At 60.6% G+C, this 111,573-nt stretch carries 109 protein-coding genes and 2 tRNA genes (1 of these 111 cut by a window edge); 50 read left to right on the top strand and 61 right to left on the bottom strand.

The features are described from left to right. Positions 1 to 169 precede the first annotated feature (169 nt). On the bottom strand, positions 170 to 796 hold the full coding sequence (locus GA0061103_RS29570) for a hypothetical protein (RefSeq protein WP_092717842.1): 627 nt from the start codon (positions 794 to 796) through the stop codon (positions 170 to 172). Positions 797 to 1,059: 263 nt separating this feature from the next. Between GA0061103_RS29570 and ubiG the strand changes: the two genes are divergently transcribed. Beyond that, the gene (gene ubiG / locus GA0061103_RS29565; RefSeq protein WP_092717839.1) at positions 1,060 to 1,812 is read left to right on the top strand and encodes a bifunctional 2-polyprenyl-6-hydroxyphenol methylase/3-demethylubiquinol 3-O-methyltransferase UbiG; all 753 of its coding nucleotides are present in this window, start codon (positions 1,060 to 1,062) and stop codon (positions 1,810 to 1,812) included. 21 nt (positions 1,813 to 1,833) lie between these two features. On the opposite strand, the gene GA0061103_RS29560 is transcribed toward ubiG, so the two are convergent. From GA0061103_RS29560 to GA0061103_RS29540, 5 genes are read right to left on the bottom strand one after another with little or no spacing between them, the layout of a single operon-like run. Next, positions 1,834 to 2,421 carry a DUF3291 domain-containing protein gene (locus tag GA0061103_RS29560; RefSeq protein ID WP_092717836.1) on the bottom strand — a complete coding sequence of 196 codons (588 nt, stop codon included), beginning with the start codon at positions 2,419 to 2,421 and terminating at the stop codon, positions 1,834 to 1,836. Further along, positions 2,421 to 2,849: a DUF1178 family protein gene (locus tag GA0061103_RS29555; RefSeq protein ID WP_092717833.1), complete on the bottom strand. Its 429-nt coding sequence runs from the start codon at positions 2,847 to 2,849 to the stop codon at positions 2,421 to 2,423. The genes GA0061103_RS29560 and GA0061103_RS29555 overlap by 1 nt, the downstream gene beginning before the upstream one ends. Continuing rightward, positions 2,846 to 3,703 carry a carbon-nitrogen hydrolase family protein gene (locus tag GA0061103_RS29550; protein WP_092717830.1) on the bottom strand — a complete coding sequence of 286 codons (858 nt, stop codon included), beginning with the start codon at positions 3,701 to 3,703 and terminating at the stop codon, positions 2,846 to 2,848. The genes GA0061103_RS29555 and GA0061103_RS29550 overlap by 4 nt, the downstream gene beginning before the upstream one ends. A gap of 24 nt (positions 3,704 to 3,727) precedes the next feature. Next, the gene (gene grxC, locus GA0061103_RS29545) at positions 3,728 to 3,985 is read right to left on the bottom strand and encodes a glutaredoxin 3 (protein WP_092717828.1); all 258 of its coding nucleotides are present in this window, start codon (positions 3,983 to 3,985) and stop codon (positions 3,728 to 3,730) included. 30 nt (positions 3,986 to 4,015) lie between these two features. Beyond that, positions 4,016 to 4,792, bottom strand: a complete 777-nt coding sequence (locus GA0061103_RS29540) for a ComF family protein (protein WP_092717824.1) — start codon at positions 4,790 to 4,792, stop codon at positions 4,016 to 4,018. A gap of 119 nt (positions 4,793 to 4,911) precedes the next feature. Between GA0061103_RS29540 and GA0061103_RS29535 the strand changes: the two genes are divergently transcribed. Further along, a complete protein-coding gene (locus GA0061103_RS29535; protein ID WP_092717821.1) occupies positions 4,912 to 5,796 on the top strand; it encodes a class I SAM-dependent methyltransferase in 885 nt (294 codons plus the stop codon). 20 nt (positions 5,797 to 5,816) lie between these two features. Here GA0061103_RS29535 and GA0061103_RS29530 read toward each other — a convergent pair whose 3' ends face one another. Further along, positions 5,817 to 6,002, bottom strand: coding sequence for a Flp family type IVb pilin (locus tag GA0061103_RS29530; protein WP_092717818.1), 186 nt, complete (start codon positions 6,000 to 6,002; stop codon positions 5,817 to 5,819). Positions 6,003 to 6,078: 76 nt separating this feature from the next. After that, positions 6,079 to 6,396 (bottom strand): hypothetical protein, encoded by a 318-nt coding sequence (locus GA0061103_RS29525; RefSeq protein WP_069612953.1) that lies wholly within the window; start codon positions 6,394 to 6,396, stop codon positions 6,079 to 6,081. 443 nt (positions 6,397 to 6,839) lie between these two features. Here GA0061103_RS29525 and GA0061103_RS29520 point away from each other — a divergent pair, with 443 nt between their 5' ends. After that, positions 6,840 to 7,112, top strand: a complete 273-nt coding sequence (locus GA0061103_RS29520; protein ID WP_245304899.1) for a hypothetical protein — start codon at positions 6,840 to 6,842, stop codon at positions 7,110 to 7,112. Between the two features lie 50 nt (positions 7,113 to 7,162). Here the strand turns inward: GA0061103_RS29520 and mutT are convergent, their stop codons facing one another. The 4 genes from mutT to GA0061103_RS29500 form a co-directional block, all read right to left on the bottom strand. After that, entirely contained in the window at positions 7,163 to 7,576 is a 414-nt protein-coding gene (gene mutT, locus GA0061103_RS29515) for an 8-oxo-dGTP diphosphatase MutT (RefSeq protein WP_092717812.1), read from the bottom strand. Next, positions 7,573 to 8,352: a GNAT family N-acetyltransferase gene (locus GA0061103_RS29510; RefSeq protein ID WP_092717809.1), complete on the bottom strand. Its 780-nt coding sequence runs from the start codon at positions 8,350 to 8,352 to the stop codon at positions 7,573 to 7,575. The genes mutT and GA0061103_RS29510 overlap by 4 nt, the downstream gene beginning before the upstream one ends. 10 nt (positions 8,353 to 8,362) lie before the next feature. Then, positions 8,363 to 9,604 carry a bifunctional glutamate N-acetyltransferase/amino-acid acetyltransferase ArgJ gene (gene argJ / locus GA0061103_RS29505; RefSeq protein WP_092717806.1) on the bottom strand — a complete coding sequence of 414 codons (1,242 nt, stop codon included), beginning with the start codon at positions 9,602 to 9,604 and terminating at the stop codon, positions 8,363 to 8,365. A 65-nt stretch (positions 9,605 to 9,669) separates the two neighbouring features. Further along, entirely contained in the window at positions 9,670 to 10,593 is a 924-nt protein-coding gene (locus tag GA0061103_RS29500) for a peptidylprolyl isomerase (RefSeq protein ID WP_092717803.1), read from the bottom strand. Between the two features lie 246 nt (positions 10,594 to 10,839). On the opposite strand from GA0061103_RS29500, the gene secA reads away from it, so the two are divergent. Further along, positions 10,840 to 13,560, top strand: a complete 2,721-nt coding sequence (gene secA / locus GA0061103_RS29495) for a preprotein translocase subunit SecA (RefSeq protein WP_092717801.1) — start codon at positions 10,840 to 10,842, stop codon at positions 13,558 to 13,560. A gap of 101 nt (positions 13,561 to 13,661) precedes the next feature. Here secA and GA0061103_RS29490 read toward each other — a convergent pair whose 3' ends face one another. Beyond that, the gene (locus tag GA0061103_RS29490; RefSeq protein WP_092717799.1) at positions 13,662 to 14,291 is read right to left on the bottom strand and encodes a glutathione S-transferase family protein; all 630 of its coding nucleotides are present in this window, start codon (positions 14,289 to 14,291) and stop codon (positions 13,662 to 13,664) included. A gap of 249 nt (positions 14,292 to 14,540) precedes the next feature. Here GA0061103_RS29490 and GA0061103_RS29485 point away from each other — a divergent pair, with 249 nt between their 5' ends. Continuing rightward, positions 14,541 to 15,956, top strand: coding sequence for an oligosaccharide flippase family protein (locus tag GA0061103_RS29485; RefSeq protein WP_092717796.1), 1,416 nt, complete (start codon positions 14,541 to 14,543; stop codon positions 15,954 to 15,956). 2 nt (positions 15,957 to 15,958) lie between these two features. Continuing rightward, positions 15,959 to 17,230: a GNAT family N-acetyltransferase gene (locus GA0061103_RS29480; protein WP_092717794.1), complete on the top strand. Its 1,272-nt coding sequence runs from the start codon at positions 15,959 to 15,961 to the stop codon at positions 17,228 to 17,230. Here GA0061103_RS29480 and GA0061103_RS29475 read toward each other — a convergent pair. After that, positions 17,217 to 18,857, bottom strand: coding sequence for an AMP-binding protein (locus GA0061103_RS29475; protein WP_092717791.1), 1,641 nt, complete (start codon positions 18,855 to 18,857; stop codon positions 17,217 to 17,219). The two genes, GA0061103_RS29480 and GA0061103_RS29475, sit on opposite strands and share 14 nt — an antisense overlap. A gap of 255 nt (positions 18,858 to 19,112) precedes the next feature. Between GA0061103_RS29475 and GA0061103_RS29470 the strand changes: the two genes are divergently transcribed. Together GA0061103_RS29470 and GA0061103_RS29465 are read left to right on the top strand one after the other, a co-directional pair. Then, a complete protein-coding gene (locus tag GA0061103_RS29470; protein WP_092717788.1) occupies positions 19,113 to 20,093 on the top strand; it encodes an aldo/keto reductase in 981 nt (326 codons plus the stop codon). Between the two features lie 328 nt (positions 20,094 to 20,421). Continuing rightward, positions 20,422 to 21,216 carry a class I SAM-dependent methyltransferase gene (locus tag GA0061103_RS29465; protein ID WP_092717784.1) on the top strand — a complete coding sequence of 265 codons (795 nt, stop codon included), beginning with the start codon at positions 20,422 to 20,424 and terminating at the stop codon, positions 21,214 to 21,216. Positions 21,217 to 21,269: 53 nt separating this feature from the next. On the opposite strand, the gene GA0061103_RS29460 is transcribed toward GA0061103_RS29465, so the two are convergent. Continuing rightward, positions 21,270 to 21,857, bottom strand: a complete 588-nt coding sequence (locus GA0061103_RS29460) for a TetR/AcrR family transcriptional regulator (protein WP_092717780.1) — start codon at positions 21,855 to 21,857, stop codon at positions 21,270 to 21,272. Positions 21,858 to 22,091: 234 nt separating this feature from the next. Between GA0061103_RS29460 and GA0061103_RS29455 the strand changes: the two genes are divergently transcribed. Next, positions 22,092 to 23,390, top strand: a complete 1,299-nt coding sequence (locus GA0061103_RS29455) for an MFS transporter (protein ID WP_092717777.1) — start codon at positions 22,092 to 22,094, stop codon at positions 23,388 to 23,390. Between the two features lie 143 nt (positions 23,391 to 23,533). Continuing rightward, a tRNA-Leu gene (locus GA0061103_RS29450) sits at positions 23,534 to 23,618 on the top strand. Positions 23,619 to 23,628: 10 nt separating this feature from the next. On the opposite strand, the gene GA0061103_RS29445 is transcribed toward GA0061103_RS29450, so the two are convergent. Together GA0061103_RS29445 and GA0061103_RS29440 are read right to left on the bottom strand one after the other, a co-directional pair. Continuing rightward, positions 23,629 to 24,234 carry a HEPN domain-containing protein gene (locus GA0061103_RS29445; protein ID WP_092717772.1) on the bottom strand — a complete coding sequence of 202 codons (606 nt, stop codon included), beginning with the start codon at positions 24,232 to 24,234 and terminating at the stop codon, positions 23,629 to 23,631. A gap of 2 nt (positions 24,235 to 24,236) precedes the next feature. Continuing rightward, on the bottom strand, positions 24,237 to 25,283 hold the full coding sequence (locus GA0061103_RS29440; protein WP_092717769.1) for a ParA family protein: 1,047 nt from the start codon (positions 25,281 to 25,283) through the stop codon (positions 24,237 to 24,239). Between the two features lie 331 nt (positions 25,284 to 25,614). On the opposite strand from GA0061103_RS29440, the gene GA0061103_RS29435 reads away from it, so the two are divergent. Both GA0061103_RS29435 and GA0061103_RS29430 read left to right on the top strand, forming a co-directional pair. Continuing rightward, the gene (locus tag GA0061103_RS29435; protein ID WP_092717766.1) at positions 25,615 to 26,208 is read left to right on the top strand and encodes a YqaA family protein; all 594 of its coding nucleotides are present in this window, start codon (positions 25,615 to 25,617) and stop codon (positions 26,206 to 26,208) included. Positions 26,209 to 26,227: 19 nt separating this feature from the next. Further along, positions 26,228 to 26,740 carry a disulfide bond formation protein B gene (locus GA0061103_RS29430; protein WP_092717762.1) on the top strand — a complete coding sequence of 171 codons (513 nt, stop codon included), beginning with the start codon at positions 26,228 to 26,230 and terminating at the stop codon, positions 26,738 to 26,740. A gap of 251 nt (positions 26,741 to 26,991) precedes the next feature. Here the strand turns inward: GA0061103_RS29430 and GA0061103_RS29425 are convergent, their stop codons facing one another. Both GA0061103_RS29425 and GA0061103_RS29420 read right to left on the bottom strand, forming a co-directional pair. Beyond that, positions 26,992 to 27,549, bottom strand: coding sequence for an HNH endonuclease (locus GA0061103_RS29425; RefSeq protein ID WP_015341304.1), 558 nt, complete (start codon positions 27,547 to 27,549; stop codon positions 26,992 to 26,994). Between the two features lie 110 nt (positions 27,550 to 27,659). After that, a complete protein-coding gene (locus tag GA0061103_RS29420; RefSeq protein WP_208603580.1) occupies positions 27,660 to 28,349 on the bottom strand; it encodes a DNA-3-methyladenine glycosylase family protein in 690 nt (229 codons plus the stop codon). On the opposite strand from GA0061103_RS29420, the gene gluQRS reads away from it, so the two are divergent. After that, positions 28,348 to 29,229 (top strand): tRNA glutamyl-Q(34) synthetase GluQRS, encoded by an 882-nt coding sequence (gene gluQRS, locus GA0061103_RS29415; protein ID WP_092717757.1) that lies wholly within the window; start codon positions 28,348 to 28,350, stop codon positions 29,227 to 29,229. The two genes, GA0061103_RS29420 and gluQRS, sit on opposite strands and share 2 nt — an antisense overlap. On the opposite strand, the gene GA0061103_RS29410 is transcribed toward gluQRS, so the two are convergent. Further along, positions 29,194 to 30,132, bottom strand: coding sequence for a YihY/virulence factor BrkB family protein (locus tag GA0061103_RS29410; protein ID WP_092717755.1), 939 nt, complete (start codon positions 30,130 to 30,132; stop codon positions 29,194 to 29,196). The genes gluQRS and GA0061103_RS29410 overlap by 36 nt on opposite strands. 111 nt (positions 30,133 to 30,243) lie before the next feature. Between GA0061103_RS29410 and GA0061103_RS29405 the strand changes: the two genes are divergently transcribed. The 6 genes from GA0061103_RS29405 (at position 30,244) to GA0061103_RS29380 (ending at position 34,921) form a co-directional block, all read left to right on the top strand. Continuing rightward, positions 30,244 to 31,077, top strand: coding sequence for an SDR family oxidoreductase (locus GA0061103_RS29405; RefSeq protein WP_092717753.1), 834 nt, complete (start codon positions 30,244 to 30,246; stop codon positions 31,075 to 31,077). 121 nt (positions 31,078 to 31,198) lie between these two features. Continuing rightward, positions 31,199 to 31,402 carry a twin transmembrane helix small protein gene (locus tag GA0061103_RS29400; protein WP_092717751.1) on the top strand — a complete coding sequence of 68 codons (204 nt, stop codon included), beginning with the start codon at positions 31,199 to 31,201 and terminating at the stop codon, positions 31,400 to 31,402. A 13-nt stretch (positions 31,403 to 31,415) separates the two neighbouring features. Beyond that, positions 31,416 to 31,994 (top strand): cob(I)yrinic acid a,c-diamide adenosyltransferase, encoded by a 579-nt coding sequence (locus GA0061103_RS29395; protein WP_092717749.1) that lies wholly within the window; start codon positions 31,416 to 31,418, stop codon positions 31,992 to 31,994. Positions 31,995 to 32,191: 197 nt separating this feature from the next. Continuing rightward, positions 32,192 to 32,941: an electron transfer flavoprotein subunit beta/FixA family protein gene (locus tag GA0061103_RS29390; RefSeq protein WP_092717747.1), complete on the top strand. Its 750-nt coding sequence runs from the start codon at positions 32,192 to 32,194 to the stop codon at positions 32,939 to 32,941. Positions 32,942 to 32,968: 27 nt separating this feature from the next. Then, positions 32,969 to 33,898, top strand: coding sequence for an electron transfer flavoprotein subunit alpha/FixB family protein (locus GA0061103_RS29385; protein ID WP_092717744.1), 930 nt, complete (start codon positions 32,969 to 32,971; stop codon positions 33,896 to 33,898). 144 nt (positions 33,899 to 34,042) lie between these two features. Then, positions 34,043 to 34,921, top strand: coding sequence for a 3-hydroxybutyryl-CoA dehydrogenase (locus tag GA0061103_RS29380; protein WP_092717741.1), 879 nt, complete (start codon positions 34,043 to 34,045; stop codon positions 34,919 to 34,921). Positions 34,922 to 34,965: 44 nt separating this feature from the next. Here GA0061103_RS29380 and GA0061103_RS29375 read toward each other — a convergent pair whose 3' ends face one another. Both GA0061103_RS29375 and tlpA read right to left on the bottom strand, forming a co-directional pair. Beyond that, the gene (locus GA0061103_RS29375) at positions 34,966 to 36,822 is read right to left on the bottom strand and encodes a tetratricopeptide repeat protein (protein ID WP_092717738.1); all 1,857 of its coding nucleotides are present in this window, start codon (positions 36,820 to 36,822) and stop codon (positions 34,966 to 34,968) included. Positions 36,823 to 36,945: 123 nt separating this feature from the next. Then, positions 36,946 to 37,611 carry a thiol:disulfide interchange protein TlpA gene (tlpA, locus tag GA0061103_RS29370; RefSeq protein WP_092717737.1) on the bottom strand — a complete coding sequence of 222 codons (666 nt, stop codon included), beginning with the start codon at positions 37,609 to 37,611 and terminating at the stop codon, positions 36,946 to 36,948. A 23-nt stretch (positions 37,612 to 37,634) separates the two neighbouring features. Between tlpA and argH the strand changes: the two genes are divergently transcribed. From argH to GA0061103_RS29350, 4 genes are all read left to right on the top strand, one after another. Beyond that, complete coding sequence (gene argH / locus GA0061103_RS29365) at positions 37,635 to 39,035, top strand: argininosuccinate lyase (RefSeq protein WP_092717734.1); 1,401 nt, start codon at positions 37,635 to 37,637, stop codon at positions 39,033 to 39,035. Between the two features lie 100 nt (positions 39,036 to 39,135). Next, complete coding sequence (gene lptM / locus GA0061103_RS29360) at positions 39,136 to 39,327, top strand: LPS translocon maturation chaperone LptM (RefSeq protein ID WP_092717731.1); 192 nt, start codon at positions 39,136 to 39,138, stop codon at positions 39,325 to 39,327. A 13-nt stretch (positions 39,328 to 39,340) separates the two neighbouring features. Continuing rightward, a complete protein-coding gene (lysA, locus tag GA0061103_RS29355) occupies positions 39,341 to 40,612 on the top strand; it encodes a diaminopimelate decarboxylase (RefSeq protein WP_092717728.1) in 1,272 nt (423 codons plus the stop codon). 241 nt (positions 40,613 to 40,853) lie between these two features. Then, positions 40,854 to 43,607, top strand: coding sequence for a TIGR02302 family protein (locus GA0061103_RS29350; protein WP_092717725.1), 2,754 nt, complete (start codon positions 40,854 to 40,856; stop codon positions 43,605 to 43,607). Positions 43,608 to 43,682: 75 nt separating this feature from the next. On the opposite strand, the gene GA0061103_RS29345 is transcribed toward GA0061103_RS29350, so the two are convergent. The 3 genes from GA0061103_RS29345 to GA0061103_RS29335 form a co-directional block, all read right to left on the bottom strand. Beyond that, positions 43,683 to 44,042, bottom strand: coding sequence for a response regulator (locus GA0061103_RS29345; RefSeq protein WP_069612925.1), 360 nt, complete (start codon positions 44,040 to 44,042; stop codon positions 43,683 to 43,685). Between the two features lie 159 nt (positions 44,043 to 44,201). Then, on the bottom strand, positions 44,202 to 44,750 hold the full coding sequence (hpt, locus tag GA0061103_RS29340) for a hypoxanthine phosphoribosyltransferase (protein ID WP_075853764.1): 549 nt from the start codon (positions 44,748 to 44,750) through the stop codon (positions 44,202 to 44,204). A 189-nt stretch (positions 44,751 to 44,939) separates the two neighbouring features. Further along, positions 44,940 to 45,605: a hypothetical protein gene (locus GA0061103_RS29335; RefSeq protein ID WP_092717721.1), complete on the bottom strand. Its 666-nt coding sequence runs from the start codon at positions 45,603 to 45,605 to the stop codon at positions 44,940 to 44,942. A 210-nt stretch (positions 45,606 to 45,815) separates the two neighbouring features. On the opposite strand from GA0061103_RS29335, the gene ftsE reads away from it, so the two are divergent. The 4 genes from ftsE (at position 45,816) to GA0061103_RS29315 (ending at position 49,297) form a co-directional block, all read left to right on the top strand. After that, positions 45,816 to 46,475: a cell division ATP-binding protein FtsE gene (gene ftsE / locus GA0061103_RS29330; protein ID WP_047630762.1), complete on the top strand. Its 660-nt coding sequence runs from the start codon at positions 45,816 to 45,818 to the stop codon at positions 46,473 to 46,475. 88 nt (positions 46,476 to 46,563) lie between these two features. Then, positions 46,564 to 47,511, top strand: a complete 948-nt coding sequence (locus GA0061103_RS29325) for a cell division protein FtsX (RefSeq protein WP_092717718.1) — start codon at positions 46,564 to 46,566, stop codon at positions 47,509 to 47,511. A 69-nt stretch (positions 47,512 to 47,580) separates the two neighbouring features. Continuing rightward, positions 47,581 to 48,303, top strand: coding sequence for a YdcF family protein (locus GA0061103_RS29320; protein ID WP_092717714.1), 723 nt, complete (start codon positions 47,581 to 47,583; stop codon positions 48,301 to 48,303). Between the two features lie 190 nt (positions 48,304 to 48,493). Beyond that, positions 48,494 to 49,297, top strand: a complete 804-nt coding sequence (locus tag GA0061103_RS29315; protein ID WP_092717711.1) for a lysophospholipid acyltransferase family protein — start codon at positions 48,494 to 48,496, stop codon at positions 49,295 to 49,297. Positions 49,298 to 49,332: 35 nt separating this feature from the next. On the opposite strand, the gene GA0061103_RS29310 is transcribed toward GA0061103_RS29315, so the two are convergent. After that, complete coding sequence (locus GA0061103_RS29310; RefSeq protein ID WP_092717709.1) at positions 49,333 to 49,905, bottom strand: gamma-glutamylcyclotransferase; 573 nt, start codon at positions 49,903 to 49,905, stop codon at positions 49,333 to 49,335. Positions 49,906 to 49,916: 11 nt separating this feature from the next. Between GA0061103_RS29310 and GA0061103_RS29305 the strand changes: the two genes are divergently transcribed. Continuing rightward, positions 49,917 to 50,930 (top strand): DUF2125 domain-containing protein, encoded by a 1,014-nt coding sequence (locus GA0061103_RS29305; RefSeq protein WP_092717705.1) that lies wholly within the window; start codon positions 49,917 to 49,919, stop codon positions 50,928 to 50,930. Positions 50,931 to 50,934: 4 nt separating this feature from the next. Here GA0061103_RS29305 and GA0061103_RS29300 read toward each other — a convergent pair whose 3' ends face one another. From GA0061103_RS29300 to GA0061103_RS29285, 4 genes are all read right to left on the bottom strand, one after another. Then, positions 50,935 to 51,363, bottom strand: coding sequence for a GNAT family N-acetyltransferase (locus tag GA0061103_RS29300; protein ID WP_092717702.1), 429 nt, complete (start codon positions 51,361 to 51,363; stop codon positions 50,935 to 50,937). A 27-nt stretch (positions 51,364 to 51,390) separates the two neighbouring features. Beyond that, complete coding sequence (locus GA0061103_RS29295; protein WP_092717699.1) at positions 51,391 to 52,320, bottom strand: prephenate/arogenate dehydrogenase family protein; 930 nt, start codon at positions 52,318 to 52,320, stop codon at positions 51,391 to 51,393. After that, positions 52,317 to 53,426 carry a histidinol-phosphate transaminase gene (gene hisC, locus GA0061103_RS29290; RefSeq protein ID WP_092717695.1) on the bottom strand — a complete coding sequence of 370 codons (1,110 nt, stop codon included), beginning with the start codon at positions 53,424 to 53,426 and terminating at the stop codon, positions 52,317 to 52,319. The genes GA0061103_RS29295 and hisC overlap by 4 nt, the downstream gene beginning before the upstream one ends. Before the next feature lie 101 nt (positions 53,427 to 53,527). Further along, the gene (locus GA0061103_RS29285; protein ID WP_092717925.1) at positions 53,528 to 54,271 is read right to left on the bottom strand and encodes a class I SAM-dependent methyltransferase; all 744 of its coding nucleotides are present in this window, start codon (positions 54,269 to 54,271) and stop codon (positions 53,528 to 53,530) included. 88 nt (positions 54,272 to 54,359) lie between these two features. Between GA0061103_RS29285 and gloB the strand changes: the two genes are divergently transcribed. The 3 genes from gloB to GA0061103_RS29270 all read left to right on the top strand — a co-directional run bounded on the left by gloB (position 54,360) and on the right by GA0061103_RS29270 (position 56,847). Beyond that, positions 54,360 to 55,130, top strand: coding sequence for a hydroxyacylglutathione hydrolase (gene gloB / locus GA0061103_RS29280; RefSeq protein ID WP_092717693.1), 771 nt, complete (start codon positions 54,360 to 54,362; stop codon positions 55,128 to 55,130). After that, the gene (locus tag GA0061103_RS29275; protein ID WP_092717690.1) at positions 55,130 to 55,555 is read left to right on the top strand and encodes a cupin domain-containing protein; all 426 of its coding nucleotides are present in this window, start codon (positions 55,130 to 55,132) and stop codon (positions 55,553 to 55,555) included. Before gloB ends, GA0061103_RS29275 begins: the two co-directional genes overlap by 1 nt. Before the next feature lie 134 nt (positions 55,556 to 55,689). After that, complete coding sequence (locus GA0061103_RS29270) at positions 55,690 to 56,847, top strand: esterase (RefSeq protein WP_092717687.1); 1,158 nt, start codon at positions 55,690 to 55,692, stop codon at positions 56,845 to 56,847. Positions 56,848 to 56,869: 22 nt separating this feature from the next. Here the strand turns inward: GA0061103_RS29270 and yddG are convergent, their stop codons facing one another. Both yddG and GA0061103_RS29260 read right to left on the bottom strand, forming a co-directional pair. Further along, complete coding sequence (gene yddG, locus GA0061103_RS29265) at positions 56,870 to 57,769, bottom strand: aromatic amino acid exporter YddG (RefSeq protein ID WP_092717683.1); 900 nt, start codon at positions 57,767 to 57,769, stop codon at positions 56,870 to 56,872. 139 nt (positions 57,770 to 57,908) lie between these two features. After that, positions 57,909 to 58,685 (bottom strand): DUF3108 domain-containing protein, encoded by a 777-nt coding sequence (locus tag GA0061103_RS29260; protein WP_092717680.1) that lies wholly within the window; start codon positions 58,683 to 58,685, stop codon positions 57,909 to 57,911. A 237-nt stretch (positions 58,686 to 58,922) separates the two neighbouring features. On the opposite strand from GA0061103_RS29260, the gene rpmB reads away from it, so the two are divergent. Both rpmB and GA0061103_RS29250 read left to right on the top strand, forming a co-directional pair. Beyond that, positions 58,923 to 59,222 carry a 50S ribosomal protein L28 gene (gene rpmB, locus GA0061103_RS29255; protein ID WP_004107717.1) on the top strand — a complete coding sequence of 100 codons (300 nt, stop codon included), beginning with the start codon at positions 58,923 to 58,925 and terminating at the stop codon, positions 59,220 to 59,222. Between the two features lie 117 nt (positions 59,223 to 59,339). Then, positions 59,340 to 59,975 carry a queuosine precursor transporter gene (locus GA0061103_RS29250; protein WP_092717677.1) on the top strand — a complete coding sequence of 212 codons (636 nt, stop codon included), beginning with the start codon at positions 59,340 to 59,342 and terminating at the stop codon, positions 59,973 to 59,975. Positions 59,976 to 60,026: 51 nt separating this feature from the next. On the opposite strand, the gene GA0061103_RS29245 is transcribed toward GA0061103_RS29250, so the two are convergent. The 5 genes from GA0061103_RS29245 to GA0061103_RS29225 form a co-directional block, all read right to left on the bottom strand. Then, complete coding sequence (locus tag GA0061103_RS29245; protein ID WP_092717674.1) at positions 60,027 to 60,779, bottom strand: alpha/beta fold hydrolase; 753 nt, start codon at positions 60,777 to 60,779, stop codon at positions 60,027 to 60,029. A gap of 96 nt (positions 60,780 to 60,875) precedes the next feature. Continuing rightward, entirely contained in the window at positions 60,876 to 61,862 is a 987-nt protein-coding gene (locus GA0061103_RS29240) for an esterase-like activity of phytase family protein (RefSeq protein ID WP_092717670.1), read from the bottom strand. 122 nt (positions 61,863 to 61,984) lie between these two features. Next, positions 61,985 to 63,886, bottom strand: coding sequence for a cobaltochelatase subunit CobT (cobT, locus tag GA0061103_RS29235; protein WP_092717666.1), 1,902 nt, complete (start codon positions 63,884 to 63,886; stop codon positions 61,985 to 61,987). A gap of 17 nt (positions 63,887 to 63,903) precedes the next feature. Next, a complete protein-coding gene (cobS, locus tag GA0061103_RS29230; RefSeq protein ID WP_092717663.1) occupies positions 63,904 to 64,893 on the bottom strand; it encodes a cobaltochelatase subunit CobS in 990 nt (329 codons plus the stop codon). Positions 64,894 to 65,203: 310 nt separating this feature from the next. Continuing rightward, positions 65,204 to 65,824 (bottom strand): J domain-containing protein, encoded by a 621-nt coding sequence (locus GA0061103_RS29225; RefSeq protein ID WP_092717659.1) that lies wholly within the window; start codon positions 65,822 to 65,824, stop codon positions 65,204 to 65,206. A 107-nt stretch (positions 65,825 to 65,931) separates the two neighbouring features. Between GA0061103_RS29225 and GA0061103_RS29220 the strand changes: the two genes are divergently transcribed. Further along, complete coding sequence (locus GA0061103_RS29220; RefSeq protein WP_092717656.1) at positions 65,932 to 66,219, top strand: BolA family protein; 288 nt, start codon at positions 65,932 to 65,934, stop codon at positions 66,217 to 66,219. A 45-nt stretch (positions 66,220 to 66,264) separates the two neighbouring features. On the opposite strand, the gene GA0061103_RS29215 is transcribed toward GA0061103_RS29220, so the two are convergent. The 5 genes from GA0061103_RS29215 to GA0061103_RS29195 form a co-directional block, all read right to left on the bottom strand. Beyond that, on the bottom strand, positions 66,265 to 66,849 hold the full coding sequence (locus GA0061103_RS29215; protein WP_092717653.1) for a mobile mystery protein B: 585 nt from the start codon (positions 66,847 to 66,849) through the stop codon (positions 66,265 to 66,267). 2 nt (positions 66,850 to 66,851) lie between these two features. Then, positions 66,852 to 67,331, bottom strand: coding sequence for a mobile mystery protein A (locus tag GA0061103_RS29210; RefSeq protein WP_208603578.1), 480 nt, complete (start codon positions 67,329 to 67,331; stop codon positions 66,852 to 66,854). A 168-nt stretch (positions 67,332 to 67,499) separates the two neighbouring features. Further along, positions 67,500 to 68,810: an HlyC/CorC family transporter gene (locus GA0061103_RS29205; RefSeq protein WP_092717645.1), complete on the bottom strand. Its 1,311-nt coding sequence runs from the start codon at positions 68,808 to 68,810 to the stop codon at positions 67,500 to 67,502. Continuing rightward, on the bottom strand, positions 68,810 to 69,940 hold the full coding sequence (gene aroB / locus GA0061103_RS29200) for a 3-dehydroquinate synthase (RefSeq protein ID WP_092717642.1): 1,131 nt from the start codon (positions 69,938 to 69,940) through the stop codon (positions 68,810 to 68,812). Before aroB ends, GA0061103_RS29205 begins: the two co-directional genes overlap by 1 nt. After that, positions 69,937 to 70,530 (bottom strand): shikimate kinase, encoded by a 594-nt coding sequence (locus GA0061103_RS29195; protein ID WP_092717639.1) that lies wholly within the window; start codon positions 70,528 to 70,530, stop codon positions 69,937 to 69,939. Before GA0061103_RS29195 ends, aroB begins: the two co-directional genes overlap by 4 nt. Positions 70,531 to 70,690: 160 nt before the next feature. Between GA0061103_RS29195 and GA0061103_RS35165 the strand changes: the two genes are divergently transcribed. The 5 genes from GA0061103_RS35165 (at position 70,691) to GA0061103_RS29170 (ending at position 74,631) form a co-directional block, all read left to right on the top strand. Then, on the top strand, positions 70,691 to 70,858 hold the full coding sequence (locus GA0061103_RS35165; RefSeq protein ID WP_092717636.1) for a hypothetical protein: 168 nt from the start codon (positions 70,691 to 70,693) through the stop codon (positions 70,856 to 70,858). After that, a complete protein-coding gene (xerD, locus tag GA0061103_RS29185) occupies positions 70,855 to 71,844 on the top strand; it encodes a site-specific tyrosine recombinase XerD (RefSeq protein WP_092717633.1) in 990 nt (329 codons plus the stop codon). The genes GA0061103_RS35165 and xerD overlap by 4 nt, the downstream gene beginning before the upstream one ends. A 63-nt stretch (positions 71,845 to 71,907) precedes the next feature. Beyond that, positions 71,908 to 72,861, top strand: a complete 954-nt coding sequence (locus GA0061103_RS29180; protein ID WP_092717631.1) for an acetyl-CoA carboxylase carboxyltransferase subunit alpha — start codon at positions 71,908 to 71,910, stop codon at positions 72,859 to 72,861. Between the two features lie 230 nt (positions 72,862 to 73,091). Next, positions 73,092 to 74,405 (top strand): L,D-transpeptidase family protein, encoded by a 1,314-nt coding sequence (locus GA0061103_RS29175; protein ID WP_092717628.1) that lies wholly within the window; start codon positions 73,092 to 73,094, stop codon positions 74,403 to 74,405. Beyond that, positions 74,398 to 74,631 carry a sulfurtransferase TusA family protein gene (locus tag GA0061103_RS29170; protein ID WP_092717625.1) on the top strand — a complete coding sequence of 78 codons (234 nt, stop codon included), beginning with the start codon at positions 74,398 to 74,400 and terminating at the stop codon, positions 74,629 to 74,631. Before GA0061103_RS29175 ends, GA0061103_RS29170 begins: the two co-directional genes overlap by 8 nt. Positions 74,632 to 74,820: 189 nt before the next feature. Here the strand turns inward: GA0061103_RS29170 and GA0061103_RS29165 are convergent, their stop codons facing one another. Both GA0061103_RS29165 and GA0061103_RS29160 read right to left on the bottom strand, forming a co-directional pair. Further along, the gene (locus GA0061103_RS29165; protein ID WP_092717613.1) at positions 74,821 to 76,029 is read right to left on the bottom strand and encodes a CobW family GTP-binding protein; all 1,209 of its coding nucleotides are present in this window, start codon (positions 76,027 to 76,029) and stop codon (positions 74,821 to 74,823) included. Between the two features lie 117 nt (positions 76,030 to 76,146). Next, the gene (locus tag GA0061103_RS29160; protein ID WP_092717611.1) at positions 76,147 to 77,313 is read right to left on the bottom strand and encodes a D-alanyl-D-alanine carboxypeptidase family protein; all 1,167 of its coding nucleotides are present in this window, start codon (positions 77,311 to 77,313) and stop codon (positions 76,147 to 76,149) included. A gap of 193 nt (positions 77,314 to 77,506) precedes the next feature. Here GA0061103_RS29160 and GA0061103_RS29155 point away from each other — a divergent pair, with 193 nt between their 5' ends. From GA0061103_RS29155 to GA0061103_RS29145, 3 genes are all read left to right on the top strand, one after another. Then, positions 77,507 to 78,667: a M20 aminoacylase family protein gene (locus GA0061103_RS29155; protein ID WP_092717608.1), complete on the top strand. Its 1,161-nt coding sequence runs from the start codon at positions 77,507 to 77,509 to the stop codon at positions 78,665 to 78,667. A gap of 119 nt (positions 78,668 to 78,786) precedes the next feature. After that, a tRNA-Arg gene (locus tag GA0061103_RS29150) sits at positions 78,787 to 78,863 on the top strand. 34 nt (positions 78,864 to 78,897) lie between these two features. Then, positions 78,898 to 79,491: a GNAT family N-acetyltransferase gene (locus GA0061103_RS29145; protein ID WP_245304898.1), complete on the top strand. Its 594-nt coding sequence runs from the start codon at positions 78,898 to 78,900 to the stop codon at positions 79,489 to 79,491. Here the strand turns inward: GA0061103_RS29145 and GA0061103_RS29140 are convergent. Together GA0061103_RS29140 and GA0061103_RS29135 are read right to left on the bottom strand one after the other, a co-directional pair. Then, positions 79,482 to 79,940 carry an Ivy family c-type lysozyme inhibitor gene (locus tag GA0061103_RS29140; protein ID WP_092717605.1) on the bottom strand — a complete coding sequence of 153 codons (459 nt, stop codon included), beginning with the start codon at positions 79,938 to 79,940 and terminating at the stop codon, positions 79,482 to 79,484. The genes GA0061103_RS29145 and GA0061103_RS29140 overlap by 10 nt on opposite strands. A 59-nt stretch (positions 79,941 to 79,999) precedes the next feature. Next, a complete protein-coding gene (locus GA0061103_RS29135) occupies positions 80,000 to 80,266 on the bottom strand; it encodes a BON domain-containing protein (RefSeq protein ID WP_075853728.1) in 267 nt (88 codons plus the stop codon). Between the two features lie 198 nt (positions 80,267 to 80,464). Between GA0061103_RS29135 and dxr the strand changes: the two genes are divergently transcribed. Beyond that, entirely contained in the window at positions 80,465 to 81,658 is a 1,194-nt protein-coding gene (gene dxr / locus GA0061103_RS29130) for a 1-deoxy-D-xylulose-5-phosphate reductoisomerase (protein ID WP_092717602.1), read from the top strand. 37 nt (positions 81,659 to 81,695) lie between these two features. After that, positions 81,696 to 82,610, top strand: coding sequence for a pyridoxal-phosphate dependent enzyme (locus GA0061103_RS29125; RefSeq protein ID WP_092717599.1), 915 nt, complete (start codon positions 81,696 to 81,698; stop codon positions 82,608 to 82,610). Between the two features lie 67 nt (positions 82,611 to 82,677). On the opposite strand, the gene GA0061103_RS29120 is transcribed toward GA0061103_RS29125, so the two are convergent. The 5 genes from GA0061103_RS29120 to GA0061103_RS29100 all read right to left on the bottom strand — a co-directional run bounded on the left by GA0061103_RS29120 (position 82,678) and on the right by GA0061103_RS29100 (position 89,431). After that, positions 82,678 to 83,892 carry an alginate lyase family protein gene (locus GA0061103_RS29120; protein WP_245304897.1) on the bottom strand — a complete coding sequence of 405 codons (1,215 nt, stop codon included), beginning with the start codon at positions 83,890 to 83,892 and terminating at the stop codon, positions 82,678 to 82,680. Between the two features lie 377 nt (positions 83,893 to 84,269). After that, positions 84,270 to 85,481, bottom strand: coding sequence for a 5-aminolevulinate synthase (gene hemA / locus GA0061103_RS29115; protein ID WP_092717920.1), 1,212 nt, complete (start codon positions 85,479 to 85,481; stop codon positions 84,270 to 84,272). A 219-nt stretch (positions 85,482 to 85,700) separates the two neighbouring features. Then, complete coding sequence (locus GA0061103_RS29110) at positions 85,701 to 86,495, bottom strand: FAD binding domain-containing protein (protein ID WP_092717594.1); 795 nt, start codon at positions 86,493 to 86,495, stop codon at positions 85,701 to 85,703. A 20-nt stretch (positions 86,496 to 86,515) separates the two neighbouring features. Beyond that, positions 86,516 to 88,861, bottom strand: a complete 2,346-nt coding sequence (locus GA0061103_RS29105; RefSeq protein ID WP_092717916.1) for a xanthine dehydrogenase family protein molybdopterin-binding subunit — start codon at positions 88,859 to 88,861, stop codon at positions 86,516 to 86,518. A gap of 81 nt (positions 88,862 to 88,942) precedes the next feature. Next, on the bottom strand, positions 88,943 to 89,431 hold the full coding sequence (locus tag GA0061103_RS29100) for a (2Fe-2S)-binding protein (RefSeq protein WP_092717591.1): 489 nt from the start codon (positions 89,429 to 89,431) through the stop codon (positions 88,943 to 88,945). A 296-nt stretch (positions 89,432 to 89,727) separates the two neighbouring features. On the opposite strand from GA0061103_RS29100, the gene GA0061103_RS29095 reads away from it, so the two are divergent. The 3 genes from GA0061103_RS29095 (at position 89,728) to GA0061103_RS29085 (ending at position 96,522) form a co-directional block, all read left to right on the top strand. Next, on the top strand, positions 89,728 to 90,027 hold the full coding sequence (locus tag GA0061103_RS29095; RefSeq protein WP_069612891.1) for a glycine zipper domain-containing protein: 300 nt from the start codon (positions 89,728 to 89,730) through the stop codon (positions 90,025 to 90,027). A 319-nt stretch (positions 90,028 to 90,346) separates the two neighbouring features. Next, entirely contained in the window at positions 90,347 to 92,272 is a 1,926-nt protein-coding gene (locus GA0061103_RS29090; protein ID WP_092717588.1) for an autotransporter assembly complex protein TamA, read from the top strand. A gap of 65 nt (positions 92,273 to 92,337) precedes the next feature. Continuing rightward, positions 92,338 to 96,522, top strand: coding sequence for a translocation/assembly module TamB domain-containing protein (locus GA0061103_RS29085; RefSeq protein ID WP_092717586.1), 4,185 nt, complete (start codon positions 92,338 to 92,340; stop codon positions 96,520 to 96,522). A gap of 215 nt (positions 96,523 to 96,737) precedes the next feature. Here the strand turns inward: GA0061103_RS29085 and GA0061103_RS29080 are convergent, their stop codons facing one another. After that, on the bottom strand, positions 96,738 to 97,166 hold the full coding sequence (locus GA0061103_RS29080) for an Lrp/AsnC family transcriptional regulator (RefSeq protein ID WP_092717583.1): 429 nt from the start codon (positions 97,164 to 97,166) through the stop codon (positions 96,738 to 96,740). A 237-nt stretch (positions 97,167 to 97,403) separates the two neighbouring features. Here GA0061103_RS29080 and rocF point away from each other — a divergent pair, with 237 nt between their 5' ends. From rocF to GA0061103_RS29065, 3 genes are all read left to right on the top strand, one after another. After that, positions 97,404 to 98,339 carry an arginase gene (rocF, locus tag GA0061103_RS29075; RefSeq protein ID WP_092717580.1) on the top strand — a complete coding sequence of 312 codons (936 nt, stop codon included), beginning with the start codon at positions 97,404 to 97,406 and terminating at the stop codon, positions 98,337 to 98,339. 372 nt (positions 98,340 to 98,711) lie between these two features. Continuing rightward, the gene (locus GA0061103_RS29070) at positions 98,712 to 99,188 is read left to right on the top strand and encodes a chemotaxis protein CheW (RefSeq protein WP_092717577.1); all 477 of its coding nucleotides are present in this window, start codon (positions 98,712 to 98,714) and stop codon (positions 99,186 to 99,188) included. 300 nt (positions 99,189 to 99,488) lie between these two features. Further along, positions 99,489 to 101,162, top strand: coding sequence for a methyl-accepting chemotaxis protein (locus GA0061103_RS29065; RefSeq protein WP_092717574.1), 1,674 nt, complete (start codon positions 99,489 to 99,491; stop codon positions 101,160 to 101,162). 77 nt (positions 101,163 to 101,239) lie between these two features. On the opposite strand, the gene GA0061103_RS29060 is transcribed toward GA0061103_RS29065, so the two are convergent. The 9 genes from GA0061103_RS29060 to GA0061103_RS29020 form a co-directional block, all read right to left on the bottom strand. After that, entirely contained in the window at positions 101,240 to 102,901 is a 1,662-nt protein-coding gene (locus GA0061103_RS29060) for an OFA family MFS transporter (RefSeq protein WP_092717913.1), read from the bottom strand. Between the two features lie 106 nt (positions 102,902 to 103,007). Then, positions 103,008 to 103,274, bottom strand: a complete 267-nt coding sequence (locus GA0061103_RS29055) for a formate dehydrogenase subunit delta (RefSeq protein ID WP_092717571.1) — start codon at positions 103,272 to 103,274, stop codon at positions 103,008 to 103,010. Next, positions 103,264 to 104,091, bottom strand: a complete 828-nt coding sequence (gene fdhD, locus GA0061103_RS29050; protein WP_092717569.1) for a formate dehydrogenase accessory sulfurtransferase FdhD — start codon at positions 104,089 to 104,091, stop codon at positions 103,264 to 103,266. The genes GA0061103_RS29055 and fdhD overlap by 11 nt, the downstream gene beginning before the upstream one ends. A gap of 229 nt (positions 104,092 to 104,320) precedes the next feature. Further along, positions 104,321 to 107,200 carry a formate dehydrogenase subunit alpha gene (gene fdhF, locus GA0061103_RS29045; RefSeq protein WP_092717566.1) on the bottom strand — a complete coding sequence of 960 codons (2,880 nt, stop codon included), beginning with the start codon at positions 107,198 to 107,200 and terminating at the stop codon, positions 104,321 to 104,323. 5 nt (positions 107,201 to 107,205) lie between these two features. Continuing rightward, entirely contained in the window at positions 107,206 to 108,762 is a 1,557-nt protein-coding gene (locus GA0061103_RS29040) for a formate dehydrogenase beta subunit (RefSeq protein WP_092717563.1), read from the bottom strand. After that, positions 108,759 to 109,238 (bottom strand): formate dehydrogenase subunit gamma, encoded by a 480-nt coding sequence (locus GA0061103_RS29035; protein WP_092717561.1) that lies wholly within the window; start codon positions 109,236 to 109,238, stop codon positions 108,759 to 108,761. The genes GA0061103_RS29040 and GA0061103_RS29035 overlap by 4 nt, the downstream gene beginning before the upstream one ends. 160 nt (positions 109,239 to 109,398) lie before the next feature. Beyond that, positions 109,399 to 110,295 carry a LysR family transcriptional regulator gene (locus GA0061103_RS29030; RefSeq protein ID WP_092717559.1) on the bottom strand — a complete coding sequence of 299 codons (897 nt, stop codon included), beginning with the start codon at positions 110,293 to 110,295 and terminating at the stop codon, positions 109,399 to 109,401. A gap of 70 nt (positions 110,296 to 110,365) precedes the next feature. After that, positions 110,366 to 110,704, bottom strand: a complete 339-nt coding sequence (locus GA0061103_RS29025) for an ArsR/SmtB family transcription factor (RefSeq protein WP_092717557.1) — start codon at positions 110,702 to 110,704, stop codon at positions 110,366 to 110,368. A 102-nt stretch (positions 110,705 to 110,806) separates the two neighbouring features. Further along, positions 110,807 to 111,573, bottom strand: partial view of an SDR family NAD(P)-dependent oxidoreductase gene (locus GA0061103_RS29020; RefSeq protein ID WP_092717554.1) — the 3' portion only. 4 nt of this gene lie beyond the right edge of the window; only the last 767 of its 771 coding nucleotides appear in the window; the start codon falls outside the window, past its right edge — the gene reads right to left on this strand; its stop codon occupies positions 110,807 to 110,809.

The following is a 111,573-nucleotide window of genomic DNA, read 5'->3' as shown; positions in this document are numbered from 1 at the left end:
GCCTCTACCAGTACCCTGCGCCGGGCGGCCGAATGCGGATAGCCCGACATGCAAAATCGCCCTCCCGGTTCGGTAGCCGGAAAAGCGTGATCTCAATGGGGCCGTCTCTTAGCGAGTTTGTCGGGCAGGCGCAATAGCATCGGACACCAGAGGCGACTAAAAGTTTACTCTAAAAATCCACTTTTAACGTCGACCAGAGCTTGTCGAGAACGCCCCCTTCCTTGGGGATATTTTCTTTGTTGAGGAACGTGGCGACGAGCACGCCGCCTTCCGGCCGGCCGGTCGCGACGATCTCATACTCCATGACGTCGTCGTCCGTGGTCGTCTCGGCCTTCACGCCCTTCAGCACGGTGCCGCTCGGCAATGTGCGCTGGGTTGCCCGCTTGCTGATTTTCGCGCCGCCATTGATGCTCTCCTGCACCATCTGCTGGAGTACGACATCGGTATAGCTGGAAGGGTTGAGACCTTTATAGACCTGCACGATGATGCCCGTGCCGATCGGCGTCATCAGTGCATATTGCTGCACGCCGTCGCCGAGATCCGTCTTTGCGACCGTGAACTTGCCGTCATGATCGAAGGAGAATTTGCCGCCGGTGAAGGTCACCGTCTCGCTGCGCTGCAGCTCCACCGGGACCTTGCGGCCATCCTTCATGGTGACTTCGAGCGTATCGCCGGGATTGATGCTGACGCTGACTCCATCGATCGTCAGGCGAAACCCCTTGCCATCCCCGGCATTTGCATGGCTGGCCGCAAACCAACACATGGCGACAACCGTCGCGAGACGGAGTGGTCTCATGAGGAACTCCTCTACAGGCCAGTCGATCGCAATCGATCCCGGTTCCGAAAGTCCATTTCACAGCCCGGCGATTGATCGGCCATAAGATACCTCCATGTCAACCTCCGCATCGCAATTCGCGTCGCGCGATCGAGATACCCCACAGCTGATCGAAGGTCGCAGGCCCTTGACATCGCGCATCGATCGTCCGACTTCACCCTTCAGGTAAAATTATTGCTTGCGGTGGTCCGAACCGCAGAACGACGCAAACCACGGAGTAAACCATGAGCGAAACGGCAAAGAGCACGATCGACCAGAGCGAAGTGGACCGTTTTTCCGCCATGGCGGCCGAGTGGTGGAGCCCGACCGGCAAGTTCAAACCGCTTCACAAGTTCAATCCGGTCCGTCTTGCCTATATTCGCGACCGCGCCTGCGAGAATTTCGACCGCGATGCGAAGAGCAGCCGACCGCTTGAGGGCTTGCGCGTGCTCGACATCGGCTGCGGCGGCGGCCTGCTGTCCGAGCCGGTGGCACGCATGGGCGCCACCGTCATCGGCGCCGATCCTTCCGAAAAGAATATCGGCATCGCCTCGACGCACGCGAAAGCCTCCGGCGTTCCCGTCGACTACCGCGCCGTCACCGCCGAGCAGCTGGCCGAAGCCGGCGAAACCTTCGATATCGTGCTGAACATGGAAGTGGTCGAGCATGTCGCCGACGTCGAATTCTTCCTGTCGACCTGTGCAAAAATGGTGCGCCCGGGCGGCCTGATGTTCGTTGCGACCATCAACCGCACCATGAAGGCAGCCGCCCTTGCCATCTTCGCGGCCGAAAACGTGCTGCGCTGGCTGCCGCGCGGCACCCACCAATATGAAAAGCTCGTGCGCCCCGAAGAAATCGAAAAGCCGCTTGCCGCAAACGGCCTCGACATCATCGCCCGCACCGGCGTCTTCTATTCACCACTGCAGGACCGGTGGAATCTGTCGAAGGATATGGACGTCAACTACATGCTGCTGGCGAAGCGGGCCAATTTGAGCTGATCGCACATCAGCGAACTCGCCTCAAACCTTCAGTGTCAAGACATGCGCCAGCAACTCGGCCTGGCCAATAGCGTTCCGAGCAACGATCTCCTTGATGCGAAGACGATCAATTTCACGGGTTTGACCATCCGGCCCATAGGGCTGCTTGAACGAGAAGGCGGCCGGGCCGGCACCGTGATCGTGCAAATGTTCCAGGCGCTCGACGCCATCCTTCCATTCCGGAATGGTCCTGTGATCCACCCACCAAAGGACAAGCGGCGGCCAGCTCTGCCTGAGGTTCCAATGGCGTGCGCCTTTCAAGGCCTCGGCGTGCACACCGCTATAGCTGAATGCCATCAGCGATTCGAGATCGGCCCAGAGCGACAGCGACGATGGCGCCGTCTGAAAGCCGCTGCCCTCGATGAAACGCGGAAAGACCTGTTGACCCCAGCAAGGGGTATCTGGCTCACCGGCATAGCCCGAGCGGCCGATAAAGCCATGCGCGCGGGCGGCCGCTTCGAAATTCGCCGCTTCCCGCAAGCGAAACCCCTCGACGGCAGCACTTTCATAGGCCGCGACATGCAGCCCGAAATTATACATGGCGAGATGCTTGCCAGCGCCTGCCGGCATCAGTTGATATCGTCTGGCAGCACGGGGATGGCGGCGATCTCGATGCCCTCTTCGACAAGAGCCTGCGCCTCGTCCGGTGTCGCCTTGCCGATGATCCCACGCGCATCTGCTTCGCCGTAGTGGATCTTGCGAGCCTCTTCGGGAAATTTCACGCCGACATCCTCCGCATTCGCCTTGATGGCGTCAACGGCTTCCTTGAGTTTAGCCATCGCCTCCTTGCGAGCGGCGTCCATGGCAACCGTCTGCATCTCGTCCTTCTTGCGTGCGGTCGAAACAGAAGGCGCCATTAGCAGCTTGGAGATCGCAGCCGAATTGCAGACGGGACAGGTAAGGAAGCCGCTTGCGACCTGGCGGTCGAAATCGGCACTTTCGGAAAACCAGCCCTCGAACTCATGGGCATTGTCACAGCTAAGCGAATAACGGATCAAGCAGCGACGCCTCCAGACGTCGGCGTCGCGATCTTCTCCAGCGAAAATTCACGCGCATTCTTCAGGTTCGGTATCTTGTCATGGGCCGATTTCACCGCGGCAATGTCGATCTCGGCGATGACCACAGCCTCGCCGGTGCCGCCGGCGGACGCCAGCACCTTGCCCCAGGGATCGATGATCATCGAATGGCCGAAGGTCTCGCGGCCATCCTCGTGCTTGCCGGCCTGCGCAGCGGCGATGACGAACATGCCGTTTTCGATAGCGCGGGCGCGCAGCAGGATTTCCCAGTGCGCCTCGCCCGTCTGCTTCGTAAAGGCGGCAGGCACCGTCATCACCTCGGCGCCGGCAACGGCCTGGGCGCGGAAGAGCTGCGGAAAGCGCACATCGTAGCAGATGGAAAAGCCGAGCTCGGCGAAGGGCAGCGAGGCGAGGCGCGCCTCCGAACCCGGCCGATAGACGGCGCTTTCGCGCCAGCTCTCGCCATTGTCGAGATCGACGTCGAACATATGGATCTTGTCGTAGCGGTTGATGAGCTTGCCGTCGGGACCGAACAGAAAGCCACGATTGGCGATCTTGCCGTCATCGAGCGCGATGGCGGTCGAGCCGATATGGAGATGGATGCCGAGCTCTTTCGCCAGCTCGGAAGCTGTCTTGACGATGATATCGTTCGGCTCGTCGCGCAGCACTGCCCGCAGGCCCGGCCGATCCTTCTGCACGGCCCCGGTCATCTCCGGCGTCTGCACATAGACAGCGCCCTTGGAAGCGGCGTCACGCACCAGGCGCGTCATGTCAGCCGCGTTCTTCACCGGATCGACACCGGAACACATCTGGATGGCAGCAGCCTTGAAGCTCATCGGTTTCTCCTTCGTCAATATGGGTCAGGCAGCCAGCATCGGATCGAGCTTGCCGGCGCGATCGAGCGCATGGATGTCGTCGCAGCCGCCGACATGTTCACCGTTGATGAAGATCTGCGGGAAGGTCGCGCGGCCATTCGCCTTGGCGATCATTTCCTGCCGCAACTCGGGCGAATAGGTGGCGTTATGCTCGACATAATCGACGCCCTTGGATTCGAGCAGGGATTTCGCACGGGCGCAATAGCCGCAGAATTCACGCGTATAGATGACGACGGATGCCATGATCCACTCCGGAAAAGCCTATATCGATTGTCATATAAGATGGCCGACGACCCTTGCAAAGGTCAAAACCGTGACATCGGCCGCACCTGCTTTCTTCAAAGCGCGCGAGGCCGCGGCAACCGTGGCGCCGGTGGTATAGACGTCGTCGACCAGAACGACGCGCCGCCCGAATATATAGGCAGCCCGATGCTCGGAGACGGCGAACGCACCACGCACATTGTCCTGCCGTGCCTTGGGCCCGAGGCCCACCTGCTGGGCGGTGCGTTTGACGCGCAGGAGTGTTGTGGCGAGCAGCGGTTTGCCCGAAAGGCGGGCGATGTGGCGAGCAAGCTCGGCAGCCTGATTGTATTTGCGCGCAAACAGCCGTGCCCGATGCAATGGCACCGGAATGATCGCATCGCAATCCGCAATCGTGCCATCGCTGGCGCGCAGCATCCAGCCGGCCATCATCGGCGCGAGATCGGTGCGATCGCGATATTTCAGGCTGAGAACGAGATCCCGCACGATGCCGTCATGAACGGCAGCAGAACGCAGGCGGTCGAAGACTGGCGGATCGGCAATCGCCTCTGCGCTGAGGATGCCAGCGCCAAGATCATGGGAGAACGGGCTGCCGAGTACTTCGCAATAGGGCCGCTCGATGAAGCGAATGCCCGACCAGCATGCCGGACAAAGGCCGCGATGGGCGCCAACGGAAACGCCGCAACCCGGACAGGCCGGCGGATAGACAAGGTCGGCGAGCGCCACCCAGGGTCTTTTCAGCCCGGCGCCCAGCATAGACAAGGTGATTTCGCGTCCCATCATCCCCATATGATTGAGACTAGCAATTCCAGGAAAAGTGTATAGCGGTTTTCCGTCCGGAATTGCGCAAGAGAAAACGCGCGTGCCCGGCACGCTCCGCCGAATTGATGATATCGCAGGAAACCACCATGGAAATCGTGTTCGATCAACCGCTGCTTTCGGCCCGCAAGCGCCGGGCACTAAGACAAGGTGACGCGAAAGCGGCTTTCCTGCTCGATATCGCCGCCAGCGAACTGGCGGAGCGGCTTACAGTGACCGAGCGCCATTTCGACGAAGCCGTCGAACTGCATGGCGCTACCGGCATCGCTGCGCGCCTAGCTCTGGCAACCGGCAAGATCGGTCATTTGAAAAGGATCGAAAACGAAATGGGCTTTGCCGCCCCCGGCGAAACCTTGATCGAGGCGCCGCCGGAGGAACTGCCGCTGGAGGCGGAATCGGTCAATCTCGTGCTTTCGCCACTCAGCCTGCATGTCACCAACGACACTCCCGGCGTCTTCATCCAGATCCGCCGGGCGCTGAAGGCCGACGGCCTTTTCCTGGCGGCGATCCCCGGCTCCGGAACCCTGCAGGAGTTGCGCGACGTGTTGCTCGCGACCGAGATCGAGCTGACGGGTGGCGCCAGCCCGCGGGTCATCCCCTTTGCCGATGTCCGCGATGTCGGCGGTCTGCTGCAGCGTGCCGGCTTTACCCTGCCCGTCATCGACGCCGAAAACTACACCGTGCGCTACGACAACCTCTTTGCCCTGATGCGCGACCTGCGTGCCATGGGCATGACCAATCCGCTTGTCGATCGCAGCCGCAAGCCGCTGACCCGCACCTTCTTCCTGCGCGCAGCCGAACTTTATGCCGAACGCTACTCCGATCCGGACGGGCGGATCAGGGCAACATTCTCGATCATCTATGTCTCAGGCTGGACGCCGCATGAGAGCCAGCAGAAGCCGCTGCGGCCTGGTTCGGCCAAGGCGCGTCTGGCCGATGCGCTCAAGGTCGAAGAGCACAAGCTGAAGCAATAGCCGGAGGTTTGCCAGCCGCGTCAGTTGTTCTGGGAGGCGGCGGAATTCTGGATCGTATTGGACAGAATATTGAATGTGCTTGAGAGGCTACCGCCAAAGGCACCGACACCACTGATGATTGCAGCCGACATCAAGGCGGCGATGAGGCCGTATTCGATGACCGTGGCACCGGTCTTGTCGGTGAAAATACGCCGAACGGAACGCATAGGCTCGAGGCTCCCAGCATTGGACAACAGATGAATCCGATGCTCGTCATGGCATCCGGCAGGCTATGCTCATGCACTATTGGCAGCCGCTATCGGCACCATAACCCTGGACGATGCAGACCGAACCCGGTTCCTGCTGCAGAACGCTGCGGCGGATCGTATAACGCTTGCCGTTTTCCGTCTGCGGGATCGAACCCGTCGTAATATTGTCAATATCCGGCGCGCTTGCAAGCACGCGCGACTTTGATTTGTCGGAGAGCATCGGCGTGAGAATAAGCGAAAGCGCGACCGCCGCCGTACCGAACAGCAAAGCGATATTCAACGCGCCCGTCCTGCGCGACGTGGAATAGGACTGCTCTTTTTCCTGAACAGCTTTCCAGAAATCGTCGTCCATTATGTCAAGCCTTCTTTAACGCACCCAACAACCGCTTGATTGAGAGAATTCAATGCCAGAAGGTCATAAACGATCCCTTAATATCCACATGCAAATTAATGAGACGTAAAGTTCTGGGACAGTTCGTGATTCGCACTATCGGCCTGATATTAAATGGCTAATTCCCGTTAACCATACTTGTGATGTGTCGTCTCTCGATGCACCAAATGTGCGCTGCAAAAACTCCAGAAGGTTCAAGCTTCGCATCAGGCGCCAGATCGCGCAGACAAGCACACGCTAAAGAACATATTGAGTACTTTCCACTCCAATAAATTGAGGTTGATATTTGCTCGCATTGACGCAATCTATCCGCGAGATATTGTCATCATAAGTTGCATCTGGGCTAATATATGGTGGGATTGTTTAAAGTCGTCGGCGGCCTCGTTATAGCCCTGGCGGTCGCGATGGCCGTCTGGATGGTTGCCGTCGGCGGCATAGGCGGCCTTGTCGCGGGGCTGGTCGTCATCCTTCTATATGGATTTTGTGGCGCCGTGATCTTTACGTTTGGCTTGATGCTCGAACATCTGGAGGTGATCCGCCGGGATTCAGCCAGACAATCGGAAATGCTGACGGAGCTGTTACGGAGAACACCGAAAACAGAGCCGTCTCACCGCGAGTCGATGGCACAAAGCCTCGATCAGCTCACCAAGTCGAACTTCCGTTTCAAAGACATCTGACCCGAAGGCGATTCTGGCCGGCCAAGTACCGAACCTGAGCGAGAGCGCCGTTAAAGCAGATCCTGCAGGAAGGGGATCAGCGGCTCGTCGGCCGGCGGCATGGGGTAATCACGCAGAGCCTGCGGCCGCACCCATTTGATCGCCTGTCCTTCCCGGCCATGCGGGATTCCTTCGTAACGCCGGCAGATATAAAGCGGCATCAGCAGATGGAAGGTCTCATAGGTGTGGCTGGCAAAGGTCAGGGGCGCAAGGCAGGCGATCTTCGTCTGGATGCCAAGCTCTTCTTGGAGTTCGCGCACCAGGGTCTCCTCCGGCGTTTCGCCGGCTTCCACCTTGCCGCCGGGAAATTCCCAGAGGCCGGCGAGCGATTTACCCTCAGGACGCTGCGCCAGCAGGATACGTCCATCCACATCGATGAGCGCACAGGCGGCAACGAGGACGATCTTTCGGCCAGTTTCGCTCATACATTCCCCGGCGGTTGCCAATAGCAATAACGATAGGCTTCGCGGAAGCCGAAGTGGACATAGAGCGCCAAAGCCGGCGCATTGTCGGCGCTGACCTGCAGCCAGGCGGTCTTGGCGCTGCGCATGCGGGCCCAGCGAAGCGCCGAAGTCAGGATCTCGGCTCCGAGGCCCTTGCGCCGATGCTGCGGCGAGACGGCAACCGACATGATGCCGGCAAGATCATTATCCTGTACGCAGAGCGTTGTCGCCACCGGTCCGGCATCATCATTTTCGATGACAAAGAGGCCCGATGGCGGCTTGATGCCGCTAACCACCTCGGCCAATGCCGGCTTCAGAGCCGGATCGGCCTCATCGACGATGAGGCTCGCATCGACAAAACGGCCGACATCGTGGCTCGGCAGATGATCCAGCATGTCGGGCAATTCAAGATCGACGAGATTGGCGGTCATGACGATCGTCTCGTCGAAGCACGTCCAGCCGTGCTCCCGCAAGAGCTCGATGAGCTTCCGCGAGGCGAGCGGCGTCTCGCGCACGACCATCGGCCTGCCATAGGCCTCGAACTTGCGCTGCGCCTTCGCCAGCCGGATTTCGAGATCGCGATGATCGGAGGGATCGAGCGGCACGACAGAATTCAGCCGCTTCGACGGATGACCCGCCGTTAGCCGGATCTGCCAGCTGCCATCATATTGCACCGACGAGGCGGGCCAGGCCCGGAAGCCGACGGCTTCCAGCCTGCGCACCAAGGGCAACTTGTTTATCGTGGACTGCGCATGCATCAGCTAGGTATCAGCTCCGGTAGTCGCCATTGATGGCAACATATTCCTTGGTGAGGTCGCAGGTCCAGACCGTCGCCCGACCATTGCCAAGGCCGAGATCGACCTTCACGGGAATATCCTGCTGCTTCATGACATTAGACGCAGCTTCTTCCGAATAGGAAGCATCACGCTCGCCGTTGACGGCGACGCGGACATCGCCGAACCAGATGGCGAGCTTGTCGCGATCCGCCATTTCGCCGGCCTTGCCGACCGCCATGACGACACGACCCCAATTGGCATCTTCACCGGCAGCCGCGGTCTTGACCAGCGGCGAATTGGCGATCGAAAGGGCGATGCGCTTGGCAGCCGCGTCGCTTTCAGCGCCGGTTACGGTGATTTCGAGCATCTTGGTCGCGCCTTCGCCGTCGCGCACGACCTGGATGGCGAGATCCTTCAGCAATTCGTTGAGCGCGGCGCGGAAGCCGGCAAGCTTTGGATCGTCGGCGCGGTCGATATGCGCCTGACCGTCAGCTGCGGCGGCACCCGTGGCAAACAGCATCAGAGTGTCCGAAGTCGACGTGTCGCTGTCGACCGTCATGGAATTGAAGCTCGGGCCGACGCCTTCGGACAGCAGCGTCTGCAAAGCTGAAGAGGAGATATCGGCATCGGTGACGACGAAGGAGAGCATCGTCGCCATGTCAGGGGCAATCATGCCAGCACCCTTGGCGATGCCGTTGATGGTCACCTTGACGCCGCCGATCTCGGCTGTGCGGGTCGCAACCTTCGGATAGGTATCCGTGGTCATGATCGCCTTGGCGGCCTCGAACCAGAAGTCGCTAACGGCATCCTTCGCCATCGTGTCGAGCACGCCGGCAAACTTGGTGGCGTCAAGCGGTTCGCCGATAACGCCTGTCGAGGCGAGATAGACTTCGTTCTCACTGCAGCCGACGGCCGCAGCCGCGGACTTGGCGGTCAATTCCGTCGCCTGGCGCCCCTTCAGGCCGGTGAAGGCATTGGCATTGCCGGAATTGACGACGACGGCGCGGGCGCTGCCGTGGGCCAGGTTCTTCCGGCAGAAATCGACCGGAGCCGAAGGGCATTTCGAGCGGGTGAAGACGCCGGCAACGGCCGCGGGCTTATCGAAGACCATCAGCAGGACGTCGGTCCGGTTCTTGTACTTGATGCCGGCGGATGCCGTGGTCATGCGCACGCCGCGAAGGGCGGGCATGGCAGTAAAGGTTTTAGGAGCGAGCGGAGAAACGGAACCGGACATGAGAGCCACCCTGATAGTGAAGGGCCCGGAAAAACCGGGCCCTGAATGATTCTATTCGCGACTACTTACTGCTGCGGCTGCGCGTCAGGCGCTGCTGCACCATCGGCAGGCGCAACGGCGTCATCGGCCGGTGCTGCGTCCTGCTGCTTCTGCGCATCGTCATAGGCCTTGCTGAGAGCCGGGTCGTTGATGACGACCTTGGTATCCTGCTTGGCCTGATTCAGGAGTTCAAGATACTTGTCGCGCATGACGAGCTGACGAACCTGGTCCTTGACCTGGTCGAACGGCGGAGGAGGAGCATTGCGCTTGTCTTCGACCTTGATGACGTGCCAGCCGAAATCGGTCTTGACCGGCGTCTTCGTGTAGGTTCCCACAGGAAGCGCGAAAGCCGCGTCCTCGAATTCCTTGACCATGCGGCCATGGCCGAAATAGCCGAGATCGCCGCCGTCGGCCTTGTTCGGGTCGGTCGACTTTTCCTTGGCGAGTGTGGCGAAATCCTTGCCGGCATCGAGTTCCTTGATGATCGCCTTGGCTTCATCCTCGGTCTTTACGAGGATGTGGCGGGCATGAACCTCTTCCTGTTTCGGCAGAGCTGCGACTTCCTTGTCGTAACGGGCCTTGACTTCGTCATCCTTGATGGAGTCGGCAACGTGAGCCTTGAAGTAGGCATTGTGCAGCTCGCGGTCGCGCAGATAGGCCATGTGGGCCTGGAAGTCCGGCGTCTGGTCGAGCTTCTCGGCGGCAGCCTTCTGCGACAGCAGCTTCACATCGACCGAGGCCGAAAGTGCTGCGACCTTCTTCTGGTCATCCGGAAGCTGGCCGAGCTGCGGATCGAGGTTGGCGATTGCCAGATCGAGTTCGGATTGATGGATTTCGACATCGCCGACCTTGGCGACAACGGGATCCTTGGCATCAGCCGCGAAGACCGGCCCGTGGAAGGTAAAGATTGTTGCGAAAGCAACCGCAGCAAGTTTGTTGTACTTCAACATAAAATAACCCTTCGGTGATCTCGACCGGCTCGACAGATGTGAATCCGGCGTGAAAAAGCCTTCAGCAGGAGAATGTGGCCTTTCTGTATCGGCCAAATCCCGTTGACATCAATCGACCCCCCTCTTATCTGTCACGCAACCTCGCGTCCAGAACAGTTTCCGGCCGTTTTATGCTATACTCCCGTTTTTTTCGGGAAGGGATCAAGCAGGAAACGGCCGGATGAAATCTCAGAAAGGACCAGTCACATGGTCAGCCTAGGTGGAATTGCCCGCAAGTTGTTCGGCTCGTCCAACGACCGCCGGGTCAAATCGTTCCAGCCGCAAGTAGCTGCAATCAATGCGCTCGAGCAGCAGATGCGCGCGCTGTCCGATGAAGCTCTGGCCGCCAAGACGGTTGAGTTCCGCCAGCAGCTCGCGGACGGCAAGACGCTGGATGATATCCTCGTGCCGGCCTTTGCGGTTGCTCGTGAAGCGTCACGCCGTGTTCTCGGCATGCGACCTTTTGACGTGCAGCTCATCGGCGGCATGATCCTTCATTCCAATGCCATCGCCGAAATGAAGACCGGTGAAGGTAAAACTCTGGTTGCGACCCTGCCGGTCTATCTGAACGCGCTGGCCGGCAAGGGCGTGCATGTCGTTACCGTCAACGATTACCTGGCGCAGCGCGACAGCGGCACCATGGGCCGCCTGTACAGCTTCCTCGGCCTGACGACGGGCGTCATCGTCCATGGCCTGTCGGATGAACAGCGCCATGACGCCTATGCCTGCGACATCACCTACGCCACCAACAACGAGCTCGGCTTCGACTATCTGCGCGACAACATGAAATATGAGCGCGCCCAGATGGTTCAGCGCGGCCACAGCTTCGCGATCGTCGACGAAGTGGACTCGATCCTCGTCGACGAGGCGCGCACGCCGCTGATCATCTCCGGTCCGCTCGACGACCGCTCCGATCTTTATATCACCATCGACGCCTTCATTCCCCGCCTGGCGAAGGAAGACTACGAAATCGATGAAAAGCAGCGCTCGGCCAACTTCTCCGAAGACGGCACCGAGAAGCTGGAAAACATGCTGCGCGAAGCTGGCCTCTTGAAGGGTGAATCGCTCTACGACGTCGAGAATGTCGCGATCGTCCACCACATCAACAACGCGCTCAAGGCGCACAAGCTGTTCCAGCGCGACAAGGACTATATCGTCCGCAACGGCGAAGTCGTCATCATCGACGAATTCACCGGCCGCATGATGCCGGGCCGCCGCTATTCGGACGGTCAGCACCAGGCACTGGAAGCCAAGGAACACGTGCAGATCCAGCCGGAAAACCAGACGCTGGCGCAGATCACCTTCCAGAACTACTTCCGCATGTACGAAAAGCTCGCCGGCATGACCGGTACGGCATCGACGGAAGCAGAGGAATTCGGCAACATCTACGGCCTAGACGTGATCGAGGTGCCGACCAACCTGCCGATCCAGCGTATCGATGAGGACGACGAGGTCTATCGTACGCATGCCGAGAAGTATAACGCCATCATCAACGAGATTCTCGACGCCCACAAGCGCGGCCAGCCCGTGCTGGTCGGCACGACGTCGATCGAGAAGTCCGAACTTCTTGCCGACCTCATGCGCAAGCGCGGCTTCAGCAACTTCCAGGTTCTGAATGCGCGCTACCATGAGCAGGAAGCCTACATCGTCGCCCAGGCCGGCGTTCCCGGCGCGGTGACGATCGCCACCAACATGGCCGGCCGCGGCACCGACATCCAGCTCGGCGGCAATCTGGAAATGCGGGTCGAACGCGACCTGCACGAGATGGAGCCGGGTCCGGAACGCGACGCGGCCATTGCCGGCATCGCCGAGGAGATCAAGGAACTCAAGCAGAAATCGATCGCTGCCGGCGGCCTCTACGTCATCGCCTCCGAGCGCCATGAAAGCCGCCGTATCGACAACCAGCTGCGTGGCCGCTCCGGCCGCCAGGGCGACCCGGGCCGTTCGAAATTCTACCTGTCGCTCCAGGACGACCTGATGCGCATCTTCGGCTCCGACCGCATGGACGGCATGCTGCAGAAGCTCGGCCTCAAGGAAGGCGAAGCGATCGTCCACCCCTGGATCAACAAAGCGGTTGAACGCGCCCAGAAGAAAGTCGAGGCCCGCAACTTCGACATCCGCAAGAACGTTCTGAAGTACGACGATGTGCTGAACGATCAACGCAAGGTCATCTTCGACCAGCGCGTCGAGCTGATGGAATCGAAGGACCTCTCCGAATTCGTCGGCGACATGCGCCACGACGTCATTGAGGATCTTGTCGCCAGACATATTCCAGAGCGCGCCTATGCCGAACAGTGGGATGCCGACGGCCTGAAGACGGCTGTCGCCAACTTCTTCGATCTCGACATGCCCGTGCATGACTGGGTCAAGGAAGAAGGCATCGCCGAAGACGATATCCGCGCCCGCCTGACGGAAGCCGCCGAGAAGGCTGCGGCCGAAAAGGCCGAACGCTTCGGCCCCGAGATCATGACCTATGTCGAGCGCTCCATCGTGCTGCAGACACTGGACAATCTCTGGCGCGAGCACATCGTCAACCTCGATCATCTGCGCTCGGTCATCGGCTTCCGCGGCTACGCGCAACGCGATCCGCTGCAGGAATACAAGGCCGAGGCTTTCGAGCTGTTTCAGGCGCTATTGAACAATCTGCGCCAGGCCGTGACCGCGCAGCTTTCGCGTGTCGAACTGGTGCAGCAGCCGGCCGAGCCGGAAACACCGCCGATGCAGGCCCGTCATATCGACGCGACAACTGGCGAGGACGAATTTTCGCCGCTCGCTCTCGCCAGCGAAAACTTCATTTCTCCGGAAAACCGCGACCCGCGCAACCCGGCCACCTGGGGTCGCGTCGGCCGCAACGAGGCCTGCCCCTGCGGCTCCGGCAAGAAGTACAAGCACTGCCACGGCGCCTTCGAAAGCAGCGAAGTCGTCTGAGGTCTTCGACCCGATGCCAACTGAACGAAATGCCGCCTCCGGGCGGCATTTTTTGTTTACACTACGTTGAAGCTGAGCAGCGATCGAAACTCCAAGCACCCTCAAACGGCGGTATGCGGATCTTCGCTGTAGAGATGGACCGGATAGCCAGGCCCGATAACGTCAAGCGCGCGATCGAACCATGCGGTGAGCGCCGGATAGTCGTCGAGAGCGAAACCACAATCCGCCGCCCTGTGGGCATAGGCGTAAACCGCTATATCGGCGATCGAAAACACCTCGCCTGCCAGAAAGGGCGTGGTCTTCAGCCCGCGCTCCAATGCGGCGAGAGCGCGAAGGCCACCCGCGCGCTTGGCTTCGACCATAGCCGGATTGAGCTCCAGCCGTCCCGTCAATGTCCAGAAGCGCAGCGTGCCGATGACCGGCTCGACATGATACTGCTCGAAGAACAGCCATTGCATGACCTTAGCGCGCTGATAGCGGTCCTCCGGGAGAAATCGCGTACCATCGGCGACGTAGGTGAGGATAGCGTTCGATTCTGCGATCGTGCGCCCGTCCTCCAGCTCGAGAACGGGGATGCCGCCTGCCGGATTGAGATCGAGAAAGGCATCCGTGCGCCCCTCGCCTTCGAAGATCGATACCAGGTGAGTCTGATACGGAATATCGAGCAACCCGAACAGAACCCTGGCCTTCCAGCCGTTCTGCGACGGCAAATAATCGTAAAGCTTGAGCACGGCAACCTCCTCCAGCAGCCCACCGACTCTGCATCGCTGCTGCGGCCTTTGCCACCCGTTTCCTGCGTCGCTTTCACCCCCGGCCTGCCGCCGACCTGTCGCATCCAACAGTTGCTTTCCGGCAAGATCAATAAACAACCCTTCGCATCTGAAACGTCACTTTTAGGTATTGAAAGAACCGATTCTTAACTCTCCTCTGCCAAGACTAGCGCGAGTTTGGGATCATACTTAAAGTATTGCGTATCGATCATGGCGGTCTTTCAAACAGCGGAAAGAATGTTGCCGTCCGCATTGCGGGCCGCGCTATCGCCGTATCTGCGTAAAGTCGCCACCCTGCTCAACGGCCAGGATGAAAAGGCCGTCTCGCAGCGCATGGCGCTGATCGCCTTCTCGATCCGCGTCGCAGGTGCAGCTCTCGCCTTCCTCTCACAGATCATTCTTGCCCGCCTGATGGGACGGTTCGAATACGGCATCTTCGTCTTTGTCTGGGTGCTGATGATCCTGTTCGGCAATCTCGCCTGCCTCGGCTTTCCGACCGCCATCATCCGCTTCCTGCCGCAATATGACGCCAGCGGCAATCACGATGCCATTCGCGGCCTGAACGCCACCGCACGCCTGTTCGTGGTTGCCGTCTCGGGCATGTTGGCGCTGATCGGTGCGCTGCTGCTCTTTGCCTTCCGCGGCATGGTCGAGCACTATTATGTCATGCCGATCTTCCTCGGCCTGATTGCCGTGCCGATGATTTCGCTGGGAGACGTTCTGGACGGCACGGCGCGCGCCAAGCATTGGCCGATCATGGCCTTGAGCCCGACCTTCCTCATCCGCCCGACCCTGATATTGCTGTTCATGGTGGCCGCCATCCTCGCCGGCGCGCCGCGCGATGCCGTCACCGCCATGACCGCCGCGCTCGCCGGCGCCTTCACCAGCGTCCTGCTACAGTGTCTCGCGGTGACGCTCCGTCTGCGCCGCCATTATCCAGGCGGCCCGAAAGCCATCGAATTCAGCGCCTGGACGGCGGTCGCCCTGCCGATCTTCCTGGTCGAAGGCGTGGGCTACCTGCTGACCAATTCCGACGTCATCGTTGTCGGCATTTTCCTCGATCCGGATGAAGTCGCCGTCTATTTCGCCGCCGCCAAGACGATGGCGCTGGTGCTCTTTGTCTCCTTTGCCGTCAGGGCAGCCATCGGGCCGCGTTTCGCCGCTATTCTGGCCGAAGGCGATCGAAGCAAGCTTGCAGCGTTTGCGACCGAAGCGACGCGTTGGTCCTTCTTTCCAGCACTTGCCCTCGGTCTCGTGGTGCTGGCGGCGGGGCAACTCCTGCTCTCGCTGTTCGGCGCCGCCTTCATCGAGGGCCAGATCGTGATGGCGATCCTGCTTGCCGGCATTCTCGCAAGAGCGCTTGTTGGCCCCGCGGAAGTGTTGTTGACCATGGCTGACAAGCAAATGCTCTGTGTCTACCTCTATGCCGTGGCGCTCGTTGCCAATGTCGGCCTGAACATCGCGCTCATCCCGCATCTCGGCATCGAAGGCGCTGCTATCGCCGGCGCGGCCGCCATGGCGATCGAAGCCCTGCTCCTGCATATCGCCGTCCGCCGTGCGCTCGGCATCACTCTATTCGCCCTCATCCGCCGCCCTGCGGCGCCACCGGCAACGAGGGCTTTCTGATCATGGCACGTCCTCCCTACACCGAAACCACCGATAGCCAAGTGAACGCCCTCACGCATACGCTCGCAGCGCTGCACTTCGAAACGCCGAAGGCCGAGGCCCGCGTCGAGATCGGCCGCGCCGGCCGCGAACTGTGCCTCTATCCCGGCAAGCTCGGCTACGAGCTGCAGGACGAGCTGGACTTCTTGTCCAACCGCGCCATGGAGCCGAATGTCTTCTTTTCCGGCCGCTTCCTCGCGCCCGCCATGCCTCGCCTCGAGGACCGGCAGGTGCGGTTGGCGCTGATGCGCGACAATAACAGCACGCGCAGCCGCATGCGTCTGCTGATGCCCTTTACCGTCGACAAGCCGGGCTTTGCGATCGGCCCGTCGATCGTCCGCGTCTGGTCGAATTCCTTCGGCCCGCTCGGCACGCCGCTCCTCGACGCCGAGGATGCCGGCGAGACGCTCGACAATCTCCTCGAAGCGCTGGCCCGGCCGGAATTGCACCTGCCAACAACGCTCGTGCTGCCGGATGTGCGCCTGAACGGTCACTTCGTGCAGATGGCCAAGGTCATTGCCATCGGCCGGAACCTGCCGATCGCCGTCGCCAATCCGTTCCAACGCCCGATGCTTCAGAGCAGCGACGACGCGCTCACCTATCTCAAGCGGACAATCTCCAACAGCCATTTGCGCGAAATGCGCCGGCAATGGCGGCTTTTGGAAAATCAGGGCGAGGTCGGCTACAACGTCGCCCGCCAACCCCGCGACATTCATCTCCGCATGGAAGAGTTCCTGGCGCTGGAAGCAAGCGGCTGGAAGGGCAAGAAGCGCTCGGCGCTCGTCACTGACCGCCACCATGCCGCCTTCGCCCGCGAGGCGATTTCCAATCTTGCAGCCATCGATGCCGTGCGCATTCACACCATTGATCTCAATGGCAAGGCCGTCGCCTCGATGATCGTGCTGATCATGGGTGGCGAGGCCTATACATGGAAGACGGCATTCGACGAGGCCTATGCCCGCTATTCGCCTGGCAAGCTACTGATGGGCGAGTTGACGGAATGGCATCTCGACGACGCCAACGTCGTCCGCTCCGATTCCTGCGCCGTCCCGGATCATCCGATCATGAGCCGCTTCTGGCACGAACGTGAGGAGATGGGCACGCTCATCATCGGGCTGACGCCGAACGGCGACCGTGATGTCCGTCAGGTGACCACGCAGCTGCATATGTATCGCAGCACCCGCAACATGGCGAAGCTGCTGCGCGAAAAGATCCTGTCGCTTACGAAGCGTTAGCTTCCGCAATTGCCCGCTCGCGCAGAAAGCGACGGATGACCTTGCCCGACGTCGTCAGCGGCAGGGCGTCGACGAATTCGATCTCGCGCGGATATTCGTGCATCGAAAGCCGGGTCTTCACCCATTCGCGAATTTCGACCGCCAGCGCCTCGCTCGGCTCGCGACCGGGCACGAGAACGACATAGGCCTTGACGATTTCCGTTCGCACCGCATCCGGCTTGCCGACGGCGGCGGCAAGCTGCACGGCCGGATGGCCGCCAAGGCAATCCTCGATCTCGCTCGGGCCGATGCGATAGCCGGACGAGGTGATGACATCGTCGTCGCGGCCGACGAAGGAAATATAGCCATCCGCATCCTGCCGGCCGATATCGCCTGTCAGCAGCCAGTCATTGGCGAATTTGGCCTCAGTCGCCGCCTCGTTCTGCCAGTAGCCGAGAAACATCACCGGATCGGGGCGCTTGATCGCGATCTGCCCCGTTTCGCCCACCGTAACCTCGATGCCATCGGCATCGACGATCGCGACCCGATGACCGGGCGCCGGCTTGCCCGTCGACCCGCCGCGGCTGACGCCGAAGGCCTCGCTGGAAGAAAGCACGAAATTGCACTCCGTCTGGCCGAAGAATTCGTTGACGCTGACGTCGAGCGCGGAGCGCGCCCATTCGAAGGTTTCGCGGCCGAGCGCCTCGCCGGCCGAACCGATGGTGCGCAGCTTCAGATCGTAACGCGTCCGCGGATTGTCGACGGCCTTCAGCAGCCGCAGCGCCGTCGGCGGGATGAAGGCGTTGCGCACCTCCATCTCGGCCATGATGCGGAAGGCCATATGCGGATCGAATTTTTGCGCTGGCGAGGAAACGACGGGAACGCCGAGCATCAGGCTCGGCAGCAGAGCATTCAGGAGACCGCCGGCCCAGGCCCAGTCCGACGGCGTCCAGAGCCGGTCACCTGCTTGCGGGAATCCTTCATGGGCGAACTGCATGCCGGGAATATGCCCCGGCAGCACGCGATGACCGTGCAGCGCGCCCTTGGGCGGCCCCGTCGTGCCCGAAGTGAAGATCATCAGGGCCGGATCATCAGGGCCGGTATCGGCGACCTCGAATAGCGGCGGATGTGCCGCCACCAGATCGGCAAAACCCGCAACACCCTCTTCGCCGCCATCGATGCTGATCACCTGCGCCAACTCCGGCAATCGGTGCCGGATCGGGCGCAGCCGCTCGAGGCCAAAACGGTTCGTGACGATGGCCGATGCCCCGGCTGCCTTCAGCCGGTATTCCAGCGCTTCGGCACCGAACAACAAGGCCAGCGGCAGCGCTATCGCGCCCATCTTGTAGATCGCAACATGCGCCACGACCGTCTCGAAACTCTGCGGCAGCAGCAGCGCCACCCGATCTCCCGCCTGCACGCCGAGCGCGACAAGCGCGTTGGCGAAAGCGGCGGAGCGATCGCGCAACTCGCCATAGCTCATGGAAAAGTGATTGCCGTCCGGATTGAAATGTTGAAGGCAGATGCGATCCGGCTCATGCTCGGCCCAGGCATCGCAAACAGCATGTCCCATGTTGAATTTCGCCGGAATCTCCCAACGAAAGTCGCGATAGAGGGCTTCATAAGTATCACGCGGGGGCAATTTCATGCGCAGTTCCAGAAAATGGTGCGGTGCAGCTAACACCTGTCGCCCCTGGGGTTCAAGGAAACATTTGAAGTTGCCGTCTTCCCCCGGACGCGAATCGCCTTATTTATTGAGGAGTACTTCGAAGCTCTTCACGAATTCATGCGTCGACCGGCGGCGACTTTGCCCGCCGATTTGCTTTTCGCGACGCACCCATCCCATCGCCCTTCTGACGGTGGGCCTCCTTGTAGCGAATGATCGAATGGACGGAGAATAGTGATGGAATACGTAAAGCTCGGCAGGACCGGTCTTGAAGTCTCACGCATCTGCCTGGGTTGCATGACCTATGGCGATCCCAACAAGGGCACGCATGCCTGGTCATTGAAGGAGGAGGACAGCCGTCCGCTGCTGCGCCAGGCGATCGAGGCCGGCATCAACTTCCTCGATACGGCCAACACCTATTCCAACGGTTCCTCGGAAGAGATCGTCGGCCGCGCCATCAAGGATTTCGCCCGCCGCGACGACATCGTGCTTGCCACCAAGGTCTTCAATCGCATGCGCCCCGGCCCGAACGGCGCCGGCCTGTCGCGCAAGGCGATCTTCGACGAGATCGACAACAGCCTGCGCCGCCTCGGCACCGACTATGTCGACCTCTACCAGATCCATCGCTGGGACTACACGACACCGATCGAGGAAACGCTGGAAGCGCTGCATGATGTCGTCAAGGCCGGCAAGGCCCGCTATATCGGCGCCTCCTCCATGTATGCCTGGCAATTCGCCAAGGCGATCTATACCTCGCGCCTGAACGGCTGGACCGAGTTCGTCAGCATGCAGGACCATCTGAACCTGCTCTACCGCGAGGAAGAGCGCGAAATGCTGCCCTTCTGCGAGGACCAGAAGATCGCCGTCATTCCCTGGAGCCCGCTTGCCCGCGGCCGCCTGACCCGCGACTGGGACGAAGCCACGGCCCGCACCCAATCCGACGAATTCGGCAAGACGCTTTATACCCAGGCGCTCGAATCCGACCGCAAGATCGTCGATGCCGTTGGCACCATCGCCAAGGCCCGCGGCATCCCGCGCGCGCAGGTCGCAACGGCCTGGATCCTGCAGAAGAGCGCCGTCACCGCCCCGATCGTCGGCGCCTCCAAACCCGGCCACATCGCCGATGCGGTCGCCTCCCTGGAAGTCAAGTTGACGCCGGAGGAAATCGCGGCGTTGGAGAGCCCTTATGTTCCGCATGGGGTTGCCGGGTTCAAGTGATCGGGGATTTTTAGAGCTGGTCAGGCGCGTTCATCGCTGTTGCAACAGATGTGCCTGGCCCCTCACCCCAGCCCTCTCCCCGCCCATGCGGGGAGAGGGGGTTATCGCGTTCAATGACTCTCTTCTGAGCCAATCGAAAGAACCGGGGACAGAGCCGCAGATTCTAGGCCGTCCCCTCTCCCCGCAAGCGGGGAGAGGGTTAGGGTGAGGGGCAATCCAACCCTCTGAAGCCGATTGACCCCGCGGCAAATCGCGCAAAAGTGACTTCACGAACAGGTCATAGTTGAGGCTTAACAGATCGAGGTTCCCAGCCCGAGGATGACAGCCCATGATCACAGTTCCCTTCGAAGCGCGGCGATTTCAATCGACCGCGGCCTATTACCTACGCTATCGCATCCCCTATCCGGACAGGCTGATTACCCGTGTCGCTGAACGCAGTGGTCTCAAGCCCGGCGATCATGTGCTTGACCTCGGCTGCGGCCCTGGCCAGCTCGGCATCGCCTTCGCCCGGCTGCAGCGTGCGGCCGTCACCGCCATGGACCCCGAGCCGGAAATGCTCGCCGAAGTCGAGATCGGTGCGAAGCAGGCGGGCGTCGATATCAACATACGACAGGGCTCCTCCTACGATCTCGGTCCCGATATCGGCAGGCTGCACCTCTGCGTCATGGGCCGCTCCTTCCACTGGATGGATAGGCCGGCAACACTTGAGGCGCTTGACAGGCTGATCGAGCCGGGCGGCGCCGTCGTCCTCTTCCACGATAAGGGCGTCCTGTCGGAGCCGAATTGGCGCGGCATCCTTGAGCCGCTGATGGAGACCTATTCGCCGGAGCGCAGCGCGGAACGGCAGATGCGCAGGAGCAAGGAATGGGCGCCACATGAAGCCATGCTGCTCGCCTCGCCCTTCCGCAATCTGGAACGCATCGGCATCGTCTCGGAATATACGCGGGATATCGAGGAGATCATCGGCCGCATCTTCTCGATGTCGTCGACCTCGCCACAGGCGCTGGGCGACAAGGCGGCCGATTTCGAAGCGGCTCTGCGTGCGGAGCTGCTTGCGGCCGCACCCGATGGCAAATTCAAGGAGATCGTCGAGGCGAACGGGCTGCTCGCCTTCCGCGACTAAGATAGCCGGCAACTGAGATGGAGCGGCCGGGAAACTACCCGGCCGATTCAGGTTTAAGCCTCGCTACTTTCCGGCAGCGGCGACAGCTCCTGCCTAGTCGCCGACAAAAACTCCTGCGACAGCTCCGCATTGTCCATCGCCCGCGCCAGAATGACGGCGCCGACCATGGCAGAAAGGCTGGCAAAAGCCTTGCGGCGGCGATCCTCCGGCGTTTCGCCGGGAACGATCTCTTCAAGCACTTCGACCAGCCCCATCAACCCACCGGTGAAGGTTGACTGCATCTCCGGTCCATGACGGCTGACCTCCTGCGTCAGCGCCGCAAAGACACAGCCGGTCGCATGCTCGACCACGTTGCGATGCGAGAGATAATGGGCGAGCAGTGCTTCCAGCGGCTGATCGGGCGAGCTTGCGGCCACCTGCTTCCAGCGCTCCAGCGAGCGCGCCACCAGCGCCTTGCTCGCCTCGCAGGCAAGCTCGTCCTTCGAATCGAAATGGCCGTAGAAGCCGCCGTGCGTCAGCCCGGCCGCCTTCATGATGTCGGCGACGCCGATGCCGTCAAAACCCTTCTCGCGAAAGAGCTCCCCCGCCACGGCAAGGATCTTCTCGCGATTCTCGGCGAATTTTTCCCGGCTCACTCTCATCAAAAAACTCCATCAGAGCATCAATAAATCTGTATTGACAATTTATATGATGACCATCATCAATACGCAACAAATATGATAACAATCATGTAAATGCCTTTACACAAACGTTCAAGCCGGGAGAACGGCGGGGCGCTATAAGCGGACAGGATACCCCAGACCGTCCGCGATCGAGCGCTGCCAAGCCCTCCCGATCCAGACGCCAAGACACGCAACTTTATCGGAACGCACCTCATGGTTTCCACTGTTCTTGCTTCGACGCTCGCCCGGCGCAACATTCACTACGGATGGGTCGTCGTCGGCGCCACTTTCCTCACCATGCTCGTCACGGCCGGCGCCATGGGTGCGCCCGGCGTGCTCATCAAGCCGCTGGAGGACGAGTTCGGCTGGAGCACCTCCTCCATTTCGTCAGCGCTTGCCGTCCGCCTGCTGCTGTTTGGCCTGATGGGGCCCTTCGCCGCCGCCTTCATGAACCATTTCGGCGTGCGCACGGTCATCGTCTTCGCGCTGGCGACCATCGGCGTCGGCTTCATCGGCTCGCTTTTCATGACGCAAGTCTGGCAGCTGCTGCTCTGCTGGGGCATCATCATCGGCTTCGGCACTGGCCTCACCGCCATGGTGCTGGCCGCAACCGTCTCGACGCGCTGGTTCACCAAGCATCGCGGCCTCGTCATCGGCATGCTCTCGGCAAGCTCGGCCACCGGACAGCTCGTCTTCCTGCCGCTGATGGCGGAGCTGACGACGCGCTATGGCTGGCGCACCACCGTACTCTTCGTTTGCGGCATGATCGTCGTCGCCGCCTTCGTCGTGCTGCTCCTGATGCGTGACCGGCCCTCGGACCTCAATTTGCCGCTGGTCGGCGAGATCCACATCACCCCGCCGCCCGCCGCCACCAAGGACCTGAAGGCCGCCCTTGCTTCGCCGATCGCCATTCTGCGGGAGGTCTCCACCACTTCGACCTTCTGGATCCTCTTTGCCACCTTCTTCATCTGCGGCCTGTCGACCAACGGCCTGATCCAGACGCATTTCGTCACGCTTTGCGGCGATTTCGGCATCGTGCCGGTAGCCGCCGCCAGCGTGCTCGCCGTCATGGGCATCTTCGATTTCTTCGGCACGATCGGCTCCGGCTGGCTCTCCGACCGTTTCGACAATCGCTGGCTGCTCTTCTGGTATTACGGCCTGCGCGGCCTGTCGCTGGTCTACCTGCCCTTCAGCGATTTCACCTTCTACGGCCTGTCGATCTTCGCCGTCTTCTACGGCCTCGACTGGATCGCCACCGTGCCGCCGACCGTCAAGATCGCCGCCGACCGCTTCGGTCGCGAAAAGGCCGGCCTCGTCTTCGGCTGGGTCTTCGCCGGCCACCAGCTGGGCGCCGCCACCGCCGCCTATGGCGCCGGCCTCACCCGCACGGAGCTGAACACTTACCTCCCCGCCTTCTTCGTCGCCGGCGCCTTCTGCCTCCTCGCCGCGATTCTCGCGATCACCCTGCAAAAGTCCGGCTCCACCACCAAAGGCCCGGCCATGGCTCACTGAGCATCCCACGGCAAAAAGCCCATGGCGCCCACCCGCGCCATGGGCCAAACCGCAACCCTGCGGAAACACTCGCAATATCTGCCATCCCCGGCTTGCGCGCCCCGCCGATCACATGCTAGACAGCCGCCTCGTCATGATCCGTTGCCCCATTGGCGGAATTGGTAGACGCGCTCGACTCAAAATCGAGTTTCGAAAGAAGTGCTGGTTCGACTCCGGCATGGGGCACCACTTTTCGACGTTACAGCTCTACAATGAGATGAATAGCGAGGATAATATCCTCTACAAATGAGATTGTGGCCTCCAAGTCGGTGGTGTCTATTGGCCAACGGCTGTTAGGATATGTTGGGTCAAGATCTGCTTCATGCGCGATCTTATTTCTCCTATCGACGATCAGAGTAATACGATCTTTAACGCTTTTGGCGTCACTGCTAACCAGTGCTGCTACTTGCTCCCAAAGTTTGCTTTCGGTAACAAGCCTTATCGCGTCGGCAATTTTGTCAGGTTGCTGAAAGGAGAGATAACTGTGTTGCTCGCGAATATCACTTTCTATATTTGAGCGACTTACAGTGGGCGAGGTAGCGAAAACGATACAACTCATACCCAATCGAAAACGATTGAAAGCTGGAGTTGGCGCCCGTAGCCCATCAAAAGTTTCCATCATGCCAATTCGCGCTACCTCATGAATATAATGATCGACAGCGCTCACACACATAACATGGCATGCACGTAGCAAGTCAGACACGTCCAGCGCGGCAGTTGTCTGCTTTTTAAGCGAATTATGGAGTCCGACTAGTGCTTTGACACGCGTAATATTGGCATAAAATTGATCAAGTGCGGTTTGCATTATCAATAGTTTACAAGCGCAATAACTCTGTCAGCCGCTTCCGAGAACAGTTTATCGAACTGCTCCATAGACCTCTTAGTTCGTTCGAGAACAATCCCTGTTTGTTCCAACTGCTCGTCGGTCAAGGCAAAAACAGGCGCGCTATGTTTTTGAGACTGAGCAATCAGACCATTAAAATCCGACATTTGTAACAGAGGTTCGCCTACCTTTAAGCCGGCCTTAGCATATGCTTCCACAGGAAGAAGCATGTCCTTTTCGCGAAGAACAGGGATTAGCACTTCGACCACTTTTTTCTCGATATCATCGATCCATTTTTGGAAAGCGGTCGACGGCGTGTTGCCACTGCGCAGTCTATATTTTTGAATTATTGTTCCCAGGAATTTTGGAGAAACATGAGGAAGCGGATACGTCGCATCTTGAAGCACTCTTGTGTTCAGAGCTTTGACAAGCCAATCCTTCCACTTTGGCAAAACTGCAGCGAGTGAATCGGTTGCCATAACCGAAAAATAATCGGGCGCCATAGGAACAAGAAAGAAATTACTTGTTGTAAGAAGATTTTGATTAATTGGGCCCAAGCTTGGTGACATATCAACAAGTATTAAGTCGACGCCGTAATGTTTTGCAGTAATCTGAAATAAATGCGACATCGCACCAGGAAGATTTTGCAATGTCGGAAGAGAGCCGCTCAATTCCTGAGCGATACCGAGTGTTGTCTCATATTCCGCAAGTCCGATGTGTCCCGGTAACAATAACAGATTGGGCTCGTTTGGCAGCGATTCACAGATTACGGGTGCCAATGGAATTGGCTTTGACTCGAATGCGGGTGCGAGCCCAGCTCGAATATTGCGTATACCCGGCTGATCATAAATTTTCGAAATTTCATCAGCCCCTGTAAAACCTAAAAACATTCCCGTTAAATTACACTGGGGATCACAGTCCACTAACAGGACCTTCTTTCCTTTTTGCGCAAGCTTATAGCCAAGATTAAACGCGGTAGTTGTTTTGCTCACACCGCCTTTATGGTTGAATAACGCTATCTGTGTCGCCATTCCGTTTCTATGATCCCCACTCGGTTCAGACTCTCTAGTTGATATACCAACCAGTAAATATCGCAAAGAGGGTAATATTATTCCTCCGTTTGCTTGGGTAGCGAGGTGGCGGCTATGAGGATAGCTTCCCCGCATTTATTGATAGTGGCATATCGCGACCAAAGCGTTGGGCGATCTTCCTTCACTTCAAACCCTCATAACTAAGATCTCCCTTCAACAGCCCCACCATCACGAAAAATTTTGCCTTTCCGCCACTTCCGTCAGCCCCCGACCATTTACAGCCATAATCCTGCCCCCTAAAGGTTTGCAACGCAGCAAAAAGGGGGCCTTCATGCTTCGTAAACTTTACGACTGGACCATGTCGCTCGCCGGCCGCAAATCGGCCGAAATCTGGTTGGCCGTGATCGCTTTCGTCGAAAGCTCCATCTTTCTCGTGCCGGCTGACGTCCTGTTCCTGCCGATGTCGCTTGCCAAGCCCGAGCGTGCCTGGCGCTATGCGCTGACGGCGACGGTTGCCTCCGTGCTTGGCGGCATTGCCGGCTGGGCGCTCGGCTACTACGCCTTCGAGACCATCGCCAAGCCGATCCTCGAATTCTACGGCAAGCTCGACGCCTTCAACCAGATGAGCGCCGGCATCACCTATGAATGGGTACTGCTGCTGCTGGTCACATCGGGGCTGGCGCATCTGCCGCCGATCAAGGTGGTGACGATCCTCTCCGGCGTCGCCCATATCGATCTCGGCCTGTTCATCATCTCGGCCATCGTCGCCCGCGGCGCGCGCTTCTTCTTCCTGGCCTTCCTCTTGCGCCGCTATGGCGAGTCCATCCGCCACTTCATCGAAAAGCGTCTGGGCCAGATCACCATGGCGGTTGCCGCCATTCTGATTGCTCTCTACGCCGTCTTCCATTTTGCCCTGGCGAGCTGATCCAAGGAGCCTTCAACGCATGTCCACGACTTCGCCCTCCTCCCGCGCCGGCCTCGGCTATGGCGCATTGCTGACGATCGGCATGATCGTCGTCATCGGCTCGGCGCTCGGCTTCCAATATATCGGCGGCTACATCCCCTGCGCGCTCTGCCTGGAGCAGCGCCAGCCCTATTATTACGGCATCCCGGTCGCCATCATCGCGGTGCTCACGGCAGTTGCCGGCCTGCCCTCCTGGATCACCCGCGGGCTGCTGATCATCGCCGGCCTGATGATGGTGGTCGGCGGCGGCATCGGTGTCTATCACGCCGGCGTCGAATGGCATTTCTGGGAAGGCCCGACCACCTGCTCGACGACGGCAAGCAGCGTCACGCAGAATGCCGGCGACCTGCTCGGCCAGCTGAATACCATCAAAGGCCCCTCCTGCACGGAAGCAGCGCTACGCGTCCTCGGCCTGTCGATGGCCGGCTGGAATGTGATTGCCAGCGTCATCCTGGCGGCTATTGCTTTTGTTGGGGCGAAGAAGGCTGCGTGATTGAACTGAAGCCGTCAGGCGAACGATCGATTGTCGTCGCCGCGTGCCTGGCCCCTCACCCCAACCCTCTCCCCGCACATGCAGGGAGAGGGAGCTCTACAATGCCCAACGCCGCTTCTGTTCATGTTGTGAGGCCGATTATCTTGCACTGTTGTCCCCTCGCCCCGCTTGCGGGGAGAGGGCTAGGGTGAGGGGCCGTGCACATAGGCGCGGCAAAGCGAAGCTCGCCCGACTTTCCCGGAAAATCAATTCTACGGCTGCAGTTCGGAATCCCAGTAGAGATAGTCGAGCCAGCTGTCGTGCAGGTAGTTCGGCGGGAAGAGCCGGCCGTTATTGTGCAGGTCCTGCACGGTCGGCTGGTATGGCTTCTGCGCCGGGAACATGCCGGCCTGCTTCGGCAGCTTGCTGCCCTTGCGCAGGTTGCACGGCGAACAGGCTGCGACCACGTTCTCCCAGGTCGTCTCGCCGCCATGGGCGCGCGGGATGACGTGGTCGAAGGTCAGGTCGTCATGGGAACCACAATACTGGCATTCGAACTTGTCGCGCAGGAAGACATTGAAGCGGGTGAAGGCGGGATTGCGGGACGGCTGCACATATGTCTTCAGGCATACGACACTCGGCAGCCGCATCGAGAAGCTCGGTGAGGACACGCACTGATCGTATTCTGCGATGATGTTCACACGGTCAAGAAAAACCGCCTTGATCGCGTCCTGCCAGGACCAGAGCGACAAGGGATAGTAACTCAGCGGTCTGTAGTCAGCGTTCAGGACGAGCGCTGGCAGGGACTGCGGGGAGACTGCAATCGTCAAGGAACCCTCCTGATCGATTCGGCATCTGCACCTGTATATTAGGCCGGTTGTTACAGGATTGTGAAGTCCAATAAATTCAGTGCATAAAGGCGATTTCAGGACGCGGCCGATTAAACGATAGGCAGTGCGTCCCGCCGCGTTTTCACGGCATAATAAGCCCAGAAAAGCCGGGCCGCGACCGAGCGCCAGGGCGCCCAAACCGCGGCTTCCCGGGCAACTGCCTTGGCCAAGGGCCTGACTTCATGGCCAAAAGCCATGCCGACGGCCGCCTGAAGCGCGACGTCGCCAGCCGGAAACACATCTGCGTGACCGCCGCAGAACATCAGGTAGACTTCGGCCGTCCAGGGGCCGATTCCCTTGATCGACGTCAGCTCGGCAAGCGCCTTCTCAGGTGATTCGGCGCTGAGCGCATGGAGGTCGAGGCCGCCTTCGGCGACGGCATCGGCGACGCGGGCCAATGTGTCGTGCTTGATTCGCGACAGGCCGAAGGTGCGCCATGCCTCCGGCTCCAGCCCGGCATAACCCCCAGCAGTCACCTGCCCCATCCCGGCAATCATCTTCCCCCAGATCGCGTCGGCGCTAGCGCGCGAGACGACCTGCGACACGATGATATGGGCAAGCCCCTCGAAGCCCGGTTCGCGCAGGCGCAGCGGCAAGGGACCAGCCTCTGCGGCAACGGGCCGCAGGCGAGGATCAAGCTCCAAGAGGGCAGCCAGCCCCTGTTCGATATCCCGCTCGTCGCGAATGATCTGCATGGTGTCTCGTAGTCCCCGGTTCGATTTCGTGGCAGAAGAAAGCATGATCGAGATTCCCCGTCAAAAGCAGAAATTCCGTTTTGCCCCGAGCCCGAACGGCCCACTGCATCTCGGCCATGCGCTCTCGGCCATCCTCAATCACGAGATGGCGGCAAAGGTCGGCGGTGATTTCCTGCTGCGCATCGAAGACATAGATCAGGCGCGCTGCACACCCGATTTCGAAGAAGGCATCTACACCGATCTCTCCTGGCTTGGCCTCAGCTGGCAGCAGCCGGTGCGGCGGCAGTCCGAACATTTTCCGGCCTATCAGCAGGCGTTGCAGAGACTCATCGAGCGCGGCCTCGTCTATCCCGCCTTCCTGACGCGCGGCGAAGTCAAATCACGCGTCGCCGCTTTCGAGGCGGATGGCAGATCCTGGCCGCGCGACCCCGATAGTACACCGCTCTATCCCTCCGACGATCGAGAGCGCAGCGATGCCGAGCGGCAGCGCCTGCTGACCTCAGGCATCAAGCATGCCTGGCGTCTCGACATGGAAAAGGCATTGGCCACGTCGGGCAAAGCATTGCACTGGCAGGAAAGCGGCGACGGCGAAACGGGCATTATTGCGGCCGACCCTTCCGCCTGGGGCGATGTCGTGCTGTCGCGCTCCGACGCGCCCTCCAGCTATCATCTTTCTGTCGTCGTCGACGATGCCACCCAGGGCATCACCCATGTCGTGCGCGGGCTCGACCTCTTCCACGCCACCTCGATCCATCGCCTGCTGCAGAGACTGCTCGGCCTGCCGGAGCCGCTCTATCATCACCATCGTCTCGTCCTCGGCGAGGACGGCAAAAAGCTCTCCAAGACCATGGGCGATACCGGCATTGCCGAATGGCGCCGGCAGGGCCTCTCACCTGCGGAGCTTCGCCGCCGCATCGGCCTCTGATTCCGCCGATGCCTTCTCCGTCGATGCCTCGACAGGGGAACGGCTCGCCGCCTTGCCGAACAGCAGACGACGCACGCGGAACTTCATCAGCGCCGCATTGATCTCCGCCCCCATGATGAAGATCACGGCCAGCATATAGAGGAAGATCAGGACGATCATCACCGAAGCCAGGCCGGCATAGGTGGCGGTATAATTGGCGAAGGTCGAGAGATAATAGGCAAAGAGTAGAGCGCCGATCGACCAGAAGACCAGAGTCAGGATCACGCCGGGGATGACGTCGAGCACACGCCTGCGGCCGGCCGCCAGCCAAAGATGCAGGATCATCAGGCCGGCCAGCAGCAGGAAGATCGTGCCGTAGATTCGCCAGCTGAAGACGATCTCAAGGATATCGGCAAGCTTCGGCAGCCATTGCCTTGTGTAGTTGAGCGCCAAAGGCACGGCGACCAGCAGGATGCTGAGGATCGCGAAGATCAGCACCGCAATCAGCACATAGCCAAGGCTCGCAAGGCGATTGAAATACCACGGTCGTGTCTCGGGCACGCGATAGGCGCGGTTCAGCGATATGCGCAGAGCCTCGACGCCGTTCGAGGCGAAATAGGCGGCTGCAAGTACGGAGATCGTCAAGAGCCCGCCGCGCGGAATGGTCAGCACCTGCACGACCTGATCGGCGAGCGGCTTGGCGATCGCCTCCGGCCAGGTATCGAAGATCAGATGCACGGCCGTCGAGGAAAACTGGCTGGCACCGAGAAAGCTTGCCAGCGCCGTGCCGAAGATCAGGAAGGGGAAAACCGCCAGCAGCGTCGACAATGCTACATGGCTCGCCATGGCGAACCCGTCATCCTCGACGAAATGGAACACTGCGTCGTAGATCACCTTGTAAATCGTCCGCAGGGCTGTCGGCATTCCATCTCCGCTTGGCGTCGGCATTCATCCGGCTGATACCGCCGGTTGTCGATTGTATCGGGTTCCTGAATATGGGAAACGAGTTCCGGTTTGTACAGGAATCATCTTCCCATGACGGAACAACGCACGATCCTCGTCACTGGTTGCTCCTCCGGCATCGGCGCTTATTGCGCACGGGCGCTGAAAGCCGACGGATGGCGCGTCTTTGCAACCGTGCGCAAGCCGGAAGACCTCGTGCCCCTCACAGCCGACGGCATCGAAGCGCTGCTCCTCGACTATACGAAGTCCGAGACCATTTCCGCCGCCGTGGCGACGGTGCGCGAGCGCACGGGCGACCGCATCGACGCCCTCTTCAACAATGGCGCCTATGGGCAGCCGGGCGCGGTAGAAGATCTGACGACCGATGTGCTGCGCGAACAGTTCGAGACGAATTTCTTCGGCTGGCACGAGCTGACCCGCCAGATCCTGCCGCTGATGCGCAAACAGGGCCATGGCCGCATCGTCAACTGCTCCTCCATTCTCGGGCTGGTTCCCTATCGCTTCCGCGGCGCCTATACCGCCTCGAAATTCGCCCTCGAAGGGCTGACGATCACGCTCAGAATGGAGCTGCAGGATAGCGGCATCCATGTGAGCCTCATCGAGCCCGGCCCGATCGCGACGCGCTTTACCGCCAATGCGCTCGCCAAGATCAACGAGCACATCGACCTCGAAGGCTCGCCCCATGCGGTGGAATACCGCAGGCAGCTGAAACGGCTTGATGGATCAGGCCCGATCAATAAACATAAATTAGGCCCGGAAGCGGTCTATGATGTGCTAAAATCCGCTTTGAACGTGAGCAATCCACGCCCGCATTATCTGGTCACGACGCCCGCCAAGCAGGGTGTTCTTCTGAAAAGGCTATTGCCGGCTAACCTTTTCTATCGTCTGATGCGCCGGCTGGATTAGAGCAACCCAGGACAAGCGCGCAGCGCCTTTTCCGCTCGGGATTGCTTGAAGTGATGACATTGAGTGACTTGGAGCTTCCGTTGGAACGCCGGGCCATTCTGAAGACAAGGGTGGAGGAGCCATGTCGACCGTTACCTATGTTGCCGCCATCATTGTCATGGGACTTGTCGCGATCGTTCTCATTCACGGCCTGCTGAACATGATGAAAGGCGACAACCCGAACCTTTCGAACCGGCTGATGCAGCTGCGCGTGCTGCTGCAGGCTGTCGCGGTCATCCTGATCATGCTGACGCTCTGGCTGACGGGCGGCGGCCGCCCGGCCTAACCACTGGAAGACGATGGTCAAGCTCAACAAGATCTATACCAAAACCGGCGACGACGGCACGACAGGCCTTGCAGCCGGCCCGAGGCGGCTGAAACACGATTTGCGCGTCGAAAGCTACGGCACGGTCGATGAGGCCAATTCCGCCATCGGCGTCGCCCGGCTGCATACGTCGGACATGCCGGAGATCGACGCCATGCTGATACGGATCCAGAACGATCTCTTCGATCTCGGCGCCGATCTTTCGACGCCGGAAACCGATGAGCCGCCGGCCTACGAGCCCTTGCGCATTGTCGACCATCAAGTCGAACGCCTCGAACACGACATCGACCGGCTCAACGCCGATCTCGAACCGTTGCGATCCTTCGTCCTGCCCGCCGGCAGCCCGGCTTCCGCCCACCTGCACCTTGCCCGCACGATCGCCCGACGCGCCGAGCGCCTCATGGTGGCGTTATCGCGCAGCGAGGGCGAACGCGTTAGTCCGGCCGCGCTGAAATATATCAATCGCCTCTCCGATTTTCTGTTTGTTGCAGCACGGCATGCCAATGATCGTGGCCAGGCCGATGTTCTCTGGGTTCCCGGCAAGAATCGATAGCAGCGCGAATTCGATCACCGAAGGCATACATATTGACGTTGACGTAAACGTTATTTATGCCTTTTAAGCAATTCGTCTCTCGGCGGCCTGGAAGCGTTGTAATTGGGAAAAAAACGCGTATCCATGTCGCCATTCGACAAATGGAATGGCGCTAAACAGCGCATGTTCTCGGGCGGTCATGTTGAAGGAAGGATTCCATGAAGATTCTCGTCCCCGTTAAGCGGGTAGTTGACTACAACGTCAAGATTCGCGTGAAGCCGGATGGTTCTGGCGTTGAGCTGTCGAACGTGAAGATGTCGATGAACCCGTTCGACGAGATCTCGGTTGAAGAGGCGCTGCGTCTGAAGGAAGCCGGCAAGGCCGAGGAAGTCGTGGTCGTATCGATCGGGCCGGCCAAGGCCGAGGAAACGCTGCGCACGGCGCTCGCCATGGGTGCGGATCGCGCCATCCTGGTCGAGACCGACGATCAAGTCGAGCCGCTCGCCGTTGCCAAGATCCTGAAGGGTGTTGCAGACGCCGAACAGCCGGGCCTCATCATCGTCGGCAAGCAGGCGATCGATGACGACAGTAACCAGACCGGCCAGATGCTGGCAGCCCTGCTCGGCTCCGCCCAGGCAACTTTCGCCTCGAAGATCGAGATCGGTGATGGTAGCGCCAAGGTGACGCGCGAAGTCGATGGCGGCCTGCAGACGATCGAGGTCAAGCTTCCGGCCGTCGTTACGTCGGACCTGCGCCTCAACGAACCGCGTTACGCTTCGCTGCCGAACATCATGAAGGCCAAGAAGAAGCCGCTCGACAAGAAGTCGCCGGCCGATTTCGGCGTGTCGACCGAGCCGCGCCTGAAGGTCTTGAAGACGGAAGAGCCGGGTGGCCGCAAGGCGGGCGTCAAGGTCAAGTCGGTTGCCGAGCTGGTCGAAAAGCTCAAGACCGAAGCCGGCGTGCTTTAAACCAGTCCGAACGAGGAGTTAGACATCATGGCCATTCTTCTTCTGGCTGATCACGACAATGCCCATCTCTCCGACCAGACCGCCAAGGCGCTGACGGCGGCCGTAAAAATCGGCGGCGACGTTCACGTTCTCGTTGCCGGCGCGGGCGCCAAGGCTGCAGCCGAGCAGGCGGCAAAACTGTCCGGTGCCTCCAAGGTGCTGGTTGCCGAGGACGCTAGCCTTGCCAACAATCTGGCCGAGCCGCTGGCAGCCCTCATCGTATCGCTCGCCGGCTCCTACGACACCATCATCGGCGCTGCGACCTCGGTCGGCAAGAACGTGCTGCCGCGCGTCGCCGCCCTGCTCGACGTCGCCCAAGTCTCTGAGATCATCGAAGTGGTGTCCGCCGACACCTTCAAGCGGCCGATCTATGCCGGCAATGCCATCCAGACGGTGCAGTCGACCGATGCCAAGAAGGTGATCACTGTGCGCACCGCCTCCTTCGCCTCGGCTGGCGAAGGCGGTTCGGCTTCGGTCGAGACGGTGTCTGCGGCCGCCAATCCTGGTCTTTCCACCTTCGTCGGCGATGCGCTGTCGTCTTCGGATCGTCCGGAGCTGACCTCTGCCAAGATCATCATCTCGGGCGGCCGTGCGCTCGGCTCGGCGGAAAAATTCAAGGAAGTCATCCTTCCGGTTGCCGACAAGCTCGGTGCTGCCGTCGGCGCATCGCGCGCTGCCGTCGATGCCGGCTATGCGCCGAACGACTGGCAGGTGGGCCAGACCGGCAAGGTGGTCGCCCCGCAGCTCTATATCGCCTGCGGCATCTCCGGCGCCATCCAGCATCTGGCCGGCATGAAGGACAGTAAGGTCATCGTCGCCATCAACAAGGACGAGGAAGCCCCGATCTTCCAGATCGCCGACTACGGCCTCGTCGCAGACCTCTTCGAAGCCCTGCCGGAATTGCAAAAGGCGCTCTGATCGCGCCGATTAGGTTTCTCGCAGTTGCGAGAGACTGGAAAATCGTCTTTTATAGGTCTATCAATCTTTGCCGGGCTAGAAATGGCCCGGCAAATTTGAATTAAGAGCATAGCGCATCGCCAGGAGCGCGCCGGGGAGTTGGCAATGAGTTCGCTGAAGACGATCGGGATTATCGGCGCGGGCCAGATGGGCTGCGGCATTGCCCATGTATCCGCCATGGCCGGCTACAAGGTCCATATCTACGATCTCTCGCAGGATCGCATCGAAAGCGGACTTGCCACCATCAACGGCAATCTTGCCCGTCACGTCGCTTCCGGCAAGATGACGGACGAGGAACGCAAGGCAGCGCTCTCCCGCATCACCGGCTCTGCCGACCTCAACGATCTCGCCCAGGTCGACCTCGCCATCGAGGCCGCGACGGAAGATGAAAGCGTCAAGCGCAAGATCTATGCGCAGGTATGCCCGGTGCTGAAGCCCGAAGCGCTGCTTGCTACCAATACCTCGTCGCTGTCGATCACCCGTCTTGCCTCCGCCACCGACCGCCCGGAACGTTTCATGGGCATCCACTTCATGAATCCGGTTCCGGTCATGAAGCTCGTGGAGCTGGTGCGCGGTATCGCCACCGACGAATCGACTTTCTCCGCAGCCAAGGACTACGTCTCCTCGCTGGAAAAGACGATTACCGTCGCCGAAGATTTCCCTGCCTTTATCGTCAACCGCATCCTGCTGCCGATGATCAACGAGGCGATCTACACGCTCTATGAAGGCGTCGGCACCGTCGACGCCATCGACACTGCCATGCGGCTTGGCGCCAACCATCCGATGGGCCCTTTGCAGCTCGCCGACTTCATCGGCCTCGATACCTGCCTCTCGATCATGCAGGTGCTGCATGACGGGCTCGCCGATTCCAAGTATCGCCCCTGCCCGCTGCTGGTGAAATATGTCGAAGCCGGGTGGCTCGGCCGCAAGTCCGGCCGCGGCTTCTACGACTACCGCGGCGAAGTGCCCGTCCCGACGCGGTAATCGTCAAGCATCACGTCATCAGAAATTAAAATCGGTCAGCGGGCCTATGCGCTCCGCGTCCAAGGTGCGCCAGCCGCCGAAATCCGGGAACGGTATTCGTTCGCCCGCCGCTCCAGAAGCAGCTCGAACGCCTGTTTGATCCTGTGTACATGCGGCGTCTTGTATTCGAAGCCCGCATTGTGAAGGTGGATCAGCATCGACGCGTTGACCTCGAAGATCACCACCTTGCCCTCGGAATCGAGCGAGCAGTCTATACCGAAATAATCGAGCCCGATCTGGCGGCGGATGGCATCAAGGGCAGCCATGCCTTTCGCTCCGAAGACGCATTCGGGCTCATTGAGAAACCCCTCCTCCTCCCTGCGCATCCATTCGACACTGGCCATGCGCGTCGAGGCATGATGCACCTTCCAGCCATCGCCGATGGCGAGATGATAGGGGAGGATCTGGTCTCCGACGAAGATGAAGCGATATTTGCGAAACAGCTCATCGGGTGAGCTGTAGTTGACGAAATCCGTCAGATAGAGGGTCTGCTCTCCAGCCTCCTCGGCAAAGCGCAGCAATGCGTCGGCATCCCTGGCCAGTTCCATCATATCGCCGCCATGCTTGCCCGCATGACGCACGATCAATGGAAAGGCACTGGTATCGCCATCACGCACGCGCCGCCGCAAATCCTTGGCCTCGATCCGAACGGTCGTCGGCATGACTGCGTCCGCAACGCCGGCCAGACGCCGCGAGATGGATTCGCGATCCGTCGCCAGCATCAGCCGCGGATGATTGACGACGGGCCTGTGCAGGGAATCGGCGACATCGATGGCGGACGCCATGACATCAAGCCCGAAATCGGTTTCCGAGACGAGATTGACGACGACATCGACCCGATCGCTGCAGTCCTGCGGATCGTTGCGATAATTGCGCAGGACAAAGAGCACTTCGGTATCGAAGCAGCTATCTCTGATCAGATCCTCGTAGGGTGTGTTGCCGGCCTCGGGCGAGAAGAGCAGGAGCGTTCGAAACTTGGCAGGCTTCTTCGCCGCCGGGTAATTGCGAACCACACCCATCTCGGCAACGATTTGAAAACAAACATGCGCGGCCGCCGGATTTCCGAACCTGAGTTCGAGCTTGCCGCAAAGCACCAGCGCATCGCGGTCGCTCGGTTCGACGCGCAGCGCCTGTTGGGCCGTCATCAGGGCTTCGCGGTAGCGCCCCATCGCCTCCAGCGCCTGCGCCTTGTTGCAGAGGCAGCGGAAATCATTGGGAAAGCGCGACAATCCCTTGTCATAGGCTGCGATCGCCTTGTCGAAATCGCGGTATTTCTGGAGAAGATCGCCAAGTTGCGACCACGATCTCACATCGTCGGGCGACTGATGGCAGCTGCGCAAGGCTGCCTGCATAGCCTCCGGCATATTGCTCAGCGACTCGATGACCTCCAGGCGCTTGGCAATGGCCGGACTAAAGTCGCTTTTGAGAGAGATCGCCTTATCAAGGCTCGAAAGCGCCTCGACCGACCGCCCCAGCTGTTGAAGCACGAACCCTTGATGGTACCAGGATGCCGCGTCGTCCGGCTGCGCGGCAACCACTTTGTCGTAACACCGCAGCGCCCGGATAAGGTCGCCACTGCTTTGATATGCCGTGCCGAGACCGGATATCGCTTGAATATAATCGGGCTTGAGACCAAGCGCCGCCTCGAACCACAGGGCCGCGTCCTGCGGCCTGCCGACCTGCAGCAGCAGAAATCCCAGCATATTGCACATGACCGGTTCGCGGCTGACAAGCTCGCGGGCCGATAGCAATAGCTGGATGGCGTCCTCATAACGACCGGCACCCGCCAGGGCCTCGGCCTGAGCCAAGACATGGGGAGCCGCTGATGCATCGGCTGAAGCATGCGCAGGAGACTGGTTCATCTGGATCGATTTTCAAAAAGTGCCTGGGGTGATTCCAGCCTCTCAACTGGGGCTTACCCGAGGATGACCTTGCTTCGATCCATGCCAGATCTTGACGCCTGACGGCCGGGACGAACGAACGCGTTACAGCGCCGTTGCGGCCTTCACCAGGTTCTTGGCATCCTCGCTGTCCCAGACGGCCGGCCCATTCATGGCCGATAGCAGGCAGCCCTTGTTGTCGATGAGCAGCGTCACCGGCAAACCGAAGGCCAGCCCCTGCTTCTTCAGTACGTTGAACACGCCCATCGTATTGTCGCGATAGTAGCCAAGCTTGTCGATCGCATATTCCGCACGAAAGGCCTTGGTCTTTTCGTCGTCGCCGGTATCGATATTGACGGCAACCACCTCGAACTTGTCGCTGCCGACGCTCTTCTCAAGCGCATTCAGCGCCGGCATTTCTTCGCGGCACGGTACGCACCATGTCGCCCAGACATTCAGGAGCACAGTCTTGCCGGCGAAACTGCTGATCGACAGCGGCTGCCCGTCAGCTCCCTTGAAGGAAACGCCCTGAAGCGAGATCGGCGCCGGCGGCACGCTCATGGCGGCCACTTGGCCCTTGGTAAAGGGCGTCAGCGCAGCCGCGCGATCTCTGGCGGTCCCGCACTGATCGGCCGAGGCCGTTTCACCAATGCCATTGCCATACCCTGCCTCCTTCACGTATACCGCTGCCGCACCGGCAATAACCCCGGCGACGGCAGCAAGCATAACGAGTTTCATGGACGGCAGACCGAACGGCTTCTTTGCTGTCATTTCATTCTCCAGGTGGGCATCTCATGACTGACGGCACGGACACCAAATCCTCCAACCAGATGTGGGGCGGGCGTTTTGCTTCCGGCCCCGCGGCGATCATGGAGGAGATAAATGCCTCGATCGATTTCGACAAGAAGCTGTTTGCCCAGGATATCCGCGGCTCAATCGCGCATGCGAGCATGCTCGCCAATCAAGGCATCATTTCAACCGAGGATAAAGACAAGATCGTTCACGGGTTGAACACGATCCTGTCAGAGATCGAGAGCGGCAATTTCGAGTTTTCGCGCCGCCTGGAAGACATCCACATGAACATCGAGGCGCGGCTTGCGACCTTGATCGGCCCGGCCGCCGGCCGCCTGCACACCGCCCGCTCGCGCAACGACCAGGTGGCGCTCGATTTCCGCCTGTGGGTCAAGGAAGAGCTGCAGAAGTGCGAGCAGGCGCTGACCGAGCTGATCGCAGCCTTCCTCGACCGCGCCGAGGAACATGCCGAAACCGTCATGCCCGGCTTCACCCATCTGCAGACCGCGCAGCCCGTCACCTTCGGCCATCATTGCATGGCCTATGTCGAGATGTTCGGCCGCGACCGCTCGCGCGTCCGCCACGCTATCGAGCACATGGACGAATCGCCGATCGGCGCCGCGGCCCTTGCCGGCACCGGCTTCCCGATCGATCGCCACATGACGGCCAAGGCCCTCGGCTTCCGCGAGCCGACCCGCAATTCGATCGATACCGTCTCCGACCGCGATTTTGCCCTCGAATTCCTGTCGATCGCTGCCATCGCCGGCGTGCACCTGTCGCGGCTTGCCGAAGAGATCGTCATCTGGTCGACGCCGCAGTTCGGTTTCGTGCGCCTCTCCGACGCCTTCTCTACCGGCTCCTCGATCATGCCGCAGAAGAAGAACCCGGATGCGGCCGAACTTGTGCGCGCCAAGACCGGCCGCATCAACGGCTCGCTGGTGGCGCTGCTGACTATCATGAAGGGTCTGCCGCTCGCCTATTCCAAGGACATGCAGGAAGACAAGGAACAGGTCTTCGACGCCGCCGAGAGCCTGGAACTGGCGATTGCCGCCATGACCGGCATGATGCGCGACATGACGATCAACACCGCCCGCATGAAGGCTGCCGCCGGCTCAGGCTATTCGACCGCCACCGATCTCGCCGACTGGCTTGTGCGCGAGGCAGGCCTGCCGTTCCGTGACGCCCATCACGTAACCGGACGCGCCGTGGCGCTTGCCGAAAGCAAGTCCTGCGAGCTGGCGGAGCTCTCGCTTGCAGACCTGCAGGCAATCCATCCCGATATCACCGACAAGATTTTCGATGTGCTGACAGTCGAAGCCTCCGTTGCCAGCCGCAAGAGCTTCGGCGGCACGGCGCCCTCGGAAGTGCGCAAGCAGATCGCCTTCTGGCGCGCTCGCAACTGAAAAGACTGACGAAAACGCACTTCAACAATCAGGGTGCACAAGACACGGAAACTTCGCTAATAAGAGTGGCTTTCGCGTTTTGTCGCCCAAGAGGATTTCGATGCAGATCAACATGCCGCACATCATCCGCCTGACCGTCGTGCTTTCGGTCGTCGGCCTTGCCGTCGTCGGATGTGGCCGCAAAGGCCCTCTCGATCCGCCGAGTGCTCATGCGACCAAGGGTGGCGACGTTTCCAAGCCGACCAAAGAGCCCTCTCCGGACAAGAAGTTCTTCCTCGATCCGCTTCTCTGATTAGGCATCGGCCGTGAACCATTTTCAGTATCGTGACGGCATCCTCTACGCCGAGGATGTCCCTGTTCCCGAGATCGCCAAGGCGGTCGGCACACCCTTCTACGTCTATTCGACGGCAACGCTCGAACGCCACTACCGCGTCTTCGCGAAAGCCTTCGGCGATGTCGACGCCATGGTCTGCTACGCCATGAAGGCCAATTCCAATCAGGCGGTGCTGAAGACGCTCGGCCGCCTCGGCGCCGGTGTCGACGTCGTCTCCGTCGGCGAACTGCGCCGCGCACTGGCCGCAGGCATTCCGGCAAGCCGCATCATGTTTTCCGGCGTCGGCAAGACGGCGCAGGAAATGGACGTGGCGTTGGAAGCCGGCATCTACTGCTTCAACGTCGAATCCGAGCCGGAGCTGGAGGTGCTGAACCAGCGCGCCGTCCGCGCCGGCAAGGTCGCCCCGGTCTCCTTCCGCATCAATCCCGATGTCGATGCCCGCACCCATGCGAAGATTTCGACCGGCAAGAAGGAAAACAAGTTCGGCATCTCCTGGCAACGCGCCCGCGCCGTCTATGACCGCGCCGCTAGCCTGCCTGGGATCAAGGTCACCGGCATCGACATGCATATCGGCAGCCAGATCACAGAGCTGCAGCCGTTCGACGACGCCTTCAAGCTGCTGCGCGACCTCGTGGAAACTTTGCGCACAGACGGCCACGACATCCATCACGTCGATATCGGCGGCGGCCTCGGCATTCCCTATCACGACGACAACAATCCGCCGCCACTGCCGGATGCCTATGCCGAGATCGTCAAGAACCAGCTGCGCGGCCTCAATTGCCAGATCGTCACCGAACCCGGCCGCCTGATCGTCGGCAATGCCGGCATTCTCGTGACCGAGGTCATCTATGTGAAGGATGGCGGCGACAAGAGCTTCGTCATCGTCGATGGCGCCATGAACGATCTCATACGGCCGACGCTCTATGAAGCCTATCACGAGATCCGCCCGGTTGTGACGAGTGCTGCCGATGTCAAGCGCATCAAGGCCGATGTGGTCGGCCCGGTCTGCGAGACGGGCGATTATCTGGCACTCGACCGCGAGATGGCACTGCCGAAGCCCGGCGATCTCCTGGCCGTCGGTTCGGCTGGCGCCTATGGCGCCGTGCAGGCCGGCACCTACAACAGCCGGCTTCTGGTTCCCGAAGTGCTGGTCAAGGGTAAAGAATTCCACGTCATCCGCCCGCGCGCGACCTACGAGGATCTGATCGGCCTGGATTCCATCCCGGCCTGGCTCGAAGGGTAATCGGCTTCAATCCATGTATTTCGGGCGGGACGGTAGAATAGCCGCCCTACCCGATCACGTTTCAGCGAAGTCCGATGAAAAAACAGCCTTTGGCGCCCACTGCCCTCGTCTTCGCCACAAAGAATGTTATCTTTGATGAAATGGCGTCTCGCCGGGCGCCGCAAGTTCGGACATGTGGGATGTCCGGCCATTTCCAACGGGCCACTAGCCATCAACGTCAGATCGGGAGAAAACCGGACCGATGACCAGCCCCAGCAACCCTAAGAAGGGCGCTTTCGCCACCCGTCCGGCGCTGGCGCGCATGGTTGCGGTCAAACGTCTCTTCGCGCGGCTGGTGCTCGTCAGCGAACAGCTTCTGCCACGGCTGCTGTTGCCGGCATCCATTCTGGCCCTGTTCCTGTCCTTCGCTTGGTTCGGCATTTTCCGCATTGCACCGGATGCTCTGCGCTTTCTGCTGCTTGCCGTCTTCGCAGTCGGCTTCGCCGTCTCCCTCTATCCGCTGCGCCGCCTGCGCTGGCCGAACACCATCGAGGCGGACCGACTGCTGGAGGAGCGCAATGGTCTCGCCCACCAGCCTGTCACGGTGCAGGAAGACGAACCGGCGCTCGACACCCCTTTTGCCCGCGCGCTCTGGCGCGAACACCAGACGCGCATGGCCGAACGCATCGCCGCCCTGGATGCCGGTCTGCCGAGGCCGGATATCACGCGCTACGATCGCTTCGCATTGCGCGCCATCCCAGCATTGCTGCTGGTAACGGCCTTCAGCTTTTCCATGTCCAATAGCGGCGGCGCGCTCAGTGATGCCTTCACGGCATCGACCTCGACATCGAGCAACCCGGATGTCCGTGTCGACGCCTGGGTTACCCCACCCTATTACACCGGCGAAGCGCCGGTCTATCTGACAGGCAATGTCGACAATGCCGGCAATAGCCTGAACGTACCGCAATTCTCCGAGCTCACTGTGCGTGTTTCGGGTGCTGCGACGGATGAGAAAGTGCTGTTCCAGGCGGCTGGCGCGGAAAAGAGCGTCGAAATCCCCGAGCAGACCGCTGATGCCGATAAGCAAGGCCCTGCCGGCGCGAAGCCTGCAACGCCTCCTGCCGTGCCGCCGGCAGCAAACGGCACCGGCAATATCCCGGCCGCGGACGGAATGGTTGCCCGCACCCATGTTCTCAAGCTTGAAAAGGGCGGCGAACTGACCGTCAACGGCAAGTCCTGGTCCTTCAATGTGGTTGTCGACAAGCCGCCGGAGATCACCTTCGACGGCATTCCGCATGCGACGACCGGCAGCGCATTGGAACTCGGCTTCAAGGTCAAGGATGATTATGGCGTCGAGGAAGCCCATGCCGAGATCGTGCCGGTGGAATCCGATCCGGCCGCCAAACCCCTATATGGCTTGCCCGAATACAAGCTGGAGCTTCCGCGTCGCGACCGCCGCAATGGCAAGGGTCTGGCGAGCCACGATCTGACGCAGGATCCGCTTGCCGGCAAGCGCGTCCGCATCACCCTCGTCGCCAAGGACGGTGCCGGCCAGACCGGCCGCAGCGCGCCCTATGAGATGGTATTGCCGTCCCGCAATTTCAGCCAGCCGCTTGCCGCAGCCGTTGCGGAAGAACGCCAGGTCTTTGCGCTCGACACGCGGAAGATGCCGGAGGCGATCGAACTCAACAAGTCGCTGACCATCCGACCGGAAGAAACAATCCCCGATCTCGGCAATTATCTCGCAATCAAATCCGCGTTGACGCGGATGAAGCTCGCAAGCAACGAGGCCTCGCTGAAGGATACCGCCGACTATCTCTGGCAGATCGCGCTCGGCATGGAGGACGCACAGCTGACCGATGCGGAAAAAGCGCTGCGCGACGCCCAGCAGAAGCTTTCCGACGCGCTGCAGCGCAACGCCTCCGACGCCGAGATCAAGAAGCTCACCGACGAGCTGCGCAAGGCGATGGACGCCTACATGAAGGAACTGGCCGAGCGTATGCGCAACATGCCGGCACAGCCGAACCAGCGCTCCGCCAATATCCTGCGCCAGCAGGACCTGCAGCGCATGATGGATCAGATCGAGAATCTCGCCCGCTCCGGCGACCGCCAGGCCGCGCAGCAGATGCTTTCCGAGCTGCAGCAGCTGATGAACAGCCTCCAGGCCGGGCGGCCGCAGCCCGGACAGCAACAGCAGAACCAGGCCAACGACAAGATGCGCGAGCAGATGGACAAGCTCGGCCGCATCATGCGCGATCAGCAAAAGCTGATGGATCAGACCTTCAAGCTCGATCAGGCCATGCGCGACCGCATGCAGCGCGGCGATCCCAACGAGGACGGCGATGGCCTGATGGATCAGCCCATGCCCGGCCTTAACGACCCGATGCGTCCGGATATGGGCCAGCGCAATCAGGGCCAGCAGGATCAGCAGCAAGGCCAGAACCAGCAAGGCCAGAAGGGCAAGGACCCCACCGACAACATGACGGCCGATCAGCTGCGTGACGCGCTGAAGCAGCTGCGCCAGCAGCAGGAGGATCTCGGCAAGCAGCTCGGCGAACTGCAGAAAAACCTTGGCTCTCTGGGCATGAAGCCGAACCAGAATTACGGCAAGGCGCAGCAGGAAATGAAGGGCGCCTCAGGCCAGCTTGCCGAGGGCAATGGCGAAGGCGCCGTCCAGGGCCAGGGACGCGCGCTGGATGCCCTGCGCAAGGGCACCCGCGAGATGATGAACCAGCTCATGGCCCAGATGCAGCAGCAGGGCCAAGGTCAGGGTCAGGGTCAGGGCCAAGGCCAGATGCCGGGACAGATGGGCCAGGGCGGTCAAAACGGCCGTGATCCGCTCGGCCGGCTACGGGATGGCCCCTTGGATGCGCCCGATAGGGACATGGTGCCGAAGATCATCGACGCCCAGCGCGCTCGCGAAATTCTCGATGCCATTCGCGAACGATTGAGCAACAATCCCACGCTGAGCGAAGAACGGCGCTATCTGGAACGTTTGCTGAATTTGGGTCAGTAATGCTGCTTTGAAGCTATCCGCATATGACCAGAATGGAGCCAGCACGGGAACAACCGTGCTGACCAGAAATCGATGTCAGGCAGCCAATGCCCGCGCAACAGCCTTGCGGATATCGGGCAGCGCGAAGGGCTTGGCGACGACGTCGACGATCTTTTCCATGAGGTCGTCAGCGCGCTCGCGCTGCTCCGCATAGCCCGTCATCAGCAGGATCTTCATCCCCGGGCAGGTCGAATGCGCCTGATGGGCAAGTTCGATGCCATCCATCACGGGCATGCGGATATCCGACAGCAGCAGGTCGTAGCCGCCCTGCTTCAGTTTCTCCAAGCCTTCCGCGCCATCGGCTGCCTCTTCGGTCTCGTGACCGTCCAAGCGCAGCGCGCGGGCGACGAAGGTGCGAAGCGAATCTTCGTCTTCCGTGATCAGAATTTTTGCCATGGTCCGTGCTCCTGGTCCGTCATGTTCCGCGACCGAAATCACCAGAATTCCGTTTGCGATAGGTAAACAAGGGACAGGCGATCAGGCTCCGTGGTTAACGGTTCGTCATCGTTGGAGCAGAGTGAGACAGGCGGAGGCCCCGCCTGCATTAACTTAAGATCAGGCCTCGGCGTCGCCGGTGACGACACCGACGAAGGGCAGTTCGCGGAAGGCGTAGGCGACATCCATGCCGTAGCCGACAACGAAATAATCGGGGCATTCGAAGCCGACATAATCGGCCTCCAGCTCTTCCTGACGCTTGACGCTCTTGTCGAGCAACACGGCCAGCGTAACGTTGCGGGCGCCACGCTCATAGAGCAGCTCCTTGGCGAAACGCAACGTGCGGCCCGATTCCAGAATATCGTCGATCAGCAGAACGTCGCGGTCCTTAACATCGCTGTCGATATCCTTGACGATGCGCACGCCCTGGGACGTCGTGCCGGCGCCGTAGCTCGAAAGGGTGATGAATTCGACTTCGGGCGCAAGCCCGGTCTCATGCAGCGCCCGCAGCAAATCGGCTGCAAAAATGAACGAGCCCTTGAGGATGGCGATGACGAGGAGGTCCTTCGTCGGCCCACTGGCGATTTCCTTCGCCAGGGCATGATTGCGCTCGGCGATCTGCTCGGCAGTGAAAAGCGGCTCGATATTCTTCCCGCGTACGACAGGCATTGATTGGCATGCTCCATGGCTAAGCGGCCCCTGGCCGCCGATCAAGCTCTACAGCGCCGCGCGTCATATATGACGCGCAAAGGTCGCTGTAGCACTTTTAATCTGCTGCATAATTTTATCCTTAAATCGAAATCGATTTAAGGAACTATGCAGTAGCCCGTAGCACAATCGGCAAGCCCGACACACCCCCTAAGGCATGAAGGAAAGCCGAACTTCCGGCGTTTTTCCACCGGGATGCTGCAATCGCGTCGAGAATCCGCGGCTTTCATGCGGCGCAAGACGATCGACCGGCGTATCCACTACGATGCTTCTGACTAGCTGATCTCCGGCGAAAAGATCGGCACGCACCTGTGGGACCGAAAGCGTGGCGCCGCTGACATTTTCGATGATGCCATTCAATCTCAATACGGGCAGACCGTTCTCATCCCGCGGGGTCAGCGTCACATGCGAGAACTGCAGCGGGTCGGCCGCCGCATCGGCTGGCGCGCCGGAGAGGCCGGAAAAACCGCCGGAAAGACCGAAAATCAATATTGCGAGGCAAACGATGAGCGCCACGAAGCTGCGCCGCGATGCCTGCTGCAAAACCTCCTCGACACCACGCAGGACGGACAGGATGCGCGAGAAGGCGGTCGTGCGCGTCACCGGCTGCGGTTTTGATTGGGCACGCCCGCCATAACGCATATTGACGCCCGATGCCGCCCGCCCGCGCGGGACGGAAACAGTCACGAATTCGGCATCGACGATATCGGGTTTCGGCATGACGTAATGCACCTGGCCCGACCCCGCTCCGCGTTCGGGCGGAATGAGGTCATAAATCAGCCCCGTCTGTTGTTGACGGTGGCGAAAAGCGCCCATGATGGCCTCCCGTTGCGGTGATCCACATGGTTTCGACGCCCATTGCCAATCTGGGCATTGAAACGAATCCTGCCCAGTCGTAAATTTTATTGGTTAATGCTTCGCAAAGATCGCCATGAATGGGGCGCCTTTCCAGAAAAATTTACCGGCTGTTAATGCCATTGGTTAACAAGTCGCCTGATTGAACCCTGCGGAAGACTGGACTGCCCGTTGATTCATTTTGAGAACGTCGGTTTGCGCTACGGCATGGGTCCGGAAATCCTCCGCGACCTGAGCTTCGACATACCGAAGAAATCGTTCCAGTTCCTGACCGGCCCTTCCGGCGCCGGCAAGACGACGCTGCTGCGGCTGCTCTTCATGTCGCTGCAGCCGACGCGTGGGCTGATCCGCATGTTCGACCGGGAGATCTCCTCGATCCCGCGCAATGAACTGCCGCTGCTGCGCCGCCGTGTCGGCATCGTCTTTCAGGATTTCCGGCTGCTCGAGCATCTGACGACATACGAAAACGTCGCCCTGCCCCTGCGCGTGCGCGGCAAGGAGGAAAGCTCCTACCGCACCGACGTTTTGGAACTGCTGAAATGGGTTGGCCTCGGCGAGCGCATCAACGTGCTGCCACCGGTTCTCTCGGGCGGCGAGAAGCAGCGCGCCGCCATCGCCCGCGCCCTCATCGACCGCCCGGAAATCCTGCTTGCCGACGAACCGACGGGCAATGTCGACCCGCCGATGGCACGCCGCCTGCTCAATCTCTTTCTGGAACTCAACCGCCTCGGCACCGCCGTCGTCATTGCCACGCACGATCTCGCCCTGATGGACCAGATCGAGGCGAGGCGCATGATCTTATCGGGGGGGCATCTCGATATCTATGACTGACCCCCGCCCCCGCAGGACAGCCCCGAACACCGGAGCTCCGCAAGCACGGCAGGCGCCCGCTGCACCTACGGAGCGCAAGCGCCCGGAGATGCGCGTGCGCCCGACGGGACCGATCGTGCCGTCCTCCAACATTCAGGGCAATGCGCTGATCGTCGTCATCGCCATCATGGCCTTTCTTGCCTGCCTGACGCTCGGCGCGGTCAGCATGGTGCGCTCGACGGCGGCAAGCTGGGAGAGCCAGATTTCCCGCGAGATCACCATTCAGATCAAGCCGGATGACAATCTCGACATGGAAAAGGCGCTCGCGAGCGCCCGCGATATCGCATTGAGCTTTGTCGGCACCAAATCGGGCCAGATCGTCGACGAGGCGGCCACCGCGCGCCTGCTCGAACCATGGCTCGGCGCCGGCCTCGATATCAAGGAACTGCCCGTTCCGCGCCTCGTCATCATCACCATCGACGAGACGCATCCGCCTGACTTCGAGGCGATGCGCAGCCTGCTCAAGGCGCAGATCCCGCAGGCAACCCTGGACGACCATCGCACCTGGGTCGACCGGCTCGTGTCGATGGCGCATACCACCGTTCTCATCGGCACCGGCGTCCTGTTGCTCGTCTTCACCGCCATGGTCCTGACGGTGGTTTTCGCCACGCGTGGCGCATTGTCAGGCAATCGCCATATCGTCGAAGTTCTGCATTTCGTCGGCGCCGAAAGCACCTTTGTCGCCAATGAATTCCAGAAGCATTTCCTGAAGATCAGCCTCAAAGGGTCGGGAGCCGGCAGCGCGCTCGCCGCCTTGTTTTTCGCGACAGCCGGCATTCTGCAGAGCCATACGATCGCCACGCCGCAGACCGATCAGGCAACGGCATTGTTCGGAACTTTCTCCGTCGGCGCGCTTGGCTATATCGGCATTCTCGCCACCATGATCATCATCGCGCTGCTGACGACGCTGACGGCGCGATTCACCGTCATGCGCACGATCTACGAGATCGATCTGATCCGTTCCGATCCCGGGCGGACGGATAGCGTACAGAATTGACGCTTCAGCGATGTTTTTTTACCGTTTGCCAGCCCGTTCCTTGCCGCAATTGGCGTATAATACCGAATCATGAGCATGGATCTGACGACTCGCAAGTCCGTGAGTTTGCAGTCGCTGCGGGCACAACCCCGCGGCGATAGACCCGTGCGCCGCAGCCTGTTCCGCCGTCTCCTGCGCTGGGGCGGCTTCGCTTTCATTTTTTTGGTCGCCATCATTTTCGGCGGCTTCCTGCATTTCGCCGATTCGATCACCACCTTGAAGCCGCCGCTTGACCCGAAGGCCGATGCCATCGTGGTGCTGACGGGCGGCTATCAGCGTATCGATCAGGCGGTGGAGCTGCTGCGCACCGGTGCCGGCAACCGCCTGCTGATATCGGGCGCGCATCCGACCACCACGCCGACGCAGATCCGCAAGCTGACGCAGAGTTCCGCAAGCCTGTTCAGCTGCTGTGTCGATATCGGCTATGACGCGCTCGATACGATCGGCAATGCACGCGAAGCGGCAAAATGGATTCACGCCAGGGGCTATAAGAGCGTTCTCGTGGTGACGAACAACTACCATATGCCCCGCAGCCTCGCCGAACTGAAATATGTCGATCCCTCGACCGACTTTATCCCCTATCCGGTCGTCAACTCCGATCTGAAGACCAAGAACTGGTTCACGGACCCGAACGCGCTGCGGACGATGATCTCGGAATATGCCAAGGTCCTCCTTGCCGGCGCCCGCAACCTGACCGGCCTCGGGCGGCCGGTAGGCCTGCGTTCCCGACAACCGGTCGAGGACGACGACTGAGGCTCGCCGCGCCGGATTGCGTAGCGGTTTTGCATGACATCGAGAGCTTCACCCGCAAAGAGCGAATGTCGGAGAGAGCGATGCGCCTGAAGACGCGAAAACCACGCAAACACCGACTTTTTATTGACGCTGTAATCGTGTAGGCAAATTTTCGGATGCCGGCGCAAGCCGGTGCATTGGGAAAGCCTCGATGATTATCTTGCGTTCGATCCTGTTCAACACAGTCTTCTATGCCAATCTGATCATTCGCATGATCGTATTGACGCCGATCTATTTCCTGATGCCACGCAAGGCGGCCTATGCAATCCCCAAGGCATGGGCGAAATCCAGCACCTGGCTGATGGAGAAAATCGTCGGCACCACCTTCGAGATCGAGGGGTTGGAGAATCTCCCCAAAGGCAGCTTCATCTTTGCGCCCAAGCATCAATCCTTCTGGGATACATTCGCACTGCTGCCCTATCTGGACGACCCGGTCTATATCCTGAAGCGCGAGCTGATGTGGATTCCATTGTTCGGCTGGTATGCCGGTAAGCAGCGCATGATCCCGGTCGATCGCAGCGCCCGCGGCAAGGTCATGTTCGATGTCCTGAAGCGCACACGCGAAGAACTTGCCACGGGCCGCCAGCTCATCATCTACCCTGAGGGTACGCGCCGGCCGCCGGGCGCCGAGCCGGTCTATAAATACGGCATTGCCCGCATGTATCGCGATCTCGGCATCCCCGTCGTCGCCGTTGCCATGCATCCTGGCCTCTTCTGGCCGCGCCGCACCTTCCGCAAGTATCCTGGCCATATCAAGGTGCGCATCCTGCCGCCGATCGAGCCCGGCATGGACCCGGATGCCTTTTTCGCGCGCCTGATCGAGGAGACGGAAAGAGCAAGCGACGAGCTGCTGGTCGAAACGATCGCCAACAACCCAAACCTGCCGGTCCCGCCGACGGCGGCGCGGCGTCTGGCCGAAATCGCCAAAGCAAAACCCGTTACCGCCGCAGTCTAGGCCTACACGAAGCGTCTCGGCACGAGGAATTACACTCAGGATGCCTTTCGCATCCGCTCCACTTCGCCGGCAACCTCTTCGAGCCAATGATCGCGGATGCCCATGTCGCGCAGATGCGTCAGCGTATTGAAGAGATAGGCATCGTTCGGGCCGGAGCGGCCGATGGCAGCTTCCACCACATGCGCCGCCTCGATCGCATCCAGCGAGCCGGCATATTGCCTGTGGTTGCGGTCGACGACATAGGCGACGGCGGTCACGCGTCGCCCGTCGGCGAGCCGGATCGGCAGGGTCTTTTCCAGATAGACGTTGGTGACGAGTTCGCGCTCACGCAGATAGATCAGCACCTCATCCCAGGAAGCGGCCGGCACGCGAAAGGCCATGCCGCGGCAGGAGCCGCCGCGGTCGAGGCCGAGGACGAGACCGGGGTTTTCTTCCGTGCCGCGATGGACCCAGGAACGGACGCAGAGCGAACGACGATAACCAAAAATCAGGGCCTCGGCCCGCTCTCCATAACCAAAGCCCGGATTCCACATGAGGGATCCGTAGCCAAACACCCAAAATTCGTCCATATCCAACGCCAAATCACTGTGAAGCTTCAGTCCAACCATTGGAGAACAACATGGCAGCGTCAAGCCAGAGCGTAACGACCGGTCGAGGCAAGCGTCTGTGGCTCATCCTTCTGGGGCTGGTGGTGGTCCTGGCCGGTCTTTATACCGGCGGCTGGTACTACGCGACCAGTTTCGTCAGGGCCAATGTCCTGAAGGCGCTCGGCCAGCAAAACAGCGCCGGCGTTGCCGGCAAATGCGAGAACATGGCCTTCAACGGCTTCCCCTTCTCCATTGGCCTCACCTGCGACACGGTGACGGTCGACAACCAGACACGTGGCGTCTCCACCAATTTCGACAGGCTCAGCGCCTCCGCACCGGTCTTTCAACCCAACCACGTCAGCTGGAGCCTGAAATCCCCCGCCGAGTTGCGGACGACGGAGGGCCTGACCGTGTCGGCCGAATGGGCCGACCTGCAATCGAACCTTGTTGCCAAGGGCCGCGGCGTCGCGCAGACTCAGACCGTCATCGAAGGGCTGAAGGCCGGTATCGTCTCCTCCGCCACCGGCCAGAGCCTCAATGTCACCGCTGCCCACACGGAGATGCATGCCAGCCAGAATGGCGGCGATCTGGATTTCGCCATCGGCGTCGAAAACGCCAATGCCGTCATCAAGGACTTTCCGCAGACGCTGCCGACCGCATCGACCAGCGCCAACGTGACGCTGTCAGGCAAGGCCGGCCTGCTCGATGGCAGCGATCGCCAGGGCCTTCGCGGCACCGCGGGCGTGCTGCATCAGGCCGTCATCGATATCGGCGATGGCCGCATCATGACGCTTTCCGGCCCCTTCAATTTCGACGATGAAGGTTTACTGTCCGGTCAGTTCAAGCTGGAGATCAACCAGATCGGCCCCTGGGGCGATAGCCTGACGACCACGCTTCCCGCTGCCAAGAACATCATCAAGACGGCCACGAAGATGCTGAAGGCGCTCGCCAATGGCGGTGACAAGGTCTCCGTCCCGCTGGCGGCCGATCGCGGCCGTCTCTCGCTCAGCGGCTTCATCCCGCTCGGCAAGATTCCACCGATCTGAGAGCCTATCCTTTGCGGACGCCGGAGATATCCTTCACGAAGAATATCTCCGGGCTCGACTGGATGATGCGAAGGTCGATGCTACCGGCGGCCTTGAAACCGTTGCGGCGGTGCCAAGCCTGCGGCTCAGCTTCCGCCCATTCGCTCGATGTCATCAGATGCTCGGCGCCCTCGTCGATCATGGCGCTTTCCCAGGCGAGGAACAGAGCCGTGCCGACGCCGGCATGCCGGTGCGTGGGCAGCACGCGGATCATGTCCATGTAGGGTATCTTGCCCCAGAAACGGCTGAACCGCAGGAAGCCGATAAGCTCGCCATCATGCTCCGCTACGAAATACTCGCCATAACAGATGCAGCGCCTGGCCCAATCCTCACCCACATCGTCGTGAGAGACGAGCCAGGTCAGGTCTTCGGAGCGCCCGCGTCTGACGATCATGAGCGCCCCTCCCTTGCGTGAAAATGCCTATTCCTTCGCATCCAGTGCATGGCGGCCGAAGTCAGGCACGTCGACGTCCTGGCCTGCTTCGACGATCGAGCGACGAATGGCGCGCGTACGCGTGAACAGTTCGAAGATCTTGTCGCCGTCCCCCCAGCGGATGGCCCGTTGCAGCGAGGCCAGATCCTCGGAGAAGCGCGACAGCATCTCGAGGATCGCATCGCGATTGTGCAGACACACATCGCGCCACATGGTCGGATCGGACGCGGCAAGGCGAGTAAAGTCGCGGAAGCCGGAAGCGGAATATTTGATGACTTCCGATTCGGTCACCGTCTCCAGATCATCGGCGGTGCCGACGATGTTATAGGCAATGAGATGCGGCAGATGCGAGACGATCGCCAGCACCTTGTCGTGATGCTCCGGATCCATCTCGTCGACACGCGAGCCGAGAGCCTCCCAGAACGTGCGAAGTGTCTTGATCGCAGCCTCATCGGTGCCGGGAACCGGCGTGAAGATGCACCAGCGGCCCCGGAACAGTCCGGGAAAGCCGGCATCCGGGCCGGATTTCTCCGTACCTGCGAGCGGATGGCCCGGAATGAAATGCACGTTGGAGGGCATATGCGGCTGCATCTGCGCGATGACCGACGCCTTGGTCGAGCCGACGTCCGTAACGATGGCGCCCGGCTTCAGATGCGCAGCGATGTCCTTGGCGACGCTCTCCGAGGCGCCCACAGGCACCGAAACGATGACAAGATCGGCATCCTTAACCGCCTCGGCCGAGGACGGCGTATAGCGATCGCCGAGCTTCAGCTCTTCGGCACGCTTCAGCGTGTCAGTGCTGCGCGTCGAAATCACCACGTCCTTGGCAAGGCCGAGGCGCTTGATGTCGTGGGCGATGGAAGAGCCGATGAGGCCGATGCCGATCAGCGCGATACGGTCGAACTGGATGCTGCTCATGCCTTGCGTCCCATAAATTCGGTCAATGCGTCGATGACGCCGAGATTGGCCTCTTCGGTGCCGATGCTCAGGCGCAGCGAATTGGGGAAGCCGTAGGCCCGCACGGCGCGCAGAATATAGCCGCGGCTCGTCAGGAAATCATCCGCCTCGGCCGCGCGCTTGCCGTCGCTGTCGGGGAAATGGATCAGCACGAAATTCGCGACCGACGGCGTCACCTTGAGGCCAATCGCTTCAAGCGCAGCCGTCATCTTGTCGATCCAATGCGTGTTGTGCGCAACGGCGGTTTCCGTAAAGGCCTGATCGCGAATGGCGGCGGCACCCGCGGCAATGGCGGCGCCGTTCAGGTTGAACGGGCTGCGCGTCCGGTTCAACGCATCGATGACATCCACCGGACCATACATCCAGCCGATGCGAAGCGAGGCTAAGCCGTAGACCTTGGAGAAGGTGCGGGTCATGACGACGTTCTGGTTCGACGAAACGAGTTCGAGGCCGGCCTCATAGTCGTTGCGGCGGACATATTCGGCATAGGCGGCATCGAGCACGAGCAGGACGTGCTTCGGCAGGCTTGCCTGCAGGCGGCGGATCTCGCTGACCGGGACATAGGTTCCCGTCGGGTTGGCCGGATTGGCGATGAAGACCATCTTGGTCTTCTCGGTAACGGCCGCGAGGATCGCATCGACATCGACGGTGCAGTCTTTTTCCTTGACCGTCACCGGCGTCGCGCCGGCGGCCATGATCTGGATCTTGTAGACCAGGAAGCCGTGCTCGGTGATGATGCCTTCGTCACCAGTATCGAGATAGGTATGGCAGAGCAGGCCCAGCAATTCGTCGGAACCGTTGCCGCAAAGGATGTTGGCGACATTCAGCCCATGCACGTCGGCGATCGCCTGACGCAATTCCTTGGCCTGGCCGTCCGGATAACGCTCGAGGTTGCCGGCAGCACTGCGGAAGGCCTCGATGGCCTTGGGGCTGGCGCCGAGCGGCGTCTCGTTCGAGGAGAGCTTGAACACGCGCGCAACGCCCGGCGCATGCTCCTTGCCCGGCACATAGGCAGCGATATCGAGGATGCCGGGACGCGGGAGGGGCTTGCTCATTTCCATGCTCATGGGATCGACCTTGGGAAAGACCGGAAAATCCGGTTTGTGACACCCCGTCGCATTAATGCGGAAACGCGGTTTTGTCGAGTGTCAGGGATCAACCGAGCATATCACGTGCCATCACGCGTCGTCGGTATGCCGCGTGGCGCAAGCACCGGCACGAAGACGCGGCGCGAGGCGCGAACGGCAACAGGCAACCCCTGATAAAGCCGCTTCTGCGCTTCGACGATGATAACACCGGAAAAGGCCGGCCACAGGGTCCGCCCGACCCGCTCGAAAGCGCGGCGCAGCCGCAGCACGGTGCGCAGCTTCGAAGGCGGGAAGAACAGTGCCTCGGCCGTTGCACCCGGCGTGAAATTTGTTTCCCTAAGCAACGAGGTCAGCTGACCGCGCGAATAGGGGCGGCCGGAACCGAACGGCGTGTGTTCCATGCGTGCCCAGACGCCGCGCCGGTTCGGCACGGCAATGACAAGCCGCCCCCCGGGCGCCAAGACACGCCACAGCTCCTTCAACGTCTCCCGCGGACTTTCGGCAAATTCCAGCGAATGCACCATCAGCACGCGGTCGATCGAACTGTCCGGGAGCGGCAGTTCTTCATCGAAGATCAGCGCCGTCGACGATGCTGAGCCCAACGGCCAGTTCACCGCCCCCTGCCCTGCTGGCATGAAGGCGAAGGTGCGCTCGGTATCGGCGCGGAAACGATCGAGATAGGGCACGGCATAGCCGAGGCCGACAAGCCGCTCCTCGGGCATCCTCGCCCAGATGGAGGCAAGCGCCATGGCGATCGACTGCTCCGCCAAGCGACCGAGCTCGGAATGATAGAACTGGCGGAGATCGACAATATCGGCGTGCATCGAACAAATGTTATCAGCCGAGCGTTGGACTTCAAGGCCGAACGGCTTACATTCTGTACCAACCGAAAAGACAAGGACGATTTCAATCATGAAGCCATTGGAATTAGAGATTTTTATCTGCCGGTCCGACAATTACGGCGTCTTGGTCCATGATCCCGAAACCGGGCTGACGGCATCGATCGATGCCCCGGAGACAGAGGCGATCCTGAAGGCCGCCGAACGCCGCGGCTGGACCATCAGCCATATTCTGACGACCCATCATCACACCGATCATGTCGACGGCAATCTGGCGCTGAAGGAGCAATTCGGCTGCGAGATCATCGGCCCGATCAACGAGGCTGTCGCTATTCCCGGTCTCGATCGCGCCGTCGCCGACGGCGACGTGTTCGAGTTTGCCGGCCATACGATCAACGTCATCGAAACACCAGGCCATACCGCCGGCCATATCTGCTATCACTTCGTCGACGACAAGCTGCTCTTTGCCGCCGACACCCTGTTTGCGCTCGGCTGCGGCCGCCTCTTCGAGCGCACGCCCGCCGACATGTGGGCCTCGCTGCAGAAACTCGCCGTGCTGCCGGATGAGACGGCCGTGTATTTCGGTCATGAATATACGCTTTCCAACGCCCGCTTTGCGCTGACCATCGATCCCGACAACGAGCGGCTGAAGGCGCGTGTGGCCGATATCGAAGCGTTGCGGGCCGCCGGCAAGTTCACAATCCCGACGACGCTGGCGCTGGAGAAGGAAACCAATCCCTTCCTGCGCGCCGCCGACCCCTCGATCCGCCGCCACCTGCTGATGGAAAGCCGCAGCAACGACGAGGTCTTCGCCGAGATCCGCAAGCGCAAGGACAATTTCTGATGCAGGCAAAAGAGATTATCGAAACGCTTTCCATGCAGCGGCATCCGGAAGGCGGCTGGTACGTGCAGACCTTCCGCGACGAAAATGGCGGCGACCGCGGCCATTCCACTGCAATCTACTATCTGCTCGAGGCCGGTGACCGCTCGCATTGGCACCGGGTGCACGATGCGGCCGAGGTCTGGCACTATTACGCCGGCGCGCCGCTTGCTTTGCACCGCTCGGCCGATGGTAAGACCAGCGAAAGGCTGGTCCTCGGCCTCGATCTGGCAAACGGCGAGCGCCCGCAGGCGATCATTCCGGCCAACTGGTGGCAGTCGGCGGAAAGCCTCGGGCAATTCACGCTTGTCGGCTGCACGGTCTCCCCCGGCTTCGAATTTTCAAGCTTCGAGATGGCGCCACCTGACTGGAAGCCGGCTTCCGACTGACCCTATTTTACCTTTCATTGACATCGCACAGGATGCGGCCAGACAGCGCGCCGCGACGGTCTTGAAAAAGCGACGCGCTGTGTCAGCTTTACACGGGGGAAGTGAAAATTGATTCATCTGGAGGAGGTTTTTTCGTGCGTTTGTTGTTTCCTTTGCTCGTCGCGGCAGGCTGTGTCATGAGCGCTCCTGTCTTTGCCCTTGATGCACCGGCCTCGCCGCCGGCCGAAAAGCCGCTGAAAAACTTCGTGACCTCGGTCGAGAAGGATGGCTCGATCACCTTTCGCCTCTATGCGCCTGCGGCAAAGGCGGTTTCCGTCACCTTGGGTTCGCGCGATCCCATCGCCATGCAACACAGCGACGATGGCACATGGAGCGCGAAGACGGAGGTGCTGAAGCCGAATCTCTACGAATATTACTTCAACGTCGACGGCTTCCGCAGCGTCGACACCGGCACCAATGCGCCGAAGCCGCAACGGCAGGTCAATACCAGCCTCATCCTGGTGCCTGGCAGCATTCTTGATATCCGCAACGTGCCGCATGGCGACCTGAGGCTGGTGACCCTGCATTCGAAGGCACTCGATTCGGAACGGCAGATGTATGTCTACACGCCGCCCGGCTACACCGATTCCTCCAAGCCGCTGCCCGTGCTCTACCTCTATCATGGCTTCGGCGATACTGTGGGGTCCTGGGTCCTCCAGGGCCGCGCGCCGCAGATCCTCGACAATCTCCTTGCCGAAAAGAAGATTGAGCCGATGATCGTCGTCATCCCGGATACGGAAACCGACGTACCGAACGCGATCGCCGAAAACTTCCCCGCCGCCGATCGTCGCGCGAATTTCTATCCGGCGAACGCCGAGGCGGCCGATCGTGAGCTGACGGAAGATCTTATCCCGTACATGAAGAAGCATTATCGGGTGAGAAACGAGGCTAGCGGCCGCGCCGTTGCCGGCTTGTCGCAGGGCGGCTATCAGGCCCTCGTGTCAGGCCTTTCGCATCTGGATACCTTCGGCTGGGTCGCGACCTTCAGCGGCGTCAGCACGACGACCGTTCCGAACAAGACAGTCGATGCCGTGCTGAACGAGCCGGAAAAGATCAACAAGGCTCTGCATAACTTCACGGTGACCGTCGGCAGTAAGGATCAGGTCGTCGGCAAGGATGTAGCCGGCTTGAAGGCGACGCTCGACGCCAAGAAGATCAAGCACGAATACCATGAATATCCCGACCTCCAGCATGAGATGGATGTCTGGCGCCCGTCGCTCGTGGCATTCCTCGGAGAGGTTTTCAAGAAATAAGCGGCAGTGATCCGCGGCGGAGCTACTCCGCCGCTTCCGCCTGCGTCCGCACGCCATCGTCCCGGTGCAGGATCATCCGATGAGCGGCCAGTACCGCCCCACCGGTCACGAGTAGGCAGGCGAGCGCGATGCCCCAACTCGGCTCGGCAAAACCGAACAGCGTCAGGATCAGCGTCGACAGCAGCGGCGCGGCATAGCTTGCCGCGCCGAGGATCTGGATATCGCCGTTCTTGACACCATAATCCCAAGCATAGAAGGCCGCCCCGACCGGAAAAAGACCCAATCCAAACACGGCAATCCACTGGGCCGGGTTCTCCGGCCAGACGGTTTCCTCAAGGCCGATGTGGCAGAAGAAGGAGAGGATCGAGGTCGCGAGGCAAAATATCGTGACGACATCGGTGGAAACGGCCTCGAAACGGCGCGTGATCAGCGAATAGCCGGACCAGGTGAAAGCGCAGAGAAAGGCCGCTCCATAGCCGACGGCGTAGGCGCCTTCGAAATGAAAGCCATTGCGGCCGACGATCAGCATCGTGCCCGCAAGCCCCATCAACGCACCGACGATGTGATACCAGCGTAGCCGCTCTCCGGGCAGCAGCGCCGAACCGACGACGATCAGCAATGGCCAGAGATAGGCGATCAGGCCCGCCTCCACCGCAGGCGCGTGACGCAGCGCCGTGAAATAGAGAAAGTGGTAGCCGAACAGGCCGGCGATGCCTGTTATCCAAACCTTGGCGGGCTGGCGTAGAAGCTGCAAACGCTCCGGCCGCAGCAACAGTACGACGATGCCGGGAATGCTGCCGATGGCAAAGCAGATGGCGAGCAGCTGAAAGGGTGGCATTTTGCCCGAGGCCACGGTCAAAAGCGCCAGAAACGACCACATCACGATCGCCGAGAAACCTGTCAATGTCGCGCGAAATTTCATCCCTGCCCCTAGCCCCTTGCCGCGGACGTCCCCAGCCCGCTAAAGCGATTCCATCAAGAATGCACAGCAATTTTCCACTGGAAATTGCGTAGAAATAACTACGGGAATCGTCAAGCGCTTCTGTGAAGCAGAGGCCGGTCTAGCTGCCGTATTTTACGGCCGTGATCGTCACCGTCCCGTATTGCGTGGGTATCCGAACGTAGACCGGGGCATAGACATTCATCGTATCGGCCTTGGCGAACCAGATCTCCATATTGTCGCTCTTGGCGAGGTAGACATAGTCCTTGCGCGTGCTCTTATAGCCGCTCTTTGGCGTGAAGCGCACGCCGCAGGCAATGGTCTTGCCCTTGAAGCCATCAGTGGAGAACGGATGCGATCCCTTCGGCGACAGCTTCAGATCCATGCGCATCTCGCCGTCGAAAACGGCCAGCGTCTGGTTGCAGAGATTGAGGCTGGGCGTAATCGGGAAGATCATGCCTGAAATCGGATCGAGCACCGCCTTCAGGTCCTCCCCGGTCAGAGGAACCCAGGTATCCGGGCGCTTCGGCTCGGGCGTGATCGTATTCGATGTCACATTGCCGTTGGCATAGGCGACATCATAGGTGCGCTCTCTCTTGCCGCTCTTGTAGAAGAGCGTGTAGTGCGTCGCCTGCAGCTTGCTGTCGTTGACGACGCCGGTCACATCGGTCTTCGCGTCGATCGACGTGACGAGATCCGCAAGGCCCGCAGAGGTGATATCGCCACGGATGGTGAACTGCTTGCCGCTGACTTCGGTCTTGAAATCCGCCCGGGCAATCGGCAGGCCCGCCAGCGAAACGCGATAGCGCGTTTCATGCCGCAGCACGTCGGCCAGTGCCAGCGACGGCATCGACGCAACGATCGCTGAAATGATAAGCCACTTCCGAATTTGAACCATGATCAAGGCCTTCAACGAGGATCAGGCAAGATATATAGATGCGATACTTGCCTGCTTCGAGCGTCAGACAACAGCAGCTTTTTGACCGAATTGCGGGAAAACACAAGGTTTGGCTTGACGCGGCCAGCCTCTCTGACTATAGAACCGCAACTTTCCAATTATGGCCTGTTGGATTGCGCGCCGGGTTTTGCCTGGGACGTCTATCCGATGGCCGAGAAAAACAAAAGTAGGTGTACCATGTCCCGCATGTGCGAATTGACCGGCAAGGCCGTCCTCGTGGGCAACAACGTTAGCCACGCCAACAACAAGACCAAGCGTCGGTTCCTGCCGAACCTCTGCCAGGTCACGCTGATCTCCGACGTTCTCGGCCAGCGCTATCGTCTGCGCGTTTCCGCTGCAGCGCTTCGCTCTGTCGAACATCGTGGCGGTCTCGACGCTTTCCTCATCAAGGCAAGCGAAAACGAACTCAGCATGCGCGCTCGCCTGCTGCGTCGTCAGATCGTCAAGAAGTCCGCTGAAGCTGCCGTTGCTGCCTAAGCAGCCCTAGCACTTCGCGATTTCATACCGGCTAAGAGGCTTGCACGGATCATCTCCGGACAAGCCTTTTTCCATGTCCGGCTTCCGTCAACTGGTGGCATCTCCCAGGATAAAAAAATGCTGACGCTACGTCATACCTTTATCTACGTAATGCTGATGACGCTGGTCGTCGTCGCTTCCAACATCCTCGTGCAGTATCCGCTGCAAGCGACGCTCGCCGGCATCAATCTTGCGGATATCCTTACCTGGGGTGCCTTCACCTATCCGGTCGCCTTCCTCATCACCGATCTGACCAACCGCCAGTTCGGCCCCAAGGCCGCGCGCAAGGTGGTGTTTGCCGGTTTCGTCGTCGGCGTCGCACTGTCCTTCTATACGGCACAGCCGCGCATCGCGATCGCCTCCGGCTCCGCCTATCTCGCCGGCCAGCTGCTGGATATCTCGGTCTTCAACCGCCTGCGCCGCATGGCCTGGTGGCGCGCGCCACTGTTCGGATCGCTGATCGGCTCGATGCTCGACACGCTGATCTTCTTCTCCTTCGCCTTCGCGCCCTTCTTCGTCTTCTTCGGTCCGAACGATCCCTTCGCGATCGAATGGGCACCGATTCTTGGCGTCTTCTCGACCTCGGCACCGCGCTGGATTTCCTGGGCGATCGGCGATTTCTCGGTCAAGGTGACTGTCGGCCTCGTCATGCTGCTCCCCTACGGCGCGCTGATGAACATGCTAAAGCCGATGTCGCAGGCTCCCACGGCTTGAATGATCGAATGCCCGGCGCGAATCGCTGCCGATTCGCGCCGAGAACGTTTTTCATCGATAAGACAGGCAGGTCAGGACGGCGGATGCGAAGGCATCCGGGCTTTCCGCCATCATTAGATGGCCGGTCTCGGCAATATTGATCCGCGCCGTGCAGAGGGCATTCGCCCAGTCGGGAACATCCCAGCCTTCCGCAGAACGTCGTCCGGCAATCAGATAGACCGGAATACCGGATTGCAGAATACCGCGGACGGCATCCAAATAAGCAGTCTCTCCCGTTGCCGCGACCACCGCCTTGGCTTGCGCCTTGATCGTCGACGGCGGCTGATTGGCGAGCCAACTTCTGCCGAGCGATGATGTCCATCCGTTGATCTCTACGCCGGCGCCAGCCAACCAGGCATCGGGGTCAGCCTCATAGCCGGAGATGATGCTCGCCACCTCCTCATCTGGTTTCACGGCAATCTGGCCAGACCAGAACGCATCCTTCAACGTGAAATTGCCTTCGACGCTCGTCAGCGATCCGACGAGTTGGGGGAAATGCTTAGCAACAAGCACCGAAACCGCACCGCCAACCGAATGTCCGACTAGATGCACCTTGCCCGCATCGAGGCCAGATATGAAACCCGCAATATGGCGCGCTTGATCGAGAAGGGAGAGGCTGCTGACGTCCGCCTCGCGATTGCAGCCATAGCCGATCAGGTCGGGCGCATGAACATCGGCATTGCCAAAGGCAGCCAGGATCTTGGGGTTGCTCAGGCTGCCAAAGAGCCCATGCACCAGCACGATAGGTTTGTCGGGAGCAGACATGTCGAGGAATCCGATAGTTGGAGCAAAGGCGTCGCTTAGCCCACGGCCGACATTTGCTCAATGCCGGCGCAGCGAATAAATCGGCCGGCCTTGCTTCTAGTTCTGGCTGACGAGATTGTCGTCGCGCAGGCGAAATTCGAGCATCAGGCTGCGTTGCAGGATCGAATGATTGTCGTCCGAGATCAGGATGAGGTGCAGCGAGCCATCGGCAGCGCGGAAAACATCGATGCCCTCCATATTGTCGATCTGTTCTCGCGTGCTGGCTTCGAAGATCACATTGCCATCTACAACGGCGCCCGGCTTGATATCAGCGCCAGCAACACGGCGGATGCGCACGCCAAGGCCATGCATCAATCCGAAGCGCCGCTCTAGCAGCAACAGGTCGCCATCGGGCAGAAAGACGCCATCGCTAACACTGAAGTCGCCATGATGCCGAACGGTGAAGTGCCCACTCAGCGGCCCATCCAGAATGGCGGCAAGCATATTGCCCTCATCATCCCGGCTGTCTTCCGTAACGATGACAGCCCCGCCGGCAAGCGGGCTCGACTGCGGCGCGATCATCAGCGCCTCGAGACTGCGATTGGCGCGCAACTGTAATCTCGGGATCGGGAGAGGCAAGCTGCCGTCAGGCGGAGAAATCTCGAAACCCGGGTCGGGATAGGCATCGACGCGATGTTGTTGTTCGTAGCTGACAAGGACATGATCGCCCCGCAGCGCCAGCCCCTCCGCATCCATACCGCCCCTGCCGGGATCGGTGCCGCCGTGACGATCGATCATCGGCAAGATACGGGCGTCGCTGATACCCTTCAGCCGGCCCTTGTCGTCGCGCTCGATCGCTCCCGTCAGCCAATGACCGGTATCCAGTACCGAAATAAAATGCTGTTGGTCGGAACGGAAGCGAATTGCGGAGATGGCGCCGAGAAGAACATTTTCCGAACTGAGTTCAAGGCCACCGACGAATTCCAGCGAACCGAACCGCGTTTCATTCGAACCTGGCTTGAATGTGGAAATAACGGTAGCGCGGATATTTGCCGGACCGCCTTCCTCCCCATCATCGCCGGAGCTGCAGCCGGCAAGCAACATTGCCAAAACGGCTGCTATCAAAGCAGCCCATGCCCTGCATGCGCAGCGGCCTGAAGGGGCAGTACCGCCGGCGGGAAAGGGCACCGGCCGTAAGGCCGATGCCAAGGGAGACCCGAGCGGGCTCAGCTGGCGCGGCGCATGCGCGAGCGCGGCATGCTCGTCTGATCTTCGAACAGCGAGGCAAGCTGTTCCGTCATGGCTCCAGCCAGTTCATCGGCATCGACGATGGTGACAGCGCGGCGATAGTAGCGCGTCACGTCATGGCCGATACCGATCGCCAGCAGTTCGACAGGCGAACGCGTCTCGATCTGATCGATGACGGCGCGCAGGTGCCGCTCAAGATAATTGCCCGGATTGACCGACAGCGTCGAATCGTCGACCGGCGCACCGTCCGAGATCATCATCAGGATGCGGCGCTGTTCACGGCGTCCAAGTAGGCGGTTGTGCGCCCAGATCAGCGCCTCGCCGTCGATGTTTTCCTTGAGCAGGCCTTCGCGCATCATCAGCCCGAGATTGGCGCGCGAGCGACGGTAAGGCTCGTCCGCCGACTTGTAGATGATGTGGCGCAGATCGTTCAGGCGGCCTGGCGTCTGCGGCTTGCCGCCGGCAAGCCACTTCTCACGCGCCTGCCCGCCCTTCCAGGCCTTGGTGGTGAAACCAAGGATTTCGACCTTGACGCCGCAACGCTCCAGCGTCCGTGCCAAGATATCGGCGCAGGAGGCGGCAACCGTGATCGGCCGTCCGCGCATCGAGCCGGAATTGTCGATCAGCAGCGTCACGACCGTGTCACGGAACTGCGTGTCGCGCTCCATCTTGAAGGACAGCGCCTGCGTCGGATCGATGATCAGGCGCGGCAGACGCGCCGGGTCGAGATAGCCCTCTTCCAGATCGAAATCCCACGAGCGGTTCTGCTGCGCCATCAGACGACGCTGCAGACGGTTGGCGAGCCGGCCAACGGCGCCCTGCAGATGCGCAAGCTGCTTGTCGAGGAAAGCGCGCAGGCGTTCGAGTTCGGCCACATCGCACAGCTCCTGCGCCGTCGTGGTCTCGTCGAACTCCTCCGTATAGACGTGGTAGTCGACCTTCTCGTTGAAATCGGCGAAAGGCGTGTTCGGACGGCGGGTCTCGCCCGGCGTTTCCGAGTCTTCCTCACCCTCTTCGCTCATGTCGTCGTCGGAGATCTCGCCGCCGTCTTCGGTCGCGCCGTCTTCCATCTGCTCGTCGGAAGCTTCGCTGTCCTCAGCCGGCGCGGCATCGGAGCCCTCGTCTTCCTTGACGTCGTCGTTATCCTGGTCCTCGCCGTTCGGCTTGTCCTCTTCGCTCGCCTGCTCCTCGCTGTCGGGCTCGGATTGCTCGTCGCCATATTCCTCGGCCATTTCCATGGCCGACAGCATATTGCGGACGACTCGCGCGAAGCTCTGCTGATCGTTGATGGCCGACAGCAGGTTGTCGAGTTGGCCGCCGGTCTTTTCCTCGATGAAGGGGCGCCAGAGATCGAGCACCTTGCCGGCGCTTTCCGGCGGCTTCTGGCCGGTCAGCTTCTCGCGCACGATCATCGCCATGGCTTCGCCGATCGGCGCGTCCTCCTGGCGCTCGATGCCGGAGAAATTCGCCTTGGCGTATTTCTCGGTATTCATCGAGTTGATGTTGGCGGCAACACCGCTCATGCGCAGCGAGCCGATCGATTCGACGCGGGCCTGTTCGACGGCATCGAAAATGCTGCGAGCGTCGGCGCCCTGCGGCGCCATGACGGCATGCACGCGGGCGTCGTGACAGGCGAGCCGCAGGGCCATCGAATCACCGAGGCCGCGCGTTACCGCCAGCTCATGGGCTGTCGGCCGCTTCGAAAGCTCCGGCAAGCGAATACGCTCGCCGGTCATTCCCGGGCGTTCGTTGGCGAAGGCCACCTCGACCTCGGCATCGCCGGCGATCGAGCGGACACAGCCTGTGATCGCCCGGCGCAACGGCTCCATGTCCACCGGAGCACCCGGCTTCGCTTTGGAATTATCTCCGCGACCTGACATGATGTGTCGGCTTTTCCTTAGGCTTCGAGCACGATATTGGCTGCACTTTCCTTCAGCTCGACGCCGAAGGCGCGCTGATAGTGCTCGGCGACCAGCGGCCGCTCCAACTCGTCACACTTGTTGAGGAAGGTAACGCGGAAGGCAAAGGCGACATCGCCGAAAATTTCCGCATTCTCAGCCCAGGTGATGACGGTACGCGGGCTCATGACGGTCGACAGGTCACCGTTCATGAAGGCCGCGCGCGTCAGGTCGGCGACACGCACCATCTTGGAAACCGTATCGCGGCCCTTCTCGGTGCGGAAGGACTTCACCTTCGCCAGCACGATATCGACTTCGTTGTTGTGCGGCAGGTAGTTCAGCGTCGTCACGATCGACCAACGGTCCATCTGTGCCTGGTTGATCTGCTGCGTGCCGTGATAGAGGCCGGTCGTGTCGCCGAGGCCGATGGTGTTGGCAGTCGCAAACAGGCGGAAGGCCGGGTGAGGACGGATGACACGGCTCTGGTCGAGCAGGGTCAGGCGGCCCGAGGATTCCAGCACACGCTGGATGACGAACATCACGTCCGGGCGGCCGGCGTCATATTCGTCGAAGACGAGCGCGACATTGTGCTGGTAAGCCCAGGGCAGAATGCCGTCCTTGAATTCGGTGACCTGCAGCCCGTCCTTGACGACGATCGCGTCCTTGCCGACGAGATCGATACGGCTGACATGGCTGTCGAGGTTGATACGCACGCACGGCCAGTTGAGGCGCGCGGCGACCTGCTCGATGTGGGAGGACTTGCCGGTGCCGTGATAGCCCGAGATCATCACGCGGCGGTTATGAGCGAAGCCGGCGAGAATGGCGAGCGTGGTCTCGCGGTCAAAAAGGTAGTCCGTGTCCAGATCGGGCACATAGGCGCCGCCCTGGCTGTAGGCCGGAACGCGGATGTCGGAATCGATGCCGAAGACTTCGCGGACCGAAACTGTGGTGTCGGGAACTTCGGAAATATCAAGGTCAATCTTGCTCATCATGTCTCCAGGGCGGGTGGCTCTCACCCTGCCATATCAATCTCAGCCGTGTTGTCCGAAACGCCGCAGCTTTTTTGCCCGCATCCGTTCGGTCGGAACAGCGGCGATACTTCTCCGGGACTAAAGCAAAATCTCGGCGCGATTATATGATCGCTTGCGAGCATCCTTGAACAGAGTCCCCGGACAAGAAACGCCGCGTCCGGAAAGTTGACCGAGGTGCCGCCAGCCAAATGCGCACCCTGCCGCGGTTGCCCGCAGCTTCAGCCGATTTGGACCATACCTGATTGAAGGCGGAGAGCAAGGACGGGAATTAACAAAAACCGTTCTGCTTCAATAATTGATAGGCCTGAATGACCGCGCGAAAACGCTCCTCCGATCCGCGGTCGCCGCCATTGGCATCGGGATGGTGCATTTTCACCAATTCCTTGTAACGGCGCTTGATATCCGGGGCTGAGGCATTGGCGCCAAGACCCATCGTATCGAAGGCTTTCGCTTCCAGCGTCTTCAGCTTGCGCTGCTGCGGAAAACGCGGGCCGCGACCCTGCCCCTCGCCTTCCTTGACGAAGCCGAAGGGGTCGCGGACGCGGCTATAGGCGCCGGAGCGGATATCCGATTGCAGAGGGCTGTTCTTGGCCGCCTTGTTGACACCAACGGTCCAGGTCGGACGATGGCCGGTGATGGCTTCCTTCTGGTAGCGCGCGATCTCGCCGTCCGAGAGGCCGGAGAAATAATTGTAGCCCTTGTTGTATTCCTTCACGTGCTCGAAGCAGAACAAAAAGAACTGCCCTTCCGCATTGCGCCCCACCGGGGCGCGATGCGTACCGTGCTTGTCGCAGCCGTCCCACTGGCATGTCGGCGGGCCCTGTTCGGGCTCCTGCGCGCGCTTGCGGCGGGTGCGGATACGATCGAAATATTTTGAATCAAGTCTCATGGCGTCCTAATTATGGGGCCTTGGCTACCCCACAACAAGAATTGACAAACAGGAATGTTATAGGCTTTGTGGGAGCCTTTTTTCATGAGCGAGGTCGACGCGGGAATATGGAAACCACACTGCAATCCCGCATTGAGCGGAAGCTTACCGACGCCTTCGCGCCCGAGCGCCTTGCCGTCATCAACGAAAGCCACCTGCATGCGGGCCATCAGCCCGACATGACCGGAACCGGCGAAACTCATATAAGAGTTCGCATCGTTTCCGCCAAGTTTTCCGGCATGCCGCGCCTTGCGCGCCACAGGGCGATCAACGAACTCTTGAAGCCGGAACTGGATGCCGGACTGCATGCGCTGGCGGTAGAGCCCGCCGCTCCGGGAGAGGCAGTGCGCTGGTAGGCTGGCACAGCGCATAACTCAGCCAGACCGACCTCCGGCTGTGCATCATGCTCCGACGAAATTGAAAAGCAGCGCCATGTTGCCAGCATCCGCAGCCCGAAGAGCAAGGATGTAGGCATTCCGCCGCTCGTTATCGGCTTGTATATCCACGCCGCTCGCCCACTCAATCGGCGGGTGCCTGAAGTAGTCCCCAAGAAAAATATCGGCTGCTATGCGAGCGTGACGACCATTTCCATTTGGAAACGGATGGATCTGCACCATCCTATGATGAAAGCGCGCTGCGGCTTCCTTGGGTGGAAAGACCGCGTGTTCGGCCCAATAGCGAGCATCATCTAAGAGCATCCGAATTTGGACGGAGATCTGGAGAGGATCGATGCCGATGTTTTTCTCGGTCAGGCGATAAGTCCCCGCCCATATCCAGACATCGCCAAATAGCCTCTTGTGCAGTGTTCTCACAAACTCGGCCGTCAAGATATCACCTATTCGACGCCTCTCGACCCAACGAAGGCCGGCTGCAATGTTGGCACTCTCAAGCTCATCGAGTTGAAGACGCGTGGTAATATGTCTGAATTTCAGCCCCTCGATGTCATCGGCGTCGAGTGGAGTCGCTCCCTCCGGCTCCTGAAACATCACTAAACCACCCAGAGATCCGATGGCCTCTTTTCGGCGAGCTCTCTGGCCAAACTCTCGATCTCTTCCTCGAGTAGATCGGACGGCAGAGCCTGCTTCTCCAGCGCCATATGAGCATTGGTCCGGCGAAGCAGTGATTGCGCCTTCCGCCGCGCTTGATCCATGATCATCTCTTCGACAGAGCCTTTCAGCACGATGCCATAAACGAAACGCCCGCCCATCGCTTCCGCAAGCTTTTCCATTTGCCCGATGGAAATAGCCGTTGAACGCTCGTTCCGTTCCGCTTGATAGATAGCATTGCGGCTTACCGCCAATCGATCGGCCAGCTGCTGAACGGACATCCCCAAGGCCTTTCTGACCGTGGCGATCCAGCCCTCTGGCGGTACACCGCTCAAGAGCTGGGTTTCGGCCTTGTCGACAAGCCGAACATACTGCTTCAGCACAACTTTCTTAATGCTCATTGGTTCACCAAAGGCAGCCATTTGCCTACTTATTGATATACATCTTTACATATTTTGTATAGCTATAAATATACAAATAACAACAATCCGCATATCTATAAATATACAGATCATGCAGGGCTGCATATGTACAGCTTAACACCGAAGCGTTCTGCGTCTTTCAAAGCCAATTTCACCTTGATGCCGGAATTACTCCGGCTTTGCCTCTTCCGTCTCGGCGGGGCGGATGCGCAGCTTGGTGATACGGTTCTTTTCCCGCTTCATGACGATGAAGCGCTTGCCGTAGAAGGTGAAGGCCTGACGCTCTTCGGGAATGGTCATCGATTCGTGGATGACGAGGCCGGCAATCGTGGTTGCCTCTTCGTCCGGCAGATCCCAGTCGAGCGCGCGGTTCAGGTCGCGAATCGGCACCACGCCGTCGACGACGATCGAGCCGTCGGCTTCCTGCCGCACGCCCTGGATATCGAGATCGTGCTCATCGGCGATATCACCGACGATTTCCTCCAGAATATCTTCCAGGGTGACGATGCCCTGCACCTCGCCATATTCGTCGACAACGACGGCGAAATGCTGCTTGCGACGCAGGAAGGCGTTGAGCTGATCTTCGAGATTGGTGCTATCAGGCACGAACCAGGGCTTTTGCGCAATCTTGACGATGTCGAGATTTTCCGGCTCGACATTGCGCTCCGCCAGCGCCCTCAGCAGGTCCTTGGCGTGGACGACGCCGATGATGTTGTCGATCGTGCCGCGCCAGAGCGGCATGCGCGTATAGGGGCTGTCGAGAATGGCGCGCACCACCACTTCGGGCGGATCGTCGGCATTGATGGCGCGCATCGCCGTGCGGTGCACCATGATATCGGAAAGCTCGAGTTCACCGAGATCGAGCACGCCGCCCAGGCGGTCGCGATCGGCCTTGACCACGGAACCCTCGCGGTGAAGCAGGTCGACGGCGCCGCGCAGCTCCTCATGCGCCGACAGCATCGACACCTCCCTGGAGAGGTTGATACCGAACAGACCGAGGATCCAGCGGACGATGGCATTGACGAAACTCGAAATCGGGCCGACGAAGGCAACGAACAACCGCACCGCGCCGGCCACGTTGAGCGCGAAGCGATCCGGCGTCGAAATCGCCCAGCTCTTCGGCAGCACTTCGGCGAAGATGACGAGAATGACGGTCATGGCAGCCGTCGCCAGCGCCACGCCGGAATTGCCGAACAGCCCGAGGAAGACGCTGGTCGCCAACGAAGAGGCCAGGATGTTTGCGAGATTGTTGCCGATGAGGAGAGCGCCGATCAGCCGGTCACGCCGCTCGATCAGGCGCCGCACGATGCCAGCCTGCTCATCGCCATTGGCTTCAAGCGTATGGATGCGGGTGCGGGACACCGCGGTAAGTGCCGTCTCCGAACCGGAAAAGAACGCCGACACCAATACGAGCACGATGATCGAGATGATCTCGGGCCAGTATTCAAGCAGGACTGCCAGCGTGCCCTCGACGGTCATCAGGGGTGCTTTTCCTTCAGGAAACTTAAGACTTCGGAAGACGGCACGTCGTCCGCAACGAAGGACTGGCCGACGCCATGCGTGAGGATGAAGGTGAGCTTGCCGCTCTTGACCTTCTTGTCCTGCGCGATCGCATCCATCAGTGTTTCGGCCGGCGGCAGCTCTCCCGGGATATCGCCCATGCGGGTCGGCAGGCCGACGGCCTTCAGATGTGCCTCGACGCGTTTGGCATCATCCGGACTTGCCAGATTGAGGCGCGCGGAAATTTCGTGCGCCAGCACCATGCCGATCGCAACGCCCTCGCCATGCACCAGCCGGCGGCTGTCATAGGCGGTGGCGGCTTCCAGCGCGTGGCCGAAGGTGTGGCCAAGATTGAGCAGGGCGCGAGGGCCGTTTTCACGCTCGTCGGCGACGACGACATCGGACTTTGCCTGACAGCTCGCCGCGATCGCCTCGATGCGAGCAACACCACCGGAAAAGACATCCTTCCAGTTCGCCTCGAGCCAGGCAAAGAAATCCGGCTTGTCGATCAGGCCGTATTTGGCGACTTCGGCATAGCCTGCACGGAATTCCCGCTCGCTCAGCGTATTCAGCACGTCGGTATCGGCCAGCACAAGATCCGGCTGATGGAAGACGCCGACCAGGTTCTTGCCGTGATGGGTGTTGATGCCCGTCTTGCCGCCGACAGACGAATCCACCTGCGCAAGCAGCGAGGTCGGAATCTGTACGAAACGAACGCCGCGGCGCACGATGCCGGCGGCGAAGCCGGAGAGATCGCCGATGACGCCGCCACCAAGCGCGATCACCGCATCGTTGCGCTCGACTCGCGCCGTCAGCACCGCGTCGCAAACGGTGATCAGATGCTCGAAGCTTTTTGTCTTTTCGCCGGCGGGCAGAACGAGGCTGGACGCCTGGATGCCGGCCGCTTCGAGGCTGGCAACCAATGCATTAAGATAGAGCGGCGCGACGTTTTCATCGGTGATGATGGCGGCCTTGCGGCCCTTCAGCCGCGCTGCGATCTCTTGGCCCGCACGGGCTATCAGGCCGGGACCGATCAGGATGTCATAGGCACGCTCACCGAGAGGCACGCGCACGAGACGCTCAGCGGAAGCCGGTGTGATCGCATTCATGGTATTTTGCTTTCTGCTTTCTTTCCCTCGGCGATGGCGGCAAGGACTTCCCTGACCATGATATCCTTATTCACATCGCGGGAGAGAACCGTGATATCGGCTTCCGCATAGATCGGATAGCGCGCATTCATCAGGTTTTCGAGGGTCTGTTTCGGATTTTCGGTCTTGAGCAGAGGACGCGTGTCACGCTTGTTCACCCGCTCCCATAGCACGTCGAGATCGGCCTTCAGCCAGACGGAAAGGCTGCCACGCTTGACATGCAGCCGCGTGCTTTCGTTGATGAACGCGCCGCCGCCGGTCGAGACGACACGCGGGCCGCCCTTGAGGAGCCGCTTGATGACACGCGTTTCCAGCGCCCGAAATTCCTGCTCGCCATAGGCAGCAAACAGTTCGGCGATCGTCATGCGCGACACACGCTCGATTTCGATATCCGTATCGACGAATGGAAGGCCGAGCTGCTGCGCAACGGGCCGGCCGATCGAGGATTTTCCCGCTCCCATCAATCCCACGAACACGAGATTGCGTTGACCCAGCGCAGCGCGCGCCCTGTCTTTAAGACTTTCGGCAAGGGTCAGGACTTGTTCACTCATCGGCCCATTCACAATTTCTTTGGAAACGGTATCGTCAAATGCACCGGTAGCGTCAAGACGCCGCTGTCGTAAACATGTCTGCAATATCCTTCAGCTAACCCTTGAAGGACATAATTATTGCGCATCGCCGCGCCAATGAACGGCGAAGGAGAGTTTTCGAATGCCGACCCTGTTTCGCTTCCTTGTCATCTGCGCGGTCATCGCCGGATCGATCTATGGAGCGATGTGGGCTCTGGTGCTCTTCGTCGATCCTGAGCCACGCGATGTGACGATCCGCATTGCCCCCGAACGCCTCAACCCGCCGACGACAGGCTCGCTGAAACCATGAGCGCGCAGGCCGAGAATATACGAGCGGGCAAGAGGGATCTGGGGCGAGTACATCTGGAAGCCTTTCTGGAGATGATGAGCGCCGAGCGCGGTGCTGCCATCAACACGCTGCAATCCTACGAGCGCGATCTCGACGATCTCCATTCATTCCTCTCCGGGCAGGGCGTCCGCCTGACGGAAGCCGGCTCCAGCGATCTGGGCGCCTATCTTGCCAGCCTGTCGAGCCAGGGCTTCAAACCATCCTCCCAGGCACGCCGGCTCTCCGCCATGCGGCAATTCTATAAGTTCCTCTATGCTGAAGGTCTCCGCACGGACGACCCGACAGGGATCCTCGATGCGCCCAAGAAAGGCCGCGCCCTTCCAAAGACGATGGGCGTCGATGAAGTGACGAGGCTTCTGACCCAGGCGGAGGAGGAAGCCGCGGCCGACGGACCGGACCGGCTGCAGCGCCTGCGCATGCTGGTGCTCCTGGAGATGCTCTACGCCACCGGCATGCGCGTGAGCGAGCTCATCTCTTTGCCGGTGAAGGTGCTGGATCAGGAAGGCCGCTTCCTGATGATCCGCGGCAAAGGCAACAAGGAGCGGCTGGTGCCGCTGTCGCAGTCGGCCATTTCGGCGCTGAAAACCTATGGACGGCTGCAGGCCGAGATTGCCGCGAGCGCCAAGAACCCTGACCCCGAAAGCCCATGGCTTTTCCCCGCTGCGTCCAGGCAAGGCTACCTGCCGCGTCAGGTTTTTGCGCGCGATCTCAAGGACCTTGCCATCCGGGCGGGCCTGACGCCGTCGATGATCTCGCCGCACGTGATGCGCCATGCCTTCGCGAGCCATCTTCTCGCCAATGGCGCGGACCTGCGCGTCGTGCAGGAACTTCTCGGCCATTCGGACATTTCGACGACGCAAATCTACACACATGTGCTGGAAGAACGCCTTCATCAGCTGGTCCAAACGCATCACCCCCTTGCCAAACAGGCAAAAAAACAGGATTAGGACCGGCATACAGGCTGAAGCCGCCATCTCTCGTCACGGGCAAAAGGATCGGAAACGCACCTCATGCACAATTATCTGGACTTCGAAAAACCCATCTCGGATCTCGAAGGCAAGATTCACGAGCTCAAGAAACTGGCGAGCGAAGACGAAAGCATCGACACGTCCGAGGAAGTCGGGCGGCTTGAAATCCGCGTCCGCGAGGCGATGGCCGACATCTATTCCAAGCTCAACGCCTGGCAGAAGACGCAGGTCGCCCGCCACCCGCAGCGTCCGCATTTCGTCGACTATGCCAGTACGCTGTTTACGGAATTCACGCCGCTGGCCGGCGATCGCCAATTCTCCGAGGATGCCGCCATCCAGGCAGGCTTTGCCCGCTTCCGTGGCCAGCCGGTCGCGCTCATCGGCCAGGAGAAAGGCAACGACACCAAGAGCCGCCTGAAGCATAATTTCGGCAGTGCCCGGCCGGAAGGTTACCGCAAGGCGATCCGCATCCTTGAAATGGCCGACCGTTTTCAGCTCCCGGTTATCACGCTGGTCGACACCGCCGGCGCCTATCCGGGTGTCGGCGCCGAAGAGCGTGGCCAGGCCGAAGCGATCGCCCGCTCGACCGAGATGTGTCTCGGCGTGAAAGTGCCGATCATCTCCATCGTCATCGGCGAAGGCGGCTCCGGCGGCGCCATCGCCATTGCCGTCGGCAACCGCGTCTACATGCTCGAACATTCGATCTACAGCGTGATTTCGCCCGAAGGTGCGGCCTCGATCCTATGGCGCGATTCAACGCGCGCCAAGGAAGCCGCAACCAACATGAAGATAACGGCCGATGATCTGAAGAGCCTCGGGGTGATCGACGGCATCATCTCCGAGCCTGTCGGCGGCGCGCATCGCGATCCGAACGCGGTGATAAGCTCGGCCGGCGAAACGATTGCGAACGCACTTGCAGAACTTTCCAGCCGTTCGGGCGAACAATTGCGCAGTGACCGCCGCCAGAAATTCCTCAACATCGGTCGCAATCTCTAAGCAGCATTCGGAAAAAGTGATCGCTGAAAGCGGGAATGAGGCCAAACCTTGGCCACATTTCCGTTATCGAAGCAGTTATGGCAAAGAAAAGCTTGCCGGCGCGCCGCGGGCACGTCATAGGCTGGTAAGGAATTTTCAAGTATAAGCCGTCTATGATTCCGTTTCATGCTTCGAGGGGAGTGGCGAAACAGATCGAGCTGCCACTCTTCGCATTTATGGGCTAAGTCAGAATGCGCATCCGTCACCTTGCCTATGTTTCCCTGATGGCGCTGGCCCTCGCCGGCTGCAACGACGCGCTGGATACGGCGTCGGTCGACCTGTCGACGGTCAAGAACAAGGTCGAGCAGCCGCTTCCGAGCCATATCCTTGCCGACATGACCAAGAAGGGCATGGACCGCAACTCGCCGATCATGATCCGCATCTTCAAGGAAGAAGGCGTGATGGAGATCCTGAAGGCGAACCAGAGCAATCGTTTCGAAGTCATCGCGGATTACAAGATCTGCGCCTGGTCCGGCCGTCTCGGCCCGAAGGTGAAGGAAGGTGACCGGCAGGCGCCGGAAGGCTTCTACATGCTGACGCCGGCCAACCTGAACCCGAATTCGAAATATTACCTTGCCATCAATACCGGTTTCCCGAACCGCTATGATGCCGCCAACGGCCGCACCGGCGCCGATCTGATGATCCATGGTGCCTGCTCGTCGTCCGGCTGCTATTCGATGACCGATCAGCAGGTGCTGGAAATCTACGCTTTCGCGCGCGACGCCTTCAAGGGCGGCCAGAAGGCAGTTCAGCTCGAAGCCTTCCCTTTCCGCATGACGGCGGAAAACATGTGGAAGCACCGGCTGAGCCCCAATATCGAATTCTGGAAGATGCTGAAGGTTGGCTACGACAATTTCGAAGTCACCAAGCGCCCGCCTGATGTCGAGGTCTGCGAGAAGAAATACGTCTTCAACCAACAGGCCAGCGGCCCGTTCAACGCCGGCGGCAAATGCCCCGTCATGACCACGCCGCCTGCCCTGCAGATGGCGCTCGCGACCTATGACAAGCAGTATCAGGCGGACTACGCCACGGCCTCGAAGAAATTCGACGGTATGGCCTGGTACGATCCGACCGAAGCCGAGCGCAAGGCCGTCGTCGCCAAGCAGCGCAAAGGCCACGATATCGCCTATGCGCCCACAGGCACCGCCCTTGCTGCCGGCAAGATGATGAAGGTTGCCGACCTCGAATCGATGATGTCCAACCAGTCGGGGCAGCAGGTCGCGCGCGGCGGCACTGTCCTCAGCCCTACGGCCAATCCGGCAACCGCAAGCATCCGCGTGGCCACGGCAAGCCCTGCGACGGGTGCCCCGATAGCGCCTGCGCAGCAGCCTGCGGCCGGCCCGGTCGTTGCGGCCAATGTTCCGGCAAACGTACCGATCCCGACGGCGAACCCGATGAATCCCGGCCTCGATGCGCTGGCCTACGCGCCTGCACCGACCGTCGAGACCGCGCAGACCGAGGCCAAGAAGCCGCCCTTCTGGAAGTTCTGGGCCAAGAGTGAATAGTCCGGATACCGAGATCTACGATCTGCGTGGCCTGAAATGCCCCTATCCGGCGATCAAGACGGAAAAGCGCCTGCGCGGCATGGCAAGCGGCGCGACATTGACCGTAGAAACCACGGACCCGCTCGCTGTCATCGACATTCCCCATCTCTGCAATGAAAACGGTCATGCGCTTCTCGTGAGCGAGAAGACGGATAGCGGCCATCGATTTGTGATCCGCAAGGGCTGACCATTTGCACAGCCGGGGCCATCCTCGTGGTTCAAGGGTCGCTGCGCTCCCGCCTCACCATGAGAATGGGGCAACCGCGGGTTTCCCTTATCGCGCCGCCTTCTCTCCGATCATGGGCGACAGTGCGGCCAAGATCAGCCTCACCCTGAGCCTGTCGAAGGGCGAGGCGGGTTGCCGGATATCATAAAGCTAAAACTTCATCCCCGGCACGGCGAGCGGATTGTCCTGCAGCGCCGCCCTGTCCGGCGTATCGACGCGCGGCTTGCTGAGGAAGGCGTCGAACAGGCCCTTCACGAAGTCTTCGGGCAGATCCTTCGTAATGATCACCATGCGCGTGCGCCGGTCTTCGGGATCGGGCCAGGCCGGCAAGCGCACCGGAGCATGAAAGATGTTCTGCACGCCATGCAGCACGACGGGACGCTCCGGCCGGTCGGACACGGCAACGATTGCCTTCATGCGCAAGAGCTTTTCGCCATGCGCCGAACGAAGGAGATCGATGAACATTTCGAGCGCCATCGGATTGATAGGCTGGGTCTCGACGATCGAGAAAGACCGGATCGAACCGTCATGACGCGTGACATCATGAGCGTGCTGATGCCGGTGGCCATGGTGGTGCCCATGATGGTGATGATGATGACCATGGTCGCCATGATCATGGTCGTGATGATCGTGGTCGTGATGATCGTGGTCATCATGGTGATGGTGATGATCGTCGTCCGCTTCCAGCTCATCCTGCAGCCAACGGCCGACATCGGCGATCTTGGACGCCGGATCATAGAGGCCGTTGACGAGAATGCTTGCGCGGCCGGCTTCATCGCTATCGGCATTCACGATCTGCGCACGCGGATTGAGTGCCCGAAGACGGCTCTCCAGCTGCCCTTCCGGCACGGCGCCGGCAATCCCGGTCTTGGAAACGATCAGCCGGTCGGCGACCGCCACCTGCTTGCGCGCCTCTTCGTGATTGTCGAGCGTCTGCAGCCCGTTGACCGCATCGACGACGGTGATGACGCCATCGAGATCGAAATTGGTCGCGATGATCGGATTGCCCATGATCGATTGCATGACGGGGGCGGGATCGGCAAGGCCGGTCGTTTCGATGACGACGCGCTTCAGCGGTCGGATGCGCCCCGTCTGCATGGCGTCCATGAGGTTTGCCAGCGTATCCACCAGCTCGCCGCGCACCGTGCAGCACAAGCAGCCATCGGACAGCTCGATGATGGCGTCACCGGAGCTTTCCACCAGCAGATGGTCGATGCCGACATCGCCGAACTCGTTGATGATGACCGCCGCATCGCGCATGGCCTCGTCCTTGAGGATGCGGTTGAGCAGGGTCGATTTACCCGCACCGAGGAAGCCGGTCAGGATGGCAACCGGCACTCTTTGCTGCGAAACGCTCATGGCTAATATCCGATACTAGGGCAATTCCAGGAAAAGTGCGTAGCGGTTTTCCGTCCGGAATTGCGTGAAAACAAAGAGACAGAGCGGTTCAGCGATTCCGTGAAAAGCTGAATCGCTCTAGAAAGTGGGACGCGGCATGGGGATCGGGACATTGGCCCCGCTACCGGAGATCGCGATCTTGTTGTCCTTGGTCGCCTTGTCGCCTCTGGCCGTCACATCGTCCTTGTCGCCCTTGGCGGCCGTCGCGATGTCCTGGCCGCCGATCAGGCCGGCATAGACGAAATTGGGCTCATGATCCATTTCATGGATATAGGGCGACTGTACCTTGGTGCGGCCAAAGGGATCGCGGGTTTCGCTGCGCGCCTGCGCGCCCTTGGTGCTGCAGATGTCGGCGGTGACATCGGCGACATCAGCCGCAAGCGGCGCGTCGGGTTTGAGGGTCGCCAGCGTGTCGCGGGTCGACAGCTGGTTCTGGAAGCCCTTTTCCAGCAGATTGGCGGAATCGTCGGCGCGCGCCGCCAAGCTGTCCGTGCCGAGAACGACCGAGATCAGCGTGCGGCCGTTGCGGGTCGCTGATGCGATCTGGTTGAAGCCGGCCGCGCAGATGAAGCCGGTCTTCATGCCGTCGGCGCCGTCGAAGCGGCCGATGAGCATGTTGATGTTCGGCACCTGCTTGACGCCGTTGGTGAAGCCTTCGAGCGAGAAATAGCCGGCATATTGCGGAAATTCGCGGCGCAACGCCACGCTCAGGATGGCGAGATCGCGCGCCGTCGTATACTGCCCCTTGCCGGGCAGGCCGTTCGGATTGATGAAATGCGAGTCGCGCATGCCAAGCCGGGTGGCTTCCGCATTCATCCGCGCCACGAAGCCCTGCTGCGAGCCGCCGACGGTTTCGGCAACGGCCATGGCGAGATCGTTTGCCGATTTGACCAGCATCATCTTCAGCGCGTTGTCGAGCGTCATCTTCTGGCCGGGCTTGAAATACATCTTCGCCGGCGGCTGCGCCGCTGCAAGCTTCGACATGACGACGGGCGTATCGAGCCTAATCTGGCCGGACTGGATCGCCCGGAAGGTGACGTAAGTCGTCATCAGCTTGGTGAGCGAGGCGGGATACCAGCGGCGAAACGCCTCCTGCTGGTCGAGAACGCGGCCGGTGCTGACATCGACGAGAATATGCGGATTGGCTCCGGCCGTCTCAGCGGTCGACAGGAAAAGCATGGATGCTGCTGCGACCATAGGAACGAGCCGCAGGGCGGCATACAAACGATTCTGCTTCGTCGGCACGATCTATCCTTCAGAAGTCCGGAATTTTCTCGAAAGCTTCGTCTATTTAACCTATATGGCTAGGAGAAGGCAAAGGCGATTGACGACTTTATTTCCCAGCGGCACGCCGCAAAGGCCGCAAGAAACCGGCCAGGGCTGTGTCACGGATTCGTGCGTTGAACCAGAATCGATATTGATCAGTAGGAAAATCAGCATGCCGATCTTGAACAGAGCCGCAGAACTCCAGGGCGAAGTGACCGAGTGGCGCCGCCATATCCATGCGCATCCGGAACTTCTTTATGCGGTGGAAAATACGGCCGCTTTCGTCGCCGAGAAACTGCGCTCTTTCGGCGTCGACGAGGTGGTGACAGGCATCGGCCGCACCGGCGTCGTCGGCCTGATCCGCGGCAAGGGCGAAGGACGCACGATCGGCCTCCGCGCCGACATGGATGCCCTGCCGCTCACCGAGATCACCGGCAAGCCCTATGCTTCCGAAACGCCGGGCAAGATGCATGCCTGCGGCCATGACGGCCACACCGCCATGCTGCTCGGTGCCGCGAAATACCTCGCCGAGAACCGCAATTTCAACGGCAACATCGCCGTCATCTTCCAGCCAGCCGAAGAAGGCGGCGCCGGCGGCGACGCCATGGTCAAGGACGGCATGATGGAGCGCTTCCAGATCGCCGAGGTCTATGGCATGCACAACATGCCGGGCCTGCCCGTCGGCCATTTCGCCATCCGCAAGGGCGCGATCATGGCCGCGACCGATGAATTCACGGTGTCGATCAAGGGTGTCGGTGGCCATGCCGCCATGCCGCACAAGACGATCGATCCGATCGCCATCGGCGCGCAGATCGTTTCCAACCTGCAGCTCATCGCCTCGCGCAGCGCCAATCCGCTGAAATCGGTTGTTGTCTCCGTCACGACGTTCAATGCCGGCAATGCCCATAACGTCATCGCGAACGATGCGAGCTTCACCGGCACCGTGCGCACGCTCGACCCGGAAATGCGCGATCTTGCCGAACAGCGCTTCAAGCAGATCGTCTCCGGCATCGCGACGAGCCACGGCGCGGAGGTCGAGATCGAATTCCAGCGCAACTACCCCGTCACCTTTAACCATGCCGACGAGACCGATCACGCAATCGCGGTGGCTGAGGAAATCGCCGGCACGGGCAATGTCATCCCGAATATCGATCCGATGATGGGCGGCGAGGATTTCTCCTACATGCTGCTCGCCCGCCCCGGCGCCTTCATCTTCGTCGGCAACGGCGACAGCGCCGGCCTGCACAACCCGGCCTACGACTTCAACGACGAAGCCATCGCCCACGGCATTTCCTACTGGGTGCGGCTTGCCGAACAGCGCCTCAACGCCTGAGGCTTCGTCACCATTCCCCGTGCGCCTCACGAGGGCGCACGGCACCACAAAGCGAATTGTCCCGAGGACGTAAAAGGGCTTGGCTTCCAGCCTTTGCTTTTGTATGGATCATGCCGAGTGGTCTCGTAGCTCAGCAGGATAGAGCATCAGATTCCTAATCTGAGGGTCACGCGTTCGAATCGCGTCGAGATCACCATTTTCCAGCCTGAATGATGACCGCGTGATTGAGATTGGAAGAATATCAGACTTTAGCGCGTGCGAATGCTTTGACCCTCGTTGAGCCAAACCTGCCCAACTTACGGGATTTCGAACATGCGCTCATGCGCGGATGGTCGCCCGATCCCCGGCGCCAGCAAGACAAGTCATTCATCGAAACGGAACTAAAATCACTGAGACAAAACAGACAGGCTTTCCTGACGCGGCTTACAGCCAGCGAAGTCATCGCCACGTCTGTATCGAACCATGAGCCCCAATATCTAACAATCCAATCATTCTGGATCTGGGACGGAGCCTTTTGCGGCTACATCACATTTCGTTATTTGCCCGGAACGATACAATTGCCCTTACATGTGCCGGGTCATGTGGGTTACTCCGTTGTTCCCTGGAAACAGGGGCGGGGATATGCGACGCAAGCCCTGCGGCTTCTGCTGCCGGTCGCAGATCAGGCCGGCTTCACCAGGATAAGCATCATTTGCAACGAGGATAACCTTGCATCGAAGCGGGTTATCGAGAAAGCGGGCGGCGTATTTCACCACATAGGCGCCGACGCATCGGATTCCCCAGCCATATCGAAGCTGTTCTTCGATCTGCCGACTCATTTGTAATCAAACGCATCCGGATGGTTCCCCAGACTGCCGGTCAGCGCTGCATAGAGGATAGTCCGACCATCGATCGCTTCATTGCCCGGACCGATGTTCATCCAGGTCAGTTTTTCGGATACAGTTTTCTGGTCGGCGACCCGAAGCACACCGTACATGATCTTCTTGTCTGGGTCGTACAGAACCGCGATCTGCTCGTCGCCGCAATCATGCTGCTTGCAGGCGCTCATGACATAAACCTTGTCTCCCCCGAACATGAGTTCGTTGCCAGGAGACTCGACCGTCTTTCCGTTGATCCAGTCCGGCAGCCTGTGGCCTTTCGCCATAGCCTTGAAGGCCGCGCTCGCGACCGGATCCTTGGCGATGTCACGGAATGTTGTGGGATGATCTTGTGCGGATGCACCGGTGGCGGCGAGGATGCCCGTCACGAAGACGGCCACGATGATCTTTCTCATGCGCTTTCCCTTGAACAATGGAATGCACGGCAAATCGGTATGGCACTTACGCCTCGAGGTCATCCGACAGCGATCCTGTTTCTGACCAGCCGCACGCCGGGAATGGATTCCGCAACCGCGGTTGCCCGCTTCACCTCCTGATATGTCGCGACCGAGCCATCCAGGCGGATTTCCTGGCCCGCGGCCGTCACGGTGACATCGGACGCATCGATTCCGCCGGCAACGGCAAGCGCATTGGCAACGGCAGATTCCAGGGCCGAGCGTCTGGCCTGTTCGTTTTCCAGATAGAGCTCCATGCCATGAAACGTTGCTGCCTTGAAAACCATTCGTGACCCTCCGCATTCGAGTGGTCAGAAAACGCAGCACTTTGCATTTGGTTCAACGGAACCTGGAAAAATATTACTAAATCAGTAATTTCACCTTTTGCGTGCACCGGCGACAGAACCGTTGCATGGCTGCAGACTTGCCGCTCCACGCATTCCCCTGTAGAGCCATGGGGAACAGCAGCAAATGCGGATACCTGAATGAACACCGGCAGCACGGCGCGTCGTCGCCTGACGATATTGGGTTCGACCGGCTCCATCGGCCAGAATACGCTCGACGTCATCGCCCAGCTTGGCGGACGCGACGCCTTCGATATCGCCGCCATCACCGGGCATGACAATATCGAGCTGTTGGCCGAGCAGGCCAAGGCCTGCGGCGCCGCCTTCGCCGTCACTGCCAGGGAAGAGCGCTATCAGGATCTGAAGGACGCGCTTGCCGGCACCGGTATTGCCGTTGGCGCGGGCAAGAATGCGCTGATAGAAGCCGCCTCCATGCCCTCGGATTGGGCGATGGCGGCAATCGTCGGCACCGCCGGCCTGGCGCCGACGCTGGCGGCCGCACGCCGTGGCGCCGATATTGCGCTGGCCAACAAGGAATGTCTCGTCTCCGCCGGCGATCTCTTCGTGCGCGCCGTTGCCGAAGGCGGGGGACGGCTGATCCCGGTCGACAGCGAACACAGCGCCATCTTCCAGGCGCTGGAAGACGACCAGCAGCATGCGGTGGAGCGCATCATCATCACCGCATCCGGCGGCCCCTTCCGCACCTGGACGCGCGAGCAGATGGCCAATGTCACGCCCGCGACCGCGCGTGCTCATCCCAACTGGTCGATGGGCTTCAAGATCTCTATCGGCAGCGCCTCGATGTTCAACAAGGCACTGGAGATGATCGAAGCGAAGCATCTCTTCAATGTCCGCCCGGACCAGATCGAAGTCGTGGTGCATCCGCAATCCGTTATTCATTCCATGGTCGGCTATACGGATGGCTCGGTGCTGGCGCAGCTCGGCTGTCCCGACATGCGCACGGCGATCGGCTATGCGCTGACCTACCCCGCCCGCACCAGGCTCAGCGTCGACCGGCTGGATTTCGCCAAGCTAGCGCGGTTGGATTTCGAGGCGCCGGATGAGGTTCGCTTCCCGGCACTGCGCCTTGCCCGCACCGCACTGGAGCGCGGCGGCCTGCAGGGCGCCATCATGAACGCAGCCGAAGAGATTGCCTTTCATGCCTTCGTCGACGGCCGCATCGGCTTCCTCGAAATGGCCGATATCGCCGAGGCCGTCATGGACGAGATGATCGCGACCGGCAGCGCCGAAAGCATGGATGCTGTCTTTGCCGCCGACGAGGAAGCCCGCAGCCGCGCGGCAGCACTCGTCGCTCAGCGGGACAAAGCGGCCTAAACCTCATCGCCGGCAACGCCTTCGGACAGATCATTCCATGCCACTTCATCTCGAAACTCCGCTCCTCGAATCCCGACCGCTCAGCCAGGCATCGGGACGCACCATCTGGTTGAAGATGGATGCGCTCCAGCCGCCAGGCTCCTTCAAGATCCGCGGCGTAGGTGCTGCCTGCGAGCACCACGCAAAGAACGGGAAGCGACGCTTCGTCTCTTCCTCCGGCGGCAATGCCGGCATTGCGGTTGCCTATGCCGGTCGCCGTCTTTCGATCCCCGTATCGGTCTTCGTTCCCGCGACGACGTCGGACCGCGCGAAAGCGCTGATCCGCCAGGAGGGCGCCGAAGTCTTCGTGCACGGCGCATCCTGGCAGGAGGCGAATGAACGTGCGCTGCAGGCCGTCGACGCAGACACCGCGTTCATCCATCCCTTCGATGATCCGCTTCTCTGGAGCGGCCACGCAACGATGATCGACGAGGTCGTCAGAGCCGGGGTGCAGTTCGATGCGGTCGTTCTTTCAGTCGGCGGCGGCGGACTGCTCGCCGGCGTTTCGGAGGGACTCGACCGCAACAGCCTTCAACACATTCCGATCATCGCCGCCGAAACCGAAGGCGCCGCCTCGCTCGCAGCTGCGGTGACATCAGGCAAACCAGTGGAATTGCCCGCCATCACCAGCATCGCAACATCGCTTGGCGCCCGCAAGGTTGCCGAGCGTGCCTTTGAAATTACTCAAAACAGGCCGGTCGATAGCATTGTCGTCAGTGATCGGGCTGCCGTCGATGCCTGCCTGCGCTTCCTTGACGATCACCGCGTCCTCGTGGAACCGGCTTGCGGTGCTGCACTGGCCGTCGCCTATACCCATGCCGATCGCCTGGCACACTTTGAGCGCGTGCTGATAATCGTCTGCGGCGGCGCGACCGCGACCCTCGCCCAGCTGCAGGCCTGGCAAGCATCCTGATCGCTGCCGGAAGCTTGGCGGCGGCGCCCTTCCATGCAAATGGCCCGGTCTCGCTCCGGCAAGACCATCAGTGGAGCGTATAGAGGAGAGTGCCGTAACCGAGCTGGTCGTAACCGCCACTGTTCGGGCCGTAGTCGCCGCCACCGCCCTCGGCGCGAAGCTTGGACGCGAAGGCGGAAACATAGGGGGCATTGAGCCCCTTCAGGACGACATAGTGATTATAGAGCATTTCCCAGACCGGCCGCGCCGTTCCCCTGCCCGCGTCTGAAATCGATGTCTGGGTGACATCGCTGTTCTTGTAGGTCGTGTACGGCACCTCATGGCCGAGATTGTATTTGGCGGCATATTCGGCGCCGGCAAGCACGAGGTTGTTGTCGTAGCCATAGAGATCGTCGCCCTGTGACCAGGCCATCTGGCAGATCGCGCCGACGAGAGCGATATCGAGCGTCGTATGTCCCTGATCACGCCCGGATTCCTGGACCTGAGCCAAGCCCCCATCATAGACCTTCCAGAAAGTCTTGTTCAGCGCACCATTCCCGGCGCCGCTGTGGAGATAGTCGATCGCTTCCTTGTAGATATCGGCTCTGTCGGTCAGCACGCCGATCGCCAGCATGGAGGCGAGGTTCGAGAGATCCCAATTCGCCCAATAATGGTCCACCTTGGCACCATTGTGCCTGACCAGAAAATCATGGTTCATGGGGTAAAATACCCTGAGCATCATGCCCTGGAACCTCGTCAGGTCGTCTGCTCTCCAGCCGCCATAGCCTCGCAGGATCTCCGCTGCATTGGCCATCTCATAGCCGTAGATCCCCGACGCGAGAAACTTGTCCGACGTACCGTCTATTTCCGTCAGCGTCGACGACCAGGCGTTCAACACCTCGACCGCCTTGGCCGCGTAAGCCGCATCGCCGCTGATCTTCCAGCGGAGAGCCAAGGCGTAGGCGGCAGCGGCATCATTGAAGATCAGCGCATAGTTTTGAGCATGAACGCCGTCATCACCACGAAAAATATTGGAAACCGGCCGGGGCTTATAGCTCAGCGACGCGTGCTTGTTGCTGACCAGCATTTGCCAGCCAGCGACGGTTGGCTTGGAACCGGCGGCGATCTGCTTGATGATCCGATCGAAATCCGCCTGGCTTTGCAAGAGGCCTGGATGGACAAATGTTCTTGCAGCACTGCCTGTCGTGATCGTGTCGGCCTGGTTAATGGCAGCGCCGCTGGGGAAAGCCTTGCCAGACGTCGAATTGCCGTTCGCCGCCGAAGCCTGAGTTTCGTTACTCATGAGGCTGAGGCAAAGCCCCATCGCGACAAGCAAACCAGCTCTTATTCGCTTGCCGCTATGGTCGTACAAATACATCGTTCACCCGGAGCTATCGCAAGATATTCCCCGCGACCGCCGGTTCTTGCAGGCTTCAAAACAGCCAATCCACCGACCATCACGACTAATCCCCACGCCGTAGATCATGGGACGCCGTGTTATTACTCCGAATTTTTGAGAGTTTGAACAGCCTGCGTTCGCTAAGTGAATGCCGCTTCCAGAAAACAGCGCATAGCGGATTTCACCTGCGCATTTCGTATTATTATCGAACTCGGAAACAACAATGCCGACCGCAGGCACACTGCGACCGGCATATTTGCGACGGGCGAAAAGCCTGGGCCTTACGCGACAGCCCGGGCGAGTGCACAGCGCGACCAAAGCGCATGCAGTGCGCTGACCAGCTGCTCGATATCACCATCCGAATGCAGCGGCGTCGGCGTGATGCGCAGACGCTCGGTCTTCTTCGGAACAGTCGGATAGTTGATCGGCTGCACATAGACACCGGCGTCCAGCAGCAGGTCGGAAATCCACTTGCACTTGGCGGCATCGCCGACCATGACCGGCACAACATGGCTCGGGTTCGGCATATGCGGAATGCCCGCCGCATCGAGTTGGGCGCGCAGCCTGCGCACGCGATCCTGATGGCGCATGCGTTCGAACTGGCTGACCTTCAGATGCTGGATCGAGGCGACGGCGCCCGCAGCCAGAGCCGGCGGCAGCGACGTCGTGAAGATGAAGCCCGATGCAAACGAACGGATGAAATCACAGAGCGCGGTGGAAGCGGCAATATAGCCGCCCATGACGCCGAATGCCTTGCCGAGCGTGCCTTCGATGACGGTCAGGCGATCCATCAATCCCTCGCGCTCGGCAATGCCGCCGCCGCGCGGACCGTACATGCCGACGGCATGCACTTCATCGAGATAGGTCATCGCACCGTACTTGTCGGCGAGGTCGCAGATTTCCTTGATGGGGGCGATATCGCCATCCATGGAATAAACGGATTCAAAGGCGATCAGCTTCGGCGCCTTTGGATCGGCAGCCTTCAGCTTGGCTTCGAGATCGTGCAGGTCGTTATGCTTCCAGATGACCTTGTCGCACTTCGCATAGCGAATGCCTTCGATCATCGAAGCGTGGTTGAGCGCATCCGAGAAGATGATGAGGCCGGGAATGCGCGCGCCGAGCGTGCCGAGCGTCGCCCAATTGGAAATATAGCCCGAGGTGAAGATCAGCGCGGATTCCTTGCCGTGCAGATCGGCGAGTTCCTGCTCGAGCAGAACATGATAGTGGTTGGTGCCAGAAATATTCCGGGTGCCTCCCGCACCCGCGCCACAGTGATCGATCGCTTCCTTCATCGCTTCGATCACTTTCGGATGCTGGCCCATGCCGAGATAGTCGTTGGAGCACCAGACGGTCACTTCCTGCGGGCCATTGGCCGTATGCCTGATAGCGCGGGGGAAATTGCCACGGCGGCGTTCGAGATCTGCAAAGACCCGATAACGACCCTCATTGTGAAGACCGTCCAGCTCGCCCTTAAAAAATGCTTCGAAATCCATCATCTGCTCCAGTACCGTGCAACCGTTTTCGAGAATGCCGGTTCACACGTCAACCCCTCCGCATTGCTTTCGCGCCCGCTGCGGCAAATGGCCCCTAATTTTGAACAATTCCAGACAAGAATAACCATTGACGTCAAATTGACAATCGAAACCATGCTGGAAACACTCTCTCCGGAGCGGAGGGTAAACCCCGCCGCTCCGGGCTTATTCACCGTGAATCTAGGCGGCGGCCACGGCGCGCTTGGCCATGACCTTGATCAGGTTGGCGCGATATTCGGCCGTGGCGTGCAGGTCGGACAGCAGTACCGATGGATCCACAGTCACACTCGTAGCCGCATCCGGCAGCCAGTTCGCCGCAAACGCCTGCTCCAGTTCTGCATGGCGGAACACGCCGTCCGCACCGGCACCGGTCACGGCAACGCGCACGCCCCCTGCCCCCTTGGCGACGAAGACCCCCGTCATCGCATAGCGCGAGGCTGGGTTGGGGAACTTCGCATAGCCGGCCCTTTCCGGCGCGTCGAAGGCGATGGAGGTAATGAGCTCCGCCCCTTCCAGTGCCGTCTCGAACAGACCCTGGAAGAAGTCATCCGCCGCGATCTGGCGCCGATCGGTGATGATGGTGGCATTCAGCGCCAGTATCGCCGAGGGATAATCCGCCGCCGGATCATTGTTGGCGACGGAGCCGCCGATCGTGCCCATGTGCCGGACATGCGGATCGCCGATCATGCCGGCGAGGTCGCAGAGCGCCGGGCAGACCGCGCGGATGGCAGCCGAAGAAGCCACTTCCGCATGGGTGGTCGCCGCCCCGATGGTGACCCTGCGCCCGTCGACGCGTATCCCCTTGATCGAGGGAATATGCCTGAGATCAACGAGATCGCTCGGCGATGCCAGACGCTGCTTCATGGTGGCGATCAGCGTCATCCCACCAGAGACATATTTGCCTTCGTCGGCATCAGACAGAAGCTTGACGGCTTCGTCGACCGAGGAGGCGCGATGGTAATTCGTTGCATACATTGTCCTATCCTCCTCTTGCTTTAGGCCGTGACCCGTGCAGCTTCCCACACCTTGAGCGGGGTCGCCGGCATGGTCAGCGCGTTGTTGCCGATGGCATCGGTAATCGCGTTCATCAGCGCCGGCGGCGAGCCGATGGCGCCCGCTTCGCCGCATCCCTTGATGCCCAGGGGATTGTTCGGGCATGGCGTATTCTGGTGTGAAAGCTGGAAGGACGGCAGATCGTCGGCGCGCGGCATGGTGTAATCCATGAAGCTTGCCGTCAGAAGCTGGCCGTTCTCGTCGTAATGCACGCCCTCCAACAGTGCCTGGCCGATCCCCTGCGCGATGCCGCCATGCACCTGCCCCTCGACGATCATCGGATTGATGATGTTGCCGAAGTCGTCGGCCGCGACGAACTGCACGATCTCGGTCTTGCCCGTTTCCGGATCGACCTCGACCTCGCAGATGTAGCAGCCGGCCGGGAAGGTGAAGTTGGCCGGATCGTAGAAGGCGGTTTCCTTCAGGCCCGGTTCCATGCCGGCGGGCAGGTTGTGGGCTGTGTAGGAGGCGAGCGCCACCTGGAACCAGGGCAACGCCTTGTCGGTGCCCGCCACTTTCACCTCGCCGTTCTCGATGACGATATCGCTTTCGTCGGCCTCCATCAGATGTGCGGCGATCTTCTTTGCCTTCGCCTCCACCTTGTCGAGCGCCTTGACGACGGCGGACATGCCGACGGCGCCGGAGCGCGAACCATAAGTGCCCATGCCCATCTGCACCTTGTCGGTATCGCCATGGACGATGGAGACGCTGTCGATCGGCACGCCGAGGCGATCCGCGACCAATTGCGCAAAGGTCGTCTCATGCCCCTGCCCATGGCTATGCGAGCCGGTGAGCACTTCGATGGTTCCGACCGCATTCACCCGCACCTCGGCTGATTCCCAGAGGCCGACGCCGGCACCGAGCGATCCCACCGCCTGCGAGGGCGCGATACCGCAGGCCTCGATATAGCAGCTCATCCCGATGCCGCGCTTCATGCCTTTGCGGGCAGCCTCTGCCTTACGGGCTGGAAAGCCGGCCCAATCGGCCTGCTGCATGGCGGCGTTGAGCGAAGCTTCGTAGTCACCGGCATCGTAATTCATGATGACGGGCGTCTGGTGGGGGAAGGAGCGGATGAAGTTGATCCTTCTCAGCTCCGCCGGCGATACGCCGAGTTCGCGCGCAGCCGTTTCCACCGTGCGTTCCAGCAGATAGGTCGCCTCCGGCCGTCCTGCCCCGCGATAGGCATCGACAGGCACGGTATTGGTATAGACCGTGCGCACATTGGCGTGGATTGCCGGGATATCATATTGGCCGGACAGCAGCGTCGCATAGAGATAAGTCGGCACCGCCGACGAGAAGAGCGACATATAGGCGCCGAGATTGGCGATCGTGTCGACCTTGAGCGCCGTCATCCGATTTTGCGCATCGAAGGCCATCTTGACCTTGGAGACATGATCGCGGCCATGCGCATCGGTCAAGAAGGCTTCCGTGCGATCGGCCGTCCATTTGACCGGCACGCCGGTTTTCTTCGATGCCCAGAGGCAGACGATCTCTTCCGGATAGATGTAGATCTTCGAGCCGAAGCCGCCGCCGACGTCAGGCGCGATGACGCGCAGCTTGTTTTCCGGCGCGACATTGTAGAAGGCGCTCATGACGAGGCGAGCCACATGCGGGTTCTGGCTGGTCGTGTAGCAGGTATAATGGTCCTCGGCCGCATCATAGATGCCGAGCGTGGCGCGCGGCTCCATGGCATTCGGCGAGAGACGATTGTTATGGAGTTCGATCTCGGTGACATGCGCGGCCTCGGCAATCGCCTTGTCGGTCGCCGCCGCATCGCCCAGTTCCCAGTCGAAGATCAGATTATCCGGCGCTTCCGGATGGATCTGCGGCGCGCCCGCTTTCAGCGCGTCCACCGCCTCGACGACGGCAGGCAGCTCCTCATAATCGATCTCTACGGCTTCCGCCGCATCGCGTGCCTCGCCAAGACTGTCGGCAACGACGATGGCGACGGCATCGCCGACATAGCGGACCGTGTCGACCGCCAGGGGTCGCCAGGCACCCATCTTCATCGGCGAACCGTCTCTCGAATGGATCATCCAGCCGCAGATCAGGTTACCAATACCGTCATCGAGCAATTGCTTGCCGTCGAGCACGCCGATCACGCCCGGCATGGAGAGTGCCGCCGATGCATCGATGCCTTTGATCTTCGCATGCGCATGCGGGCTGCGAACGAAATAGGCGTATTTCATTCCCGGCGTCACCATGTCGTCGGTGTAGCGCCCCTTGCCCGTCAGAAATCGCTTGTCTTCCTTGCGCGCCACACGCGCGCCAATGCCTTCAACGCCCATCACATCCTCCATTGGGGTTCCGGGCCTGGCAATCCGCCAAGATCATGGTCCAGGCGTTCAGCCAGACGGTCTCGGTGGAAATTATTCGGCCGCTTGGCTTGCGGCGTTCATGGCGGCATTGGCTGAAAGCACCGCCTTGACGATATTGTGATAGCCGGTGCATCGACAGATATTGCCTTCGAGCTCGCTGCGCACCGTCTTTTCGTCCAGCTTGCCGCCATGACGATTGATCATGTCGACAGAGGTCATCACCATGCCAGGGGTACAGAAGCCGCATTGCAGGCCGTGATGCTCCTTGAAAGCGGCCTGAACCGGATGCAGTTCGCCATTGGCGGCGAGACCCTCGATGGTTGTGATCTTGGAGCCGGAAGCCTGGACGGCCAGGATGGAACAGCTCTTCACCGACTTGCCGTCCATGTGTACGACGCAGGCGCCGCACTGGCTGGTGTCGCAGCCGACATGGGTTCCGGTCAGGCCGAGTTTTTCCCTGATGAAATGGACAAGCAGCGTACGATCCTCGCACTCGCTGCTGACCGAACGGCCGTTCACCGTCAAAGTCACTTTTGCCATATTTTCCTCCTCGCCTCTCCTCCAGAGGCAAGGAACATCATTTGACTTTTTCGCAATCCAATCAACCTCTACTTTAGAGAGGAAACGGATTTTCTGCGTCCTGTCGAGGGTTTTATTCTGCGAAGCTGAGCTCGCCTTTGTTCAGCAATAAAAAAACTGACGCCCACCAATAGACAATCATATTTTGCACGATATTTTCTATCATTGCAGGACTGCAAGACAGCCCATCGTGGTGGAGCTGAAGAATTGGGACGACGTTGGCCGGGGTTCGGCTTAACTAACGTTGGAGAGAGTAAATGAAAAAAGTTCTTATGCTCGCACTGGTCGGCTTGTCTATCGCAAGCTGCACGCCGACCGAACAGGGCGCAGGCATCGGCGCAGCATCCGGCGCGATCATCGGCGGCGCAGTCACCGGCAACGTCCGTGGCGCGGCAGTCGGCGCAGCGATCGGCGGCGTCTCCGGCGCCGTCATCGGCAGCGTCCAGGAGCAGCCCGGCCAGTGCTACTACCGCGACCGCTACGGTCGTCGCTACATCGACGATTGCCCGCGCGGCGGCTATCGCGGTGGCTACGGCGGCGGTTACGGCGGCTACTGATCGATCTTCGCACGAAGTTTTCGAAGTCCCGGACCGCAAGTCCGGGACTTTTTGATTCCGGCCGATAAATAGCAGTGACGCCCGCATCAAACCCGCCTGTCGCATGGCCGGGACAACCCTTGGACACTATTTTTTAGACCAATCGAATATACAAAAACCCTGGCGGAAACATTGGCGTTTCACCCAGTAACGGGCATATTTTCCCGGTTTTTGACTCCAAAACGGTACACCTCAGAGACTTTTGCCTCTATGGTGGCCGCGCGTTAACTCCCGGGAAACGTCAAACTGAGTAAGTTCTCATGTAACCGTAAAGCGGCGTATGCATAAAAGAACTGAACCGAGAAAGAGTATTGCGTATCGGCAGGCAGGAACCGTGGCAGCGGTTGCGGCAGCGCTTGCGCTCGGTCCGTTGTGCGCCCAAAATGCCTTTGCGTTCAAGCTCTTCGGCATGAGACTCTGGGGTGAGGACGAAACGGCGGATCAGGTTTCCGATCCGGTCCATTACACGGTGGATTTCAAGTCCGATAATCTCGACAAGGACCTCAAGGACGCATTGAGCGAAAGCTCGATGCTGATCTCCGACGAAAAGAAGCCGGTATCCGGCGACCTTGGCGTCGTCGTGAAGGCGCGTGACGATCGCGATCGCCTGATCGCAGCGCTTTACGAAAAGGGCCGTTACGGCGGCGTGGTCACCATTGCCGTCAACGGCACCCCGATCGATGCTTTGCCCCCGACGCCGACCTTCAGCCGCACCAAGCCCGTTGCCGTCACGATCAGCGTCAATCCCGGTCCTGTCTTCAAGCTCGGCAGGATCAGCCTGCTTGGCGACGCCGCCAGTCTGAATCCGGCTAATTATGGCCTCGTGCGCGGCGGCGATGCCGGCTCGCTGACTATTCTGAAGGCGGGCGACAAGATGGTCGCCGACTTCAAGAAGGAGGGCCATCCGCTCGCCAAGCTCGACAAGCGCGACGTCGTCGCCGATCACGCGAGCAATACGGTCGATGTTTCGCTGAAGGTCGAAAGCGGCCCCGTCGCTCCCTTCGGCAATGTCGGCGTCACCGGCCAGAAATCGGTCGATCCAGATTTCATCAAGCGCTATGCCCGCATCAACGAGGGCAAGCCCTACTCGCCCGACGAGCTGAAGAAGGCTTCGGACCGCCTGAGGAAACTCGGTGTCTTCTCCAGCGTCACCATCCGCGAGGCCGACAAGCTGGCGCCGGATGGCAGCATCCCGACCACCATTGAGGTCTCGGAAGGCAAGCAGCGCTTCTTCGGCGCCGGCGCACAATATTCCACCATCGACGGTTTCGGCCTGCAGGGTTATTGGGGCCACCGCAATCTGACGGGACGCGCCGATTCGCTGCGCATCGAAGGATCGGTATCCCGCATCGGCGAGACCACGGATGTCGGCCAGCTAGATTATACCGCCGGCATCACCTATGTCCGGCCGGCGACCTTCTATCCCTCGGCAACCTTTACCGCCGGCCTCAAGATGCAGAGCCTGCACCCGGACGCCTACGACGCCAACACTGTGACGGCGAGCGGCGGTCTTGCCTATGAGATCAACGATCAGGATACGGTATCTGCCGGTGGCGAAGTGTCTTATGAATCGGACACGACCGACGCCTTCGGAAAACATAATTATCTGACGATCGCGATTCCGCTCGAATATGTTCGCGACACGCGCGACAACAAGCTGGACCCGACCGAAGGCTACCGCGCCTCGATCAGCGCCAAGCCGAGCTACGAGGCGATGGGTGGCTCGATCTTCAGCTCCTTCGAGGGATCGATCAGCGGCTACAAGGGCGTCGGCGCCAACAATAACGTCGTCTTTGCCGGCAAACTTGCCGCCGGCACGCTGCTGGGCGCAAACAGCATCGAGGACATTCCCGCCACCCGGCGCTTCTATGCCGGTGGCGGTGGTTCGGTGCGCGGCTACAGCTATCAGGAGATCTCGCCCTATAATTCCAACGGTGACGAAACGGGCGGACGCTCCTACGTGACCGCCTCCTTCGAAGCCCGTGTGAAGATCACCGACACGATCGGCGTTGTGCCCTTCGTCGACATGGGCAGCGTCACCGACACCGCCTTCCCCGACTTTTCAGATCTGCGCATTGGCGCTGGCGTCGGCCTGCGCTACGCTACGCCCTTCGGCCCGATCAGGCTCGATGTCGCCATGCCGTTGAAGAAATATAACGGCGGCACATCTTATGGCATCTATGCCGGCATCGGCCAGGCCTTCTGACAGACCGTATAGTTGTCGCGGACGTTTCAGCACACGGTTACAAAATTGAGGTTACTGTCGCTTTCATGAGCATATTGATTCGAATCCTCGGCAGATTGGTGCGCTGGATCGCCTACGCGGTCGTGGCGATCCTTGTGCTCGTGGTTGCGGCTGTGCTCGTCGTCGCCCTGGTACCCTCCGCAACCGGTTATGCCGTCGACCAGGTGGCGAAGCTCGCATCTACGCCGGATCGCACCATCGCCATCGCTGCGCCCTCCGGGCTGCTGAACGGCAATCTGAGGGTCGGTTCGATCACTGTGTCCGACACGAAAGGCTCCTATGCCAAGGTACAGAACCTTGCCATCGACTGGTCTCCGCTGTCTTTGCTGACCGGCACCTTCCATGCTGATCGTGTCGCGGCCGATGTCGCCGATTTCGAACGGCTGCCGGTTTCGACGGTCGCAGCCGCACCGGCAACGCAGCCGGCAAGCTCCAACGGTTTCTCCCTGCCCATCGCCATCGATATCGGCAAGATCGCCCTGCCTGACCTGCGCATCGGACAGGCTGTTGCCGGACAGGATTTCATTCTGGCCGCCGATGGCAGCGTCAAGGCAAACAGCAGCAGCATGGGTTTGACGCTCAATGCCTCCAGGCATGATGTGCCCGATGCCAAGCTTTCCGCCGATATCGCCTTCGCACCGACCGAGAACCAGCTGAAGCTGAAAACGCAGATTTCAGAACCGCGCGACGGCATGCTGGCCGGCCTTCTGCACCTGCCGGGCGGCCCGGCCGTCAATATCGATCTTTCCGGTGACGGACCTCTCTCCAATTGGGCCGGCAAGCTGCAGGCAGCACTCGACGGCAAGCCGACAGTCGCCATCACTGGCCGCCACAGCCTCTCCAACGACGGCCTGCACCACATCGACGTCAAGGGCGGCGGCGATGTCGATTCGCTTCTGCCGCCGACCATGCGGGCGCTCTTTGCCGGCCAGACCACGATCGATCTGTCGGCAACCTTCGACGGCAAGGGCAAGATCGACATCCAGACCGGCAATCTTGCCACCGGCAGCGCCGTGCTTGCCGCATCGGGCACGCTGGATCCTGCCGGCAACAACAGCCTCAATGCCAATCTAATCGGCACCTCCGGCCCCGTCGACTTCCGCTGGCCCATGGAAGACGGCGAAGTCCGCGCCCTGATTTCGCGGGTCGACATCGCGCTGACGGGTGCTGCTCAATCGGTTAAGATCGATGTCAAGGCCGCGCTCGACAGCGCCAGCACGCCGCAGGGCAATATCGGACAGATCAATCTCAGCGCCCGAAGCGATGCCTTCAACCTCACCGGCATGTCCGGCCCGCTGCAGCTTCGTCTCGTCGTCGGCCAGACGGCTTTCGTCAGCCCCGACCTCAATCGTCTCATCCGCGCGCCGATCGCGCTGACCGCACCATTGCAGCTCTCGCCCGATACGATCGGCTTCAACAATACGACGCTCGAAAGCGCCAGCATCGGCGGCACCGTCAACGGCAAATACACGCTGTCGTCCAAAGCGCTGACGGGCAATTTCAAGCTTTTCGCCCTACCCGGCGTTCTGCCGGACAGCGTTTCGGACAAATTCGAAGGCACGATCTCCCTGGAAGGCCAGGTCGCCGGCACGGTGCCGACCAAGATGACGCTCTCCAATCTTGCGGTGAAATCCAACGTCGCAGAGATCAACGGCAACGTCGCACTCAACGAGCAATCGCTGACATCGGATCTATCCGGTAAGGTGCTCGACCTTTCCAAGCTCGTCCCGAACGCGCAGGGACAGGCCGATATCGGCCTCAAGGCCAAGGGGCCGCTGAGCGCGCTCGGCATCGACGCGACCGTCAAGGCCGTCAATGTCAAGCTCGCGGGACGATTGCTGGATACGCTTGACCTCAACGTGACCGGCACTGCCGATCCCAAGGCACCACAGGCGAAGGTTCAAGCGAGCGGTGCGATCGACGGCAAGCCGATCCGCATCACTGCTGACGCTGTTTCCAAGGATGGCCGCACCAGCATTCCATCGCTGGCAGCCGAAATCGGTACCAACAAGCTGCAGGGCAAGCTTGATCTTTCATCGAGCTTCGAGCCGACAGGTGCACTGACCTTCGACCTGCCGGATCTCAGCCTGCTGGCCGCACTTGCCGGGCAGAAGGCCGAGGGTGACCTCAAGGGCTCGCTCGATATCGCCAGCGCTAACGGCAAGATCGGCCTGAAAGTCAATGCCGCCGGCAGCGGCATCCGCCGCGACGATCTCGTCATCAGTAAGCCGGCCGTGGCGCTGGCCGTCGATGATCTCAAGGCCTTCTCCGCCGATGGCAGCATCCGCGCCGATACGATCGCCTCCGGCGCCAACCGCATCGCCGATCTCAACCTGACCTTCGCCCAGCAGGGCAGCCGCACGGATTTCGACCTGAAATCGACCTATGACAACGCACCGCTGACGACACGCGGCAGCGTCGAAACAGCCGGCGGCCAGACGACGATGAACCTCGACTCGTTTGCAGGCGCACCGCGCACGATACCGGTGAAACTCGCATCGCCGACAAGGATCGTCATCAAGGACGGCATCGCCTCGCTAAACGGCCTGACCCTCCAGACCGGTGGCGGTTCGGTGACGGTCGACGGCACCGCGGGCCAAACCCTGAACATCAATGCCAGGATCGCCAACCTGCCCGCGAGCCTTGCCAATGTCTTTGCGCCGACGCTTGCGGCGGAGGGCATGATCTCGGGCACCGTGGCGGTCACCGGCAAGGCGACCTCTCCTGCGGTCGTGTTCCAGACCAATTGGTCGGGCGCCGCCACGAGCCAGACGAAATCCGCCGGCCTCGCACCGCTCGGTATCAAGGCCGACGGCAAGTTCGCCGAGAACGTCGTCACCATCAACACCAACCTGACCGGCCAGAGCGGCTTGGCGCTGAATGGTGGCGGCACCGTCGCCATTGCCGGCAACAAGGCGATGGCGCTGAAGTTTGCCGGTAATCTGCCGTTCGACGCCTTGGCGGGCCAGCTGGCCGCCCAGGGCCTGGTCATGACGGGTACGGCGAAAATCGACATGCAGATCGGCGGCACGACGGCGGCACCTGCTATTACCGGCTCGATCACCACCGACGGCGCCAAGCTGGTCGATGTTCGGCGAAACCTGACGCTCAGCGGCCTTGCCGTCACTGTAACACTCGACGGCAGGCAGGCCGTCATCTCGCGGCTAAGCGGCAATCTCACCAGCGGCGGCAGCATTTCCGGCAGCGGCACGGTCGGCATTACCCCGGATAGCGGCTTCCCTGCCGATATCCAGATGAAGTTCAGCAACGCGACCTATGTCGACGGGACCCTCGTCGCCGCAACCGTCAACGGCACGCTCGGCGTCAAGGGACCGCTGATGACCGCGCCGATGCTGACGGGCAATCTCAGGATCAACAAGGCATCGATCACCGTGCCGCAGAAGCTGCCAGCCTCGCTGTCGGAGATCAACATCAAGCACAAGAATGCCCCCGCTGCGGTCAATGCCCAGTTCAAGGATCAGAAGCCGGAGGCGCCTCGCAGCAAATCGACCACACTCGGCATCGATCTGCAGCTCGATGCCCCCTCGCAGATTTTCGTGCGCGGCCGCGGCATCGATGCCGAACTCGGCGGCAGCATCACCGTGCGCGGCACGGCAGCAGAACCAATCGTATCCGGCGGTTTCACCATGCGGCGCGGACGTCTGACCATCTTGAGCCGCCGGCTGGATTTCACTGATACCAGCAAGATCACCTTCGGCGGCGACCTGACGCCGGCGCTCAACATGGAAGCAACATCGACGGCAGGCTCCACCACCATAACGGTCGATGTCACCGGTCTGGCGACCGACCCGCAGATCGGCTTCTCCTCATCGCCGGCCCTGCCGCAGGATGAGGTGCTGGCGCAGCTGATCTTCGGCCAGTCCATGTCGAAACTATCGGCCATGCAGATCGCCCAGCTTGCCGATGCGGCAAGCCAGCTGGCCGGCGGCCGCTCCACTTCGCTGTTCGAAGGCCTGCGCAGCCATCTCGGCGTCGACGATCTCGACATCTCGACGGATGCGAACGGCCAGGCACAGGTCGGCGCCGGCAAGTATCTGAACAAACGCACCTATATCGAACTGCAGCAGGGCGCCTCCAACAACACCAAGGCGATCATCAACCTCAATGTCGGTCGCGGCGTAAAGCTGCGTGGCGCGGCGGGTTCGGACGGCGCCGGCGAAGCCGGCATCGTTTACGAGCATGAATACTGAGAAGATCTCGCGCTTTTCTGCTCAAGCCAATGCGCGGCCACCTCGCCTTTCGAGGCTTTGCCGCTTTCGCCGACGCTCAATCGTCAAAGCACCTCAGGGTGAGACGGGAAGAGTTTTGCCGCCACGCATAGAAGATCAGCCCTCATGCCGAGGTGCGTAGACCGAAAGGCCGGAGCCTCGAAGCAAGAAGGCGGGTGACTCCTCCCGAAAAATAATCAAAAGCCCATCTTGCTGGTCTTCAGCAAAATATTGGATTCGGTCGTGTTGATGCCGTTGATGAGCCTGATACGGCGCAGCGTCTCGTCGAACGAGGCAAGATCGCGATCCTCGAGTTCGGCAATGAAATCCCATTTGCCGTTGGTGCTGTGCAAGGCTCTCACCTGCGGCAGGCCGCGAAGCTGATCGGCGACCTTGTCGGCCAGCTTGCCGAGCACCTCGATCAAGACAATCGCCCTGACGCCGGCGGCGCGGGTCTCGTGGCCGGTGCGGATGGTGAAGGCGGCAATCGTGCCGTTTTCGACAAGCCGTTCGATACGGGCGGCCACGGTCGCGCGCGATGCGCCGGTCGCAGCAGCCAGGGAAGAAACGGAGATACGCGCATTGTTGCGCAGCGCACTCAGGAGGTCGCGATCGAGGTCATCCATATGGCTTGTCATTCTGCTAAATCGAATTGATCAATCTGTCAAAAGCTAGTCTATTTTCGGCAATTTTCCATCTTTTTGCTGTCATGCAGACAATCGATAATGCGCCCGACATCATACCGGGCGGTTCGGCTCTTCACGGATTCCCCGAACCGCTCTATCTCATTGTTTTCTCGCAATTCCGGATGAAAAGCCGCTGCGGCCTTTTCCGGAATCGCTCTAACCCTCGGAGCAACGCCGATGAATACGCAATCCACTCCCGTTACCCTGATCGGCGTTCCCCTGGAGGAAGGCTCCGGCCGCCGCGGCGCCGGCATGGGTCCGACGGCGCTCCGCATCGCAGGCATCGAAACCACACTGACCGAACTTGGCCATCGTGTCACGGATAGCGGCGACCTGCATCCGGCGCCGGCAGCGGATTTGCCGGAGCATCCCGACGCCCACAATCTGAAGATCGTCGGCGCTTTCACGCGTGCGCTGGAGGCGAAGGTCTATGACGTCGCCTCATCGGGCGGCTTCCCGCTGATCCTTGGTGGCGACCACAGCCTCTCCATGGGCAGCGTCTCCGGCATGGCCCGCCACGCAGCGGAAGTCGGTCGTCCGCTCTTCGTGCTCTGGCTCGACGCTCACTCCGATTTCAATTCGCCCGCCACCTCGCCATCGGGCAATATTCACGGCATGCCTGTCGCCTACTATTGCGGCGAGGCGGAGATAGAAGGCGTTCTGCCGGCCGGGCGGCCGCTGGTCGATCCGACGAAGGTCTTCCAGGTTGGCATCCGTTCCGTCGACCCGCGCGAGCGCGAGGAAATTCGCGAGCATGGCGTCAACGTCTTCGACATGCGTTCGCTCGACGAGCAGGGCGTGGCCGCCATCATGCGCAAGGTGCTGGATACGGTCAGCGCCGCCAACGGCCTGCTGCATGTCAGCTTCGACGTGGATTTTCTCGATCCCGATATCGCACCGGGCGTCGGAACGACGGTGCCGGGCGGCGCGACCTATCGCGAAGCGCATCTCATCATGGAAATGCTCTCCGACAGCAACCTCGTCTCGTCGCTCGACCTCGTCGAGCTCAATCCGTTCCTCGACGATCGCGGCAAGAGCGCGCGCGTGCTGGTAGAAATGGCGGCAAGCCTCTTCGGGCGGCGCATCTTCGATCGCCCGACCCGGGCCGCCTGAGGCGCTGTCCGTCTGGCAGAGGAATCCGGTGGTGGATTGCCGGCGGGCGGCATTCCTATCTGGGGCCACCCTCGTCCTTCGACAGGCTCAGGATGAGGATGGAGGAGGCCCGGTCCTTGATATGGCTTGCCCCTCTTTGGCGGCAGCGCTCAAAAGACCAGCCCTCATGGTGAGGAGGCCCAAAGGGCCGTCTCGAACCACGAGGGCGGGTGGCCGCTCTCCCTTTACAACCTCCATACTTCCAGCATCTTGTTTTGCCAGCCAATACTATTGAAGCCGCTTGTATAGGTTTAGGTTTAAGCAATCTTCTTGCTCTATCGTGCCAAATAACGCGCCGCATTCGGCGTCACGGGTTCAATGGGAAGAACGTTCATGGCCACGATCAATTCCACCAGCTTCAGCGGCGATACTCTGGAGATCATTGCCTTCCGGCTGCATGATCAGGAATTCTGCGTCAAGACCACCACGATCCGCGAAATCCGCGGCTGGGCACCGTCGACGCCGATCCCGCATGCGCCAGCCGATGTCATCGGCGTCATGAACCTGCGCGGTTCGGTCATCCCGATCATCGACCTTGCCTACAAGCTCGGCATGCAGAGCACGGTCGCCAACGAGCGCAGCGCCATCGTCGTCGCCGAAGTGCACAATATGGTCATCGGCATGCTGGTCGATCGCGTCTCCGATATCCTGACGATCGCTTCCGAACAGGTTCAGCCCGTTCCGGAAGTCACGGCCTCCTTCGATCGCGCTTATTGCGAAGGCATCATCGCCACCGAGAACGGCATGATCTGCTTTCTGAACCTCGCCAAGATGTTCAAGGAAAACGAGGCAGACGAACTGGCTGCGTAACTTCAAGCAATAGTCCTCTTTTAAGAAACCGCCGCCCTCTCGCGGCGGTTTTTTTATTATCCCCTAATTTTAGTTCATTATATTTTATTTAAATTATAATTTCTAATAAGCTAATTTTTACTCAAAATTAAAGGAGGCAACTCCATCATCGATTGTGAAGCGAGGAAAGAAAATACAATCTCAACATTCCGACCATCCCTTGCGGAACGTCGTCTTTCGGCGCGCCGGCGAGCGCGGCCGCCCGCTTCGATGCCATTAATCGACGCAAGACAAACGCGAGCTTTCTAAGAGGGAATAGGAATGTTCAGTCTATCATCGGATGCCAGCCGCATTCTTTCCGCCGTTTCCAAATCGCAGGCTATCATTGAATTCGACCTTCAAGGTAAGATACTGACTGCAAACGAGAATTTCTGCCGCGCGCTGGGCTATGAGCTGAAGGAAATCGTCGGCAATCATCACCGGATGTTCTGCGATCCCGCCTATGTGACAACCCCTGCCTATCATGACTTCTGGGCGCGTCTCGGCCGTGGCGAATATGATGCCGGCACCTACAAGCGTCTTGCCAAGGGCAATCGCGAGATCTGGATACAGGCCTCCTACAACCCCGTCTTCCGCAACGGAAAACCGGTGAAGGTTGTAAAATTCGCCGCCGATGTCACCGAAGCCAAGAAGAAGGCGATCGACGATGCCAGTAAGCTCGAGGCGCTCTCGCGCTCGCAAGCCGTCATCGAATTCCTGCCGACCGGCGAAATCCGGACGGCGAACGAGAACTTCTGCAATGCCATGGGCTATCAACTCGCCGAGATCGTCGGCAAGCATCACAGCATTTTCTGCGACCCTGCCTATGCCCGCACCGAGGAATACAAGCGCTTCTGGCAAAGCCTGGCGCAGGGCGAGTTCATCGCCAATGAATTCGTCCGCTACGGCAAGGGCGGCAAGGAAATCTGGATTCAGGCGGCCTATAATCCCATCGTCGATGCCGAGGGCAGGGTCTACAAGGTCGTGAAGTTCGCGACAGACGTTACCTCGCGCATGAGCGCCATCAGCGAGCTTGCCGCAGCACTCCGCAGCCTGTCGGAAGGCGACCTCACAAAAACACTCGAGCGCCCCTTCGTGCCCTCCATGGAGCAGCTTCGCCGCGATTTCAACGCGACGATCGAAAAGCTTTCCGAGACGCTGACCACCGTCGGCCACAATGCCAGCGCCATTGCCGCCGGCTCGCGCGAGCTCGGCGATTCGGCCGAGGCCTTCTCAAGACGCACAGAACAGCAGGCAGCTTCCGTGGAAGAAACGGCGGCAGCCCTGGAGGAAATCACCACGACGGTCGCCGATTCCAGCCAGCGGGCCGAGGAAGCCGGGCGTCTGGTGGCAGAGACCAAGCGCGGCGCCGAACAATCCGGCACGGTGGTCCGCAACGCCGTCGCCGCCATGGATCAGATCGAGAAGTCCTCCCGCGAAATCACCAATATTATCGGCGTCATCGATGACATCGCCTTCCAGACTAACCTTCTGGCCTTGAATGCCGGCGTCGAGGCGGCACGAGCCGGCGAGGCTGGCAAAGGCTTTGCCGTCGTGGCGCAGGAGGTACGCGAGCTGGCACAACGCTCGGCCAGCGCCGCCAAGGAGATCAAGGCACTCATCACCGCCTCGAGCGAGCACGTCAGGAACGGCGTCGGCCTTGTCGGCCAGACAGGCAAGGCACTGGAAGAGATCGTCACCCAGGTCGGCGACATCAACACCAACGTCGCCGCCATCGTGAAGGCTTCGAAGGAACAGACGATCGGCCTTCGGGAAATCAATTCGGCAATCAACTCACTGGATCAGACCACCCAGCAGAACGCTGCCATGGTCGAGGAAAGCACGGCTGCAAGCCTCAGGCTCGCCAACGAGGCGGATGCGCTGCACATGCTGCTGGCCCAATTCCGCCTGGCCGACTCGATGATCCGCGACATGGTCATGCGCCGCGCCGCCTGATCGCCAAACTTGCTGAAAAGCAGGAGGCCGCTCCGAAACTCGGGGCGGCCTCTTCGTTTTTTGGAGGATATCGTCGTTCAGCCGAACAGGGCGTAAGTGCTCTTGATCGTCACCCACACACCCCAGAGCAGCGGAATGCCGACCAGCGCCCAGGCGACCAATGCCTTGCCGTCGAAACCGCCCGTGCCGATGCCGAAGGAGCCGGTGGGGCCTGCATTGGCGGCAGCCGTCTTTGCCTGCAGCGCCGCCACCTCTTCATCCGACATGAACCATTTGTCCGAGAGCGGCTTGACCAGCGAATTGGCAATCAAGCCCAGCGCCAGCATGCCCGCGAGAATATACATGGTGAAGGTGTAGAGCTGTGCACCTTCGACGCCAGCTGCCTTCTGCGCCTCGCGGATATAGTTGACCACGACAGGCCCGATGATGCCGGCGGTCGCCCAGGCCGTCAGCAGCCGGCCATGGATCGCGCCGACGAACTGCGTGCCGAAGATATCGGCGAGATAGGCGGGAACCGTGGCAAAACCACCGCCATACATCGACAGGATGATGCAAAGCGCACCCACGAACAACATCTTGCTATGGATGCCTGCCGCCCAGGGAGCCAGGACATAGAGCGCAATGCCGATGACAAAGAAGCAATAGTAGGTGTTCTTGCGGCCGATCCTGTCGGATAACGACGCCCAGAAGAAGCGCCCGCCGATGTTGAAGAGCGACAGCAAGCCGGCAAAGCCGGCGGCAATCGCCGCGACTGTCGCGATCTGATCCTTGCTGAGATCGGCGAATTTCAGATCCGGCAAGCCGATCAATGCTCCGCCGAAAATCTCCTGCAGCATGGGCGAGGCCATGCCGATGACGCCGATGCCGGCCGAGACGTTGAGGCACAATACCGCCCAGATGAGCCAGAACTGCGGGGTCTTGTGAGCATCGCGAAGGTGCACATGCTTGGTGGTGATCATCGAGCTCTTGGCGGCAGGGGCCGTCCAGCCCTCGGGACGCCAGCCGGCGGGCGGCAGGCGATAGCCGAAGGCCCCGCCCATCATGAAGACGAAATAGATCGCCGCCATGACGATGAAGGTCTGCCAGACGCCGACAGAGCCATCCGTTCGAAAGTGGTTCATCAGCAGGCTCGCGAGCGGCGCTCCGATCATCGCGCCGCCGCCGAAGCCCATGATCGCCATGCCGGTCGCCATGCCGCGCCGGTCCGGAAACCATTTGATCAGCGTCGACACGGGCGAAATATAGCCGAGACCGAGACCGATACCGCCGATGACGCCGGCGCCGATCCACATGATCCAGAGCTGGTGGAAGATGACGCCGATCGCCGCAATCAGGATGCCGCCGCACCAGCAGCAGGCAGCAACCACGCCGGCCTTGCGCGGCCCGACCTTCTCGAGCCACCCACCCCAGATGGCAGCAGAAGAGCCGAGCAGCACGAAGAAGAGCGTATAGATCCAGCCGAGATCGCTGACGCGCCAATCGCAGCTCGTCGTGAACAGGGCAGTGAGAAGATTGAGGCTAGCGCATTCGGCCGGAGCCGGCGTCGGGGTGCCGAGCGCCTTGGAGAGCGGCAGCCAGAAGACACTGAATCCATAAGCCATGCCGATGCAGAGATGGATCGCCAATGCCGCCGGCGGCACCAGCCACCGGTTGAAGCCCGGCTTGGCAATGATGCGCTCACGATCGAGCAGGCCCGCCGTTGTCGCACCTTGGGAAATATTGGTATCCGCAGCCGTCATGAACAACTCCTCCTTGTTTCGAAGACCGGCACCCATTCACTCGACAGGAATCGCATTCGAGGATGAAGCCTCCACTCCCCATCCCAATGCACTATCAATGCTAGTATTAAGCCGACTTAACATCCTCGACCGGCGCCGGCCTGTGGATCAGCGAGGCCGCCTCCAAGACCAAAGGGTTCAGCCCACTGTCTCCATGATCGATGATCATGAAAAGCTGGCGACGCATGCGCGGCTCCCAGAATTTGTTGATGTGCGTGGCAACCCCTTGTACCGCTTCGTTTGCCGGCTGCGTCTTGAAGAAGGTGGCGATCTGGTTCGCCATATAGATAAGCTTGGTTTCGGTCTTGCCGTGCGGCGTTTCGTCAGGCGACATCGGCGATGCTCCCCGTGATGATGCGATGCGGATGGGTGAAAATCTCGAAATCGTCGCCGCGCACCAGCGCAACCAGCGTCATGCCGGCCTCATCGGCCGTACGGATGGCAAGCGCCGTCGGCGCGGAGATGGCGACAAGGACAGAACTGCCCAAGATGGCGGCCTTCTGCACCATCTCGACGGATAGTCTGCTGGTGACGGCCACCACACCTTCCGAGCCGTTGTGGCCGGACCGGATGACCGCTCCGCAGAGCTTGTCCAGCGCATTGTGCCGGCCGACATCCTCGCGCACGGCAAGCAATCCCTCGGACGGAATGTAAAAGCCCGCGCCATGAACGGCACGCGTCTCGCGATGCAGCGGCTGGGCCTCATTGAGAAGTGCGACAGCGCGAACGATGTCCTTGTGCGTCAGCGTCAGCCCGACCTGGGAAACGTCAGGCACCTTGCGCACGGCCTGCTCGATCGATTCGATGCCGCACAGACCGCAGCCGACCGGCCCGGCCATATGACGACGACGCAGCCGCAGCGCGTCCGCCGCATCGTCGACCAGGGTGATCTGCACATCGATCCCCTGCTCGTCTTCGATCGGCTCGATCGCTGCAATCTCATTCATATCGGTGATGATGCCTTCGGTGAGGCTGAAGCCTACGGCGAAATCCTCGATATCTGCGGGTGTCCCCATCATGACCGCATGCGACGTGCCGCCATAGGAAAAAGCGATCGGCACTTCCTCGGGAACGATGCGGGAGCCGGACCGCACCAGGCCGTTGCGGCGGGCGGTTTCGGGGACGGTGGTGGTGGGCGTGAATTTGGTCATTGTCGGACGGGGCGTGGAATACCCCCCTCTGTCACTTCGTGACATCTCCCCCACAAGGGGGGAGATAGGTAACGCGCAGCACTCTCTTGCCTCAAGCGAACATCCAGTCTGCTGAAATCACTGCCTATTGTCTCGCCAGTAACAACCGGCAAACTCCCAACAATCTCCCCCCTTGTGGGGGAGATGTCGCGAAAGCGACAGAGGGGGGTATGTTTCCCCACACTCCGGCTCACTCCGCAGCCTCCATTTTCCCGGCGATACGACGCGACTGCCGGGCCTGCTCGTCGTAATCCACCTGCCACTGCGACGGACCGTTCGACGGCGAGACCTGCACGGCCGTCACCTTGTATTCCGGGCAGTTCGTCGCCCAGTCGGTGTAATCGGTGGTGATGACGTTCGCCTGCGTGTCCGGATGGTGGAAGGTCGTGTAGACGACGCCGGGGGCGACACGGTCGGTAATCAGTGCCCGAAGCGTCGTGTCGCCGGAACGGCTGCTGAGCCTGACCCAGTCGCCTTCGCGGATGCCGCGCTGTTCCGCGTCGTGCGGATGGATTTCAAGGCGATCCTCCGCATGCCAGACGACATTCTCCGTGCGTCGCGTCTGGGCGCCGACATTATACTGGCTGAGGATGCGCCCGGTCGTGAGCAGCAGCGGGAAGCGCGGGCCGGTGCGTTCATCCGTCGGCACATATTCCGTGCGGATGAACTTGCCCTTGCCGCGCACGAAGCCGTCGACATGCATGATCGGCGAGCCGAGCGGCGTCTTCTCGTTGCAGGGCCATTGCACCGAGCCCATCTTCTCCAGATAGTCGTAGGAAACGAGCGCGAAGCTCGGCGTCGTCGCGGCAATCTCGTCCATGATCTCGGAGGGATGCGCGTAGTTCCAGCCAAGCCCCATGGCCTGCGCCATCTTCTGCGTCACTTCCCAGTCGGCATAGCCGTTGCGCGGGGTCATGACCTTGCGCACGCGATTGATGCGGCGTTCGGCATTGGTGAAGGTGCCGTCCTTTTCGAGGAAGGTCGAACCGGGCAGGAAGACATGCGCGTAGTTGGCCGTCTCGTTCAGGAAGAGATCATGGACGACGACGCATTCCATCGCGGCAAGGCCGGCGGCGACATGCTTGGTATCCGGATCGGACTGAAGGATATCCTCGCCCTGGATGTAGATGCCCTTGAACGTGCCCTCGACGGCGGCATCCAGCATGTTCGGGATGCGCAGGCCCGGCTCGTTGTTGAGCTTCACGCCCCAGAGCTTTTCGAAGATATCGCGGGTCGCATCGTCGGAGATGTGGCGATAGCCCGGCAGCTCGTGCGGGAAGGAGCCCATGTCGCAGGAGCCCTGCACGTTGTTCTGGCCGCGCAGAGGGTTCACGCCGACACCCGGACGGCCGATATTGCCCGTGACCATGGCAAGGTTGGCGATCGCCATGACCGTGGTAGAGCCCTGGCTGTGCTCGGTAACGCCGAGGCCATAATAGATCGCGCCATTGCCGCCCTTCGCAAAGAGACGGGCGGCGCCCCGCACGAGCTCGGGAGAAACGCCGGTATACTTTTCCGTTTCTTCCGGGCTGTGCTGCGGCTCGGAAACGAAGGCGGCCCAATCCTCGAATTCGGACCAGTCGCAGCGCTCGCGGATGAATTTCTCGTCGAACAGGCCTTCGGTGACGATCACATGAGCCAGTGCCGTCATCATGGCGACGTTGGTACCGGGCTTCAGTGGCAGATGATAGCTGGCTTCCACATGCGGCGTGCGCACCAGGTCGATGCGGCGCGGGTCGATGACGATGAGCTTGGCGCCCTGGCGCAGCCGCTTCTTCAGGCGCGACCCGAAGACCGGGTGACCATCCGTCGGGTTGGCGCCGATGACGATGACGACGTCGGTATGCTCGACGCTGTCGAAATTCTGCGTACCGGCCGAGGTGCCGAAGGCCTGGCCGAGGCCATAGCCTGTGGGAGAATGGCAGACGCGGGCGCAGGTATCGACATTGTTGTTGCCAAAGCCGGCGCGCACCAGCTTCTGCACGAGATAGGTTTCTTCATTGGTGCAGCGCGACGAGGTGATGCCGCCGATGGAATCGCGGCCATACTGATATTGCAGCCGCTTGAATTCGGTGGCGATATGGGCAAAGGCCTCGTCCCAGGTCACTTCGCGCCAGGGATCGCTGACCTTCTCGCGGACCATCGGGTTGAGGATGCGGTCCTTGTGGGTCGAATAGCCATAGGCGAAACGGCCCTTGACGCAGGAATGGCCGCGATTGGCCTGGCCGTCCTTCCACGGCACCATGCGCACCAGCTCTTCGCCGCGCATCTCCGCCTTGAAGGAGCAGCCGACGCCGCAATAGGCACAGGTGGTGACGACGGAGTGCTCCGGCTGACCGATGGAGATCACGGACTTCTCGGTCAGTGTCGCCGTCGGGCAGGCCTGCACGCAGGCGCCGCAGGAGACGCATTCCGAATCGATGAAATGCTCATGCATGCCCGGCGAGACGCGCGAGCCGAAACCGCGGCCCTCGATGGTCAGCGCGAACGTACCCTGCACTTCCTCGCAGGCGCGCACGCAGCGCGAGCAGACGATGCACTTTGAAGGATCGTAGGTGAAATAAGGGTTCGACTCGTCCTTCGGCATCCACTTCAGATTGATGTCGCCGTTGTTGCGCGCCTTGAGGTGGTTGTCGCCCTCATAGCCATAGCGCACATCGCGCAGGCCGACGGCGCCCGCCATGTCCTGCAGCTCGCAATCGCCATTGGCGGCACAGGTCAGACAGTCGAGCGGATGGTCGGAGATATAGAGCTCCATCACGCCGCGGCGGATATTCTTCAGCCGGCCAGTCTGCGTGTGAACGACGATGCCGGAGGCAACCGGCGTCGTGCACGAGGCCGGTGTACCGTTGCGACCTTCGATCTCCACGAGACAGAGGCGGCAGGAGCCGAAAGCATCGACCATGTCGGTGGCACAGAGCTTCGGCACCTGAATGCCTGCTTCCATCGAGGCGCGCATGATCGACGTGCCCTCGGGCACCGTGATCTGGCGACCGTCGATGGTCAGCGTCACCATGGTTTCGGAGGTAGAGGCAGGCGTGCCGTAATCGATTTCTGGAACGAGGGACATGGATCTTACTCCGCCGCTTCAATCAAGGGAGCCGGAGAAAAGTCCTCCGGGAAATGGGTCATGGCGCTCAGCACCGGATACGGCGTAAAGCCGCCGAGTGCGCAGAGCGAGCCGAACTTCATCGTGTTGCAAAGATCGGCGAGCAGCACCCTGTTCTTCTCCGGCTCGATCCCTTGCGCGATCTTGTCGGCCGTTTCGACGCCGCGTGTCGAACCGATGCGGCAGGGCGTGCACTTGCCACAACTTTCGACCGCGCAGAACTCCATCGCGAAACGCGCCTGCTTCAGCATGTCGGCGGTATCATCGAAGACGACGATGCCGGCATGGCCAATCAGGCCATCCTTGGCCGCGAAGGCTTCATAGTCGAAAGGCGTGTCGAACAAGGCACGCGGGAAATAGGCGCCAAGCGGGCCACCCACCTGCACTGCCTTGACGGGCCGGCCCGTCACCGTGCCGCCGCCGATCCTGTCGACGATATCGCCGAGCGAGAGGCCGAAGGCGGTCTCGTAAAGGCCGCCATATGTAACGTTGCCGGCGATCTGCAGCGGGATGGTGCCGCGCGAACGGCCCATGCCGAAATCACGGTAGAAGGCGGCCCCCTTATCCATGATGACGGGGACAGAGGCGAGTGAAATGACGTTGTTGATGACAGTGGGACAGCCGAACAGACCCTTATGCGCCGGCAGCGGCGGCTTGGCGCGCACGATGCCGCGTTTGCCCTCGAGGCTGTTCAACAGCGCCGTTTCCTCGCCGCAGACATAGGCGCCAGCGCCGGTGCGGATTTCCATGTCGAAGGCCTTGCCGGAGCCAAGCACGGACGCGCCGAGAAGACCGGCCCTGCGGGCGATTTCGACCGCCTCCGTCATGGTGGCAATCGCATGCGGATATTCCGAGCGCGTATAGACGAAGCCCTTGGTCGCACCCGTCGCGAGGCCTGCAATCGCCATGCCCTCGATCAGCACAAAGGGGTCACCCTCCATGATCATCCGGTCGGCAAAGGTGCCGCTATCGCCCTCGTCCGCGTTGCAGACGATATATTTGCGTGTCCCCGGCGCATCGAGCACCGTCTTCCACTTGATGCCGGTCGGGAAGCCTGCACCGCCACGACCGCGCAGACCGGAATCGGTCACTTCCTTGACGATGTCGCCAGCCGCCATGCCGATGGCACGGCGCAGCCCCTTGAGGCCGCCATGGGCTTCGTAGTCCTGCAAAGAAAGCGGATCGGTGATGCCGCAGCGGGCGAAGGTCAGGCGGGTCTGTTCTTTGAGGAATGGGAGGCTTTCGACCTCCCCAAGACAGAGCGGATGCTCGCCACCTTCGACGAGCCCGGCATCAAAGAGTGCGGGCACATCCTTGGCTTTTACCGGCCCGTATCCGATGCGCTTGCCGTCGATCTCGACTTCCACCAGCGGCTCGAGCCAGAACATGCCGCGCGAACCATTGCGCACGATGCGCGCATCCAGCCCGCGTTTGGCGATTTCCTGCGCGACCGATTTCGCCACCTTTTCTGCACCAAGCGAAAGGGCAGCGGCATCTCTAGGAATATAGATGGTGAGCGTCATTGGCGCGCCTCCTTCACGAGGTCGTCCGCGCTCTCATCGTCGAGACGGCCATAGAGTTCGCCATCCAGCATTGCCGCCGGCGCGCAGGCGCAAAGCCCGAGACAGTAGACCGGCTCCAGCGTGACGCTACCATCGAGCGTCGTCTGATGGAAATCGATGCCCAACAGCCGCTTGACGCGGTCGGCAAGTGCATCGCCGCCCATCGACTGACAGGCTTCGGCGCGACAGAGTTTCAGGACATGGCGGCCGGCGGGATGATCGCGATAGTCATGATAGAAGGTCATGACGCCGTGTACTTCAGCGCGTGAGAGGTTCAGCGCCTTGGCGATCAGCGGCAACGCATCCTGCGGCACGTAGCCGAATTCTTCCTGGATCCCGTGCAGGATCGGCAAAAGCGGTCCCTCCATCGATTTCATGCTATCGATGATGGTTCCGGCGCGGGTTGCGACATCGCCCGCGGCCTGATTCAAACTCATTAGCAGCCTCCCGCGCACAGCTCCGAAGATCGAAGGCGAATCTTCGGAAAAGACCCATGCGGCATTTCCTCCTGGCGTGCGATCGACACGCCACTAGAATAAGCTCGCAGGGAGACGGCAAAGGATCAATAAGGCAGTCCCGTCGCTCGATAGGAATTTTCTATCGATTACCGTTCTCTTCCGCGAGCAATCTCGCCTCGTGCAACAAGGCAGAGACGAGTGGCGTAAAGGGCTCACGGTGGGTGGCGACCAGACCAACGAGATGCTCGGCGTCAGGTTCCGTGATCGGGATCTTGCGAATATCCGAGGGAAAACCAAAGGAATCGGCGATATTCTTTGGCATAATGCTCGCCCAGCGCCCGGTCTGCACATGCGAAAACAGCACGATCATCGAATTGGATTCGAGCGTCGGCTTGGCTGCGACGCCCGCCTCCTTGAGATGCCGATTGATAATGCGGCGGTTTTGCATGTCGGCGGTCAATAGACAAAGCCGAAGATCGCCGACCTCCTTCCAGCTGACGGTCTCGCGCTCGGAAAACGGACTGCCGGCCGCCGTAATCAGGTGATAGCGTTCGGCATAGAGCGGAACGCTGGTGACACGGCCGAGCGGCTCGTTTTCCAGATAGGTGATGCCGGCATCGATCTCGAGATTTTCCAGCAGGCTCAGAACCTGCAGCGAATTGCGCGATAAAATGGAGAAAGTGACGTCCGGATGCCTTTCCTGGAAAGGCGTGGTGATTTTCTGCACCATAGCAAGCGCTGTCGGAATGGCGGCGATCCGGATATGGCCGGCAAGGCCCTTGCGCGCCGCGCGCATCTCCTCGCGCATGGTGCGGCTGTCGCCGACGATGCGGCGCGCCCATTCCAAGACACGCTGCCCCTCGGGCGTCAGTCCCTGAAAACGCGAACCACGGCTGACAAGCATCACGCCGAGCTGGTCTTCCAGCTGGCGGATGGCCGCAGACAGGGTCGGCTGTGTCACGCCGCATTCTTCGGCTGCGCGGCCAAAATGCTTCTGATTCGCCAGCGCTATGAAGAATTCCAGCTTGTCGATCATCCCACGCTCCCGCAACGAAAGAGTTAGACCGGCAGCATGGCGAGCGCAACATGCAAAGCAGCTTCAGGGATCAGCGATCCGTCTGACAGAAGGCTTTCTGCAGCGAATCGACGACGGCGCAGATTTCCGACCGTGCGACGGCATAATGAATGAGTCGCCCTTCACGGCGCGTATCGACCAGCTTGTCCAGGCGAAGGCGTGCCAAATGCTGCGACACCACGGCCTGCGGCAGATCAAGAAGAGCCTCGAGCTCCATCACCGTTTTCTCGTGCTTGGCAAGCGTGAAGAGAATTGCCAGGCGGGTCTCATGCGATAGTGCTTTCAGCAGGGCGCTCGCCTTTCGCGCCCTGTCAGTCATTTCTTCGACATCACGTTCCGCTTCACCGCCCTGCGGTAGAGACGACGACATTGCACAGCCTCTAGTAAGAAATCCCCAGAGGTATGCTTATAATATTATCAAATCACAAGCTGATTCAAAAAAGACATGGAAAACCAAAAAAGGTCCGTTTTATCAGCAGATAAGCTGACCACCATTGATCTCGACCACCTGTCCCGTGATGTAACCGGAAAGCAGGGGCGCCGCGAGGAAGAGGTAAGCGGGCGCGCAATCCTCCGGTGTCCCCAGCCGCTGAAGCGGGATCGATTTGCGCGTCTGCTCAAGCTTCTCCCTTGAGGAGTAGCGCTCATGAAAATCAGTCGCTATCGTGCCGGGCGAGACGCAGTTCACCCGGATACCGTCCGGTGCCAGCTCGCGTGCCAATGCTTTCGAATAGGTCGCCACGAAGGCTTTCGAGGCGGAATAGATCGCAGATCCGGGGCTGCCGCCGGTCAGCGCGGAAATCGAAACCGTATTGATGATCGCAGCCTGGCCGGCGGCCCGCAGCAGCGGCAACAGCCCTCTCGTCACCTCCATGACGGAAGTCTGATTGAGATGAACGATCTGCTGGTATTGTTCGTCCGTCAGTTCGCCGGCAGGAAATCGCCCGACCATGGTACCGGCATTGTTGACCAGCACGTCGACGCGATCGAAACGCTCGCCGGCGGCGCTGACGAAATCGCGCGTGCCATTACCGGCGGCGAAGTCACCCGCAATTAGAAAGGCGCGGCGGTCAGCCTCGGCCTCCATCAGAAAATCAGGCAAATCGCGACCGGCATCGCGACCGACATGAACGAGGACATGGGCGCCGCAATCGAGAAACTGGCGCGCGACCTCCAGCCCGATGCCACGGCCGGCGCCGGTGACCACGACGTTGCGATTTTCGAATAGCTTCGGATGAA

Source organism: Martinezella multihospitum, from assembly GCF_900094585.1.
Lineage (GTDB): Bacteria > Pseudomonadota > Alphaproteobacteria > Rhizobiales > Rhizobiaceae > Rhizobium > Rhizobium multihospitium.
Note: the sequence above shows the minus strand (reverse complement) of the source record. Positions and strands in the feature narration are given on the sequence as shown.

Excerpts from the sequence above, each read along its gene's own strand:
- GA0061103_RS29570 (WP_092717842.1), bottom strand. The coding sequence starts at position 796 with ATGAGACCACTCCGTCTCGCGACGGTTGTCGCCATGTGTTGGTTTGCG.
- ubiG (WP_092717839.1), top strand. The coding sequence starts at position 1,060 with ATGAGCGAAACGGCAAAGAGCACGATCGACCAGAGCGAAGTGGACCGT.
- GA0061103_RS29560 (WP_092717836.1), bottom strand. The coding sequence starts at position 2,421 with ATGCCGGCAGGCGCTGGCAAGCATCTCGCCATGTATAATTTCGGGCTG.
- GA0061103_RS29550 (WP_092717830.1), bottom strand. The coding sequence starts at position 3,703 with ATGAGCTTCAAGGCTGCTGCCATCCAGATGTGTTCCGGTGTCGATCCG.
- grxC (WP_092717828.1), bottom strand. The coding sequence starts at position 3,985 with ATGGCATCCGTCGTCATCTATACGCGTGAATTCTGCGGCTATTGCGCC.
- GA0061103_RS29540 (WP_092717824.1), bottom strand. The coding sequence starts at position 4,792 with ATGGGGATGATGGGACGCGAAATCACCTTGTCTATGCTGGGCGCCGGG.
- GA0061103_RS29535 (WP_092717821.1), top strand. The coding sequence starts at position 4,912 with ATGGAAATCGTGTTCGATCAACCGCTGCTTTCGGCCCGCAAGCGCCGG.
- GA0061103_RS29530 (WP_092717818.1), bottom strand. The coding sequence starts at position 6,002 with ATGCGTTCCGTTCGGCGTATTTTCACCGACAAGACCGGTGCCACGGTC.
- GA0061103_RS29525 (WP_069612953.1), bottom strand. The coding sequence starts at position 6,396 with ATGGACGACGATTTCTGGAAAGCTGTTCAGGAAAAAGAGCAGTCCTAT.
- GA0061103_RS29520 (WP_245304899.1), top strand. The coding sequence starts at position 6,840 with ATGGCCGTCTGGATGGTTGCCGTCGGCGGCATAGGCGGCCTTGTCGCG.
- mutT (WP_092717812.1), bottom strand. The coding sequence starts at position 7,576 with ATGAGCGAAACTGGCCGAAAGATCGTCCTCGTTGCCGCCTGTGCGCTC.
- GA0061103_RS29510 (WP_092717809.1), bottom strand. The coding sequence starts at position 8,352 with ATGCATGCGCAGTCCACGATAAACAAGTTGCCCTTGGTGCGCAGGCTG.
- argJ (WP_092717806.1), bottom strand. The coding sequence starts at position 9,604 with ATGTCCGGTTCCGTTTCTCCGCTCGCTCCTAAAACCTTTACTGCCATG.
- GA0061103_RS29500 (WP_092717803.1), bottom strand. The coding sequence starts at position 10,593 with ATGTTGAAGTACAACAAACTTGCTGCGGTTGCTTTCGCAACAATCTTT.
- secA (WP_092717801.1), top strand. The coding sequence starts at position 10,840 with ATGGTCAGCCTAGGTGGAATTGCCCGCAAGTTGTTCGGCTCGTCCAAC.
- GA0061103_RS29485 (WP_092717796.1), top strand. The coding sequence starts at position 14,541 with ATGGCGGTCTTTCAAACAGCGGAAAGAATGTTGCCGTCCGCATTGCGG.
- GA0061103_RS29480 (WP_092717794.1), top strand. The coding sequence starts at position 15,959 with ATGGCACGTCCTCCCTACACCGAAACCACCGATAGCCAAGTGAACGCC.
- GA0061103_RS29475 (WP_092717791.1), bottom strand. The coding sequence starts at position 18,857 with ATGAAATTGCCCCCGCGTGATACTTATGAAGCCCTCTATCGCGACTTT.
- GA0061103_RS29470 (WP_092717788.1), top strand. The coding sequence starts at position 19,113 with ATGGAATACGTAAAGCTCGGCAGGACCGGTCTTGAAGTCTCACGCATC.
- GA0061103_RS29465 (WP_092717784.1), top strand. The coding sequence starts at position 20,422 with ATGATCACAGTTCCCTTCGAAGCGCGGCGATTTCAATCGACCGCGGCC.
- GA0061103_RS29460 (WP_092717780.1), bottom strand. The coding sequence starts at position 21,857 with ATGAGAGTGAGCCGGGAAAAATTCGCCGAGAATCGCGAGAAGATCCTT.
- GA0061103_RS29455 (WP_092717777.1), top strand. The coding sequence starts at position 22,092 with ATGGTTTCCACTGTTCTTGCTTCGACGCTCGCCCGGCGCAACATTCAC.
- GA0061103_RS29445 (WP_092717772.1), bottom strand. The coding sequence starts at position 24,234 with ATGCAAACCGCACTTGATCAATTTTATGCCAATATTACGCGTGTCAAA.
- GA0061103_RS29440 (WP_092717769.1), bottom strand. The coding sequence starts at position 25,283 with ATGGCGACACAGATAGCGTTATTCAACCATAAAGGCGGTGTGAGCAAA.
- GA0061103_RS29435 (WP_092717766.1), top strand. The coding sequence starts at position 25,615 with ATGCTTCGTAAACTTTACGACTGGACCATGTCGCTCGCCGGCCGCAAA.
- GA0061103_RS29430 (WP_092717762.1), top strand. The coding sequence starts at position 26,228 with ATGTCCACGACTTCGCCCTCCTCCCGCGCCGGCCTCGGCTATGGCGCA.
- gluQRS (WP_092717757.1), top strand. The coding sequence starts at position 28,348 with ATGATCGAGATTCCCCGTCAAAAGCAGAAATTCCGTTTTGCCCCGAGC.
- GA0061103_RS29420 (WP_208603580.1), bottom strand. The coding sequence starts at position 28,349 with ATGCTTTCTTCTGCCACGAAATCGAACCGGGGACTACGAGACACCATG.
- GA0061103_RS29410 (WP_092717755.1), bottom strand. The coding sequence starts at position 30,132 with ATGCCGACAGCCCTGCGGACGATTTACAAGGTGATCTACGACGCAGTG.
- GA0061103_RS29405 (WP_092717753.1), top strand. The coding sequence starts at position 30,244 with ATGACGGAACAACGCACGATCCTCGTCACTGGTTGCTCCTCCGGCATC.
- GA0061103_RS29400 (WP_092717751.1), top strand. The coding sequence starts at position 31,199 with ATGTCGACCGTTACCTATGTTGCCGCCATCATTGTCATGGGACTTGTC.
- GA0061103_RS29395 (WP_092717749.1), top strand. The coding sequence starts at position 31,416 with ATGGTCAAGCTCAACAAGATCTATACCAAAACCGGCGACGACGGCACG.
- GA0061103_RS29390 (WP_092717747.1), top strand. The coding sequence starts at position 32,192 with ATGAAGATTCTCGTCCCCGTTAAGCGGGTAGTTGACTACAACGTCAAG.
- GA0061103_RS29385 (WP_092717744.1), top strand. The coding sequence starts at position 32,969 with ATGGCCATTCTTCTTCTGGCTGATCACGACAATGCCCATCTCTCCGAC.
- GA0061103_RS29380 (WP_092717741.1), top strand. The coding sequence starts at position 34,043 with ATGAGTTCGCTGAAGACGATCGGGATTATCGGCGCGGGCCAGATGGGC.
- GA0061103_RS29375 (WP_092717738.1), bottom strand. The coding sequence starts at position 36,822 with ATGAACCAGTCTCCTGCGCATGCTTCAGCCGATGCATCAGCGGCTCCC.
- tlpA (WP_092717737.1), bottom strand. The coding sequence starts at position 37,611 with ATGACAGCAAAGAAGCCGTTCGGTCTGCCGTCCATGAAACTCGTTATG.
- argH (WP_092717734.1), top strand. The coding sequence starts at position 37,635 with ATGACTGACGGCACGGACACCAAATCCTCCAACCAGATGTGGGGCGGG.
- lptM (WP_092717731.1), top strand. The coding sequence starts at position 39,136 with ATGCAGATCAACATGCCGCACATCATCCGCCTGACCGTCGTGCTTTCG.
- GA0061103_RS29350 (WP_092717725.1), top strand. The coding sequence starts at position 40,854 with ATGACCAGCCCCAGCAACCCTAAGAAGGGCGCTTTCGCCACCCGTCCG.
- GA0061103_RS29345 (WP_069612925.1), bottom strand. The coding sequence starts at position 44,042 with ATGGCAAAAATTCTGATCACGGAAGACGAAGATTCGCTTCGCACCTTC.
- hpt (WP_075853764.1), bottom strand. The coding sequence starts at position 44,750 with ATGCCTGTCGTACGCGGGAAGAATATCGAGCCGCTTTTCACTGCCGAG.
- GA0061103_RS29335 (WP_092717721.1), bottom strand. The coding sequence starts at position 45,605 with ATGGGCGCTTTTCGCCACCGTCAACAACAGACGGGGCTGATTTATGAC.
- GA0061103_RS29325 (WP_092717718.1), top strand. The coding sequence starts at position 46,564 with ATGCGCGTGCGCCCGACGGGACCGATCGTGCCGTCCTCCAACATTCAG.
- GA0061103_RS29320 (WP_092717714.1), top strand. The coding sequence starts at position 47,581 with ATGAGCATGGATCTGACGACTCGCAAGTCCGTGAGTTTGCAGTCGCTG.
- GA0061103_RS29315 (WP_092717711.1), top strand. The coding sequence starts at position 48,494 with ATGATTATCTTGCGTTCGATCCTGTTCAACACAGTCTTCTATGCCAAT.
- GA0061103_RS29310 (WP_092717709.1), bottom strand. The coding sequence starts at position 49,905 with ATGGTTGGACTGAAGCTTCACAGTGATTTGGCGTTGGATATGGACGAA.
- GA0061103_RS29305 (WP_092717705.1), top strand. The coding sequence starts at position 49,917 with ATGGCAGCGTCAAGCCAGAGCGTAACGACCGGTCGAGGCAAGCGTCTG.
- GA0061103_RS29300 (WP_092717702.1), bottom strand. The coding sequence starts at position 51,363 with ATGATCGTCAGACGCGGGCGCTCCGAAGACCTGACCTGGCTCGTCTCT.
- GA0061103_RS29295 (WP_092717699.1), bottom strand. The coding sequence starts at position 52,320 with ATGAGCAGCATCCAGTTCGACCGTATCGCGCTGATCGGCATCGGCCTC.
- hisC (WP_092717695.1), bottom strand. The coding sequence starts at position 53,426 with ATGAGCATGGAAATGAGCAAGCCCCTCCCGCGTCCCGGCATCCTCGAT.
- GA0061103_RS29285 (WP_092717925.1), bottom strand. The coding sequence starts at position 54,271 with ATGCACGCCGATATTGTCGATCTCCGCCAGTTCTATCATTCCGAGCTC.
- gloB (WP_092717693.1), top strand. The coding sequence starts at position 54,360 with ATGAAGCCATTGGAATTAGAGATTTTTATCTGCCGGTCCGACAATTAC.
- GA0061103_RS29275 (WP_092717690.1), top strand. The coding sequence starts at position 55,130 with ATGCAGGCAAAAGAGATTATCGAAACGCTTTCCATGCAGCGGCATCCG.
- yddG (WP_092717683.1), bottom strand. The coding sequence starts at position 57,769 with ATGAAATTTCGCGCGACATTGACAGGTTTCTCGGCGATCGTGATGTGG.
- GA0061103_RS29260 (WP_092717680.1), bottom strand. The coding sequence starts at position 58,685 with ATGGTTCAAATTCGGAAGTGGCTTATCATTTCAGCGATCGTTGCGTCG.
- rpmB (WP_004107717.1), top strand. The coding sequence starts at position 58,923 with ATGTCCCGCATGTGCGAATTGACCGGCAAGGCCGTCCTCGTGGGCAAC.
- GA0061103_RS29250 (WP_092717677.1), top strand. The coding sequence starts at position 59,340 with ATGCTGACGCTACGTCATACCTTTATCTACGTAATGCTGATGACGCTG.
- GA0061103_RS29245 (WP_092717674.1), bottom strand. The coding sequence starts at position 60,779 with ATGTCTGCTCCCGACAAACCTATCGTGCTGGTGCATGGGCTCTTTGGC.
- GA0061103_RS29240 (WP_092717670.1), bottom strand. The coding sequence starts at position 61,862 with ATGTTGCTTGCCGGCTGCAGCTCCGGCGATGATGGGGAGGAAGGCGGT.
- cobT (WP_092717666.1), bottom strand. The coding sequence starts at position 63,886 with ATGTCAGGTCGCGGAGATAATTCCAAAGCGAAGCCGGGTGCTCCGGTG.
- cobS (WP_092717663.1), bottom strand. The coding sequence starts at position 64,893 with ATGAGCAAGATTGACCTTGATATTTCCGAAGTTCCCGACACCACAGTT.
- GA0061103_RS29225 (WP_092717659.1), bottom strand. The coding sequence starts at position 65,824 with ATGAGACTTGATTCAAAATATTTCGATCGTATCCGCACCCGCCGCAAG.
- GA0061103_RS29220 (WP_092717656.1), top strand. The coding sequence starts at position 65,932 with ATGGAAACCACACTGCAATCCCGCATTGAGCGGAAGCTTACCGACGCC.
- GA0061103_RS29215 (WP_092717653.1), bottom strand. The coding sequence starts at position 66,849 with ATGTTTCAGGAGCCGGAGGGAGCGACTCCACTCGACGCCGATGACATC.
- GA0061103_RS29210 (WP_208603578.1), bottom strand. The coding sequence starts at position 67,331 with ATGGCTGCCTTTGGTGAACCAATGAGCATTAAGAAAGTTGTGCTGAAG.
- GA0061103_RS29205 (WP_092717645.1), bottom strand. The coding sequence starts at position 68,810 with ATGACCGTCGAGGGCACGCTGGCAGTCCTGCTTGAATACTGGCCCGAG.
- aroB (WP_092717642.1), bottom strand. The coding sequence starts at position 69,940 with ATGAATGCGATCACACCGGCTTCCGCTGAGCGTCTCGTGCGCGTGCCT.
- GA0061103_RS29195 (WP_092717639.1), bottom strand. The coding sequence starts at position 70,530 with ATGAGTGAACAAGTCCTGACCCTTGCCGAAAGTCTTAAAGACAGGGCG.
- GA0061103_RS35165 (WP_092717636.1), top strand. The coding sequence starts at position 70,691 with ATGCCGACCCTGTTTCGCTTCCTTGTCATCTGCGCGGTCATCGCCGGA.
- xerD (WP_092717633.1), top strand. The coding sequence starts at position 70,855 with ATGAGCGCGCAGGCCGAGAATATACGAGCGGGCAAGAGGGATCTGGGG.
- GA0061103_RS29180 (WP_092717631.1), top strand. The coding sequence starts at position 71,908 with ATGCACAATTATCTGGACTTCGAAAAACCCATCTCGGATCTCGAAGGC.
- GA0061103_RS29175 (WP_092717628.1), top strand. The coding sequence starts at position 73,092 with ATGCGCATCCGTCACCTTGCCTATGTTTCCCTGATGGCGCTGGCCCTC.
- GA0061103_RS29165 (WP_092717613.1), bottom strand. The coding sequence starts at position 76,029 with ATGAGCGTTTCGCAGCAAAGAGTGCCGGTTGCCATCCTGACCGGCTTC.
- GA0061103_RS29155 (WP_092717608.1), top strand. The coding sequence starts at position 77,507 with ATGCCGATCTTGAACAGAGCCGCAGAACTCCAGGGCGAAGTGACCGAG.
- GA0061103_RS29140 (WP_092717605.1), bottom strand. The coding sequence starts at position 79,940 with ATGAGAAAGATCATCGTGGCCGTCTTCGTGACGGGCATCCTCGCCGCC.
- GA0061103_RS29135 (WP_075853728.1), bottom strand. The coding sequence starts at position 80,266 with ATGGTTTTCAAGGCAGCAACGTTTCATGGCATGGAGCTCTATCTGGAA.
- dxr (WP_092717602.1), top strand. The coding sequence starts at position 80,465 with ATGAACACCGGCAGCACGGCGCGTCGTCGCCTGACGATATTGGGTTCG.
- GA0061103_RS29125 (WP_092717599.1), top strand. The coding sequence starts at position 81,696 with ATGCCACTTCATCTCGAAACTCCGCTCCTCGAATCCCGACCGCTCAGC.
- GA0061103_RS29120 (WP_245304897.1), bottom strand. The coding sequence starts at position 83,892 with ATGAGTAACGAAACTCAGGCTTCGGCGGCGAACGGCAATTCGACGTCT.
- hemA (WP_092717920.1), bottom strand. The coding sequence starts at position 85,481 with ATGGATTTCGAAGCATTTTTTAAGGGCGAGCTGGACGGTCTTCACAAT.
- GA0061103_RS29110 (WP_092717594.1), bottom strand. The coding sequence starts at position 86,495 with ATGTATGCAACGAATTACCATCGCGCCTCCTCGGTCGACGAAGCCGTC.
- GA0061103_RS29105 (WP_092717916.1), bottom strand. The coding sequence starts at position 88,861 with ATGGGCGTTGAAGGCATTGGCGCGCGTGTGGCGCGCAAGGAAGACAAG.
- GA0061103_RS29100 (WP_092717591.1), bottom strand. The coding sequence starts at position 89,431 with ATGGCAAAAGTGACTTTGACGGTGAACGGCCGTTCGGTCAGCAGCGAG.
- GA0061103_RS29095 (WP_069612891.1), top strand. The coding sequence starts at position 89,728 with ATGAAAAAAGTTCTTATGCTCGCACTGGTCGGCTTGTCTATCGCAAGC.
- GA0061103_RS29090 (WP_092717588.1), top strand. The coding sequence starts at position 90,347 with ATGCATAAAAGAACTGAACCGAGAAAGAGTATTGCGTATCGGCAGGCA.
- GA0061103_RS29085 (WP_092717586.1), top strand. The coding sequence starts at position 92,338 with ATGAGCATATTGATTCGAATCCTCGGCAGATTGGTGCGCTGGATCGCC.
- GA0061103_RS29080 (WP_092717583.1), bottom strand. The coding sequence starts at position 97,166 with ATGGATGACCTCGATCGCGACCTCCTGAGTGCGCTGCGCAACAATGCG.
- rocF (WP_092717580.1), top strand. The coding sequence starts at position 97,404 with ATGAATACGCAATCCACTCCCGTTACCCTGATCGGCGTTCCCCTGGAG.
- GA0061103_RS29070 (WP_092717577.1), top strand. The coding sequence starts at position 98,712 with ATGGCCACGATCAATTCCACCAGCTTCAGCGGCGATACTCTGGAGATC.
- GA0061103_RS29065 (WP_092717574.1), top strand. The coding sequence starts at position 99,489 with ATGTTCAGTCTATCATCGGATGCCAGCCGCATTCTTTCCGCCGTTTCC.
- GA0061103_RS29060 (WP_092717913.1), bottom strand. The coding sequence starts at position 102,901 with ATGACGGCTGCGGATACCAATATTTCCCAAGGTGCGACAACGGCGGGC.
- GA0061103_RS29055 (WP_092717571.1), bottom strand. The coding sequence starts at position 103,274 with ATGTCGCCTGACGAAACGCCGCACGGCAAGACCGAAACCAAGCTTATC.
- fdhD (WP_092717569.1), bottom strand. The coding sequence starts at position 104,091 with ATGACCAAATTCACGCCCACCACCACCGTCCCCGAAACCGCCCGCCGC.
- fdhF (WP_092717566.1), bottom strand. The coding sequence starts at position 107,200 with ATGTCCCTCGTTCCAGAAATCGATTACGGCACGCCTGCCTCTACCTCC.
- GA0061103_RS29040 (WP_092717563.1), bottom strand. The coding sequence starts at position 108,762 with ATGACGCTCACCATCTATATTCCTAGAGATGCCGCTGCCCTTTCGCTT.
- GA0061103_RS29035 (WP_092717561.1), bottom strand. The coding sequence starts at position 109,238 with ATGAGTTTGAATCAGGCCGCGGGCGATGTCGCAACCCGCGCCGGAACC.
- GA0061103_RS29030 (WP_092717559.1), bottom strand. The coding sequence starts at position 110,295 with ATGATCGACAAGCTGGAATTCTTCATAGCGCTGGCGAATCAGAAGCAT.
- GA0061103_RS29025 (WP_092717557.1), bottom strand. The coding sequence starts at position 110,704 with ATGTCGTCGTCTCTACCGCAGGGCGGTGAAGCGGAACGTGATGTCGAA.